Origin of the sequence: Aestuariibaculum suncheonense, assembly GCF_014596935.1 — a bacterium.
Lineage (GTDB): Bacteria > Bacteroidota > Bacteroidia > Flavobacteriales > Flavobacteriaceae > Aestuariibaculum > Aestuariibaculum suncheonense.
Genome location: NZ_JACVXC010000007.1, coordinates 1 through 115,343, shown reverse-complemented (window position 1 = coordinate 115,343; position 115,343 = coordinate 1). Strand labels below are relative to the sequence as shown.

General features: G+C 35.9%; 105 protein-coding genes, 2 tRNA genes, 1 pseudogene and 1 riboswitch (1 of these 109 running past the window's edge). Of the genes and pseudogenes, 68 read left to right on the top strand and 40 right to left on the bottom strand.

Annotated elements, in window-relative coordinates; translation table 11 throughout:
* The 3 genes in view from recJ to ICJ84_RS15225 are tightly spaced (at most 12 nt apart) and all read right to left on the bottom strand, a layout consistent with a single transcriptional unit that may run on beyond the window.
* Positions 1-32 carry the start of a single-stranded-DNA-specific exonuclease RecJ gene (recJ, locus tag ICJ84_RS15235; RefSeq protein WP_188217280.1) on the bottom strand. 1,660 nt of this gene lie to the left of the window's left edge, so only the first 32 of its 1,692 coding nucleotides appear in the window; the start codon lies at positions 30-32; its stop codon lies off the left edge, out of view.
* A gap of 9 nt (positions 33-41) precedes the next feature.
* A complete protein-coding gene (locus ICJ84_RS15230; RefSeq protein ID WP_188217279.1) occupies positions 42-1,946 on the bottom strand; it encodes a peptide-N-glycosidase F-related protein in 1,905 nt (634 codons plus the stop codon).
* 12 nt (positions 1,947-1,958) lie between these two features.
* A complete protein-coding gene (locus ICJ84_RS15225) occupies positions 1,959-2,378 on the bottom strand; it encodes an OsmC family protein (protein ID WP_188217278.1) in 420 nt (139 codons plus the stop codon).
* A gap of 60 nt (positions 2,379-2,438) precedes the next feature.
* On the opposite strand from ICJ84_RS15225, the gene ICJ84_RS15220 reads away from it, so the two are divergent.
* The gene (locus ICJ84_RS15220; protein WP_188217277.1) at positions 2,439-3,029 is read left to right on the top strand and encodes a carboxymuconolactone decarboxylase family protein; all 591 of its coding nucleotides are present in this window, start codon (positions 2,439-2,441) and stop codon (positions 3,027-3,029) included.
* Here ICJ84_RS15220 and ICJ84_RS15215 read toward each other — a convergent pair.
* The 4 genes from ICJ84_RS15215 to ICJ84_RS15200 form a co-directional block, all read right to left on the bottom strand.
* On the bottom strand, positions 3,026-3,595 hold the full coding sequence (locus ICJ84_RS15215) for a uracil-DNA glycosylase family protein (protein ID WP_188217276.1): 570 nt from the start codon (positions 3,593-3,595) through the stop codon (positions 3,026-3,028). The genes ICJ84_RS15220 and ICJ84_RS15215 overlap by 4 nt on opposite strands.
* Positions 3,596-3,678: 83 nt before the next feature.
* Positions 3,679-4,023, bottom strand: a complete 345-nt coding sequence (locus ICJ84_RS15210; protein ID WP_188217275.1) for a HopJ type III effector protein — start codon at positions 4,021-4,023, stop codon at positions 3,679-3,681.
* 158 nt (positions 4,024-4,181) lie between these two features.
* On the bottom strand, positions 4,182-4,856 hold the full coding sequence (gene rsmI / locus ICJ84_RS15205; protein ID WP_188217274.1) for a 16S rRNA (cytidine(1402)-2'-O)-methyltransferase: 675 nt from the start codon (positions 4,854-4,856) through the stop codon (positions 4,182-4,184).
* Positions 4,856-5,599, bottom strand: coding sequence for a hypothetical protein (locus ICJ84_RS15200; RefSeq protein WP_188217273.1), 744 nt, complete (start codon positions 5,597-5,599; stop codon positions 4,856-4,858). The genes rsmI and ICJ84_RS15200 overlap by 1 nt, the downstream gene beginning before the upstream one ends.
* A gap of 106 nt (positions 5,600-5,705) precedes the next feature.
* Here ICJ84_RS15200 and ICJ84_RS15195 point away from each other — a divergent pair, with 106 nt between their 5' ends.
* The 5 genes from ICJ84_RS15195 to ICJ84_RS15175 all read left to right on the top strand — a co-directional run bounded on the left by ICJ84_RS15195 (position 5,706) and on the right by ICJ84_RS15175 (position 10,526).
* Positions 5,706-6,359, top strand: coding sequence for a thymidine kinase (locus ICJ84_RS15195; protein WP_188217272.1), 654 nt, complete (start codon positions 5,706-5,708; stop codon positions 6,357-6,359).
* Entirely contained in the window at positions 6,352-7,458 is a 1,107-nt protein-coding gene (gene alr / locus ICJ84_RS15190) for an alanine racemase (protein WP_188217340.1), read from the top strand. The genes ICJ84_RS15195 and alr overlap by 8 nt, the downstream gene beginning before the upstream one ends.
* Positions 7,459-7,522: 64 nt before the next feature.
* Positions 7,523-7,924 carry a large-conductance mechanosensitive channel protein MscL gene (gene mscL, locus ICJ84_RS15185; RefSeq protein WP_188217271.1) on the top strand — a complete coding sequence of 134 codons (402 nt, stop codon included), beginning with the start codon at positions 7,523-7,525 and terminating at the stop codon, positions 7,922-7,924.
* Between the two features lie 151 nt (positions 7,925-8,075).
* Positions 8,076-9,065: an aspartate-semialdehyde dehydrogenase gene (locus ICJ84_RS15180; RefSeq protein WP_188217270.1), complete on the top strand. Its 990-nt coding sequence runs from the start codon at positions 8,076-8,078 to the stop codon at positions 9,063-9,065.
* 129 nt (positions 9,066-9,194) lie between these two features.
* Entirely contained in the window at positions 9,195-10,526 is a 1,332-nt protein-coding gene (locus ICJ84_RS15175; RefSeq protein WP_188217269.1) for a MutS-related protein, read from the top strand.
* A 47-nt stretch (positions 10,527-10,573) separates the two neighbouring features.
* Here ICJ84_RS15175 and ICJ84_RS15170 read toward each other — a convergent pair whose 3' ends face one another.
* Positions 10,574-11,530 (bottom strand): M28 family metallopeptidase, encoded by a 957-nt coding sequence (locus tag ICJ84_RS15170; RefSeq protein WP_188217268.1) that lies wholly within the window; start codon positions 11,528-11,530, stop codon positions 10,574-10,576.
* A gap of 274 nt (positions 11,531-11,804) precedes the next feature.
* Here ICJ84_RS15170 and ICJ84_RS15165 point away from each other — a divergent pair, with 274 nt between their 5' ends.
* Entirely contained in the window at positions 11,805-13,886 is a 2,082-nt protein-coding gene (locus ICJ84_RS15165; protein WP_188217267.1) for a prolyl oligopeptidase family serine peptidase, read from the top strand.
* Positions 13,887-13,935: 49 nt separating this feature from the next.
* Positions 13,936-14,850, top strand: coding sequence for an ABC transporter ATP-binding protein (locus ICJ84_RS15160; RefSeq protein ID WP_188217266.1), 915 nt, complete (start codon positions 13,936-13,938; stop codon positions 14,848-14,850).
* Between the two features lie 156 nt (positions 14,851-15,006).
* Here ICJ84_RS15160 and ICJ84_RS15155 read toward each other — a convergent pair whose 3' ends face one another.
* The 11 genes from ICJ84_RS15155 to pdxA form a co-directional block, all read right to left on the bottom strand.
* Complete coding sequence (locus ICJ84_RS15155; protein WP_188217265.1) at positions 15,007-16,107, bottom strand: DNA helicase PriA; 1,101 nt, start codon at positions 16,105-16,107, stop codon at positions 15,007-15,009.
* Between the two features lie 33 nt (positions 16,108-16,140).
* A complete protein-coding gene (locus ICJ84_RS15150; RefSeq protein WP_188217264.1) occupies positions 16,141-17,271 on the bottom strand; it encodes an SPFH domain-containing protein in 1,131 nt (376 codons plus the stop codon).
* A gap of 88 nt (positions 17,272-17,359) precedes the next feature.
* Positions 17,360-17,824, bottom strand: coding sequence for a GreA/GreB family elongation factor (locus ICJ84_RS15145; protein ID WP_188217263.1), 465 nt, complete (start codon positions 17,822-17,824; stop codon positions 17,360-17,362).
* The gene (gene mtgA, locus ICJ84_RS15140; protein WP_188217262.1) at positions 17,811-18,494 is read right to left on the bottom strand and encodes a monofunctional biosynthetic peptidoglycan transglycosylase; all 684 of its coding nucleotides are present in this window, start codon (positions 18,492-18,494) and stop codon (positions 17,811-17,813) included. Before mtgA ends, ICJ84_RS15145 begins: the two co-directional genes overlap by 14 nt.
* 19 nt (positions 18,495-18,513) lie before the next feature.
* Positions 18,514-19,632 (bottom strand): NAD(P)/FAD-dependent oxidoreductase, encoded by a 1,119-nt coding sequence (locus tag ICJ84_RS15135; RefSeq protein WP_188217261.1) that lies wholly within the window; start codon positions 19,630-19,632, stop codon positions 18,514-18,516.
* A gap of 238 nt (positions 19,633-19,870) precedes the next feature.
* The gene (accC, locus tag ICJ84_RS15130) at positions 19,871-21,226 is read right to left on the bottom strand and encodes an acetyl-CoA carboxylase biotin carboxylase subunit (RefSeq protein WP_188217260.1); all 1,356 of its coding nucleotides are present in this window, start codon (positions 21,224-21,226) and stop codon (positions 19,871-19,873) included.
* 87 nt (positions 21,227-21,313) lie between these two features.
* Positions 21,314-21,799 carry an acetyl-CoA carboxylase biotin carboxyl carrier protein gene (gene accB / locus ICJ84_RS15125; protein WP_188217259.1) on the bottom strand — a complete coding sequence of 162 codons (486 nt, stop codon included), beginning with the start codon at positions 21,797-21,799 and terminating at the stop codon, positions 21,314-21,316.
* A gap of 23 nt (positions 21,800-21,822) precedes the next feature.
* Positions 21,823-22,818 (bottom strand): beta-ketoacyl-ACP synthase III, encoded by a 996-nt coding sequence (locus ICJ84_RS15120; RefSeq protein WP_188217258.1) that lies wholly within the window; start codon positions 22,816-22,818, stop codon positions 21,823-21,825.
* A 180-nt stretch (positions 22,819-22,998) separates the two neighbouring features.
* Positions 22,999-23,202 carry a 50S ribosomal protein L32 gene (gene rpmF, locus ICJ84_RS15115; RefSeq protein WP_027138009.1) on the bottom strand — a complete coding sequence of 68 codons (204 nt, stop codon included), beginning with the start codon at positions 23,200-23,202 and terminating at the stop codon, positions 22,999-23,001.
* A 9-nt stretch (positions 23,203-23,211) separates the two neighbouring features.
* Positions 23,212-23,751, bottom strand: a complete 540-nt coding sequence (locus ICJ84_RS15110) for a YceD family protein (RefSeq protein WP_188217257.1) — start codon at positions 23,749-23,751, stop codon at positions 23,212-23,214.
* A 73-nt stretch (positions 23,752-23,824) separates the two neighbouring features.
* Positions 23,825-24,871 (bottom strand): 4-hydroxythreonine-4-phosphate dehydrogenase PdxA, encoded by a 1,047-nt coding sequence (gene pdxA, locus ICJ84_RS15105; protein ID WP_188217256.1) that lies wholly within the window; start codon positions 24,869-24,871, stop codon positions 23,825-23,827.
* 66 nt (positions 24,872-24,937) lie between these two features.
* Between pdxA and ICJ84_RS15100 the strand changes: the two genes are divergently transcribed.
* Complete coding sequence (locus ICJ84_RS15100; RefSeq protein WP_188217255.1) at positions 24,938-25,534, top strand: riboflavin synthase; 597 nt, start codon at positions 24,938-24,940, stop codon at positions 25,532-25,534.
* On the opposite strand, the gene ICJ84_RS15095 is transcribed toward ICJ84_RS15100, so the two are convergent.
* From ICJ84_RS15095 to mce, 3 genes are all read right to left on the bottom strand, one after another.
* Positions 25,531-25,761, bottom strand: coding sequence for a hypothetical protein (locus tag ICJ84_RS15095; protein ID WP_188217254.1), 231 nt, complete (start codon positions 25,759-25,761; stop codon positions 25,531-25,533). The two genes, ICJ84_RS15100 and ICJ84_RS15095, sit on opposite strands and share 4 nt — an antisense overlap.
* 131 nt (positions 25,762-25,892) lie before the next feature.
* A tRNA-Ile gene (locus ICJ84_RS15090) sits at positions 25,893-25,966 on the bottom strand.
* A 47-nt stretch (positions 25,967-26,013) separates the two neighbouring features.
* Positions 26,014-26,424: a methylmalonyl-CoA epimerase gene (gene mce / locus ICJ84_RS15085; protein WP_188217253.1), complete on the bottom strand. Its 411-nt coding sequence runs from the start codon at positions 26,422-26,424 to the stop codon at positions 26,014-26,016.
* 193 nt (positions 26,425-26,617) lie between these two features.
* On the opposite strand from mce, the gene rbfA reads away from it, so the two are divergent.
* Genes rbfA through ICJ84_RS15070 form a run of 3 tightly spaced genes read left to right on the top strand, consistent with a single transcriptional unit; the run spans position 26,618 to position 29,307 of the window.
* Entirely contained in the window at positions 26,618-27,022 is a 405-nt protein-coding gene (rbfA, locus tag ICJ84_RS15080) for a 30S ribosome-binding factor RbfA (RefSeq protein WP_188217252.1), read from the top strand.
* Positions 27,023-28,228, top strand: coding sequence for an ABC transporter permease (locus ICJ84_RS15075; protein ID WP_188217251.1), 1,206 nt, complete (start codon positions 27,023-27,025; stop codon positions 28,226-28,228).
* 11 nt (positions 28,229-28,239) lie between these two features.
* Positions 28,240-29,307 (top strand): endonuclease/exonuclease/phosphatase family protein, encoded by a 1,068-nt coding sequence (locus ICJ84_RS15070; protein ID WP_206688709.1) that lies wholly within the window; start codon positions 28,240-28,242, stop codon positions 29,305-29,307.
* Positions 29,308-29,563: 256 nt separating this feature from the next.
* Here ICJ84_RS15070 and dusB read toward each other — a convergent pair whose 3' ends face one another.
* The 3 genes from dusB to ICJ84_RS15055 all read right to left on the bottom strand — a co-directional run bounded on the left by dusB (position 29,564) and on the right by ICJ84_RS15055 (position 31,404).
* Positions 29,564-30,559 carry a tRNA dihydrouridine synthase DusB gene (gene dusB, locus ICJ84_RS15065; RefSeq protein ID WP_188217250.1) on the bottom strand — a complete coding sequence of 332 codons (996 nt, stop codon included), beginning with the start codon at positions 30,557-30,559 and terminating at the stop codon, positions 29,564-29,566.
* Positions 30,560-30,638: 79 nt separating this feature from the next.
* On the bottom strand, positions 30,639-31,013 hold the full coding sequence (locus ICJ84_RS15060) for a hypothetical protein (RefSeq protein ID WP_188217249.1): 375 nt from the start codon (positions 31,011-31,013) through the stop codon (positions 30,639-30,641).
* A 52-nt stretch (positions 31,014-31,065) separates the two neighbouring features.
* On the bottom strand, positions 31,066-31,404 hold the full coding sequence (locus tag ICJ84_RS15055; RefSeq protein WP_188217248.1) for a roadblock/LC7 domain-containing protein: 339 nt from the start codon (positions 31,402-31,404) through the stop codon (positions 31,066-31,068).
* Between the two features lie 165 nt (positions 31,405-31,569).
* Between ICJ84_RS15055 and ICJ84_RS17070 the strand changes: the two genes are divergently transcribed.
* On the top strand, positions 31,570-31,701 hold the full coding sequence (locus ICJ84_RS17070) for a hypothetical protein (RefSeq protein WP_262891582.1): 132 nt from the start codon (positions 31,570-31,572) through the stop codon (positions 31,699-31,701).
* 94 nt (positions 31,702-31,795) lie between these two features.
* Here ICJ84_RS17070 and ICJ84_RS15050 read toward each other — a convergent pair whose 3' ends face one another.
* The 3 genes from ICJ84_RS15050 to ICJ84_RS15040 all read right to left on the bottom strand — a co-directional run bounded on the left by ICJ84_RS15050 (position 31,796) and on the right by ICJ84_RS15040 (position 37,120).
* On the bottom strand, positions 31,796-32,554 hold the full coding sequence (locus ICJ84_RS15050; RefSeq protein WP_188217247.1) for a LytR/AlgR family response regulator transcription factor: 759 nt from the start codon (positions 32,552-32,554) through the stop codon (positions 31,796-31,798).
* Between the two features lie 6 nt (positions 32,555-32,560).
* The gene (locus ICJ84_RS15045) at positions 32,561-34,576 is read right to left on the bottom strand and encodes a sensor histidine kinase (RefSeq protein ID WP_188217246.1); all 2,016 of its coding nucleotides are present in this window, start codon (positions 34,574-34,576) and stop codon (positions 32,561-32,563) included.
* Between the two features lie 96 nt (positions 34,577-34,672).
* Positions 34,673-37,120, bottom strand: coding sequence for a TonB-dependent receptor plug domain-containing protein (locus tag ICJ84_RS15040; protein ID WP_188217245.1), 2,448 nt, complete (start codon positions 37,118-37,120; stop codon positions 34,673-34,675).
* Positions 37,121-37,328: 208 nt separating this feature from the next.
* Here ICJ84_RS15040 and lepA point away from each other — a divergent pair, with 208 nt between their 5' ends.
* The 5 genes from lepA (at position 37,329) to ICJ84_RS15015 (ending at position 46,415) form a co-directional block, all read left to right on the top strand.
* The gene (gene lepA, locus ICJ84_RS15035; RefSeq protein WP_188217244.1) at positions 37,329-39,125 is read left to right on the top strand and encodes a translation elongation factor 4; all 1,797 of its coding nucleotides are present in this window, start codon (positions 37,329-37,331) and stop codon (positions 39,123-39,125) included.
* Positions 39,126-39,275: 150 nt separating this feature from the next.
* On the top strand, positions 39,276-40,694 hold the full coding sequence (locus ICJ84_RS15030; RefSeq protein WP_188217243.1) for a glycogen synthase: 1,419 nt from the start codon (positions 39,276-39,278) through the stop codon (positions 40,692-40,694).
* Complete coding sequence (locus ICJ84_RS15025; RefSeq protein WP_188217242.1) at positions 40,691-41,956, top strand: glucose-1-phosphate adenylyltransferase; 1,266 nt, start codon at positions 40,691-40,693, stop codon at positions 41,954-41,956. Before ICJ84_RS15030 ends, ICJ84_RS15025 begins: the two co-directional genes overlap by 4 nt.
* A gap of 3 nt (positions 41,957-41,959) precedes the next feature.
* On the top strand, positions 41,960-43,867 hold the full coding sequence (gene glgB, locus ICJ84_RS15020; RefSeq protein ID WP_188217241.1) for a 1,4-alpha-glucan branching protein GlgB: 1,908 nt from the start codon (positions 41,960-41,962) through the stop codon (positions 43,865-43,867).
* A 148-nt stretch (positions 43,868-44,015) separates the two neighbouring features.
* Entirely contained in the window at positions 44,016-46,415 is a 2,400-nt protein-coding gene (locus ICJ84_RS15015; protein WP_188217240.1) for a glycoside hydrolase family 31 protein, read from the top strand.
* A 78-nt stretch (positions 46,416-46,493) separates the two neighbouring features.
* Here the strand turns inward: ICJ84_RS15015 and ICJ84_RS15010 are convergent, their stop codons facing one another.
* On the bottom strand, positions 46,494-48,323 hold the full coding sequence (locus ICJ84_RS15010) for a cation:proton antiporter (protein WP_188217239.1): 1,830 nt from the start codon (positions 48,321-48,323) through the stop codon (positions 46,494-46,496).
* Between the two features lie 127 nt (positions 48,324-48,450).
* Between ICJ84_RS15010 and ICJ84_RS15005 the strand changes: the two genes are divergently transcribed.
* The 15 genes from ICJ84_RS15005 to ICJ84_RS14935 all read left to right on the top strand — a co-directional run bounded on the left by ICJ84_RS15005 (position 48,451) and on the right by ICJ84_RS14935 (position 65,019).
* Positions 48,451-50,235: a cation:proton antiporter gene (locus ICJ84_RS15005; RefSeq protein WP_188217238.1), complete on the top strand. Its 1,785-nt coding sequence runs from the start codon at positions 48,451-48,453 to the stop codon at positions 50,233-50,235.
* Between the two features lie 136 nt (positions 50,236-50,371).
* Complete coding sequence (locus ICJ84_RS15000; protein ID WP_188217237.1) at positions 50,372-51,232, top strand: MBL fold metallo-hydrolase; 861 nt, start codon at positions 50,372-50,374, stop codon at positions 51,230-51,232.
* Positions 51,233-51,260: 28 nt separating this feature from the next.
* Positions 51,261-52,874 (top strand): S8 family peptidase, encoded by a 1,614-nt coding sequence (locus ICJ84_RS14995; RefSeq protein WP_188217236.1) that lies wholly within the window; start codon positions 51,261-51,263, stop codon positions 52,872-52,874.
* Between the two features lie 111 nt (positions 52,875-52,985).
* Positions 52,986-54,830 (top strand): M1 family metallopeptidase, encoded by a 1,845-nt coding sequence (locus tag ICJ84_RS14990; protein ID WP_188217235.1) that lies wholly within the window; start codon positions 52,986-52,988, stop codon positions 54,828-54,830.
* A 174-nt stretch (positions 54,831-55,004) separates the two neighbouring features.
* Positions 55,005-55,100, top strand: a riboswitch (TPP riboswitch).
* Between the two features lie 107 nt (positions 55,101-55,207).
* On the top strand, positions 55,208-55,411 hold the full coding sequence (gene thiS, locus ICJ84_RS14985; protein ID WP_188217234.1) for a sulfur carrier protein ThiS: 204 nt from the start codon (positions 55,208-55,210) through the stop codon (positions 55,409-55,411).
* Between the two features lie 24 nt (positions 55,412-55,435).
* Positions 55,436-57,295 carry a phosphomethylpyrimidine synthase ThiC gene (thiC, locus tag ICJ84_RS14980; protein ID WP_188217233.1) on the top strand — a complete coding sequence of 620 codons (1,860 nt, stop codon included), beginning with the start codon at positions 55,436-55,438 and terminating at the stop codon, positions 57,293-57,295.
* A 10-nt stretch (positions 57,296-57,305) separates the two neighbouring features.
* Complete coding sequence (locus ICJ84_RS14975; RefSeq protein ID WP_188217232.1) at positions 57,306-57,890, top strand: thiamine phosphate synthase; 585 nt, start codon at positions 57,306-57,308, stop codon at positions 57,888-57,890.
* Between the two features lie 4 nt (positions 57,891-57,894).
* Positions 57,895-58,659 (top strand): hydroxymethylpyrimidine/phosphomethylpyrimidine kinase, encoded by a 765-nt coding sequence (locus tag ICJ84_RS14970; protein ID WP_188217231.1) that lies wholly within the window; start codon positions 57,895-57,897, stop codon positions 58,657-58,659.
* 4 nt (positions 58,660-58,663) lie between these two features.
* A complete protein-coding gene (thiE, locus tag ICJ84_RS14965; protein ID WP_188217230.1) occupies positions 58,664-59,305 on the top strand; it encodes a thiamine phosphate synthase in 642 nt (213 codons plus the stop codon).
* Positions 59,306-59,307: 2 nt separating this feature from the next.
* Positions 59,308-60,078 (top strand): thiazole synthase, encoded by a 771-nt coding sequence (locus tag ICJ84_RS14960; protein ID WP_188217229.1) that lies wholly within the window; start codon positions 59,308-59,310, stop codon positions 60,076-60,078.
* Positions 60,079-60,087: 9 nt separating this feature from the next.
* Positions 60,088-61,200, top strand: coding sequence for a 2-iminoacetate synthase ThiH (thiH, locus tag ICJ84_RS14955; RefSeq protein WP_188217228.1), 1,113 nt, complete (start codon positions 60,088-60,090; stop codon positions 61,198-61,200).
* 97 nt (positions 61,201-61,297) lie between these two features.
* Entirely contained in the window at positions 61,298-61,951 is a 654-nt protein-coding gene (locus tag ICJ84_RS14950; RefSeq protein ID WP_188217227.1) for a DUF3826 domain-containing protein, read from the top strand.
* A gap of 90 nt (positions 61,952-62,041) precedes the next feature.
* Positions 62,042-62,431, top strand: coding sequence for a ribonuclease P protein component (gene rnpA / locus ICJ84_RS14945; protein WP_188217226.1), 390 nt, complete (start codon positions 62,042-62,044; stop codon positions 62,429-62,431).
* Complete coding sequence (locus tag ICJ84_RS14940; protein ID WP_188217225.1) at positions 62,431-64,065, top strand: S41 family peptidase; 1,635 nt, start codon at positions 62,431-62,433, stop codon at positions 64,063-64,065. The genes rnpA and ICJ84_RS14940 overlap by 1 nt, the downstream gene beginning before the upstream one ends.
* Positions 64,066-64,134: 69 nt before the next feature.
* Positions 64,135-65,019 carry an OmpA family protein gene (locus ICJ84_RS14935; RefSeq protein WP_188217224.1) on the top strand — a complete coding sequence of 295 codons (885 nt, stop codon included), beginning with the start codon at positions 64,135-64,137 and terminating at the stop codon, positions 65,017-65,019.
* 8 nt (positions 65,020-65,027) lie between these two features.
* Here the strand turns inward: ICJ84_RS14935 and ICJ84_RS14930 are convergent, their stop codons facing one another.
* From ICJ84_RS14930 to rpiB, 3 genes are read right to left on the bottom strand one after another with little or no spacing between them, the layout of a single operon-like run.
* The gene (locus tag ICJ84_RS14930) at positions 65,028-65,471 is read right to left on the bottom strand and encodes a GNAT family N-acetyltransferase (RefSeq protein ID WP_188217223.1); all 444 of its coding nucleotides are present in this window, start codon (positions 65,469-65,471) and stop codon (positions 65,028-65,030) included.
* A 52-nt stretch (positions 65,472-65,523) separates the two neighbouring features.
* The gene (locus ICJ84_RS14925; protein ID WP_188217222.1) at positions 65,524-66,441 is read right to left on the bottom strand and encodes a cation diffusion facilitator family transporter; all 918 of its coding nucleotides are present in this window, start codon (positions 66,439-66,441) and stop codon (positions 65,524-65,526) included.
* Complete coding sequence (gene rpiB, locus ICJ84_RS14920; protein WP_188217221.1) at positions 66,442-66,876, bottom strand: ribose 5-phosphate isomerase B; 435 nt, start codon at positions 66,874-66,876, stop codon at positions 66,442-66,444. It abuts the gene before it with no gap.
* A 781-nt stretch (positions 66,877-67,657) separates the two neighbouring features.
* Between rpiB and rnr the strand changes: the two genes are divergently transcribed.
* The 3 genes from rnr to ICJ84_RS14905 all read left to right on the top strand — a co-directional run bounded on the left by rnr (position 67,658) and on the right by ICJ84_RS14905 (position 71,534).
* On the top strand, positions 67,658-69,850 hold the full coding sequence (gene rnr / locus ICJ84_RS14915; protein WP_188217220.1) for a ribonuclease R: 2,193 nt from the start codon (positions 67,658-67,660) through the stop codon (positions 69,848-69,850).
* Between the two features lie 139 nt (positions 69,851-69,989).
* Complete coding sequence (locus ICJ84_RS14910) at positions 69,990-70,664, top strand: head GIN domain-containing protein (protein WP_188217219.1); 675 nt, start codon at positions 69,990-69,992, stop codon at positions 70,662-70,664.
* Positions 70,665-70,850: 186 nt separating this feature from the next.
* Complete coding sequence (locus tag ICJ84_RS14905; RefSeq protein WP_188217218.1) at positions 70,851-71,534, top strand: LysE family translocator; 684 nt, start codon at positions 70,851-70,853, stop codon at positions 71,532-71,534.
* A 116-nt stretch (positions 71,535-71,650) separates the two neighbouring features.
* On the opposite strand, the gene ICJ84_RS14900 is transcribed toward ICJ84_RS14905, so the two are convergent.
* The 4 genes from ICJ84_RS14900 to ICJ84_RS14885 form a co-directional block, all read right to left on the bottom strand.
* Positions 71,651-72,055 (bottom strand): hypothetical protein, encoded by a 405-nt coding sequence (locus ICJ84_RS14900; protein WP_188217217.1) that lies wholly within the window; start codon positions 72,053-72,055, stop codon positions 71,651-71,653.
* Positions 72,056-72,155: 100 nt separating this feature from the next.
* Positions 72,156-72,230 (bottom strand) — tRNA-Cys (locus ICJ84_RS14895).
* A 226-nt stretch (positions 72,231-72,456) separates the two neighbouring features.
* A complete protein-coding gene (folB, locus tag ICJ84_RS14890; protein ID WP_188217216.1) occupies positions 72,457-72,816 on the bottom strand; it encodes a dihydroneopterin aldolase in 360 nt (119 codons plus the stop codon).
* Positions 72,817-72,819: 3 nt separating this feature from the next.
* Positions 72,820-73,026: a zinc ribbon domain-containing protein gene (locus tag ICJ84_RS14885; protein ID WP_188217215.1), complete on the bottom strand. Its 207-nt coding sequence runs from the start codon at positions 73,024-73,026 to the stop codon at positions 72,820-72,822.
* Positions 73,027-73,165: 139 nt separating this feature from the next.
* On the opposite strand from ICJ84_RS14885, the gene ICJ84_RS14880 reads away from it, so the two are divergent.
* The 7 genes from ICJ84_RS14880 to ICJ84_RS14850 all read left to right on the top strand — a co-directional run bounded on the left by ICJ84_RS14880 (position 73,166) and on the right by ICJ84_RS14850 (position 80,132).
* Entirely contained in the window at positions 73,166-75,184 is a 2,019-nt protein-coding gene (locus tag ICJ84_RS14880) for a glutamine--tRNA ligase/YqeY domain fusion protein (RefSeq protein WP_188217214.1), read from the top strand.
* Between the two features lie 93 nt (positions 75,185-75,277).
* On the top strand, positions 75,278-75,760 hold the full coding sequence (locus tag ICJ84_RS14875; RefSeq protein WP_188217213.1) for a DUF1761 domain-containing protein: 483 nt from the start codon (positions 75,278-75,280) through the stop codon (positions 75,758-75,760).
* A 71-nt stretch (positions 75,761-75,831) separates the two neighbouring features.
* A complete protein-coding gene (locus ICJ84_RS14870; RefSeq protein WP_188217212.1) occupies positions 75,832-76,980 on the top strand; it encodes a GNAT family N-acetyltransferase in 1,149 nt (382 codons plus the stop codon).
* Between the two features lie 71 nt (positions 76,981-77,051).
* On the top strand, positions 77,052-77,273 hold the full coding sequence (locus ICJ84_RS14865; protein ID WP_188217211.1) for a hypothetical protein: 222 nt from the start codon (positions 77,052-77,054) through the stop codon (positions 77,271-77,273).
* A 194-nt stretch (positions 77,274-77,467) separates the two neighbouring features.
* Positions 77,468-79,111 (top strand): sensor histidine kinase, encoded by a 1,644-nt coding sequence (locus ICJ84_RS14860; protein WP_206688708.1) that lies wholly within the window; start codon positions 77,468-77,470, stop codon positions 79,109-79,111.
* Positions 79,098-79,730, top strand: coding sequence for a response regulator (locus tag ICJ84_RS14855; protein WP_188217209.1), 633 nt, complete (start codon positions 79,098-79,100; stop codon positions 79,728-79,730). The genes ICJ84_RS14860 and ICJ84_RS14855 overlap by 14 nt, the downstream gene beginning before the upstream one ends.
* 105 nt (positions 79,731-79,835) lie before the next feature.
* Positions 79,836-80,132, top strand: a complete 297-nt coding sequence (locus ICJ84_RS14850; RefSeq protein WP_188217208.1) for a hypothetical protein — start codon at positions 79,836-79,838, stop codon at positions 80,130-80,132.
* Between the two features lie 116 nt (positions 80,133-80,248).
* Here ICJ84_RS14850 and ICJ84_RS14845 read toward each other — a convergent pair whose 3' ends face one another.
* Positions 80,249-81,169, bottom strand: coding sequence for an SPFH domain-containing protein (locus ICJ84_RS14845; protein WP_188217207.1), 921 nt, complete (start codon positions 81,167-81,169; stop codon positions 80,249-80,251).
* A 76-nt stretch (positions 81,170-81,245) separates the two neighbouring features.
* Here ICJ84_RS14845 and ICJ84_RS14840 point away from each other — a divergent pair, with 76 nt between their 5' ends.
* Positions 81,246-81,941 carry a hypothetical protein gene (locus tag ICJ84_RS14840; protein WP_188217206.1) on the top strand — a complete coding sequence of 232 codons (696 nt, stop codon included), beginning with the start codon at positions 81,246-81,248 and terminating at the stop codon, positions 81,939-81,941.
* A 73-nt stretch (positions 81,942-82,014) separates the two neighbouring features.
* Here ICJ84_RS14840 and gltX read toward each other — a convergent pair whose 3' ends face one another.
* On the bottom strand, positions 82,015-83,526 hold the full coding sequence (gene gltX / locus ICJ84_RS14835) for a glutamate--tRNA ligase (protein ID WP_188217205.1): 1,512 nt from the start codon (positions 83,524-83,526) through the stop codon (positions 82,015-82,017).
* Positions 83,527-83,621: 95 nt separating this feature from the next.
* On the opposite strand from gltX, the gene ICJ84_RS14830 reads away from it, so the two are divergent.
* The 11 genes from ICJ84_RS14830 to ICJ84_RS14780 all read left to right on the top strand — a co-directional run bounded on the left by ICJ84_RS14830 (position 83,622) and on the right by ICJ84_RS14780 (position 99,256).
* On the top strand, positions 83,622-87,017 hold the full coding sequence (locus tag ICJ84_RS14830) for a DUF4175 family protein (protein WP_188217204.1): 3,396 nt from the start codon (positions 83,622-83,624) through the stop codon (positions 87,015-87,017).
* Entirely contained in the window at positions 87,010-87,420 is a 411-nt protein-coding gene (gene ybeY, locus ICJ84_RS14825) for an rRNA maturation RNase YbeY (protein WP_188217203.1), read from the top strand. The genes ICJ84_RS14830 and ybeY overlap by 8 nt, the downstream gene beginning before the upstream one ends.
* 84 nt (positions 87,421-87,504) lie before the next feature.
* On the top strand, positions 87,505-89,376 hold the full coding sequence (gene mnmG / locus ICJ84_RS14820; protein WP_188217202.1) for a tRNA uridine-5-carboxymethylaminomethyl(34) synthesis enzyme MnmG: 1,872 nt from the start codon (positions 87,505-87,507) through the stop codon (positions 89,374-89,376).
* Positions 89,377-89,511: 135 nt separating this feature from the next.
* Positions 89,512-89,889: a hypothetical protein gene (locus tag ICJ84_RS14815; protein ID WP_188217201.1), complete on the top strand. Its 378-nt coding sequence runs from the start codon at positions 89,512-89,514 to the stop codon at positions 89,887-89,889.
* Positions 89,890-89,967: 78 nt separating this feature from the next.
* The gene (locus tag ICJ84_RS14810; RefSeq protein ID WP_188217200.1) at positions 89,968-90,840 is read left to right on the top strand and encodes a class I SAM-dependent methyltransferase; all 873 of its coding nucleotides are present in this window, start codon (positions 89,968-89,970) and stop codon (positions 90,838-90,840) included.
* A gap of 217 nt (positions 90,841-91,057) precedes the next feature.
* Positions 91,058-91,573 carry an OmpH family outer membrane protein gene (locus tag ICJ84_RS14805; RefSeq protein WP_188217199.1) on the top strand — a complete coding sequence of 172 codons (516 nt, stop codon included), beginning with the start codon at positions 91,058-91,060 and terminating at the stop codon, positions 91,571-91,573.
* Positions 91,574-91,803: 230 nt separating this feature from the next.
* On the top strand, positions 91,804-94,179 hold the full coding sequence (locus tag ICJ84_RS14800; RefSeq protein ID WP_188217198.1) for a TonB-dependent receptor: 2,376 nt from the start codon (positions 91,804-91,806) through the stop codon (positions 94,177-94,179).
* Positions 94,180-94,184: 5 nt separating this feature from the next.
* On the top strand, positions 94,185-95,036 hold the full coding sequence (locus ICJ84_RS14795) for a DUF4249 domain-containing protein (protein WP_188217197.1): 852 nt from the start codon (positions 94,185-94,187) through the stop codon (positions 95,034-95,036).
* Between the two features lie 305 nt (positions 95,037-95,341).
* Complete coding sequence (locus ICJ84_RS14790; RefSeq protein ID WP_188217196.1) at positions 95,342-95,854, top strand: RNA polymerase sigma factor; 513 nt, start codon at positions 95,342-95,344, stop codon at positions 95,852-95,854.
* Positions 95,855-95,912: 58 nt separating this feature from the next.
* Positions 95,913-96,839 carry a FecR family protein gene (locus tag ICJ84_RS14785; RefSeq protein ID WP_188217195.1) on the top strand — a complete coding sequence of 309 codons (927 nt, stop codon included), beginning with the start codon at positions 95,913-95,915 and terminating at the stop codon, positions 96,837-96,839.
* 62 nt (positions 96,840-96,901) lie between these two features.
* Complete coding sequence (locus tag ICJ84_RS14780) at positions 96,902-99,256, top strand: TonB-dependent receptor plug domain-containing protein (protein ID WP_188217194.1); 2,355 nt, start codon at positions 96,902-96,904, stop codon at positions 99,254-99,256.
* Here the strand turns inward: ICJ84_RS14780 and ICJ84_RS14775 are convergent, their stop codons facing one another.
* On the bottom strand, positions 99,257-100,411 hold the full coding sequence (locus ICJ84_RS14775) for a DNA polymerase III subunit (RefSeq protein WP_188217193.1): 1,155 nt from the start codon (positions 100,409-100,411) through the stop codon (positions 99,257-99,259).
* 162 nt (positions 100,412-100,573) lie between these two features.
* Between ICJ84_RS14775 and ICJ84_RS14770 the strand changes: the two genes are divergently transcribed.
* The 4 genes from ICJ84_RS14770 (at position 100,574) to ICJ84_RS14755 (ending at position 105,503) form a co-directional block, all read left to right on the top strand.
* Positions 100,574-101,422 carry a T9SS type A sorting domain-containing protein gene (locus ICJ84_RS14770; RefSeq protein WP_188217192.1) on the top strand — a complete coding sequence of 283 codons (849 nt, stop codon included), beginning with the start codon at positions 100,574-100,576 and terminating at the stop codon, positions 101,420-101,422.
* 223 nt (positions 101,423-101,645) lie between these two features.
* A complete protein-coding gene (locus ICJ84_RS14765) occupies positions 101,646-102,833 on the top strand; it encodes a phosphoglycerate kinase (protein WP_188217191.1) in 1,188 nt (395 codons plus the stop codon).
* Positions 102,834-102,912: 79 nt separating this feature from the next.
* On the top strand, positions 102,913-104,475 hold the full coding sequence (locus ICJ84_RS14760) for a lytic transglycosylase domain-containing protein (RefSeq protein WP_188217190.1): 1,563 nt from the start codon (positions 102,913-102,915) through the stop codon (positions 104,473-104,475).
* 20 nt (positions 104,476-104,495) lie between these two features.
* Entirely contained in the window at positions 104,496-105,503 is a 1,008-nt protein-coding gene (locus ICJ84_RS14755) for a DUF4837 family protein (protein WP_188217189.1), read from the top strand.
* 85 nt (positions 105,504-105,588) lie between these two features.
* On the opposite strand, the gene tatA is transcribed toward ICJ84_RS14755, so the two are convergent.
* Positions 105,589-105,771, bottom strand: coding sequence for a twin-arginine translocase TatA/TatE family subunit (tatA, locus tag ICJ84_RS14750; protein WP_188217188.1), 183 nt, complete (start codon positions 105,769-105,771; stop codon positions 105,589-105,591).
* A gap of 118 nt (positions 105,772-105,889) precedes the next feature.
* Here tatA and ICJ84_RS14745 point away from each other — a divergent pair, with 118 nt between their 5' ends.
* From ICJ84_RS14745 to ICJ84_RS14705, 9 genes and pseudogenes are all read left to right on the top strand, one after another.
* Positions 105,890-106,759, top strand: a complete 870-nt coding sequence (locus ICJ84_RS14745; RefSeq protein ID WP_188217187.1) for a M23 family metallopeptidase — start codon at positions 105,890-105,892, stop codon at positions 106,757-106,759.
* Between the two features lie 3 nt (positions 106,760-106,762).
* Positions 106,763-108,256 carry a GH3 auxin-responsive promoter family protein gene (locus ICJ84_RS14740; protein ID WP_194408573.1) on the top strand — a complete coding sequence of 498 codons (1,494 nt, stop codon included), beginning with the start codon at positions 106,763-106,765 and terminating at the stop codon, positions 108,254-108,256.
* A 37-nt stretch (positions 108,257-108,293) separates the two neighbouring features.
* Positions 108,294-109,982, top strand: coding sequence for a DUF6909 family protein (locus ICJ84_RS14735; RefSeq protein WP_188217186.1), 1,689 nt, complete (start codon positions 108,294-108,296; stop codon positions 109,980-109,982).
* Between the two features lie 11 nt (positions 109,983-109,993).
* Complete coding sequence (locus ICJ84_RS14730) at positions 109,994-111,061, top strand: hypothetical protein (protein ID WP_188217185.1); 1,068 nt, start codon at positions 109,994-109,996, stop codon at positions 111,059-111,061.
* A gap of 17 nt (positions 111,062-111,078) precedes the next feature.
* A complete protein-coding gene (rfbB, locus tag ICJ84_RS14725; protein WP_188217184.1) occupies positions 111,079-112,119 on the top strand; it encodes a dTDP-glucose 4,6-dehydratase in 1,041 nt (346 codons plus the stop codon).
* Entirely contained in the window at positions 112,120-112,989 is an 870-nt protein-coding gene (gene rfbA, locus ICJ84_RS14720) for a glucose-1-phosphate thymidylyltransferase RfbA (RefSeq protein ID WP_188217183.1), read from the top strand.
* Positions 112,986-113,531: a dTDP-4-dehydrorhamnose 3,5-epimerase gene (gene rfbC / locus ICJ84_RS14715; protein ID WP_188217182.1), complete on the top strand. Its 546-nt coding sequence runs from the start codon at positions 112,986-112,988 to the stop codon at positions 113,529-113,531. Before rfbA ends, rfbC begins: the two co-directional genes overlap by 4 nt.
* Positions 113,528-114,421, top strand: a complete 894-nt coding sequence (rfbD, locus tag ICJ84_RS14710) for a dTDP-4-dehydrorhamnose reductase (protein ID WP_188217181.1) — start codon at positions 113,528-113,530, stop codon at positions 114,419-114,421. Before rfbC ends, rfbD begins: the two co-directional genes overlap by 4 nt.
* 480 nt (positions 114,422-114,901) lie before the next feature.
* Positions 114,902-115,343 (top strand): annotated as a pseudogene (locus ICJ84_RS14705) (hypothetical protein); the annotation flags it as partial.

Here is a 115,343-nt window from a genome sequence, read left to right as displayed (position 1 = left end):
GCTTCTGGCTTTGGTTTAATCGTCCAGCGCATGTAGTTCTTTTATTCTTTTAAACGTATTCTGTTTTTGTACACTTCTTCACCATTTACAAACACCTTAATGTAATAACGTTTGGCAGGTAAATACGATAAATCGTATGACAAAGAGCCCTGACTGAAATTTTTATAAGAATGTGTTTCTACAACATCAGTTTCATTTTCCTGATCAACGAAAAGCACTTTGACTTCAGCAGGCAAATTGCAAAAGTAATCGAGTGTTAAAGGACCTTGTGTTCGCGCTGGAAAAACACCTACAGATGGCTTATTATCTAATTCGTAATCCATATCGGGTTGTACCGAGAAATAATAATTAATATCGCTACCAAAATCTGAACCGAATTGTTTTATGGCTTTACCTTTAACATCTAATAATTTTACTTCACCACGACCATCTTTGGCCTTGAACCAGAACTCTAATCCGTCTCCTTCAGAATCATTGAATTTAAAATTATAATTACCCGATTTCAAAGCAATGGTATCGTGATATACCGTACTCGGTTTCATGTTAATACTATCTTTGGCAAAAACTACTTCTCCAAAACTGTTTTGAATACTATAGGTATTTTGCCAAGGTTTATTGTTCGTTTTATAATGAACGACAACTGTGTCTGGAAAAATATCCGGACGTTCATAATCTGACACTAAAGCATTATCTGCCTTAAATTCGTCACGTTTTCCATTAGGTTTTGACAAAATCACGTGAAATTTAGCATATTGCTGCTTACTAAACACCTCTGTTGGCAATGTGATAGCCGCTTCATCTCCAAAATTTAAATGGCCGGTCCATTGATATTTTTGAGGCTTTTCACCTTCAATGAAATACTGAATGGCCATTTTCTTTAACACATCGCTACCATTATTCTTTACTTGAATAACTGGCAATCCTCCAAATGGATTTTTACGACTATGGATTAAGCGTGTAGACGGTTGTATGATATCGACCAACGTAACGTCATTTTTCGCATTTGGAGCTTCGTACTCCACAACAATAGCCGATAGCAACTCGTTAGCACTTGGCTTTTCGGTTTCGTAAGGTTCCATATTAATATCTACCGTATATGGTGTTCCTGCAGTGGTATTCAACATCACCTCATCGGGTTGTAACAAATAACCCGGACACCAGTTCGCTCGATCGAAAATCCAAGTACCAGCCTGAGGAAATAATGGATTATCACCACATTCCATCCATAAGTCTTTATGGTCAATAACCTCTCCATTAAACTCAATATCTCTATACTTACTACAAAATTCACCACAACCATTAGCATCCATACCATGGCCTGTTTGAAGAATCTTCAGTTTAGAAAATGCGGTTTTAGCATGCGCTTTAAAGGTTACAGGCACCAAATGCTTTTCAATAGGGTCGTCTTTATATCCATACTTAAAATTTCCGTCGTAAACCTTATGAATCGCTAACGGATTCGCCACCGGTGTTCCGTAGGTAATTTCGAAATCTACAGTGACTTTCCATCCTCGGGTTTTATTATCTTCATAGCCGGTGTGTATATAATCAATTTCCACCTCATCCCTTAAAATCAAACTAAAATCGGTAACATCTACACGCCACTCAAACCCCCAGTCTTTTTGAAAAAAACCTCCATATGGTGTTAACATACGGGCAATTTCGTAAACGGTGGTATCATTTTTTTGACGCGCTTTAATATGATCGACATAATCCCAATCGGCACAACGCATTTTATCTGGGCACTCGAATTTTAAATTTAGAATGATGCTTCGAATAGCTTCTGAAGCTTTTGGAAAAACCGCTATTCGTTTATAACTATTGCTTCCTTTTGACGGATCGGTAACGATGGTTTCTCCATTATGCGAAATAACATGTGTTTTTTCTTGCGATTGCCCCAATAAACTAATGAAAACAATACAGAAAAAGATTTTAAAGGTATTCAATGGTAGTCGGTTTTATTTATTAAAAAAAGTGTTGACTTTAACATCGGCAAACTGGCGGAACATTTCCATAACGCCACAATATTTTTCAACCGATAAGTCTACTGCTCTTTGTAACTTTTTCTCATCAAGATTATCGCCAAAAAAATGAAAATTCATAGCTACTTTATCGTAATATTTAGGGTGTTCTTCAGTTAAATTTGCTTCGATTTCAATTTTAAAATCAGCGACATCAAGTTTCATCTTTTTAATTAAAGCAGCGACATCTAAACCTGAACAACCTGCCAATCCAGATAACATCAAAGCCTTAGGACGGTAACCTTCTCCATTACCATCGTTTTCAGGACCTGCATCAATAAACAGATTGTGTCCAGACGGATTTGTACTCTCGAATTTCATGTTTCCAAGCCAGGTTGTAGTAATATGATTTGTCATAGTTTGTGAAATATTTTTTGTTACTTGTAGATATCAAAAATACTACTAAAAAATAAATTTATGCCTTTAGTTTCGCCATTATCTGCCGATCACGATTCAGAAACCAAGCAGCTGTCCGAGTTCTTTAATGAAACCCTTGGCTTTTGCCCAAACTCTGTGCTCACCATGCAACATCGACCCGAAATCAGTCAGGCATTTATAAACCTGAATAAAGCCGTTATGGCAAATAAGGGTCGGGTTACATCGGCTTTAAAACGCATGATTGCCTGGGTGAGTAGTAATGCGGCGGGTTGCAGATATTGTCAGGCGCATGCTATACGCGCTGCCGAACGTTACGGAGCCGAACAAGAACAACTCGATAACATATGGGAGTATCGCACACATCCTGCCTTTAGTGATGCCGAACGCGCTGCTTTAGATTTTAGTTTAGCGGCATCACAAGTTCCCAATGCCGTTGACGAAACTATTAAAACCCGCTTATATGAACATTGGAATGAAGGTGAAATTGTTGAAATGTTAGGTGTGATTTCGCTGTTCGGATATTTAAACCGATGGAACGACAGCATGGCCACAACCATAGAATCGGGCGCAATTGATTCTGGAGAACACTATTTAGGTAAACATGGCTGGGATAAGGGTAAACATGTTTAAAGAATATTATGAACTCTCGTTTTAAGCTCTGGTAAAACCTCAGTTTCGAACCACGGATTTTTAGTTAACCAAAACCGATTACGAGGTGATGGGTGTGGTAAGGGCAAATATTTAGGCAAATAAGAACAATAGTTTTTAACCGTTTCGGTTAAGGTATTCTTAGCTTGATTTTTTAAGTAATAATTCTGGGCATACATACCAATTAAAAGAACTAACTCCACCTGTTTTAATGCATCAAATAAAGATTGATGCCACTGTGGCGCACATTCTGGTCGTGGTGGTAAATCGCCGGACTTTCCTTTACCGGGATAACAAAACCCCATAGGTATAATGGCAAACTGCTTAGGATTATAAAACTGCTCGGCAGTAACACCCAACCAATTTCGTAATTGCTTTCCGCTGGCATCATTCCACGGAATACCCGAGGCATGCACTTTGGTTCCCGGTGCCTGACCTACAATAACTATTTTAGACTCCGGATGCGCTGCCATAACTGGTCTCGGTCCTAAAGGCAGTACATCTTTACACAAGGTGCATTGCTTTATGTTTTCTAATAAGTCTTGCATTTAAGGTATCTTTTAAAACAAAAACGCTTTAGAATCTCTAAGATATTAAAGCGTTTTTTAAATCTAAAATTTATATGAACCGTTTATTTAGCAGCCAAAGGCTCACCTTCAAAAGTTAAACCTTCAAAACCGGTTTTCATAAAGTTTCTAATGTTTTGGTGCCCTGTTCCGTCAGGATCGTTTAGTACCTCATCAAAATAGAATTTACCAAAGCAGGCTAAGGTTTCTTCTTTTGTAAAGTTTTGGTGTTTTGCAAAAGCGAATAATTTACAAGACCCCGAGTTTTGTCCGGCTTCATTTTGTAATTCTCCGTTTTTAAATGCGGTTGGTGTGAATTCAAAATTGGTTTCAATTGCAGCCATAGTATCATTAAATTCAACAGCTTCAGGGGTACTTTGTAGTTTAGCTTTAAATGTTTCTAATGTCATTTTAATAAATTTCTATTGTAATTTTATGTATTCACTTCCCTTTCAGGTATTACATGAATTCAATCTTAAAGTTTATGGTTTTAATACTATATCCATACTTCATCTATACTTCTGAATGACTCGAGATCAGCCTACCAAAATGGATAATACGTACACATTTACTTTCCTTTTCCGGCTACTACAACCACAATTTCGCCTTTAGGCGGTTTGTTGGTGTAGTGCTCTAAAACCTCTTTGGCTGTCCCTCGTACGGTTTCTTCGTATAATTTGGTAAGCTCTCGAGATACTGAAACCTGCCTATCCTCCCCAAAATACTCACAAAAATGCGCCAAGGTTTTCACCAGTTTATGCGGACTTTCATAGAAAATCATGGTACGGGTTTCTTCTGCCAGTAGTAAAAAACGGGTTTGGCGCCCTTTTTTTACGGGCAAGAATCCTTCGAAAACAAACTTATCATTTGGCATTCCTGAATTTACCAAGGCAGGTACAAAGGCTGTTGCTCCAGGCAAACAGTCTACTTCTATGTCATTTTCAATACAAGCGCGGGTTAATAGAAATCCGGGATCGGAAATTGCGGGTGTTCCGGCATCGCTGATTAAAGCAACGGTTGTGCCGCTTTTTAATTTTTCGATAATGGTTTCAACTGTTTTATGCTCGTTGTGCATGTGATGCGACTGCATATGGGTTGAAATTTCAAAATGTTTTAGAAGTTTCCCGGATGTTCGGGTATCTTCAGCTAATATTAAATCGACTTCCTTTAAAACCTCAATGGCTCTAAAAGTCATGTCTTTTAAATTCCCAATAGGTGTGGGTACTATGTAAAGTTTGCTCATTAATTAAATTTACCTTCAATAATCTCCATAAATCGCATCTCGAACTCGTCTTTGTTTGCCCAATCGTTGTGGTCTGGTTTCACCATGGTTTCTATAAACTGCTTAGCTTCATTAAACGAACCTATGGTATTGATTTGCGAAATAACACGATCGTAATCGGCACCATTACCTTCAAACAAATGCTTTATAAAGGCTAACTTATCGTTTAAGCCTATGGCCAAACCACCATTTTTAAGTTTATCGTTCAACGATTTTTTTTCGTTGGCATGACCATTCTGCTCTTTTGGAACGGGGTCGAAAATAGGCATATTTTTAAAATCGGCAGTCAAATCTTCCAGATCGTTTTTATGATACTGTGTTTTTGGCAAAATATCTTCTAAAACAGAATCTGGCTTCTCTTCGATATCCGGCATAAAGGCCACCATGTTTTTTATTTTTTCAATGGCTGGTTCCATTATACCATCATCTTCCTTTTCATCAAGGTTGATAAACAATCTGTCGTCTATTTCCCGATTATCACTAATCTTATCATTAAAGGCTGAGTCTATAACCCCAAAAAATGATGTCTCATCAGAAACCGATGGTAGCTCGCCATCATAATTTTCGTAGGCAAATTTTAGTACCGATAACTTTTCAAGAAGAAGCGTTGCTTCGGCATGCATTTTAATAACATCTTCTCTTCCTTTAAGTTTAAGAATTCTATGTGCAATACTGACTAACTCAGATTCAAGTTTCTTCTTCATAGCTATAAATTTAAAATTAATGTGATTCGGGCTTTTGATTTTTAATAAATTTACTCCACCTTTATACAAACATATAATCGCTTTATTTTAGTGTTAAATTTACAAAATGTTTCTTGAAAATACAGTAAATCATAAAGAACAATTTGGATGGATAGAAGTCATCTGTGGATCAATGTTTTCCGGAAAAACCGAAGAACTCATCCGCCGATTAAAGCGTGCCCAGTTTGCTAGGCAGAAAGTCGAAATTTTCAAACCGGCCATCGATACGCGTTACAATCATGACATGGTGGTATCGCATGACGCTAATGAAATTCGATCCACACCTGTTCCAGCTGCTGCCAACATCCCTATTTTAGCCGATGGCTGTGATGTGGTGGGTATAGATGAGGCACAGTTTTTTGATGATGAAATCGTACGCATTTGTAATGATTTAGCCAATAAAGGGGTTCGTGTAATTGTGGCGGGCTTAGACATGGATTTTAAAGGCAATCCGTTTGGCCCTATGCCGAACCTCATGGCGACTGCCGAATACGTAACCAAAGTACATGCCGTATGTACCCGTACTGGTAATTTAGCCCAATACAGCTACAGAAAATCTACCAACGACAGCCTGGTGCTTTTAGGAGAAACCGAAGAATACGAACCTTTAAGCCGAGCTGCGTACTATAAAGCCACCATGCGCGATAAAGTACGAAACATCAAAGTAAACGATGCAGAACAACTTACTCCCAAACCCAAAGATACCGACACCAATGCCTAAAGCGGAAGAGACCATTTTAGAAATCGATTTAAAAGCCCTCGAACACAACTTAAACCATTTAAAGTCACGCATCCCCCAGCAAACAAAATTTTTAGCTGTGGTTAAGGCTTTTGCTTATGGTAGTGATGCCTGTGAAATCGCCAACCATTTGCAACATTTAAACGTCGATTATTTTGCCGTTGCTTACACGAATGAAGGTGTTGCACTTCGCAACGCCGGTATTACCAAACCTATTTTGGTATTGCATCCGCAAACAGTAAGTTTTTCTACATTAATCGAACACCAACTGGAACCTAATTTATACAGTCCGAAAATTTTAGAAGAATTTATAGAAGTCGCTTCCCGTTTAAACTACAGCAATTATCCGGTGCATGTTAAATTTAACACGGGATTAAACCGATTAGGTTTTTCTGAATCTCAAGTCAATTATTTAGCTGAAACTTTAAAAGCAACTTCTGTAATTAAACTGACATCCATCTTTTCACATTTAGCAGCCAGTGAAGATTTAAACGAACGCGATTTCACGTTAAATCAAATCAACACTTTTAAACGCATTGCAGAAATCTTAACGGAAGCGATTAGTTTTAAACCTATGATGCATATGTGTAATACTTCAGGAATTTTAAATTATCCGGAAGCCCATTTCGATATGGTAAGAAGCGGCATTGGACTTTACGGTTACGGAAATTCAGAAAAAGAAAATAGAAACCTTAAACCTATAAGCACTTTAAAAACCGTTATTTCTCAAATTCATCATATTCAACCCGGCGAATCTGTAGGTTATAATCGCGCATTTATTAGTGAAACTCCAGTTAAAACAGCCACCTTACCTTTAGGTCACGCCGATGGTATTGGCAGACCATACGGCAACGGTAAAGGCTATGTGATTATCAATGGCAAAAAAGCCCCTATTGTTGGGAACGTGTGTATGGATATGATTATGGTTAATATTACCAATATTGATTGTAAAGAAGGCGATGAAGCCATCCTTTTTGATGCCCAAAACACCGCCGAAGACTTGGCCGAAACAGCCCGAACCATTTCTTACGAATTGTTAACCGCTGTTTCTCAACGTGTAAAACGGGTATTTTTGAAATAAATCGTTTACAAGTTTTAAAGATTTTAATTACTTTAGTCATTCACTAACTATAAAAGAACTTCATATGTTAAAAGAGTTTAAAGAATTTGCCATGAAAGGCAATCTGGTTGACATCGCTGTCGGTTTTGTCATGGGTGCCGCATTTAAAGAAGTGGTGACGTCGTTTACCGGCGGTATTGTTTCGCCACTTATTGGTTTAATTTTCAAATCCGATTTCAAAGATTTAAAATGGGTAATCTCAGAAGGTGTTGCCAATGCCGATGGTGTTTTAGAAGGTGAAGTTTCTGTACTTTGGGGAGCCTTCATGACTAACGTTATCGACTTTGTTATCGTAGCTTTTGTTATGTTTATGTTGGTAAAAGGTGTGAATAAAATGAAGAAGAAAGAAGAACCAGCACCAGAAGCTCCAAAAGGTCCATCTCAAGAAGATTTACTGGCAGAAATCCGCGATCTGCTTAAAAAATAACTAAATGTTAAATAAATAACAATGTGTTATTTGTTGTTAAAAAGCCTTGGTTTTAAATAATCTAAGGCTTTTTTTTATTTTTAACATGGAATTAATAGTTAGTTTTGTCACTCGAAAATTTAAAGAACAAGATTTTAAACAATTATAAAAGATGAAAGTAGCTGTTGTTGGCGCCACTGGTATGGTTGGCGAAGTGATGCTAAAAGTATTAGAAGAACGTAACTTTCCTGTTACAGAATTATTATTAGTCGCTTCAGAGCGTTCTGTAGGTAAAAAAATATCATTTAAAGGAGAAGAATTAACCGTTATTGGTTTAGCTGATGCTGTGGCTGCAAAACCACAAATAGCTATCTTTTCAGCAGGTGGAGACACTTCTTTAGAATGGGCTCCTAAATTCGCAGAGGCAGGAACTACTGTAGTAGATAACTCTTCAGCCTGGAGAATGGACCCAACAAAAAAATTAATTGTTCCTGAAATTAATGCTGGAGAATTAACTAAAGACGATAAAATTATAGCTAACCCTAACTGTTCTACCATTCAGATGGTGTTGGCGTTATCTAAACTTCACGAAGCTTACAAAATGAAGCGTATCGTGGTATCAACTTACCAATCGGTTTCAGGTACTGGAGTTAAAGCGGTACAACAGTTAGAAAACGAGATTGCTGGTGTTGAAGGTGAAATGGCGTATCCTTATCCAATTGGTAGAAATGCATTACCGCACTGTGATGTGTTCATGGAAAACGGCTACACTAAAGAAGAGATGAAATTAGCCAAAGAACCTCAAAAAATCTTTGGTGACAGTTCTTTCGCTGTAACAGCTACTGCGGTTCGTATTCCTACTTCAGGTGGACACAGTGAATCTGTAAACGTACAGTTTGAAAACGATTTCGATTTAGCAGAAGTCAGACAGTTAATCAGTGAAACTCCGGGTGTTGTTTTACAGGATAATACTGCTACAAACACGTACCCAATGCCAATTTTAGCGCACGATAAAGATGAGGTTTTTGTTGGTCGTTTAAGACGTGATGAATCTCAACCAAATACATTAAACATGTGGATTGTTGCCGACAACTTACGTAAAGGCGCTGCAACAAACACCATTCAAATTGCTGAATACTTAGTTGAAAACAACCTGGTATAACAGTAAAACTAGATGAGACTATGTGAAGCTCCTGTAAAAATACAGGAGCTTTTTATTTTAAATTAACTTGTAGGCATTTATTACAAAACATTATTATCTTACATTTATGTAAAATTAAAAATGTTCTTGATGACTGAATTCGAATTAGATAAACAAACAAAAAAAGACTTAGGGATTTTTTCTAATAGTAGAAATACTAATTCGATTTTAAGTTTTTATGATGAAACTAAAACACTTGGCGGAAAGAATTTTTTAATTGACCTCATGAATAATCCGATTGCGGATATCAATAAGTTGAATCAAAGAACCGAACTAATTAAGTTCTTAGCAGATACAGATTTTGATTTAAAACTTAATTATAGTCAATTAGACTATATTGAGCACTATAAAAGATTAGGCATCGCTCCTTTACCAAACACTCGCTTAGATGCTCTTTTTCAGGATTTATCTTATCGTATCAAACCAACAAATGACTACTATATAATAAAAACAGGAATTCAACATTTAATAAATTTATTAGTTGAACTCAAAGTGAAAATGGTTTCATTAAATAAAAATAACTTACCTAACGAACTCAATTCTTACCAAGAATACATTTTAGAGATAATAAACAATCATGACTTTAAACCAATATACAACAAAAGCACCATAAAAAGACCCTTAAAAACAAATAAGTTAGATAATCTATTCCGTAAAAAATATAAAAATGAAATAAGTAAAATTATAGAAATTGTTTATTCCTTAGACGCCTTCGTTTCAATTGCTAAAATTTCAAAACTAAAAAATTTAGCTTTTCCAACTTATTCAAATTCAAAAATTTCCTGTCTATACGTTGAAGATCTTTATCACCCTTTATTAGAAAAAGCAATCCCTAATACAATTAACATTAAAAGCCCAACAAACTTATGCTTTTTAACAGGTCCTAATATGGCAGGTAAATCAACATTTCTAAAGTCAGTTGGCTTATCTATTTATTTAGCTCATCTAGGTTTTCCTATTCCCGCAACAAAAATGACAACCTCAATTTATAATGGAATTATTACAACCATAAATTTATCAGATGATATAAATTTAGGACATAGTCATTTCTATAGCGAGGTCAACCGTATTAAAGAAACACTCATAAAAATCAAACAGAAAAAAAACTTGTTTATAATATTTGATGAATTGTTTAGAGGAACTAACGTTAAAGATGCTTTTGATGGCTCTTTATTAATAACAAAATCTTTTGCCAACATCTCCGAAAGTACTTTTTTTATCTCTACACACGTTACTGAAGTCGCCGAAAAACTCATCAACAATAAAAACATTAAATTCAAATATTTTGATTCCGAACTAAATAATGATATACCAAATTATAATTATAAATTAAAAAACGGAATATCCAATGAAAGATTAGGCATGCATATTCTCAAAAAAGAAAAAATTATGGAACTTTTAGAGACCTTAACAAACAACTAATTTAAAGTCACTTAAATAACAATTACGATAGACCAACTATTATAATATTAATCCTGATTAATAAAATATATCTTCTCTGTTGAAGACGCTTTTCTTAAAATCGTTTGAAAAATATACTCACAAACCATTTTTTCTCCCGGTAAGTTAATCAGTTCTAAAGTATCTTCAGGAGTATGATATTGCGGATGCCCTCCGGTATGCATTCCTAAAACGGAAATACCTTTTTTATAGAACGACACGTGGTCTGAACCACCAACACCTCCCGGATGAACTCCCGGATTTAATCCTAACGACACGCCTAAATCCTTCATAAAATCAACCCCTCCTGGAAAGGTTCCTGCGCCCCCCATATACACCTGCTTCTTATCATTAAGTCTTCCAACCATGTCCATATTAATCATTAGCTTAATATTTTCAAGAGGTACCAACGGATGTTCGGTAAAATATTTACTTCCCAACAAGCCTTGCTCTTCGGCACCAAAAGCAATGAACATAACACTACGTTTCAACTCGGCTTTATGCGCCGTCAGTTTTTCAGATATCTCCAATAAGGCGGCTGTTCCGCTAGCATTATCATCGGCTCCAAAGTGAATGGCATTCTTTTTATCCGATTTCGATGATGGTCCGCCCAATCCCAAATGATCGTAATGTGCTCCTAATACAATGTATTCATTCTTCAATACCGGGTCGTTTCCTTCAATAAACCCAACCACATTACATGTCGGCACCAATGGTTTTTCTGCTTCACCTTTGGCTACACGCAACTTGGCTTTAAAAGGTTGCTTATAACCTTGTTTAGAACCCTGAATTCCATTAGATTTAAAATCCTTTATTAGATACTTTACAACGCGTTTATTAGCTTTCGTTCCTGGATAGCGTCCCCCATTTTTCTCAGAGGTTAAAAATTTAATATGGCTTTCAATTTCTTGCTCGGTAACCTCGGCCTGAGCGCATACCGACAGTGAACAGACTAAAAACAGTCCTGCGATTAGCATTTTATTCATAAATCAAATTGTATTAAAACGATAAAGTAAGATAATTAAAATCGAAAATATAAACTTTTAAGACGAACAACGTAAACTAAGGTATTTTCGTTATTTTTGATTTTATCGATTCAATTTTTAGTTGTTTTTTCAAACCGATTTTTGAATATTTAACAAATTAATACATCCTCTTTGCAAGCCTAAGAGGTATTTATAGAAAAAGAATTTTATTTAGACGTAAGATTCAGAACATTTAAATCTCGATTATCGAGTAAACTCTTGAGAATAATAGCCTGTGAAATACCCGAAAACAAAACCTGTTGATGTTGTAGATACTTATTTTGGTGTTGATGTAAAAGATCCTTTTCGTTGGTTGGAAGACGACCGAAGTGCGGAAACAGAAGCCTGGGTAAAAGTACAAAATCAGACTACTTTTGATTACCTGAATACTATTCCGTTCAGGAAAACACTTAAAAATCGACTATCGCATTTATGGAATTACGAAAAAATTGGTGCGCCTTTTACTGAAGGTAATTACACCTATTTCTCTAAGAATGATGGTCTGCAAAATCAAAGTGTCATTTACAGGAGAACAGAACATGATGACCCTGAAATTTTTCTGGATCCCAATACCTTTTCCAAAGACGGCACGATATCTCTGGATGAATTAAGCTTTTCAAAAAGCGGCAAATTACTAGCCTATTCCATTTCTGAAGGCGGAAGCGACTGGCGAAAAGTCATTATTTTAAATGCCGAAACCAAAGCGCCGTTGGAAACGCCTTTGGTGGATATAAAATTCAGCTCCCTTTCTTGGTATAAAGACGAAGGCTTTTACTATTCCAGTTACGACAAACCTGAAGGCAGTGAACTTTCGGCAAAAACCGATCAGCATAAAGTGTACTATCATGCCTTAGGCACTTCTCAAAAAGATGATGTCCTTATATTCGGGGGCACAGCTGAAGAAAAACACCGTTATATCAATGCGCATGTGACTCGCGATAATCGTTTCTTAATCATCATTCCGAGAATTTCTACCTCTGGCAATAAGCTTTTAATAAAAGATTTATCGGTTCCTAATGGTGGTTTCATTACTATTTTAGACAACGATAGCAGTGATACCTTTGTTGTTCACAACGAAGGTTCTACCCTGTTTTTGGTGACTAATCTCGATGCGCCAAACCGACGCATCGTAAAAGTAGATGCTTCAAATCCGACACCAGAACACTGGGAAGACTTTATTCTGGAAACCGATTATGTCCTCACCCCAACCAAGGGCAGTGGCTATTTATTTGCGCATTATATGATAGACGCCATCTCTCAGGTTAAGCAATACGACTGGACAGGCAATCACATCAGAGACATCGATCTTCCCGGATTAGGGACAGCCAGTGGTTTTTCAGGAAAACAAGAGGCTTCAAAATTATATTTCAGTTTTACCAATTATAAAACACCCGCCAGCATTTTTGAACTCGAACCAGAAACCGGTGAGACCAAAACCTACTGGCAACCTGCTATTGATTTTAATCCTAATCAATACGACAGCAAACAGGTATTTTACACCTCAAAAGACGGCACAAAAATACCGATGCTCATTACTTATAAAAACGGTATTGAATTCAATGGAAAAAATCCAACCATCCTTTATGGTTATGGCGGATTCAATATTAGTTTAACCCCGGCTTTTAGCATCACCAATGCCATTTGGCTGGAACAAGGCGGTATTTTAGCCGTTCCTAATTTACGTGGTGGTGGCGAATATGGCCGTGAATGGCATGATGCCGGCACCCAATTACAAAAGCAAAATGTATTCGACGATTTTATCGCTGCCGCGGAATATCTGATCGATAACCACTATACAAGTTCTGACTATTTAGCCCTGCGAGGGGGCTCAAATGGTGGTTTATTAGTTGGTTCTGTAATGACACAACGTCCTGATTTAGCCAAGGTGGCTTTACCTGCCGTTGGTGTTTTAGATATGTTGCGCTACCATACCTTTACTGCTGGCGCCGGTTGGGCTTACGATTACGGCACCGCCGAAGACAGTAAAGACATGTTTGAATACTTAAAGGGCTACTCACCGTTACACAATATAAAATCAGGCATTGCATATCCGGCAACCTTAATCACTACCGGTGATCATGACGATCGCGTGGTGCCTGCTCATAGTTTTAAATTTGCAGCAGAATTACAAAGCAAGCAAACCGGTAACAATCCAACCCTGATTCGTATTGAAACCAATGCCGGACACGGTGCAGGCACCCCGGTAAGCAAAACCATAGAAGAATATGCCGATATTTTTGGCTTTACATTTTATAACATGGGCTTTAAAACCTTACCTAAAACAATTGAAGAGCATTTAGAAGGTGTAACCACATGATAGATTACGCCCCTTTATTTTCAAAGATTATTTAACCTACTTTTACCATATGTTACAGATAAAAAACCTATCGTTTCATTACAAGGAACAGGCTATTTTAAACCATATTTCATTTACTGCAAAACCAGGTGAACACTTGTCTATTATTGGTGAAAGTGGTTCCGGAAAAAGCACACTTTTAAAGTTACTTTACGGTTATTACGATTTACCTGCAGGACAAATTTTCTGGAAAGACACTGAAGTTTTGGGTCCGGATTACAATCTAGTTGTTGGCTATGACTTCATGAAATATGTTGCTCAGGAATTCGACCTAATGCCTTATATTACAGTAGCTGAAAATATTGGTGCCTTTTTATCCAATTTTTACCCTGAGGAAAAACAGGCGCGCATAAACGAACTTCTTAAAGTGGTAGAGTTAGAGCCCTATGCCAACATTAAAGTGAAAGAATTAAGTGGCGGACAAAAACAACGGGTAGCTATTGCCAGGGCAATAGCTAAAGAACCGGAAATTTTGTTATTAGACGAACCCTTTAGCCATATTGATAACTTTAAAAAACAATCACTCAGACGCAGCCTGTTTAAATATTTAAAAGACCATCACATTACCTGTATTGTCGCGACACATGATAAAGACGACGTGTTATCGTTTTCAGACCAGATGATTGTGCTTCACGATGCCAAAATTATGGCTCAGGACACGCCTGAAAATCTTTTTAAGAATCCGAAAAACAAATTAATCGCCTCCTTTTTTGGGGAATATAATGACCTTGAAAATTATGGAATCATCTATGCCCATCAATTAAAACTACATGACAAAGGCTCTCTGAAAGCAACTGTAAAGCAAAACTATTTTAAAGGGACTTCCTATCTTATTGAAGCCGATTTAAATGGTACAAACGTGTTTTTTGAACATGAGAGCGCTTTAAACATCGGAGCGTCCATCTCTTTAAATGTTTCCTCATAATATTAAACCAAAATGGTCTAAAAAGTAGTTATTCCGAATAAACTTAAGGAATATTTAAAAACCAAGTCATTGATTATGAAATTACTTCGAAACATAAATTTCTCGTAATGACTATTGCTCATTACTTTTCACACCACTTGGTACTATTATAAATATTTACTTGGCAAATTGGGCTATTAACACAATAACGATAAGCACTACAATGACCGTTAAAAAAATTTTCCAGAAGGAATATGGTCGGTCTCCGGAAATGCTTCCGTTTTCGCCATTCACATAAAAGTTATAACGCTTTCCATTAAACTTGTAGGTGCTTATGTAAACAGGTAATAAAATATGCTTAAACGTTTCATTACTCAATTCCATATCAATGGAAGACACACGCTGCGTATCACCACCAATATCACGTCTTGCCCAAAGTTCGGCAATTTTACGGGCTTCGTCTGTAGATTTTAAATGTCCGTCTTTTAATGAAATCGTATACTTTTCAGTAACGAAACCAGAAAGGTAACTGCTATCGAAAGCCTTTAATTTTTTTAAATCCCAACGTGTAATTTTCGACGGTATATTTCCCGTGTTTTGCCTAGACCCTCTTACTAAAGTATCATCTACAAATCCGTTTACATGTCCGCTGGCATAGGACCATCGGGTTCGTCGCTCCTGACGTGTACGCGTGACTGTTTTACCATTCTGGGTGGTGGTATACGGTACATTTACATAATAATAGTCTCCACGCTGCCCCGTATAATCGGCATTTAAATAGGCGTCGAAAGTCCAATACGGCAGATACAACCCTCTTACAAGCTCAGGATTTAAAACCGCCTTCTTTAATTTATTTGGTGCAAACCACAAGCCTTTTACCCAGCTTTTAAAAATGAGGTGTGCTTTTTTATGATCAATCTGAAAAGGCAATACGGCACCTGGTAAAATCCATTCCTCCTTGTAAGCATCTTCAATAATGAGCGGCATACTGCAATAAATACAATGCAAAGATTTGTAATGCTCTTCAATATGCTGATTGGCACCACAGTTTTTACATTGCAACATAGCAATTTCTTCGCTATGTGATTGCCCGCCAATTTTTTCCAAATAAGGCTTCAACTCCAGCTCCTCAAAGCTTTCATTTAAAGGTTGTATCGTTTCTTCATAACTGCAATACTCACAAACCAATGTTGTTGTTCCCGGCGCATAGAGCAATTCTGCTCCACAGTTAACACATGCTTTTTTTAGTTCAGATTTTTGGCTTTTTATATCTTCCATGAACTAACTCATAAAATTAAAATCAAGCATCTATTATTGAGGTAATGGCGGTGGTGTATTGCCTCCTAAAAACGCCTTAAGTTCATCAACTTCTTTTAAAGGTTTCCAATCGCTCATTCCCTGTTTCCACACCAAAGTCTCTTTGTTAACGGTGCGTCCGGCAAATAAGGTTTGAAGTTGCTCAAAAGACACCGGTCCTGCCTGCGTTCCGTTAAACGCATAATAATATTGAATTGCCGCAGGCATTGGCGGGGGTACCGCAGCAGAAGGCTGAGTCGCGGGATTCGTATTTACATTTTGAGGTTGCATGATATTACCCATTTGTTGCGCTAAAGCAAAGCCCATGCCCATGCCCATTCCGGCACCGGCCGTACCGCCATCATTATTCGCAGCTGCTTCAATAGCTTTAGCTGCTTTAAATCTAGTTAGTTTATCAAGGTCCAATTTATCAATTCTACTATACTCGAAGATTTCCTTTTTAAGGTCTTCAGGCATCGATACGTTTTCAATAAAGAACTTTTCCAACGAAATACCAATGCTATTAAAATCGGATTGCATCACAGCTTTACAGGCATCAGACAACTCGGTAGTATTAGCCGCATATAATTCAATAGGCAATCTGGCTTCACCTACCGTGTTTGTAAAACGCGTAGCGATTAAACTTTTAAGATGCTCGTTAATTTCAAAATTGGTGAAGTTATTATCTGTTCCAACAATATCTATAATAAATTTCCCGGCGTCGCTGATTTTAAAGGCATACGTACCAAAGGCACGAATTTCAACCAAACCGAAGCGGTCATCGTTTAATATAATCGGGTTTTTAGTTCCCCATTTTTCATCGGTAAACAAATGTGTATTTACAAAATAGACCTCGGCTTTAAACGGACTATCGAAACCATATTTCCAACCCTTTAGCGTTGAAAGAATAGGTAAATTTTGCGTATTTAAAGTATAGGTTCCGGGTTTAAACACATCGGCTAACTGGCCTTCGTTAATAAAAACCGCCATTTGTCCTTCACGAACAATAAGTTTGGCATTATTCTTTATTTCGTTCTGATAACGTTCAAAACGGTAGCAAATGGTGTCGTCTGTGTAGTCTAACCATTCAATGATATCGATAAATTCGTGACTTAATTTCTCTTTTATGGTATCGAAGATTCCCATGGTTTCAGGTTTTATTAAAGTTGATGTTTAAAGATATGAAAAAAGGAAAACATGTAAGCTCTTATTTACATGTCAGTCTATTGTTTTTTCAGATGATATTCAGAATTCTAAACGCTTGTCCTCTAAAATACACATCATCGCCTATTTCTTTACCCAATAACAACTTACCGATTGGCGTACCTGGAGAGATGGCGAAAAACACGACATCATCAACCTTTAACTCCCCTAAACTAACCGCTATAAAATAATTGACTTGAGAGGTGAATACCACAGTACCCAAACGCACTTTTTTTGATGTCGTTTTCACATCAACTTTGGAAAGCACTTCTTTTGTTTTATTGATTTCAGCGAGTTGTTGTCCGGCCTTTTCGCGTTCCAACTGCAGCATAGCCCTGCCGGTTTCGTGTTTATCGCCTGCCGTGCTTTTGGTTTCTGAAGTTAGGGATTCCTGAATTTGAGCTATATGCTTTTGAATCGTATCGAAACGATTGGACACTGATACCTCACATTGTTTGTACAATGCCTGTTTTATTTCGAGATTACTTTTTGTCATACGAAAATGGTCCGTAAAAATGCATTTGCTTTACAATCCAGGCCTTTCTGCCCTGAATATAGGGCGATGCCGGACTGGCTTTATACCGTTGCGGACTCGGTAAAACTGCCGCAATAGCCGCAGCTTCATATTGGGTTAACCGCGCCGCTGGTTTTTTAAACCAGTATTGCGCAGCAGCTTCGGCGCCATAGACTCCCTTACCCATTTCAATACTGTTCAAATAGACTTCCATGATGCGTTCCTTACTCCAAATAACTTCGATTAAAAACGTGAAATAGGTTTCTAGGCCTTTTCGTAACCAACTGCGCTGTGGCCACAAAAACACATTCTTTGCCGTTTGCTGACTAATAGTACTTCCTCCACGCACCCGTTTACCTTTTTTATTGTATTCAAAAGCTTTTTCGATAGCTTCAATATCAAATCCATTATGGTTTAAAAAATTCTGATCTTCACTGCAAATAACAGCCAATTGCAGGTTTTTAGAAATATTATCAATGGATTCCCAATCATGCTTCCAGAAGGTTCGTTTTTCGCTGTCCTGCTCGAAATAGCGAATCACCATAAGGGGTGTAACCGGCACCGGTACCCACTTAAATAAGACCACAAAAGCAAAAGTGATGACCATAAACCACATGATTGTTTTTAATAAAAACCGGAACCCTTTTTTCATTTATTATTAAAATTTATTTTTAGTTATTATGTGCTAAATCGGCGAGTTCTTTGCCTACCAGACTGCCAATAGCGATTCCCATTCCGCCTAAACGCACACCGCAAAACACGCGATCAGACAATGGTTTTACAATAGCTTTTTTCTGAGGGCCAACGCCCATAATACCACTCCATCGATGTTCGATTTCAAATGGTGTATGCGGCAAAATAACCGTTTTTAAAAGCCTTTCCAAGCTATCCTGAATTTGTGTTGTTTGACCAAATTCTGTAGTTTCTTCCCCCTTAAAATCCAAGTTACGGCCACCACCAAACAAAATACGATTATCGATATTCCTGAAATAATAATAGCCTTTATCCAAATGAAAAGTACCTTTAATACGCAGGTTTTTAATGGGTTTCGTGATGAGCACCTGTGCTCTGGCTGGTTTAACATCCTCGTGGACTAACTGCTCAGCAAAACCATTGGTAGCAATTAACAATTTTGAACTTGAAAATTCAAAAAAACTAGTTTTTATTTTTACCAATTGCCCTTGCTCTTCGAAACCTTCTACAAGACAATTATTTAAGATTTTTATACCAATACATTGTGCCTTTTTTAACAAACTCTCCATCATAAGGCCTGTATCTATTTGTCCTTCAAAGGCATTGAATATATAATGCTCTTTTATGTTTTTAAACTGAAAACTATTGGGCTTTTCACTGTAAACAGGAACATTAAAAATGGGCTTTAAAAACTGATTAACCTGATGAATTTGTGACAAACAGGATTCGTATAAATCATCCTGTTGTAAAAACAATTCGTAACCACCGTAATTTTTGTATCCCAATGCCTTTTCGCCTAAGGTTTGTTTTAATAGATTCAAACCATCTACACGCTTTTTAATAAGCCCCAAGACCTCATCTTCAGTATGTATCTTTAAATCCTCTATAACCTCGCTTAAACTTCCAAAACAAGCAAATCCGGCATTTTTTGTACTGGCTCCTTGTGGCAAAACTCCTTGTTCTAAAATTAGGATGTTGGCTTTTGGGAATCTCTCTTTTAACTGCAAAGCACAGGTTAAACCCACAATACCACTGCCCACAATAGTGAAGTGGATATTGCTCAGCCAAGATTTTATTTCCCAATAGGAGAGATTCACTATTTTTTGTGGTTAGTTTTTAGTAAAAATAGTGAATTCGAGTTAAGGATATAACTATTATTGGAGCTCTTTTAACAGTGACTATTAACAATAAAAAAACGACTTTCTAAATACAAGTATTCATGAGTTCATTTATTTAAAATATAAACTCGCGAATAGAGCAGACATCTCCTTCTTTAATAAGGAAAAGTAACAGCATAAAAAAACTCCGAAAGAGACTTCCGGAGTTTTAATTGTTTTATTCGTCTTCAGCGGGCTTTTCCATAACGAAATCTTCCATGAACTTAGTGGTATAATTACCCGCAACATAATCGGGATTATCCATAAGCTGACGATGGAAAGGAATCGTGGTTTTAATACCTTCGATTACGAATTCGTCTAAAGCACGTTTCATTTTGCTTATCGCTTCTTCTCTCGTTTGAGCCGTTGTAATTAACTTGGCAATCATAGAATCGTAGTTTGGCGGAATAGTATACCCAGCGTAAACGTGAGTATCTAAACGCACACCGTGACCTCCCGGAGCATGTAAAGTTGTAATTTTTCCAGGTGACGGACGGAATCCGTTATAAGGATCTTCGGCGTTGATACGACATTCGATAGAGTGTAAGTTTGGTAAGTAGTTTTTACCAGAAATTGGCACTCCTGCTGCTACTAATATTTGCTCACGGATTAGATCGAAATCAATCACCTGCTCGGTAATTGGGTGCTCTACCTGAATACGTGTGTTCATTTCCATGAAGTAGAAGTTACGGTGTTTATCTACTAAGAACTCTATCGTTCCAGCACCTTCATACTTAATGTATTCTGCCGCTCTAACCGCTGCTAGTCCCATTTCGTTTCTTAACTCGTCGGTCATAAACGGAGACGGGGTTTCTTCGGTTAATTTCTGGTGACGACGTTGTACTGAACAGTCTCTTTCAGAAAGGTGACATGCTTTTCCTGTAGAGTCTCCAACGATCTGTATTTCAATATGTCTTGGCTCTTCAATAAGTTTTTCCATGTACATATCGTCATTTCCGAAGGCTGCTTTACTTTCCTGACGTGCAGAATCCCAAGCAGCTCTAAGGTCTTCTTTCTTCCAAACGGCACGCATTCCTTTACCTCCACCACCGGCAGAAGCTTTAAGCATAACTGGAAATCCTGTTTCTTCAGCTACTTTTTCACACTCTTCGTAAGACTTGATAACACCATCACTTCCTGGTACACAAGGTACGCCAGCCGCTTTCATTGTAGCTTTAGCATTGGCCTTATCTCCCATTTTATCGATCATCTCTGGAGATGCCCCGATAAATTTGATACCGTGTTCTTCACATATTTTAGAAAACTTAGCGTTTTCTGATAAGAACCCGTATCCCGGGTGAATCGCATCTGCATTTGTAATTTCTGCAGCTGCAATAATGTTAGACATTTTCAGGTAAGACTCGCTACTTAAAGGCGGTCCTATACAAACCGCTTCATCAGCAAACTTTACGTGTAAACTTTCTGCATCGGCTGTAGAATATACTGCAACCGTTTTGATGCCCATTTCTTTACAGGTTCTAATAACACGAAGTGCTATTTCTCCTCTGTTGGCAATCAGTATTTTTTTAAACATAACTTTTTCGAATTAAAAATTGCAAATTCCAATCGCCAAATTCCAAATATTGGATTTTGAGATTTGTTTACTGGAACTTTTAACTGGTTATGATGGGTCTACTAAAAATAACGGCTGATCGAACTCTACAGGAGAAGAATCGTCAACTAAAATCTTAACAACCTTACCTGAAACTTCAGATTCGATTTCATTGAAAAGCTTCATCGCCTCAATGATACAAAGTACATCACCTTCTGCTATAGTTTGACCTACTTCTACAAATAATGGCTTATCTGGAGCTGGTTTTCTATAGAACGTACCAATAATTGGCGATTTGATAGTGATATATTTTGAATCCTCTGCTGCTGGAGCTGCAGGAGTAGCTGCTGCTGGTGCCGCCTCTGCTACCTGAGCAGGTGCCTGAGCTGCTACTTGTGGAATTTGTGCTGCCGGCATTGGAGCATACTGCACAGTTGTTGCCTCTTCTGATCCTGTTTTAATGGTGATTTTGATGTCATCCATCTCTAATTTAACCTCACTTGCACCTGACTTTGCTACAAATTTGATTAAGTTTTGAATCTCTTTAATGTCCATAATTGTATTGATTAATTATCGGGTTATGAATTATAGGCCCATTTTAAATAAATAGAACCCCAATTGAATCCGCCACCAAAAGCGGCAAAAATTAAATTATCTCCTTTTTTAAGCTTAGACTCGAAATCACTTAGTAATAACGGTAAAGTAGCCGAAGTTGTATTTCCGTATCGTTCGATATTCATCAATACTTTTTCTTCAGCTAACTCAATACGTTGTGCCGTAGCATCAATAATACGCTTGTTTGCCTGATGTGCTACCAACCAATCAACGCTGTCTTTATCTAAATTATTGCGCTCTAGAATTTTAACCGTAGCATCTGCCATATTAGACACTGCATTTTTAAATACAGTTCGTCCTTCCTGGAATGCATACTGACCACCTTTAGCCATAGCTTCTTCGGTGATTGGGAAAGCAGAACCTCCGTAAGTTGCCTGTAAAAATTCTCTACCCGTTCCGTCACTTCTTAAATATTCATCCTGAAGTCCTAATCCTTCTTCATTAGGTTCAAACAAAACTGCTCCTGCACCATCACCAAAAATGATACAGGTTGCTCTATCTTCATAATTAATAATTGACGACATTTTATCGGCACCAATTAATAATACGTTTTTATATCGACCTGATTCGATATAACTTGCCGCAACCGACATACCATACAAGAAACTTGAACATGCCGCATCCATATCGAAAGAGAATGCATTGGTTGCACCAATTTCTGAAGCCGTGAAAGATGCTGTTGAAGCCGCTTTCATATCTGGTGTTGCTGTAGCAACAATAACAAGTTCTATAGTTTTAGGATCGATGCCTTTCTTATTGATAAGGTCTTGTGCAGCTTTAATTGCTAAATAGGACGTCCCTTTTCCTTCTTCTTTAAGAATACGACGCTCCTTAATTCCTGTACGTGAAGTTATCCATTCATCATTTGTATCAACCATTGTTTCAAGAATCTGGTTGGTTAATACATATTCTGGCACATAAGCGCCAACAGCTGTTATAGCCGCTGAGATTTTACTCATAACTTTATAGTTAAATTGACCGAAAAATCACTAAAATTGATCAAAAACACGTCAAAATTTGTGAAAATTACTAAAAATTAGCTTAATAACTCGCAAATTACGTGTTTTTACGCTTTAGAAAAAGCATATCATAAAAAAAACGCTCACATGTGAGCGTTTTTTTATATGCACGCATAGTTATTATGCTATGTTTTCTACTGCTTCAGAATTGTCAATTAATACTTGACCTCTGTAATAAAGTTTTCCTTCATGCCAGTGAGCTCTGTGATATAAGTGAGCCTCACCTGTAGTAGGACATGTAGCAATCTGTGGCGCAGTTGCTTTGTAATGGGTTCTTCTTTTATCTCTTCTTGTTTTCGAGATTTTTCTCTTAGGATGTGCCATTTTCTATCGTTATTTATCCGTTAATAGTTTCTTTAATGTATTCCAACGAGGATCAATATCGTCCTCTGTTTTGTTCTCTTTCTTTCCTTTCGGGCTTAATTCTTCTAACTTTTTAAGTATATCTGAATGTAATGTTCCGTCTTTAATTCCAGGATGTACGCGCTTAATAGGCACAGCTAACACAATCGTTTCATATATTTGCTGCTGTATGTTAATTTCGTAAGTACCATGTGGTACAATTAGAATATTAACATCTTCATCATTATACTCATCACCAAATTTAACTACTAAATCGAACTCATTTTCGATGCTTTGATCGTACGGTTCGTTAGTTAAATCGCAGTTAACATTAACAAATCCTGAAATTTTAAAGTGTAATTCCAGTAAAGTAGATTTCTTTTCTAACTCAAGATCGACCTTTACTTTTACATCATTAAATTCCTGATACTCAAAATAATCAAAGAACACTTGCTCAATTTCATACTCAAAATGGTGCTTTGCTAATTTTAGCCCTACAAATGGAATTGTATACTCTTTTAATGGCTTCATTATCAAATCTATTTTGAGCCTGCAAATATATAAATTTTTATTTAAGCAGCATTACTTATAAACATTTTTTTGTTTATATCTTTTTCGAGGATTTTTTTAACGGATTCGCCGTAAGTTCCTCATACTCATTTCTATTTCTAAAAATCTGAATTGCTGTAAACAAAGCTTCTTTAAACGAACTCTCATCCGCTAGGCCTTTTCCTGCGATTTCATAAGCTGTTCCATGGTCTGGCGAGGTACGAACTTTATTTAATCCGGCGGTAAAATTCACACCCTGACCAAACGACAAGGTTTTAAAAGGAATGAGTCCCTGATCGTGGTAAGATGCTACAATAGCATCGAAACTTTTGTAATTATTTGACCCAAAAAAACTATCGGCAGCATAGGGTCCGTACACCAACTTACCCTCGTCTTTTAACTTTTTTAAGGTTGGTCTTAAAATCGTATCATCTTCATTACCAATTACCCCATTATCACCTGTATGCGGATTAATCCCCAACACGGCAATCCGCGGTCTTACAATATTAAAGTCCACTTTTAATGACTTATAAACCGTATTGATCTTATTTATAATTAAATCTTCAGTAATATGATTCACAACATCTTTTACAGGCACATGATCGGTTAACAAACCAACTCGCAAGCCATCAGCTACCATAAACATGAGGCTTTCTCCTTCTAATTCCTGTGCTAAATAATCGGTATGTCCGGGAAACTTAAATTCCTCCGACTGTATATTATGTTTATTAATTGGGGCCGTAATCAACACATCAACATCTCCACTTTTGAGCGCTTTGGTTGCTGATTCCAGCGATTTAATGGAATAGGCTCCGACTTTCAAGTCCTCTTTACCGAATTCAATGTTCACCGCTTCATTCCAACTATTAAAAACATTCACTTTTCCGTGGACAATTTGGTTTAAACTATTGGTAATATTAAAATTTATCTCGGACTTAAAATGTGACTTTAAAAAATTCATCACTTTAGCCGATGCAAAAATTACAGGCGTGCAGAAATCCAGCACTCGAGGATCTTCAAATGTTTTCAAAACAATTTCTCCCCCAACACCATTTAAATCCCCAATTGAGATACCCACAACTATATTTTCTGATTTCTTCATTAAAAATGATAACTTTTGTTTGTAATTTTGACACCACAAATTTAGTTAAATAAACAAACCATAGATATGTTTACAGGAATTATTGAAGATATAGGTATAATTACCGATTTAAAAAATGAATTTGACAATCTTCATATTACCGTAAAAAGTAAGATTACACCTGAATTGAAAATTGACCAGAGTGTGGCGCATAACGGGGTTTGTTTAACAGTGGTTAACCTGAATAGCGAGACATATACCGTTACAGCCATTAAGGAAACTTTAGACAAAACAAATCTAAACACTTTAAATGTTGGTGCCCCTATTAATTTAGAACGCGCCATGAAGCTTGGCGACAGATTAGACGGCCATATTGTTCAAGGACATGTAGACCAAACGGCAATCTGTGAAAGCATTGAAGAGGCTAACGGTAGCTGGGTTTTTACTTTTAACTATGATGCTTCTCTTAACAATATCACTATCGAAAAAGGCTCCATAACCGTTAACGGTGTTAGTTTAACGGTAGTAAATTCTAAAAGAAATTCGTTTAGCGTAGCTATTATACCTTACACGTACCAACATACCAATTTTAACACCTTTAAAATTGGAACTACAGTAAATTTAGAATTTGATGTTTTAGGGAAGTATGTATCCAGACTGGTTAATTTAAATAATATAAATTAAGCTTTTTGCGATAAAATTTTTTTTGTTCCAAAACACAGACCCAAGAACAACATACCATAGACAAAGCCATTTATTGGTAATCCCGGGGCAGGTGTCACATCATTCATTGAAGAAGCCATCACTGGATCACTAGGCTCAGGCGGAAGTTTTTCTCCTTGCGCAAGACAAACAAAACTTATTAATACAAATAAGATTGAGGCTAGTATGTTCTTGTTTTGCATTATCATTGATTACAAATTTAAATGTTTTGTTGATTTAACAAAATTAAACTCGACCAGAAACACAAAATAGTTTATTAATCAATAAGTTAAAACTAAAAAAGCCTTACATTGCTGTAAGGCTTTACGATTTCAAATCGTGGTCCCACCTGGGCTCGAACCAGGGACTTTCTGATTATGAGTCAGATACTCTAACCAACTGAGTTATAGGACCGAAATCGGCTGCGAATTTAAGACTATTTTTATAACCCCACAAGAAAATTATTCTTTAAAATTGATTTCCTGGCAAAGTTCTATTAAAACACCATTGGTCGTTTTTGGATGCAGAAAAACAACTAACTTATTATCAGCACCTTTCTTGGGCACATCGTTCAAAACTTCGAATCCTTCAGTCTTTAATCTTTTTATTTCTTTTTCTATATCTTCGACATCAAAGGCGATGTGATGCACTCCTTCCCCTTTATGTTCTATGAATTTTGCTATAGGGCTATCGGTTTTTGTCGCTTCTAAAAGTTCAATTTTATTCTCTCCAACTTTAAAAAATGATGTTTTTACACCTTCGCTCTCTACTTCTTCCATTTTATAACTTGGCGTACCAAGCAACTTCGCAAACAATTCATTAGAATTCTCGAGACTTTTAACCGCTATTCCGATATGCTCCACTTTGTTCATTACATATGAGTTTAGATTAAGATACAAAATTTGTAAATCAAAAGTAAGATAATCTTTAAATATCCTGTATTTTTGCACGGTAAACCACTTGTGTTCTACAAATGAACACTTTGGTTACCATAAATTTTAATTTCGAGATAAATCTCGGTATATTTAAATCTCACTTGGTGAGTCACCTATAACAGGTATAAACATGAGCAACGTAGAGGAAAGTCAAAGACAGAAGAAAATAGGATCGGTTTTACAACGCGATTTGGTTGAAGTATTGCAGGGAGCAGCTACTCAAGGTGGTATGCAAGGGATAATTATATCGGTATCTAAGGTTAAGGTAACGGTAGATTTAAGTGTTGCCAAAGTCTATTTAAGTATCTTCCCGAATGCCAAAGCCAAAGAACTATTAATTGGTATCAAATCGAATACCCCTTTAATTCGTCACGAATTAGCACAGCGCACCAAAAACCAGTTAAGACGCATGCCTAATCTGGAATTTTTTATTGACGATTCATTAGAATATATAGAAAAGATTGATCGTTCGCTAAAAGGTGAGGACAACCCTATTAAAGACCCAAGTATTTTAGACAAAAGAAAAAAATCGTAATTGAGTTTTCCGTTATATATAGCTAAACGTTACTTGCGCTCTAAAAGCAGCAACAATGCTATTAATTTTATAACTATTATTGCCATTATCGGCGTTATTTTAGGCGCTGCTTCTTTATTTATTGTGCTTTCGGGTTTTGCCGGACTAAAAGATTTCACCCTTCAGTTCTCCAGTGTGGTTGACCCCGATTTAAAGGCTGAAACTGCACATGGTAAATCTTTTGAGCTTTCAAATACTGAAAAAACTCAACTGGATGCCCTTGAGGCATTAGCTTCCTATTCTAAAGTTGTTGAAGAACGCGTTATCATTTCTTCAAACAATAAAAACACCATTGCCACGATTAAAGGTGTCGATCAGAATTTTGAACATATTGTTGCAGTCGATTCTATTTTAGATACCGGAAGCTGGCTCGATCAAAACACTAGGGAAATAGTTGTTGGCTGGGGACTTTCAAATACTCTTTCATTAGGCCTTTTAGACTACACTAAACCTTTGAATATTTATGTTCCTAAACCAGGAAAAGGGCAAATAACATCTACAAAAAACGCCTTTAATACGGTAACAACTAACAACGTCGGTATCTTTTATATAAATGAAGATTTAAACGACAATTACATTTTTGCACCTATCGATTTAGCACAACACCTATTAAACTATAAACCAAATCAAATCACAGCGATTGAATTTAAACTGAAGCCAGGAGTTGATATTGAAACAACAAAAGCTGAAATCGCAACCATTTTAGGAGATAAAGTCATCATAAAAAACCGCGAGCAGCTAAACGACGCCCTTTATAAAATGCTGAATACCGAAAACCTTGCGGTGTATCTTATTTTTACGCTGGTTTTAATCATTGCATTTTTCAATATTGTAGGCTCATTAATTATGATGATGCTGGATAAAAAGCAAAGTCTGAACACCTTATTTAATATAGGAGCCACCGTAAAAGACATTCGACGTATTTTCTTTTATCAAGGCAGTTTAATGAGTATTATCGGTGGCCTTTTAGGTCTTATCATTAGTCTTATTGTTGTGATACTTCAGCAAAGATACGCCTTACTCATGATTACGCCATCGCTACCCTACCCGGTTGCCATAAAATGGGAGAACTTTTTTATTGCCTTTTTAACCATTTCGGTGTTAGGTATTATCGCTTCAAAAATTGCGTCGGTACGCATTACAGAATCTTTAGTAAAAACCAACTAAACCATTAAATAATGTTAAAACGAACAATTAAACACCTTAAAAAGTTATCGCTTTTTATAGGTTTTATATCCTGCTCTTTTGCTTTTATCAATTGTAAAAACGAAAAGATTATAAAACTTAACGTGTTACAATTTAATATCTGGCAGGAAGGCACTGTAGTCCCAAACGGATTTAATGCTGTTGTTGATGAAATTATAAGAACCGATGCCGATTTAATAGCCTTTAGTGAAGTCAGAAACTATAACGGTGTCGATTTTAGTAAACATATTGTTGAGGCTTTAAAAGAAAAAGGTCACACTTATTACGCACAACCCAGTCAGGATACCGGACTACTGTCTAAATACCCGATTATAGAACAAACCGCCTTATACCCAGTTAAAAACGATCATGGCTCTATTACTAAAGCCATTATAGATGTTCTTGATGTTGAAATAGCTTTCTATAGCGGGCATTTAGATTATTTAAACTGCGCGTTGTATTTGCCTCGTGGTTACGACGGATCGACCTGGAACAAGTTAGACAGTATTGTAACTGATGTTGAGCAGATTCAAAAAAACAATTTAGAATCCATGCGAGATGATGCTATTGATGTATTTATCGCTGACGCGGAAAACGAAATTAAGCAAGACCGCTTAGTGATTTATGGTGGCGACAATAACGAACCCTCACATTTAGATTGGATTGAAGCCAATAAAAACCTATACGACCATAACGGCGTAGTCATCAATTGGAGAAACACTTCGGAATTAGAAAATCGCGGCTTTAAAGATGCTTATCGCGAAGTGTTCCCTAATCCGCTAACACATCCAGGGTTTACTTACCCTGCTGATAATCCTTTAGTGCCTATTAATAAATTAGCATGGAGTCCTGAAGCTGATGATAGAGATCGTATTGATTTTATTTTTTACTATCCAGATGAAAGATTACAACTTATGAACGCTAAAATTCTAGGACCTCAAGGTGATGTATCCAGAAACCAACGTGTTCTAGAAGTTACTGAGGACGTCTTTTTAGAACCCTTAAACGTCTGGCCTACCGATCATAAAGCGGTACTAACTGAATTTGCTTTAAAGTTTTAAAAGGTAAAACCGTTAGTTCTTGAGTATGTGATGCCTCCTATCGTCGGATAATCTTGGAAAATGTAGCCACGAATACACGAATATTTTCTGTAACGCTTTTATTGGTGAATTTATAGCTAAAAAAGAAGTTCTTCCTTTCGTTGGAATAACTCAGAGTTCGCAAAAGCGATAGCAGCGGCAGCTTTTGTAAAATTAAAATCTATGATTTTACAAAACTACAGCGTATAGCGCGGTGGCTTGCCATTTGCCATGAAAATTAAGTTGTAAACTGGTAATTGGCGAAGTGTTCTAAAACCTCATCGAAGGCAGCAAAAACATCTTTTGGGTCGTCGCTGGTAACCATTTTAGTTCGGTAATCTTTAAAATGTGGAATCCCTTTAAAATAGTTGGTATAATGACGACGGGTTTCAAAAACGCCTAAGGTTTCGCCTTTCCACTCAATAGACATTTGCAGATGTCTACGAGCCGCTTCCACACGTTCTTCAATAGAGATTGGCGCTAAATGCTCTCCGGTTTTAAAAAAGTGTTTTACCTGTTTAAAAAACCAAGGGTTACCAATACTAGCACGACCAATCATGGCACCATCGAGTCCGTAACTATCACGCATTTCTACTGCTTTTTCCGGTGTATCAACATCACCATTTCCAAAAACTGGAATGTGCATTCTCGGGTTATTCTTAACTTGTGCAATAGGTTTCCAGTCGGCATGACCTTTATACATTTGGGCTCTTGTGCGTCCGTGAATCGCAATCGCCTGACAACCTACATCCTGCAACCTTTCAGCAACCTCTACAATACGAATAGACTCATGATCCCAACCTAAGCGGGTTTTTACCGTAATAGGAATACTGGTACGTTTTACCATTTCGGCAGTAAGCTGTTCCATGAGGCAAACATCTTTTAAGATCCCTGCTCCAGCGCCTTTACTGACTACCTTTTTAACCGGACAACCAAAATTAATATCAATAAAATCGGGTTTCGATTCGGCAACAATATCAATGGTTTGGAGCATACTGTCCATATTCGCCCCAAAAATCTGAATTCCCACAGGACGCTCTTTTTCATAGATATCCAGCTTCATCACGCTTTTGGCAGCATTACGAATTAAACCTTCACTCGACACAAACTCCGTGTATACCACATCGGCTCCCTGCTCTTTACACAAAGCTCGAAACGGTGGATCACTCACATCTTCCATTGGTGCTAAAAGCAATGGAAATTCCGGTAAAACTATATCGCCAATTTTGGGCATATACTTCAAAAATTAATATTCTAAAAACAAATAAAGCTGTATATAATACAGCTTTGTTTGGTGCAAAGATACTAATTTTCTATAGTTTAGCTTCAATATCGGCAGTATATTTCCTTAACGTAGCTCTTGCCATACCTAAGTTTGCTTTGCTAGAATCTACCGCTAAATACACGAAGTACTCGCCGTTATTCGATAAATTAATGATATGAATCTGAGATTTTAAGGTGATTAGAATATCATCAATGGTTTCATTTAACTTTAAAGCTCGAATGGCATTTAGTTTTGCTTTTACAACTTCCAGATTATAAGCTGATGCTAATTCCGGATCGAAACTTGGGTCTAGTGTATTAGAAATATAAGACATTCCTGTTTTTACTTCTGTTACAGCAACAGCAACGAATCCGTTTAAATTACTTTTTAAATCATTCACGAAAGTGTTTAAAAAATCTGACATAATTTTTAATGGTTAAGTTTATAATTATTTTGGGTTTTATTAGGTGAGGTTTTTACACCTCGGTTTCTTTAAATAAGTGTTGTAATCTTCTGTGAATAAGGGCTAGTTTACTAGAATCGTATGTAACTACACCCAAATACCTGTCTTCCTCTACTTTTTTAACAACAAATAATCCCGACTTGGTATTGAGAATAATATCGTCAAGTTCGCCCAGTTCAAAGTCTTCTGCAATCTCCCTGCACATCGTGGTAATCATGCTTGACATGGCTGCAAAATTTTCGGCTAAATCTAAGTACATGGATTCCTCTAAAACACCTTCTGAATCGAAGATAAATCCACATTCTACGTCAATGTCTTCTATTAACGCATCTAAATCTATTGGTTTAGGCATAGGTTATAGGTTTTAAGATTAGGGGTAACCAAATATAGCGAGCCCGAACTTCACTTCCAAAGGTTTTTTAACATAAAAACTCTTATATTTTTACTTATTTTGTTAATTTTTCTCTATTTATCTAATATATTTACATTTACAGAATGTTACACCAAATCTACTACCATGAAAAAATCCATGTCTTTAGAAAATTTAGAAAAAAAATTAGATAAGCAACTTATTGAATTTAGAAAGTACCGCACCAAAAATGGTTTACGTGCCAAAAAGAAAGGTTTATTGAACAAACTTTTTTCTTAAACATACCCAGAGAAACATCTAATGAGCCTGAACTTTCAGGCTTTTTTATTTATTATTCTGTAGATTTATTACTTTACGAAACTATGATGGCTCCCTAAATATTCATCCAATGCTTAATTACATCACTATAAGTCCTACCAGTTGTAATGGCTGTTTTTGGAGAAGTATTTAGCGTAATTATAAACCTGTTACTAAAATACTTTTGAACTTCCTTCACATGATTTGTATTTATAATAATACCTCGATGCACTCTTAAAAATTCTTCTGGCAATTTTTGTTCTAATTTTAATAACGATTGTTCGCTTAAATGCTTTTCGATATTGGTATGTACCATAACATATTTTTCATTTGCTTCGAAATACAAAACTTCTTCTAACTTGATAAAAACAATTTTATCACCCTTTTTTATGGTTATAGAAGTCATTTTAGTATCACTTTTCAACGCTGTTAGTTTTCGGAGTGTATTTAAAATATTTTCATTAGAACTTCTATCGAATAATTTAAGTTTTTTAATGGTTGTTTCTAAGCGTTCCTGACGCACAGGCTTTACCAAATAATCCAAACTATTTGTTTCGAAGGCTTGTAAAGAATATTGATCGTAGGCTGTACAAAATATAACTATTGGAATAACCTCTAAAGCCTGTAATACTTCGAAACCGTTGAGACCAGGCATTTCAACATCTAAAAAAATAAGATCCGGGGTTAGTGTATTTATTAGCTCTTTAGCTTCATTTCCGTTTTTGGCAATACCTATAATTTGAAACGTTTCAGGAAATAACCCTAACAAACGCTCTAAACGATCGCGAGCCGACTGTTCGTCGTCAACAATTATGGTGGTATATTGTGAATTCATGACGCCTTATAAATAATAATCAATAACTATTTCAATTTTCTTCTCGGGCTTGTTTACCCAATTTAGTTTAGCATGCGATTTATAACTTAAACGCAACAAATCGAACACCGATTGCAAACCATGACCGCTCACTAAGCCTTCTGGAAATTTAGGACCGTTATCGTAAACCGAAATAACCAATCCTTTTTCGGTTTTATGTATCACCAACTTAATAATGCCTTTGGTTTCCAGTTTTGAAATACCATGCTTTACAGCATTTTCAACCAACGGTTGTAACAAAAACATGGGAAGCGGTTCGTTTATTAAGGTTTCATCTATTTCAATGGTGAACTCGAGACGCTCTCCAAACCGAATTTGTTCAATTTCGAGATAGGTTTGTACCATTTCAACCTCGTCTTTTACCGTACTCATTTGTTTCCCTTGTCGGTTTATAGAATAACGAAATAAATCGGAAAGCGATAATGCCATTCGTTCCGTTTTATTAGCATCGGTATGGGATAACTCGGCAATAGAGTTTAACGCATTATATAAAAAATGTGGGTTAATTTGCGATTGTAACGATTTTAATTCGGCTTTGGTGTTTAATGCCTTAAGCTCACTTAATTCCAAATCTTTTTGTTTAATAATATTATCGGAATAACTCTTTAAATACAATAAAACACCTCTTGCGATAGCTACCACTAAAGCTATAGCAAACACAGGATTAATTATAGACATAGTAGCAACACCTTCATAAACAATATACTTTGATAAAACATAAGAATAAATAGAAAACGGAATGATAATAGCAAGAAACAGTAAACCCGATTTTAAAAATAATTTGGTATAAAACGACCTATCATTTTTAATAAATATTTTTTCCAAACCCCAAATAAAAAAAGAAACAACCAAACCTGGGGTTATTACCATAAATACCAACAACATAAAAAAGTGAGACCAAGTTGAATATATCAATAAATCAAGATTTGATAAATGATTGTATAAACCATTCAATCCAACAATGCTTGAAAAAACAATTAAAGCAGGTACTAAATAATTAAGATAACTTAATTTAAAATAAGGATTAATGAAGAAATCTTTTGAACAGACCACTAAACATAAAACCAATAGCGCAAGAACCATTGCTGATACAGTTTTTAGTTCGTCTGAGCTTAAATAATGCATAGCATATCTCCAGTTGTAATGACTATATATATAATCTTCAAACTGTTGGTCGAAGTCTGGTGAATATAGTTTTTTCAGTAAAAATTCATCTTGATATGTAAAAACATAAGATTGAGGATAATACTCCTTGAAATTAAATACCGCGCTTGGGACGTTAGATGTATTTGCCTGTGGATTATTTTTTATATCACATAAACTTCGAAGCATTTCATATTTTACACACGCTTCCTTATTTAGATAAGGAACAGCGTTGCTTAATGAAAAATATATGTAATTAACATCAAAATAGTTACTGTAAGATTTGTTTTTATACGTTCTGGAAATATAATTACCTAAACCTAAATCTGTTCTACTCGTTCTATGTAATAAAGATTTTGGAAGCGTCGTATCATAACCGTCAAAATACATTTTTATGACTCCCATTGTTAAATCAAGAATCTTAAAATTTCCTTTGTATTTATAGCCTTGCTCAGGATTATGATAAATACCTGACTTTATCACTTCTTGAGATGACATTCCTATATAATTATTAAAATAATCAATAGTTTTATGAGGCAGCAAGTCTCTTAGCTCCTTTATGGTGTTATTTACAGCTAAGCTATCTTCTTTTGAAGCCTCAAATAGCTCAAATAAAATAGGCGTTTTATATCTATTTATAAAGCGTCCGTTTCCATCACCAGAGGTCAACCGATCTTTAAGATACTCCCAGTTAGGATCCGGCTCTTTTTTTAAGAATTTCTTTTGAGAAAAATCCCATTCGGGGTTATTTATCTTAGCTCTAGACAAATTATCTAAATAGGGGTAGATAAAAATCCCTAGAAGTAACAAAATAAGTAATGTTGGTTTGATGTGTTTCATGGTCGTTGTATTATATTTTTACCACAAAGCAACACGATACCCTTAGAGTACAAAACCCTTTTCTGACGAACGGCACATAGCAGGCATGAATGTATTTTATTTTTCAATAGTATACTCAGCTGTTTTCACCACAGGAATTCCTGTTATGGTAAGTCCTTCTAAAGTCACTTTTACTTTGGTTTCTACCTTACTATTATCATAATTAAGCTTAACTACACCTTTCTCGTCTGGATGCACAAAAGGATTCCAGTATAAGGTATTTCGAATAGCATCATTATTATTCAAATCAAATTCAGAGTCCTCCCCACTGGCCGTATAAAACACGCGAGCATCATAAAAGCCTTCAACCGTTTTAGACATGGAATGAAATTCCTTTTTGGGCTGATTATTCACAGCGCCTATTTTCGTGTAAATTAAAAGCACTCCGTTAGCGCCATCAGCCCCAAAAATAGCGGTACTAGGCCCTTTAAACACTTCAACCCGATCGACGTTTTCGGGCATAATATAACTAATGTCATCGGAAGAAAACACCGGAAACCCATCCAGAATAATATGTGCCGGACCATTGAATCGCATAAACTGAATGGTGTCATTGGTTACCATTACACCAGGAACCAAATATTGAATCAGCTGAAAAATACTGCTAAACGGAGGCGTTTCTTCATCGACATAATATTTATATTCAGGGTTACCATAATAACTAGGTGTTTCATCTTTTTTTTCGGCAATAATTTCAACTTCATCTAAAACGTTTTCAGGAGATACGCCATAAGCGATGTATTTATTATAAGCATGCTTTTTAATAGACTCCACTTCAAGTGTATCTGATATAACTGCTTTGTATTTGAAATTTACTGGTAACGGTTTGCTTTCCAAAGTATCCAACAACAACTCTCCTTTACCCTTTCCTTTTTCGTTTTTGGTATTGACCAACATGGTCGTTTTTCCGGTATAGGTGATATCTTTAAAACTGAATCGCCCTAAGGAATCTGTAACTTCAGAAAACAATTGTATACCCTCCCGGTCATTCATTAAAGCCAGAGTAATAGTGTTATTTGGTTTTGGTTTATTTCCTAATAGTTGCTTTACTCTACCCGACACCGGAAAACCTTTTTCTATTGGATACTTTGGCAATTTAGGAGCTTGCGGCAAGGTCTTCCATAAAAAATTGCGCCAGCCTTGGGTTAGTAACAACAAATCTAAACAAGCCAATCGTTTAGGATTACTCGCATCAAAATAAAATCCGGGATTATGTACTTTTCCATGAATATCAGACTCCAGTAAAAAATAAGAACAAATAGTTGTTCCGTTCTGCATCGCATCACTTACACTACTTTCATCTATACTGGCTAACGAAAAACTGGCAGATGCCGGTTGACCGGTTTTAGTTTTTGAAGTCACTAAAATCTCTACCTGCTCTTCGGGTTTATAAACTTTTTTATTGATTGATAAACCAACATTTAAATCGTGTTCATCCGATTTATCGATATAGAGCAAACGTTCACTTTGCGGCACTCCGTTTTTATCGTAAATGGTAATTTGACAAATACCTTCAGGAATCTGGTCTTTAGGCAATTCAAAAGCCACTTGTTCTCCACTCAAAACAATCTCCCCTTCGAAATATGAAATGCCTCGTACTCGAGCTACTACAGCTATAAGTTCGTCTTTATGCTCTTGAAAAGTTTTATCATTTGTTTTAATAATAACAATATCCTTATCCTTTATTTTGTTTGAACCTAAAAGAAATCCGCCATCACTTACCTTGGGAAGTGAAAATTCGTGTATATCCCCTGTTTCAGTTATTATTTCAGCCTTATATTCTACTCCTGAAGCTGGTGTTAATTGAAACCTTCCCATACCTTCATGGACACTACTTAAGGACGTAATTAAGTCTCCTTCACTATCTATAATTTTTCCAATAACCTTAATTGGATTACCAAGCGAATCAGTTGCCTTAAATGCAACAGTGCACAATACATTTTCTATTAAATTTCCACCTTCAGGGAAAAATTCACATTGAAACGTTCGTTTTATTTTGGTTTCAACTTCTTCTTTAGATTGTCGTTTTTGCTTTGACTTTTTATCGACTTCAACTTTATTTGAATTATCTTTAAAAACATCTATAACCTCAATGTTCTTTTTAAATACAAAGTCATCCCCAAAATTTCTATCCCAATTGGTATAAGCGCGCAACTGATAAACCCCGGGTTTCTTAACTCCAATAGAATCTGATAATTTAAAATCACCATGCCCTAAGCCTTGATCTAATCGTGTTTTATGTCGGGCAATAATTTTAGATTCTGGTGAAATTAACTCCACATAAAGAATTTTACTTTGGTCGAAAAACAAGTGATTATAAGCCAACACCGAATAGGCTTTATACCAAATAGATTCACCAAAAGTATAACTCGACCTATCGGTATGCACATAAACCTTTTCTATATTTGGAATTGCTTGGTTTTCTTGTGCCTGAAGGCCATTGACACAAAGAATAAACAGGCTTATTAAAAAATATTTAAGACAAGACGATAGGTTATTGAACATGCGTAGCAAATAATGTTTGGTTGTAATTTCTTAGACCCTAAATGTAAGTAAAAGTTTAATTTTTAAGTCACAGATAACAACAACTTGTCGTTTTTCCTGTTCTAAAAAACCATTTATCTGTTTGAATTGCAACTCCTCGTAATATTTTAGAGATATACAACTTGAAAACATCTATATTTGCAAATTATATCTAGGTTTAGATCGTTTTATGAAGAATATTAGAAACTTTTGCATAATTGCACATATAGATCACGGAAAGAGTACCCTTGCAGATCGTTTATTAGATTTTACTGGTTCGGTAACCGAAAGAGAAAAACAAGACCAGTTATTAGATAATATGGATTTGGAGCGCGAGCGTGGTATTACCATTAAATCGCATGCCATTCAAATGGACTATGTTTATGAAGGTGAACAATATACTTTAAACCTGATTGACACTCCGGGTCACGTGGATTTCTCGTATGAGGTATCACGATCTATTGCAGCTTGTGAAGGTGCGCTTCTTATTGTTGATGCTGCACAAAGTATTCAGGCCCAAACGATTTCTAACCTGTATCTGGCTTTAGAAAACGATTTAGAGATTATTCCAATTCTAAATAAAGTCGATTTACCAAGTGCCAATCCTGAGGAGGTAACCGACGATATTGTTGATTTATTAGGTTGTAACCCAGAAGATGTGATTCACGCCAGTGGAAAAACAGGATTTGGTGTCGATAATGTTTTAAAAGCCATTATCGAACGTATTCCTGCCCCTAAAGGGGACCCAAATGCACCCCTTCAGGCCTTAATTTTCGATTCGGTTTACAACACGTTCAGAGGTATTGAAACCTACTTTAGAGTGTTTAACGGGGAAATTAAAAAAGGACAGCACATTAAATTTGTAGCAACCGGTAAAGATTATTTTGCCGACGAAGTTGGAACTTTAAAACTAACTCAGGTTGCGAAAAAAGATATTAAAACCGGTGATGTAGGTTATTTGATAACCGGTATTAAAACCGCCAAGGAAGTAAAAGTAGGAGATACCATTACCGATTTTGAAAACCCAACACAAAACATTGTTGAAGGTTTCGAAGATGTAAAACCTATGGTTTTCGCAGGTATTTACCCTGTTGATACCGAAGATTATGAAGATTTACGTGCCTCTATGGAAAAACTACAGTTAAATGATGCATCGTTGGTGTTCCAACCAGAAAGTTCGGCAGCATTAGGTTTTGGTTTCCGTTGTGGTTTCTTGGGTATGCTTCACATGGAAATTATTCAGGAGCGTTTAGAGCGTGAATTCGATATGACGGTGATTACTACCGTTCCTAACGTATCGTACCATGCGTACACCACCAAGCATCCTGACCAGACCATAATTGTAAACAATCCGTCTGATTTACCTGACCCTTCAACCTTAAATCGCGTTGAAGAGCCTTATATTAAAGCCACCATCATTACCAAATCGGACTTTATTGGTAACGTGATGTCGTTGTGTATTGAAAAGCGTGGTATTGTAACCAATCAAACTTATTTAACACCAGAGCGTGTGGAATTATCGTTTGAAATGCCTCTTGCCGAAATTGTATTCGATTTCTACGATCGTTTAAAAACCGTTTCTAAAGGCTATGCGTCGTTTGATTATCACCCTATTGGCATGAAACCATCGAAACTGGTACGTTTAGACATTTTATTAAACGCCCAGCCAGTTGATGCACTTTCTGCCTTAATTCACGCCGATAATGCCCAAACTATTGGTAGAAAAATGTGCGAAAAGTTAAAAGAACTTATCCCGCGCCAGCAATTCGATATTCCTATTCAGGCCGCTATCGGAGCCAAAATTGTATCACGAGAAACCATCAAAGCCTTACGTAAAGACGTGACGGCCAAATGTTATGGTGGAGATATTTCCCGTAAACGTAAATTACTTGAAAAACAGAAGAAAGGTAAGAAGCGTATGAGACAAGTTGGTAATGTTGAGATTCCTCAACAAGCATTTATGGCAGTATTAAAGCTTAACGACTAACATTTTTGTAATCAGCGCGCATTTTTATAAGAAATTATTATTGATATTTTCGAATTATTTCGATAATGTAATTTTTTCTTTAAAAATGAACCTATGTTAAAATAAGTGGATAATATTTTTGTAAGTTTATAAACAAAGCAAAAATATTTAATGACTATTTTACATATAAGTGCAGAATGTTATCCGGTTGCCAAAGTAGGCGGACTTGCCGATGTTGTAGGAGCTTTACCTAAATACCAGAACAGTCCCAACACCACTTCGCAGGTTATCATGCCATTTTATGATAACAAATTTACTCAGGAAAATACGTTTTCTTCGGTATACGATGCACAGCTAAATTTAGGCGATTCGGTTTACGACTTTCAAATTTTAGTCCTTAAGGACAAGCCATTAGATTTTAATGTCTTTTTTGTTCAAGTTCCGGAATTGCTATTTAAAGATTATGTGTATTCTTTTGATGACACCGACCGGTTTTTAGCCTTTCAAATTGCGGCTTTAGACTGGTTACTCACCTGGGGCATGTATCCTGATATCATCCATTGTCACGATCACCATACCGGACTGATTCCATTTATGCTTCAAGAAAGCTATAAATATGAAGCCTTCCGTAAGATTCCGAATGTACTTACCATTCACAATGCCCAGTATCAAGGCTGGTTTTCACATGATAAAGTCGGTTTAATTCCGCCATTTAATTTTGAGCATGTTGGCCTTTTAGACTGGGGCGGGCAAATCAACCCGCTGGCAGCAGCCATAAAATGCGCCTGGCGTGTCACAACCGTATCCCCAAGTTATATGGAAGAGCTGAAACAAGCTGCCAATGGTTTGGAAAGCCTGTTAAGTGCCGAAAGCGCTAAATGTATTGGTATTTTAAACGGTATTGACTGTAACGTGTGGAATCCGGAAACCGACACCTATATTGTTGAAAATTATTCCATCAAAACGGTTGATCAAGGCGCAACAGCCAATAAAACATATTTATGCGACACGTTTAATCTCGATTTAGACAAACCTCTATTTGCCTTTATTGGCAGACTGGTTGATGAAAAAGGATCTGATTTATTTCCCGAAGTGTTTCAACTGGCATTGGAAAAAGACAATCTTTCTATTTTATTACTGGGTTCAGGAAGTAAAATAACCGAAAATCAATTACAAGACTTAAAACCTAACTTTGTTGGTACCTATAATGCGTTTATAGGTTATGACGAAAAACTTTCTCATATTATCTATGCCGGGGCCGATTTTTTACTGATGCCCTCGCGTGTGGAGCCTTGTGGCTTAAATCAAATGTACGCCTTACGATATGGCACAATTCCTATTGTAAGAAGCATTGGCGGTTTAAAAGATACCGTAACTGATATTAATGAAGCAGGCGGCTTTGGTATTTGTCATCCGAATACAACCGTTTCAGAAATAACCGAAGCTATAGACCGAGCGATTACCCTATATAAAGACCAACCAACCTATAAAGGCATTAGAACCAAAATCATGGCCATAGACCATTCTTGGGACGCTTCTGCTGAAGAATACATTAATTTATATAACACATTAAAAACTAGCCAGCAATGATTAACAACAAGGTTTTAGCCATCATACTTGGTGGTGGACAAGGATCTAGATTACACCCATTAACGCAACAGCGCTCAAAACCGGCAGTTCCTATCGCCGGAAAATATAGGTTGGTCGATATTCCTATTTCTAACTGTATTAATGCAGACATTAAACGTATGTTTGTGTTAACGCAATTCAATTCAGCGTCGTTAAACCGACACATTAAAAACACCTACCATTTTAGTTTTTTCAGTAGCGCGTTTGTCGATGTATTGGCAGCAGAACAAACACCGGAAAACAAAGGTTGGTTTCAAGGAACCGCCGATGCCGTGCGTCAAAGTATGCACCATGTATTGAGACATGATTTTGAATACGCCTTAATTTTATCGGGGGATCAACTGTATCAAATGGATTATGACAAAATGATTGAGGCTCACGAAAAATGTGGTGCCGAAATCTCTATTGCCACCATTCCAGTAAACGCTAAAGACGCTACCGGTTTCGGTATTTTAAAATCAGATGATGAAAGTATCATTACTTCATTCATCGAAAAACCAGACGCCAGTTTATTACCAGACTGGACTTCTGAAGTTAGTGATGAAATGAAAGCTGAAGGCCGGAATTATCTAGCTTCCATGGGTATTTATATCTTCAATCGTGATTTATTAATCAGCCTGATGAAAGACCAATCGACCATCGATTTTGGTAAGGAAATCATTCCGCAGTCTATCGCAAAACATAAAACCTTAAGTTATCAATACGAAGGCTACTGGACCGATATTGGAACCATAGAATCCTTCTTTGAAGCCAACATTAGCTTAACCGCTAACATTCCAAAATTCGACCTATACGACGAAAACAGACGCATCTATACACATGCGCGAATGCTGCCAACAACAAAAGTGGCAGGAACGACGTTAGACAAAGCCGTTATAGCCGAAGGTTGTATTATTTCAGCAGCTAAAATTGAAGAATCGGTTATTGGTATTCGTGCGCGTATTGGCAAAGAATCTACAGTAATAAAAACCTATATGATGGGTAACGATTATTACGAAACCCTTCAGGAAATAGAAGAAAAAGACATCAAAATATTATTAGGTATCGGAGAACGATGCTTTATTAAAAATGCTATTCTCGACAAAAACTGTCGCATTGGAGACGATGTTAAAATTAATGGTGGTAGTCACTTGAAAGATACCGAAAACGACATGTACGCAATAAGAGATGGCATTGTAGTCGTAAAAAGCGGTGCCACTATACCTAACGGATTTGTAATATAATATATGGCTCAAACAAAAGTTTATAGTCTGTTCACAGACTTCGATATCAATTTATTTAAAGCAGGTAAACACTATAGGCTTTACGAAAAATTTGGCTCTCATTTAGTAACCGTTGACGGTATCGATGGCACCTACTTTGCCGTATGGGCGCCAAGTGCCAAACAAGTTTCGGTCATTGGAGATTTTAATTTCTGGACCGAAGGCGAACACCAGTTAAACGTACGTTGGGACAGTAGCGGCATTTGGGAAGGTTTTATTCCTTATGTAGGCAAAGGCAATCTGTACAAATACAAAATAGAAAGTCATAACAACGGAATAAAAACCGAAAAAGCCGATCCGTATGCTAGGCGTTGCGAACATCCGCCAAAAACAGCTTCCATAGTCTGGGACGATAATTACAAATGGAAGGATACCGAATGGATGAAAACCCGTAAAAAGCACAATGCTTTAAACGCGCCGTATTCAGTTTACGAAGTTCATCTAGGCTCCTGGAAACGTAAGGTTGAAGAAGACCGTTCGTTATCGTATTTTGAATTGGCAGAGGACTTAGTTAACTACGTTAAGGACATGAACTTTACACATGTGGAATTAATGCCTGTAATGGAGTTCCCTTACGATCCCTCCTGGGGCTATCAAATTACGGGATACTTTGCGCCGACAGCCCGTTTCGGCTATCCTGAAGAATTTAAATATTTAGTCGATAAACTCCATCAAAACGGCATTGGAATTATTTTAGACTGGGTGCCCTCTCACTTTCCTGAAGACGCCCATGGTCTGGGATTTTTCGATGGCTCACATCTTTACGAACATCCCGATAAGCGCAAAGGCTATCATCAGGACTGGAAAAGTTTAATCTTTAATTACGGTCGCAATGAAGTGAAATCCTTCCTGATTAGTAATGCTATTTTCTGGCTGGATCAATACCATGCCGACGGCTTGCGAGTGGATGCCGTAGCCTCAATGCTATTCCTAGACTATTCGCGTGAAGATGGTGAATGGGAACCTAATATCTTTGGTGGACGCGAAAATCTGGAAGCTATCGAGTTTATGAAGGAACTCAATAAAGAAGTTTACGCTTCGTTCCCTGATGTACAAACCATTGCCGAAGAATCAACGGCATTTTCAGGTGTTTCCAAGCCAGTGTTTCTTGGCGGATTAGGTTTTGGAATGAAGTGGATGATGGGCTGGATGCACGATACTCTGGAATACTTTTCAAAAGATCCTATTTATCGCAAATACCACCAAAACGATATCACGTTTAGCTTAGCATATGCCTTCTCAGAGAATTTTATGTTGCCACTGTCGCACGACGAAGTGGTTTATGGTAAAAACTCCATTTTAGGACGCATGCCGGGCGACGAATGGCAACGCTTTGCTAATCTGCGAGTGCTGTTTGGTTATATGTTCACACATCCAGGTACGAAACTGTTATTTATGGGTGGTGAAATTGGTCAGTATAACGAATGGGATTTTCAAGGCAGTTTAAACTGGAATCTTCTGGAATTCGATCCACATAGAAAATTCCAAAATTATTATAAAGCTTTAAATTCATTATATAAAAACACACCGGCCTTGTTTGAAAAAGGCTTTTCACACGATGGTTTCGAATGGATTAATTACGGAGATCACGAAAATTCGGTGATTTCATATATTAGAAAAGGTGACAATCCAGAAGACGATGTGATTGTGGTGTGTAATTTAACGCCTGCCATTCACAAAAAATATCGGATTGGTTTACCCGTTGCGGGAAAAATTAAAGAAGTCTTTAACAGTGATGATGATGATTTTGGTGGTAGTGGTGTTTTAAATTCTAAAGCAATTACCATAAAAGACAAATCCTGGAATGGTAAAGACTATTCAGCCGAAATTACCTTAGCACCTTTGGCTATTTCAGTTTTCAAATTTAATTAGCCAAAATAGCAAACTTACACAATGCGCAATTATATCACTGATATGTTGCGCTTTACACAATTTGCCTCTTGTATTTTTGCAAATAATAGCCTTTTAAAAATTAATTGTTTTAGTATTTTTAATGATACACATACTAAAGTTATAATTTATGATTTTAAATACAGAATTAGAGTATAAAGGAAACCTGTTTCCATCCCATATAATCTCCTACGAAAAAAACCTTGACACCTTAAATTTTACCTCTGAAAACGGTGTCATTTTACAAATAACCGTTCAACGTGATAGTGTGTTGCGCTTTCGCTACACTACCAACGGTATTTTTGACAATGACTTTTCGTATGCCATCACCAAATATGCCAGTCGAGGCTATAATCATTTAGAAGTCAGAGAAGAAGAGGACAAATACATTATCATCACCTCAAAACTGAAATGTCATATTAATAAAAGTGATTTAAGGGTCGCTATTTATGAGGCACTAACCAATGAGTTGCTTTGTGAGGACGAACTGGGTTTCCATTGGGAAGAAAGCTACGAATTTGGCGGCGATATTGTAAAAATGTCTAAAGTCGCTCAGGAAGGCGAAAGTTATTACGGTTTAGGTGACAAACCCGCCGATGTTAACTTAAAAGGCAAGCGCTTTGAAAACTGGGTAACCGACTCGTATGCCTACGGAAAATATACCGACCCGATTTATAAAACCATACCGTTTTACACGGCGCTTCATCATAAAAAATCTTATGGTATTTTCTTCGATAATACCTTCAGATCGTATTTCGATTTTTGTCAGGAACGTCGTAATGTATCCAGTTTCTGGGCTCAGGGTGGTGAAATGAATTATTATTTTATTTACGGTCCGGAAATGTCTGAAGTCGTTGCGAACTATACCGATTTAACAGGAAAACCGCACCAATTACCACCGCTTTGGGCCTTAGGGTATCACCAGTGTAAATGGAGTTACTATCCGGAAGCGAAAGTAAAAGAAATCACCAGTAAATTCAGAGAACTAAAAATTCCTTGCGATGCCATTTATTTAGACATCGATTATATGGAAGGTTTTAGATGTTTTACCTGGAGTAAAGAGTATTTCCCAGACCCGAAACGCATGGTTAAAGAACTGGCTGATGACGGCTTTAAAACCATTGTGATTATCGATCCGGGCATTAAAATTGATAAGGAATACTCCGTGTTTAAAGAAGGACTGGAAAACGATTACTTTTGTAAACGTGCCGACGGCCCCTACATGAAAGGAAAAGTATGGCCAGGCGAGTGTTATTTCCCCGATTTTACGAACCCTGAAGTTCGTGAGTGGTGGTCGAACCTTTTCAAGGAATTAATTGAAGACATCGGCGTTAAAGGCGTTTGGAACGATATGAATGAGCCTGCTGTTATGGATGTGCCGGGAAAATCATTTCCTGACGATGTAAGACACGATTACGAAGGCAACCCTTGTTCACATAGAAAAGCCCATAACATCTATGGTATGCAAATGGCGAGAGCCACTTATCAAGGCTTGAAAAAGTTTGCTTACCCCAAGCGTCCGTTTGTTATAACCCGTGCGGCTTATTCCGGAACCCAACGTTATACGTCGAGCTGGACCGGTGACAACGTGGCATCCTGGGAACATTTATCGATTGCTAACATTCAGGCACAACGTATGTGTATGTCTGGATTCTCATTCATAGGATCGGATATTGGTGGATTTGCCGAACAGCCTAACGGTGAATTGTATGCCCGCTGGATTCAGTTAGGGATATTTCATCCGTTTTGCAGAACCCATTCTTCTGGAGATCACGGTGATCAGGAACCTTGGGCCTTTGGTAAAAACGTTACCAATGTGGTTCGTAAGTTCATCGAGTTAAGATATCAGTTGTTGCCTTATTTATACACGACATTCTGGCGTTATGCAGAAGAAGGTATTCCTATCTTGAAATCATTGGTACTATTTGATCAGCAGGACACGCATACGCATTACAGAAGTGATGAATTCATTTGTGGAGAGAAAATACTAGCTTGTCCTATTTTAGAACCTAATGCCAAAGGCCGACGCATGTATTTTCCAGCCGGAGAATGGTATAATTTCTGGACTGACGAAATTGTAGAAGGAGGTCAGGAACTTTGGGTTGACGCCGATTTAGACAGTATGCCAATCTTTATTAAATCGGGTGCCTTAATTCCTAAATATCCCGTGCAGCAATTCGTAGGTGAAAAAGAAATTGAGGAATTAAAACTGGATGTTTATTTTAAAATTGGTAAAGAAACCTCTCAGGTTTATGAAGATGCTCATGATGGTTACGATTATATCAAAGGCCGATACAGCTTAAGAAACTTTAGTTTAACCGGAAAAACAAACGAGCTTATTATACAACAACATAAATCTGGAAAGTACACAACACCTTACGATAACTTTAGGTTACAATTACACGGTTTACCGTTTAAAATTTCCAAAGTGATTATTGACAAAGTGGAATATTCATTTAAAGATATTCAGCTTAACGGCGACCATTCGTTTGTCATTAACAAGGACTTTACCGACTTACATATTTTATAAACTCCACACAAAAACAAGTTGGACAAAAAAAGCGCTCGTTAAAAACAAGCGCTTTTTTTTAATTCCTTAAGATTCAATTTATACATCAATAGAAGCGTAAGGTTTTCCCAAATACACCAGTTTAAACTCTTTTTCAATTTTAAACTCTTTTGTGAGTGTACAAATGATGTGTAATTCACCATTTCTATCCTTCACAAATAACGGAATAGCCTTTTGTTCTCTATTCAGTTTATCGATTTTTTTAAGATATTCTTCTTTTGTGTTGATGTCAATTTCATGAATTACAGGATAATCTCTGGCCACCTCACTAAAGTTGATAAAGTCGTCTTTTGTAGAGAAAATGGTATCTAAAGAAATATCTTCATGGTTTTTAATTTCCTGAGACGAAATCAATCGGTAAGAGCCGCGCTCACCCAAATGGTCTCTAAATTTATTAATACTATATTTGTTAATCTCGTCACTTCCGGTAAAGGCCAGTAAATAACCTATATCGCTTAACTCCACATCATTGGTTAAATCTTCAGAATATATATTCGCCTGCATCGCATCTAAATCAATACTTTTTGCCTTATTAATATTGTCAAGATTATTATCTATTAACACCACATGACGTTCGTTGTTTTTTAGATATTTCGCTATAATTCTGGAGGCTTCTGAAGCCCCGATAATTAAAATACCATTGCTGGCTTTTAAGTATACACCTATCCATTTCGCCACATAACGTGCTGATGCTGCATTTAATAATACCGTAACCAATACTGTTGTAAATACTAAAGGCGTAATATACTCAGCGTAAGGCTCACCTTTTAAGGTTAGTTTTGTTCCAAATAGAGAAGCAATCCCCGCTGCTACAATACCTCTCGGTCCCACCCAGCTTATAAAGGCCTTTTCGTTGAATTTAAGCCCCGAATTTGTACAACTTAGGAAAACACCCAGTGGCCTTAATACAAAGATAATGATGGCCATAAGCAACACCGTTTTCCAGTTGTAAACGATGAGTAAATCTTCTAAATTAATATTTGCTGATAGTAGAATGAATAAGATGGAGATTAGCAAAACACTCAAGGATTCTTTAAAATAAAGCAGTTCCTTTAAATTAGGTAAATTACTGTTCCCTAAAACCATCCCCATCACGACAACCGCTAAAAGGCCAGATTCGTGAGCAAAAATATCGGATTCGACAAATACCAATAGCACCACAGATAATGCTGTTACATTCAATAAATAATGTGGTATCAATTTCTTTTTAATAGAAAAATAAAGCACTAATGCAGCAGTGGTACCGAAGGAGATTCCTACCACCACAATCTTACCAAACTCTATTATCGCTTGAAGTGTATACCCATTAGTTTCCTCAATACTTATAAATTCAAACATTAAAACTGCCGCCAAAGCACCAATGGGATCAATTAAAATTCCTTCCCATTTTAAAACCGTGGAGATTTCCTTTTTAAGCGGGATATTTCTCAAAATGGGAGCAATTACGGTTGGCCCGGTAACAATAATTAATGCGGAAAACAGAAAGGAAACCTTCCAACTTAAGTCGAAAATAAAATGCGCAGCCAAACCAGCACCCATAAAGGTGATAAATCCACCAATACTGATAAGTTTAAGTATAACCGGACCAACTTTTGAAATTTCATTACGCTTCAATGTTAATCCACCTTCAAATAATATGATACCAATAGCCAAGGACACGAAACTATAGAGGCTATCGCCAGGAAACAAGCCTTTTTCACCATTCCAAACCGGTTCAATCCATTTACTACCATCGGCCGAGAACAAGGTTGAAATAGGTCCGACAAAAAGACCAATGAGAATTAATGGTAAAATAGCAGGAAGTTTCATCCGCCATGCGACCCATTGTGACAATATTCCTAAAATTACAATACCTGAAAGTTCTATCATGTATAATTTCTTTTACTCAATTTATCAGCAAAATATTAAAAATTGACTACTAAATAGCAATGAGCCTAGGGATATTTGTAAAAATTTCAGATATTTATAGTAAATCGTTTAAACTAAACAGGCTTTTATGGAAGGATTTGATATCTTAAATCTATTCTTTGTTCTAATTTCTGCATGGGGTGCCGGGGCCTTAATTAAGCGCGTGGGATATCCTGCTATTTTAGGTGAATTATTAATCGGAATCCTTTTGGGTCCACCTCTGTTAGGCCTTGTACATACATCAATTACTCTGGATATTTTATCTGAAGCCGGAGTTATTCTACTTATGGCCTACATAGGTATGGAAATTAATTTTAAAGATTTAGGAAAAGCTTCATGGGCAGGGCTTTTAGCCGCCGTAGGAGGTTTTGTTGTTCCCTTTGCTCTAGGCTATTATGTCGTAACCCTATCTGGAGGCACCAGTATTGCAGGGCTTTTTGTTGGTATTGCTGTGGGTGTTACTTCATTGGCGACCAAGAGTCGAATCCTGGTAGATTTAAACTTACTCGATACGCGTATTGCCTATGTACTAATGGCAGGCGCACTATTTTCTGATACTTTAGCGCTCATCATATTTGCCGGATTATCAAGTTTTATAGATGCAGGCTCAGTAAATATGTCTGAAATCATGTTGATTAGCGGTAAAATAATCTTGTTCTTTTTATTTGCAACGGTATTTGGCATTTACATCCTGCCAAAACTTATCAAATGGTTTGAAATTAAAAAGATTGAAAACCGTACCTTTTACTTTACACTCTTACTAATAATTGTTTTCGGACTATCGGAATTAGCTGAACTTGTTGGTCTTCATGGCATTTTAGGGGCCTTTATGGCCGGATTATTTGTTAAAGATGATTTATTCAATAAAAAAATAAGCAAAGGTATTTCTCATGTTTTTCACGATGTATCGATTGGATTTATGGCCCCCATCTTTTTTGTTACTGCTGGATTTCATGTTTCTCTTGAGGTTTTTCAAACCGATTTAAATCTTTTACTGCTCATACTTGGAGCGGCATTTATTGGTAAAATATTTGGTACCATCTTATTCTATTTACCCAGCGGATATGGCTGGCGCGAAGGACTAGCTGTTGGAACAGGAATGAATGGCCGAGGCGCCGTAGAAATCGTCATAGCTGGAATAGGCTTGCAAAAAGGTGTTATTACACAGGAAATATTCTCCATACTTGTATTTATGGCCATTTTAACCACCCTCTCTGTACCGTTACTATTAACTTGGTCTACAAACTGGTTAAAAAAACGTGGCGAACTGGTGAAACAATATTCAAAAAAAGGCTACATTATTTTAGGAGCTAATCCGTTAGGCTTATTATTGGGCGAGCACTTAAAAACAAGTAATAAAATCATCTTTATTGACGCTAATAAAGTAATCTCTGAACAAGCTGAACGCAAAGGATTCCAATGTATCCATGGTAATGTTTTAGAAGAAACCACTTTAGAAGAAGCCTCTGCTAAAGATTTCCGAACATTTATTGCTGTGACTGAAAATACCGAAATCAATTTATTAGCCTCACAATTGGCTAATGACAATTTTTATGTACCCGAGAAATATGTTGTTATCAGTCCTAATGAAAATAAAGAAGGCGCAGGCGTTAACCTTTTAGGTGCCGCATCTACCTTGTTTGCGAGCCGAACCGATATAAAACCATGGATAGAAAAAATTCAATCTTCAGATTACAAAGAAGAAGAATCTAAAATAACGAAAGAAACCACAACCCGATTATGGGTAAAAGCTCAGTTACAAAAAAACAAACATGTTTTACCGCTTGTTATCTCAGACATTATCGGAAACAAACGTCCCTTTGGGTATAATGATACCTTAGAAGCAAACGAAATTGTTGTTTATATTGAATAATACACAAAAAAAGAGGCTGTTTTAAGTTAATATGCTAAAAAACAGCTTCAGTAAATATAACCTATTGTTTTTTTCTTCTTAATATATTCTTAACGTTTTAAGGCAATTAGTCTAATTTTAGTAATTTGCACCACTTATGAAGTTATACCCTATAAACGCTGGTCATTTTAAGCTGGATGGTGGTGCTATGTTTGGCGTTGTTCCAAAGTCTATTTGGCATAAAACCAATCCGGCTGATGCTAACAATATGATTGATATTGCAGCACGCTGTTTACTTATTGAAGACGGCAATCGATTGATTTTAATCGATACGGGAATGGGCGACAAACAATCAGATAAATTTTTCGGGTATTACCATTTATGGGGTGATGATAGCATTGATAAATCGTTAAAACAATACGGTTTTCATCGCGATGATATTACCGATGTTTTTTTAACACATTTGCATTTCGACCATAGTGGTGGTGCGATTCAATGGAATAATGAGCGAACCGGATACGAACCGGCCTTTAAAAATGCGCATTATTGGAGTAACGAAAACCACTGGCAATGGGCTACACAACCTAATCGCAGAGAACAAGCTTCGTTTTTGAAAGAAAATATCTTACCAATGGAAGCCAGCGGACAATTAAAGTTTACAGAGCTTCCTCAAGGAGATCTTTTAAAACAATCGGAATTAGGTTTCGATATCTTTTTTGCCGATGGCCACACCGAAAAACAAATGATTCCACTTATTCAATATCAAGGTAAAACCATCGCTTTTATGGCCGATTTATTGCCAACAGCAGGGCATTTACCCCTACCATACGTTATGGGCTATGATACCCGCCCATTATTAACGCTTGATGAAAAAGAAAAATTCTTAAACCTCGCAGCAGATCAAAACTTCTATTTGTTTTTAGAACACGATGCACATAACCAAATTATCACGGTTCAGCATACCGAAAAAGGCGTTCGATTAAAAGACGTTTTTACTGCCGAGGACATGTTCAAATAAAAATTAGATTAAAATAATTACAATCAAAATGAAAACAATTCAAAGATTATCATTAACAGTGGCTGCAACTGCCCTATTATCTGGTTGCGGTGGCTCTAGTTTCATATCAACACCTGTTGAAAATATCGATTCTTCGCCATTAAAAGTTTCTGAATTAACCGAGAGAGAAAAACACACTTGGGGACATTTAGATTTAGTAAAAGATACCATTCCTGGAATGAGTGTTGAAAAGGCATACGAAGAGTTACTTAAAAACAAAAAAGGAGCTAGCGTTATCGTAGCTGTAATCGATTCTGGTATAGATATCGATCATGAAGATTTGAATGATGTGCTTTGGACAAACGAAGATGAAATTCCAGGAAACGGCATTGACGACGATAAAAACGGTTACGTTGATGATGTTCATGGGTGGAATTTCTTAGGCGATGGTTACGACGAGCAATTAGAGCTTACTCGTATTGTGGCTAGTGGAGATACAAGCAATCCTCAATATGCTGCTGCTAAAGCGGAATACGATGACGAATTCCAAAAATGGAATGATAGAAAAATGCGTTACGAACAAATCTATGCGCAATTAAAGTCTGCCGATGAAACCTTTGTTAAACACTTCGGTAAAGCAGATTATACTAAAGAAGACATTAATGCTATTGGAGCTACTACAGACGAAGATTTAAACAAAGCTGTGCAAATGGCTAAGTTTATGTTCAGCAACGGTTTAGAGTCGCTTCAAGATGCTAAAGAAGAAATCAAAAGTGGTTTAGAACACTTTGCTGAGCGTTTGAACTATAACTTAAACCTGAACTTTAACGGTCGTGTAACTGGTGATAACCCAGATGATATGTCGACTAAATACTACGGTAATGGAAACGTTAAACCAGTAAAAAAATCAGAAAGTCACGGTACACACGTAGCCGGTATTATTGCTGCAGAACGTGGTAATGGTTTAGGTGTAGACGGTGTTGCGAACAACGTTCAAATCATGTCTTTAAGAGCCGTACCAAACGGTGATGAATACGATAAAGATATCGCTTTAGCTATTCGTTACGCTGTAGATAACGGTGCAAAAGTCATTAACGGAAGTTTCGGAAAAAGCTATTCTCCACACAGCGACTGGGTACGTGAGGCTATTAAATATGCTGCTGACAACGATGTGATTTTTGTTCACGCTGCTGGAAACGAAAGTAAAGATGTTGATGTGAAGCCTAACTTCCCTGATGATAACGTAAACTACGTTGAAATTGCAAATAACTATATCAGAGTAGGTGCTTTAGAGCCTAAATACGGATCAGGTTTATTAGCTGGTTTCTCAAACTACGGTAAAAAGAATGTAGATGTATTTGCACCAGGTGCAAAAATTTACTCTACAACTCCAGAAAACGAATACGATACTAAAGGAGGTACATCTATGGCAGCTCCTGCTGTAGCTGGTGTTGCCGCTTTAATTCGTTCTTACTTCCCTGATTTAAATGCAGGACAAGTAAAACAAATCATCTTAGATTCTGGTTTACCGTTAAACCTTAAAGTGGTGGTTGCCGGTAATACTAGCGATGTTAGACCATTTAGTGAGTTAACAACTTCTGGAAGAATAGTTAATGCTTACAATGCATTAATTATGGCTGCTAAAGCTTCTTCCGCTAAATAAAAGATGACATTCCATATAAAAAAAGAGGCGCATGCCTCTTTTTTTAATTATACCCTTTGGTATTTTTATAAAAGCACAGTACGTTTAACAACACAATAAAAAATCTCCTCGATGAAACAATTATTTATATCTATTTTAAGCTTGTCATTATTGGTATCTTGTGGTGGTTCTAAAGAATATGCTACCATTACACCAACCGTTCCGGTAATTCCAAATGCTCCGGCAACATCAACCTACTGGCAACAGCATGTAGATTACACCATGGATATTGATATGGATGTAAACAACTATCAATACAAAGGAAAACAAACCCTAGTTTACACTAACAACTCACCAGATGTTTTAAACAAAGTATTTTACCATTTATACTTCAACGCTTTTCAGCCTGGAAGCGAAATGGACGTGCGTTCGCGTACCATTGCCGACCCTGATGGCCGAGTAAAAGACCGCATTAGTAAACTTGGTCCTGATGAAATAGGATACATTAAAGTCAACTCCTTAAAACAAAATGGCACCACCTTAACCTACGATACCGTTGGTACTGTTTTAGAAGTGAACTTAGCTAAACCTATTCAACCTGGGGAAAGTGTCACTTTCGATATGGTTTATGATGCTCAGGTACCTGTGCAAATTCGTCGTACAGGACGTAATAATAAAGAAGGTGTAGCACTTTCTATGTCTCAGTGGTACCCTAAATTAGCTGAATACGATTACGAGGGCTGGCACACCGACCCTTATATTGGTCGTGAATTCCACGGTGTTTGGGGTAATTTCGATGTGACCCTTCATATTGATAAAAACTATGTAGTTGGAGGAACAGGGTACCTTCAAAACCCAAACGAAATAGGCTATGGGTATGAAACATCAACGGTAAATCGTCCTGCTGGAGATAAATTAACCTGGCATTTCGTAGCGCCTAATGTACATGATTTTACATGGGCTGCCGACCCGGAATATAACCACGATACCATGCAGGTCCCTAATGGTCCTCTGATACATTTCTTATACAAGAAAACCATGGCTAAAGATAAACTGGACAACTGGAAAAATCTTCAGAAGAGAGCTGTTCAGTTAATGCAGTTTTACAGTGCAAACATCGGGCAATATCCTTATAAACAATACTCCGTTATTCAAGGTGGCGATGGCGGTATGGAGTACGCAATGTGTACTTTAATTCTTGGCGAAGGTACTTTTGAAGGCTTATTTGGAGTAACTGCTCATGAAATGGCACATACCTGGTTCCAGTTTTTACTTGCAACTAATGAGTTAACCAACTATTGGATGGATGAAGGTTTCACAGAGTATTTTGGTGAACTGGCCGGAAGCAGCATCTTCAACACCTCATTTGAAGAACCAACACAACGTGTTTACGATGTGTATTTCTCATATGCCAAATCTGGAACGGAGCAACCACAAACCACACACGCCGATCGTTTCAATTACAACCGTTCGTCATCTATTGCAGCCTACTATAAAGGCTATGTATTCTTAAATCAATTGGCTTATGTGATTGGTGAAGATAATCAGAAAGAAACCATAAAGCAGTATTTTAAAGACTGGTCTTTTAAACACCCAACGCGTACTGATTTTATTAGAGTTGCTGAGAAAGTTTCTGGATTGGAGTTAGACTGGTATTTAAACGACTGGACACGTACTATCAATACCATCGATTATGGTGTAAAAGTTATTAACGGTAATAATGTTATTCTTGAACGTATTGGTTTAATGCCAATGCCTATCGATTTAACAGTTACTTATACCGATGGAACCACTGAAGATTTTTACATCTCGTTACAAATGATGCGTGGTGAAAAACCAACTTCTGCTACCATTGCCCCAGACTGGGCATGGGCGTATCCTGTATATACGCTAAAAGCAAATAAAGCAGTTAAGTCTGTACAAATCGATCCTAAAAACATGATGGCCGATATTAACAGAGAAAACAATAAAATGTAAAGGGTATTCCTTTTCCAAAATCAAATTCAAAAGGCTTCTTTTTAACTAAAGAGGCCTTTTTTATTGATATAAAATCAAAAAATAAACAATTACTTTTTTATATCCCTTAAAGCCTTGATATTAAATTTTTGAAAATCCCTTGTGCTAGCACTTTATTTTTTAATACCTTCGTAGTGTAAACTTTAGGGGTGTTCTAATTTTTAGAACTGAGACATACCCTTTGAACCTGATACGGTTAGTACCGTCGAAGGGAAAAGTTGAATAGACTGTTGCAATACGGGCTAACGCACCTTTTCATTAATACGCTTCAAGTCGCGAAGTGTCTTTTTTCAAAGTCTTTTTTTCCTCTATGGTTTACAATATAAAATGTATTGTAAATGATAACCATTCACCTTAACGAACAACCACTGAATATTGATGAAAATGTCAATATTTCACAGTTACTGCATCAGGAAAACTATCCACAAATTGGTATTGCCGTAGCCATCAATCAACACATTATTTCCAAGTCTAACTGGGATGATCAATTACTTCAGGATGGCGATAATATACTCATCATTCAGGCAACCCAAGGCGGATAATTAAACTTTGAAAAACCACAAACTATGAAACATAAAGACACGGCTCCTAAAGAAGGGCAAATTACAAGACACCCGTTTCCTAACTCTAAAAAGATTTACGTATCCGGAACCATTCATCCACAAATAAAAGTGGCGATGCGTGAAATTTCTTTGAGTGACACTAAAGACACTTTCACAGGAAAATTAACACCCAACGAACCGGTGACGGTTTACGATACCTCCGGACCTTATACCGATCCTGAAAAAGACATTAATGTGCATAACGGTATTGAACGTATTCGTGAACAATGGATTTTAGATCGCGGTGATGTGGAACAATTAGACCAGTTTTCATCGGAATATTGTAACCAGCGTTTAAACGATTCCAGTTTAGATCACATGCGTTTTTCACATTTAAAAAAGCCATTACGTGCTAAAAAAGGAAAAAATGTAACTCAATTGCATTACGCTAAACAGGGCATTATTACTCCAGAAATGGAATATATCGCCATTCGTGAAAATCAGCGTATTGATGAAATGACCGAGATTAGAAAGCAACATCCTGGTCAGGATTTTGGAGCTGCTATTCCTAATAAAATTACGCCTGAATTTGTTCGAGAAGAAGTGGCTCGTGGGTGTGCGGTAATTCCATCAAACATCAATCACCCGGAAGCCGAACCTATGATTTTAGGTCGTAACTTTTTGGTGAAAATCAATGCGAATATTGGTAATTCAGCCACGACATCGTCTATTGAAGAAGAAGTTGAAAAAGCCGTTTGGGCTTGCCGTTGGGGTGCCGATAATATTATGGATTTATCTACCGGGCAAAACATTCACGAGACCCGCGAATGGATTATCCGTAACTCTCCAGTTCCTGTTGGAACCGTACCAATTTATCAAGCTTTAGAAAAAGTAAATGGAGTTGCCGAAGACTTAACCTGGGAAATTTTCCGTGATACTTTAATAGAACAAGCAGAGCAGGGGGTTGACTACTTTACCATTCATGCTGGTGTGTTATTACGTTACGTACCTATGACAGCGAAACGCGTTACAGGAATCGTTTCTAGAGGTGGTTCCATTATGGCTAAATGGTGTTTAGCACATCATAAAGAAAGTTTCTTATATACCCATTTCGAAGACATTTGTGAAATCTTAAAACAATACGACGTTGCGTTTTCTTTAGGAGATGGTTTACGGCCGGGTTCTGTTGCCGACGCTAATGATGAAGCGCAATTTGCTGAATTAGAAACCTTGGGTGAATTAACTCAAATAGCGCGTAAACATGAAGTACAATGTTTTATTGAAGGTCCTGGTCACGTACCTATGCATATGATTAAAGAAAACATGGAAAAGCAAATCGAAGTTTGTGATGAAGCACCTTTCTATACCCTAGGGCCATTAACTACAGATATTGCACCAGGTTACGACCACATTACTTCGGGTATTGGAGCTGCCATGATAGGTTGGTATGGCTGTGCGATGCTATGTTATGTAACACCAAAAGAGCATTTAGGATTACCAAATAAAGAGGATGTTAGAGTAGGTGTGGTTACTTATAAACTGGCTGCCCACGCTGCCGATTTAGCTAAAGGTCATCCTGGAGCACAACACCGCGACAATGCGTTGAGTATGGCGCGATTTGAGTTTCGTTGGGAAGACCAGTTTAACCTTGGTTTAGACCCGGAGCGTGCACGTGAATACCACGATGAAACCCTACCAGCAGCTGGTGCTAAAATTGCACACTTCTGCTCGATGTGCGGACCAAAATTCTGCTCCATGAAGATTTCTCAGGAAGTCCGTGATTTTGCAAAAGAAAATGACATTGTAGAAAATGAAGTCATCAAAAAAGGTATGGAAGAGAAATCACAAGAATTTAAAGAAAAAGGTTCAGAAGTTTACTTATAAACTGTAAAATATGGTTGTTATAATTGCTCCTGAACATAAACTTGATAATGAAATTGTAATCCTTCATGAATTATTTCGTGAAGGACTGCAATACTTTCATTTACGTAAACCACATCATGACTTTCAATTTTATTGTGATTATCTGAATCAAATCGATATTAAATATCATGATAGAATTGTAGTACATGAATTTCATGAGCTTTTAGAAAACTATAATTTAAAAGGTCTCCATTTTCGGGAAGCCAAAAGAAGAGTAACGTCAATAGAAACTTTTGAGAACTTAAGAAGAGCAAATAATATAACTATTAGCAGTTCTTTTCATTCACCTGAAGAACTCGCTGATTGTAAATTTAAATATGATTATCATTTATTAAGTCCGGTGTTTTCATCCATTTCAAAAGTAGGCTACAAAGGGCAAGGTTTTGATGTGAATCACATCGATAAAACCATTATTGGTATGGGTGGCGTAACCACCAAAAACCTATTGGAATTTGATAAACTGGGTTATAAGGGCATTGGTGTTTTAGGAGGCATTTGGCAAAGTCCATCACCTGTTGAAGATTTTAAAATCATCCAAAAGCATTACAAAAATTAATTATTTGAATACTAATAAATACATATTGTCTATCGCCGGATTTGACCCAAGTAGTGGGGCAGGACTCACGCAAGATATTAAAACTTTTGAAGCGCATGGTCTTTATGGTCTATCAGTTTGTACGGCAATAACCGTTCAAAATGATGTGGATTTTAAGCAATGTATCTGGACAAGTCCGGAGATTATTTCGGCTCAAATAGAATCCATTTTTGAACGCTTTCAAATTTCAGTCGTTAAAATTGGCATTGTGGAATCGTGGGAGGTTTTGCTCAATATTCTAAAGCAATTGAAACAGTTAAATCCTGAAATAATAATTGTTTTAGATCCTATTTTTAAAGCGAGTTCGGGTTTCTATTTTCATTCCAAAGAGCATCAAACCACTTTAAATTCGATCTGGACATACTGTAATATCATCACCCCAAATTACGATGAAATAAAAAGTTTATACCCAGAACTGGACGTTCAGGAAACCATAGAACATATTTCTTCTTTAACAAATATCTATTTAAAGGGTGGTCATCGTGAAGATAAAAAAGGCTTTGACGAACTGTACTATAACCGCATTGTTTTGGTTAATATTCCTCCAAATGCTAAAACTATTTCCAATAAACATGGCAGTGGTTGTGTATTATCATCTGCTTTAGCTTCCCATTTAGCTTTAGATTTTCCTTTGGAAGATGCTTCAAAACTGGCTAAATATTACACCGAACGGTTCTTAAATTCTAACCCGAGTTTACTTGGTACTCATACCTATCAAATACAAAAATAACATCATGAACATCGCTAAATTACATTATATATCTCAAGGACAAACGCCAGAAGAACATCTGCATAATATCCAAAAAGCCTGTACTTATGGGGCCGAACTGGTGCAACTCCGACTAAAAAATACAGACGAAAAAACAATATTAAAAACCGCTGAAAAAGCCCGCGAGATTACAGCTCATTTTCAAACGCGATTAATCATAAATGACCATTATAAAATAGCAAAAGCAATACATGCTGATGGTGTTCATTTAGGAAAAACAGATGCTTGTCCGTTAGAAGCTCGCGAGTATTTAGGTAAATGGTTTATCATTGGAGGCACCGCAAATACCATTGAAGATTGCCAAAACCTGCTATCACAAAACGTCAATTATATCGGTTTGGGGCCTTTCAGGTTTACAAACACCAAAGAAAATTTAAGTCCTGTTTTAGGTCTTGAAGGGTTTCATTCGATACTTGAAGACCTACAATCTGAAACCCCGATCATCGCCATTGGAGGTATTGTTGAGCAAGATATTCCAGCTCTTTTACAAACCGGTATTCATGGTATTGCCATGTCTGGAGCCATCACAGAAAATTTCAATAGTATTTCAACAATCAACAAATTACTTAACGCTTCAGCAACTTTTGAACAACGACACACCTTATAATTATGAACGATTTACTTACTATAGCCGATAAAACCTTTCAGTCCAGATTATTTACCGGAACCGGAAAATTCAGTTCCAATCAACTTATGACCGATGCCTTAATTGCGAGCGAAAGTGAACTCATTACGGTTGCTTTAAAACGTGTTGATGTACATAATGAACAAGATCAAATGCTGAAAAGTATCATGCTTCCGCACATTAATTTATTGCCAAATACTTCGGGTGTTCGCGATGCCAAGGAAGCCGTTTTTGCCGCACAACTGGCGCGCGAGGCTTTAGAAACCAACTGGATTAAATTAGAAATTCATCCGGATCCCAAATATTTATTACCCGATCCTATTGAAACTTTAAAAGCTGCGGAGGAACTGGTAAAATTAGGCTTTGTAGTCATGCCATATATTCATGCCGATCCGGTTTTATGTAAGCGATTGGAAGACGTGGGCGCCCAATGTGTGATGCCTTTAGGAGCCCCAATAGGCACCAATAAAGGCTTAAAAACGCTTGATTTCTTAGAAATTATTATCGAACAAAGTAACGTTCCTGTTATTGTTGATGCCGGTATTGGAAGTCCGTCGCATGCCGCTTTTGCCATGGAATTAGGTGCCGATGCAGTTTTAGTGAATACTGCCATTGCGGTTTCACAACATCCGGCAGACATGGCAAAAGCCTTTAAAATGGCTGTTGAAGCAGGTCGTATGGCCTACAATGCCAAACTGGCCTCGGTAAAACACCACGCCGAAGCGAGCAGCCCCCTAACTAGTTTTTTAAATTAAGAAAATATCATGACAACGACATTTCAAAACCTATTTGATACTTATAACTGGGATGATACTTTAGCCAGCATTAATGCTAAAACAGCACAGGATGTTGAATTTGTACTGGCTAAAACCAAACGTGATTTAGAAGATTTTAAAGCTCTGATTTCACCTGCAGCCCAACCGTATTTAGAACAAATGGCGCAACAAAGTCGGTTGCTAACCAAAAAGCGTTTTGGAAATACCATTCAAATGTATGTTCCTATGTATTTGTCTAACGAATGTCAAAACATTTGTACCTACTGTGGTTTTAGCATGACCAATAAAATTCCGCGCAGAACCTTAACCGATGCTGAAATTTTAAAGGAAGTCGCCTTCTTAAAATCTAAAGGTTACGACCACATTCTACTGGTAACTGGTGAAGCTAATAAAACGGTTGGTGTTCCGTATATAAAACACGCCATCGAATTGATTAAAGATCAATTTTCAAACATCACTATTGAAGTTCAGCCTTTACATCAAAATGAATATGAAGAACTAATTGAAGCTAATTTATATGCAGTTTTAGTGTATCAGGAAACGTACCACAGAGCCGAATATAAAAAGCATCACCCGAAAGGGAAAAAATCAAATTTCGATTTCCGATTAGAAACACCAGACCGTTTAGGACGAGCAGGCATTCATAAAATCGGCCTAGGCGCCTTATTTGGATTAGAAGACTGGCGTGCCGACAGTTTTTTTACGGCCTTACATTTAAAATACCTTCAAAAAACCTATTGGAAAACCAAATACTCTATTTCTTTTCCTCGTTTAAGACCACATAGCGGCGGGTTAGAACCTAAAGTAGAAATGACCGACCGCGACTTAGTTCAAACCATTTGTGCATTTAGATTACTGGATGAAGATGTGGAATTATCGATGAGTACGCGAGAGAGCGAAACCTTTAGAAACCACATTGTGCATTTGGGTGTAACCTCATTAAGCGCGGAATCAAAAACCAATCCCGGAGGCTATGTCGTCGAGCCCCAATCGTTGGAACAATTTGAAATTTCCGATGAACGTTCAACAGAAGCTATCGCGAAAATGCTTCAGGATAATGATTTAGAACCAGTATGGAAAGACTGGGAAAACACCTGGTAAACAACATTGTATTTTAATCTCAATTATGAGATAGAATTTTGAGATTGCGTCACATTTAAAGTACCTTTATGCTTTTAAAAAAATTTAACCTAAAAGCATGCTCAATTCAATAAAAACAAAAACCTTTAAAACCTTAATTCTTGCCCTTATTTTATCATCAACTTTTAGTTTTGCACAAACCGAAAGTTTATGGGATAAAGCCAGTGGATGGGTTCAAGAATTAAACCTTAGTGATGAAACTAAAGAAACCACTGTAACCTCATTAATCACCTCACATTTAACAGCGGTTCGTAACTGGCATAACAGTCATTCGTTTGAAGAAGTTCCTGCAGGAATTAACCCAAGAACCGGAGAAAAATTATCAGATTTAGACCGATCTATTATTGCAGATTCTGCCATGCCGGATAGTGTTCATAACGATTTAATGAGTGGTTTAAATGAGCATTTAGCAGCAGAGCAAGTAGAATTTATTTTAGATAAATACACCGTTGGAAAAGTGGATTTTACTATGAAAGCCTATCGCGAAATCGTTCCGTATTTAAAATCATACGAGGAAGCTGAGCTTATTAAAAACTTAAAAGAAGCTCGCGAAATGGCCATTGACTTTAAAAGTATGAAACAGATTTCGGCTATTTTTGAAATCTACAAAACCAAAAACGAGCAGTTTTTAAACAACAACGGACGTGACTGGCACAAGATGTATAAAACCTATGTGAATAAAATGAAAGCTCAAAAAGCGAGTAATCAATAATGGGTAAACACATAAAACAACTTACAAAAATCACTTATTTATTAAGTGATTTTTTTATTTCCGTACCTTTGAAAAATTAAAATACACATCTTGAAATTTACTTACAATAAAAACGAAAAACTTAAAAGTAAAAAGCTGATTGGACAGCTCTTTAGCGAAGGACAATCTGTTTCGGCTTATCCCTTACGATTAGTGTATCTGCCTACTTCATTTGATACACCTATTACCACTCAAACCGGAGTTTCTGTAAGTAAAAGACAGTTTAAAACTGCCGTAGAACGTAACCGAATAAAGCGTTTGTTAAGAGAAGTTTATCGCCTGAATAAGGCTTCATATTTTAACAACATTTCTACACAATATGCGTTTATGATTTTGTACATTGGCAAAGACAAACCCACATTATCCCAAATTGAAAACAGAATGCAGCACTTGTTTAACAAGTTTTTAAACAAGGTTTCTGAAACTGAAAACGAGTCATGATGAAAAAATTACTTAAAAAACGTATTATCATTCCGGTACTGGCTTGTGGTTTATTTTTCACCACAACAGCCTTTCAAAATGATTTTTTTGAGATTGCAAAACAACTTGAAATCTTCACGACCTTGTTTAAAGAACTCAACATGAATTATGTTGATGAAACCAATCCCGGTGACTTGATGGATACGGCAATAAAAAGCATGTTAGCCGATTTAGATCCGTATACCAACTTCATGAACGAGCAGGATGTTGAAGCAGCAAGAATTAACAATACAGGAGATTATACAGGTATTGGAGCCAAAGTAAAAACCTTAAAGGATAAACTAGTAATTGTTGAACCTTACAAAGATTATCCTGCCGATAAAGCAGGCTTAAAAGCCGGTGATGAAATTGTAAAAGTGGGTAATATTCGTATTGAAGATTATAAAGAAGATGCCGGTGAACTGTTAAGAGGGGTTACCGGAAGCTCTGTTGAAGTGACTTATAAACGCCAAGGGAAAACGAATACTGCAACCATTAATCGCGCCGAAGTTGAAATTAAAGCCGTGCCTTATTTTTCATTAATAAACAATAAAACAGGGTACATCGTTTTATCTCGATTTAATGAAAAAGCAGCGGCCGAAACCAACTATGCATTACGTGATTTAAAAGCTCAGGGTGCTCAAAAAATTATTTTAGATTTAAGAGGAAATCCAGGTGGATTATTGAACGAAGCCATCAAAATTGTAAACCTATTTGTCCCGAAAGGACAACTAGTAGTAACTACAAAATCGAAGGTTAAAAAGTATAATAAAACCTATTACACGCAAGATAATCCTATCGACACCGAAATTCCTTTGGTGGTTTTAATTGATGGTGGAAGTGCCTCGGCAAGTGAGATTGTTTCGGGCTCATTACAGGATTTAGATCGTGCGGTTATTGTAGGTTCCAGAAGTTTTGGTAAAGGATTGGTACAACGCCCGAAAGAGCTTATTTATGGCACTCAGGTAAAGATTACCATTTCAAGATATTATACACCTTCCGGACGTTGTATTCAGGCTTTAGACTACTGGCACCGTAATGAAAAAGGAGAAGCAGTTCGCGTAAAACAGGAAAACTACAATGAATACAAAACCAAAAACGGTAGAAAAGTATTTGATGGTGGCGGCGTATTCCCCGATGCCAGTTTCGATGCTTCAAACAATTCGGCTATTACAAATGCTATTGTGAACAATGACTTAGTGTTTAATTTTGCTACAGATTTCTACTATAAACACAAGTTAGATAATGTTGATAATTTCAAATTAACCGATACTGATTTCAACGAATTTAAAAGCTACTTAAAGTCTAATAACTTCACTTTTGAAACCGAAACCGAAAAAGCCTTAAATAAAGCTTTTGAAGCCGCAACAAAAGAAGAATTAAACGATAACATCGAAAAAGATTATAAAACGCTTATATCTAATTTAAATAAGTCTAAAACCAGTATCATTGATGAAAATAAAGCTTATTTATTAGAATTGTTAACTGAAGAGATTGTAAAACGCTACGTATATCGTGAAGGTTTGTACGATTATTACAAGAGACATGATACGAAAATTAAGAAAGCAACCGAAATTCTTAGCAATCCTTCAACTTACAACGATTATTTACACTAGTTTTTAGATAATATTTATAAAAATTCATTAAAAATAGTATATTTATAATCATGTCTATTGCCGCAGATTATGAATAAACTGGTAACTTTTGTACTTATATTTTTCGGTAGCCTCATACATTCTCAAAATAACATCACTCATGAAGTTTATTTTGAAACCGATAAGTATGAAGTTATTCCAACCGAAGAAAATCGTTTATTACAATTCATTTCTGGTCTGGCTGATATTGATATAGAATCCATCGCTATCTTCGGATTTTGTGATGATGTAGGTGCCGACAGTTATAATTTAAAACTTTCCAAACAACGCGCCGAAGCTATTAAAGCTATTCTTTCAAACCATGAAATTAGCGAAAATGTAATCACAAATGTTGATGGTAAAGGCGAAGTTTTATTAAGAATTGTAAACGAAACTAATGTTTCTAAAATTAGAGGTTTAAACCGAAAAGTAGAGATTATTATCAATCCCAAACCGCCTATACTTCCTAAAAAGGAAGAAGAAAAACAAAAAGTTCCTGTAGACGAAAAACCCTTAGAAACTGCAGAAGTTATTAAAGGCGAACTTAAGGTTGGTGATAAAATACGCTTTGAAAATATACTGTTTAAAACCGGGTATAGCCTTATTAATCCGGAGTCTAAAAAAACCCTTAATGACATCGCTGAAGCTCTAGTAGAACGTGATAATATTTACTTCACTATTGAAGGGCATGTGTGCTGTACACAATTTAGCAGAGATGCTATAGACCGAAAAACCAAAGAACGAAATTTATCGGTTGCCAGGGCTAAATATGTTTATGATTATTTTATTAAAAAAGGCGTAAGCAAAAAGCGTATGCGTTACTTAGGAATGCGAAGAAAATTCCCTTTAGGCGGAGATCCTAAATACGACAGACGTGTGGAAATTGTCATCAATTACATCGATGATAAAAACAAAAAATCAGTCGAAAGTGAGTAACTTAATTGCTATTCTTTTACCATGGCAATATGTGGAATATCATCTTCCAGATACGATTCTCCTACTTCAATAAAACCTAAATTATTATAAAAATTCTTCAGATAAAGTTGTGCTGAAAGCCGGATAGTCGTTTCATTAAAATGTGTTTTAATAGCCTCAATTGATGCTTTCATAATGTCATATCCGTACTTAAAATCACGCTCGTTTAAGTGCACAACAACACGTCCTATACTTGAAAATTCGAAGTAATCTCCAGGTTTAAATATACGTGAATACGCTACAATTTTACCGTCTTTAAATCCTAAAACATGAAGCGCCTTTTGGTCTTTTCCATCCACATCCTGATACACACAATTCTGTTCTACCACAAAAACTTCTGCACGTAATTGCAATACATTGTATAATTCGTGAATTGATAATTCATCAAAAGCTTTAACTTGTATGTTCAGCATAAAATCAGGATTAAAAATTAAGTTTTAGGTTATTAACAATATACTAATTTTTTTAATCTTGCACAATAATATGCTTATCGTCTGATTTCCTGAATTCTGGCTGAATATTAACATGATTGATATGATACCTTATCAACACTAAATCCTCTATTTTGTGCAAAACTTCATCGAACTCTGACAGCGTAATATCTTCGTAAAAATCGATATGAGCCTCTAAATGCACTTCATCTTCGTTAAGTTGCCACACATGCACATGATGTACATTCTTTATAGTATCGAAAGCAGAAATCTCATCAACAATTTTTTGAATAGGAATATGATCTGGAGTAAAGAGCATCAATACTTTAGTCGACGATTTCAATAAATCGTATCCCATATAAATCAGATACATGGCAATCGCTAAGGTTAAAGCACTATCTACCCAGAAAATCTGATAAAACTTCATTAACAAGCCACCAATAAGCACCGCAACACTTGCTAACATATCTGTTAATAAGTGTAAGTAAGCACTACGCATATTCATGTTAGCTTCACTATCTTTTTTTAATAGTAATACACTGATACCGTTAGCAATAATAGCTATTAACGATAACCAGATTACCAGTCCGGTTTTGATTTCTTCAGGGTGTTGAAAACGTTTAATAGCTTCAATAATTAACAACACTGCAACAATTATTAAAGTAGAAGCATTGATGAAGGCTGCTAAAATTTCGGCCCGTTTATAACCGAAGGTTCTGTAAATAGAAGCTTGTTTTTTGGAGAGTTTATTAGCCACGTAACTCACTATTAATGAGAGTACATCACTAAAATTATGAAGCGCATCACTTAATAATGCTAAACTTCCGGACACTAAACCACCAATAATTTGGGAGGCCGTAATAACTATATTTAATACTATAGATATTAAAAGATTACGGCCTTTTAAATCGTTGTGCTCATGCGCGTGGTTATGCGAGTGCCCGTGTGACATCTAGCAAGATACAGGTATTTTATCTATACGTGTTTGGTGTCTACCACCTTCGAATTCTGTATTTAAAAAGACATCAACCATTTCAACAGCTTGCTGAATCGCTGTGAATCTGGCAGGTATACATAATATGTTCGCATTATTATGACTGCGAATTAAATGTACAATCTCTTTATTCCAACATAAACCAGCACGGATTTTTTGATGTTTATTTGCCGTCATGGCTACACCATTAGCACTTCCACATATTAAGATTCCAAAATCGGCATCTTTGTTTTCAACATCGGTAGCAACCGGGTGAACAAAATCGGCGTAATCTACACTGTCGTTACTATCTGTACCGTAATTTTTTACAGTATAGCCTTTTGATTCTAAATGCTTTACGATAGCAAATTTATAATCGGTTCCAGCGTGATCGTTTCCTATAGAAATATTCATTGTTTAGGTATTAAAGTAAAATATACTGCAAAAGTACTAACTAAAAATGACTTACAGGAATTGTCGATTAGTATATTAACAACTTGTTAATACGTGTTGATACTTACTCAAAAAAAAATCATTGTTCTTTCAATTTTTTTTCCAAACAAAAACTGCAAGCATACTACCAAAAAATAACTCTACTTTTTTTAGCAAAATTATTAGACCTTAAAACAACGGATATAAACACAGATATTAAAAATAGATATTAAAAAAAAGCTGTTAGCAACGGTTATCAACAGCTGTTAATAGAGATTAAGAACCTATTTAAAACTAAGCTTTTAAGTCGGTTTATATCTGTTAACATCCCTCTAATAGCTTGTAAAGAACAAATAATCCTAATCTTACTTAAAAAAGTTATTCCAGATATTAACAGACAATAATAACAGGTATTTTTTTTAAAATTTTTTAAAAGAAGATAAATGATAATTATATGTATTGTGGATAACTCTGTTTTTCATTTCTTGTCTTATTTTTTGTTTTAGTGGTTATGGCGTATTCATATTTTCAAAGTACTTAAGTTTAAAGTTCGGGTTTTAAATTGCAGTAATCTGTTTTTGTTATCATAAGTTTTCAGGAGGTTTATAACAGGTTATTTCGATTATTAACATTCTCTAAACATTGTTTCAATTTTTAATCGTAACTTTGAAAAAGAAATAGCTGTCACTTCTGCTTTTAACCAAGCTATTTTTATAACAGATTTTCCTGTATCTTAGGAAATGAAAATGATCACAGAAATTACATGAGTAAAAAGAAAAAAAGGAAATCGAATAATGGTATTTCCAATCTATCAAATACAATTCTTAGTATTTTAAAAAAAGAAAGAAACCAGGCTTTCAACTATAAACAAATAGCTGCAAAGTTAGGAGTGAATGATGCGAGCAGTAGAAATCAAATTATAAAAAAATTACGCGACTTACAAGGGAAGAATGAAATTGAAGAAGTAGAACGCGGAAAATTCAAAGCTGTTATTAACACCGAGTATCACACAGGTATTTTAGATCTGTCTGGAAAAGGTACCGGGTACGTGATTTGTGATGACTTCGATGAAGACGTTTTTATCGCCTCAAATAATATCAATAAAGCCCTGAATGGAGATGAAGTTGAATTTTACGTTTATAAGCGTCGTAAACGCGGTAAAATAGAAGGGGAGATAGTGAATGTCATAAAACGCGAGAAAACCGAATACGTGGGCGTTATACAGCTTCATGAGAAGTATGCGTTTGTTATTGCAGACAGCAATAAAATGTATAAAGACATTTTTATTCCAATCAACAAGGTTAATAAAGCTGAAAATGGCGATAAAGTCTTGGTGCGTTTAGAAGACTGGCCGGAGAAAGCCGATTCACCTTACGGAAAGGTTATTGAAGTTTTAGGAAAACCAGGCGAACATAATACCGAAATTCATGCTATTCTTGCTGAATATGGTTTGCCGTTTGAATTTCCATACGAGGTTGAACAGTATGCTAACAATTTAGACACCTCAATTACACCTGAAGAAATTGCCAAGCGTCGCGATATGCGACAGGATTTAACCTTTACCATCGATCCTAAGGACGCCAAAGATTTTGATGATGCTTTATCCTTCACTGTGCTTAAAGATGGCTTATACGAGATAGGAATACATATTGCAGACGTGTCGCACTACGTAAAAGAAGGTACGGTGTTGGATGATGAAGCTTACGAGCGTGCTACTTCGGTGTATTTGGTAGATCGTGTGGTGCCTATGTTACCAGAAGTTTTATCGAACAATGCCTGTTCATTACGTCCGCATGAAGAGAAATATACCTTTTCAGCAGTGTTTCAAATGAACGACAAGTGTGAAATTAAAAATGAATGGTTTGGTAGAACCGTAACCTATAGCGATGCGCGTTTTGCTTACGAGGAAGCTCAGGCTATTATTGAATCGAAAACAAATGAAATTCCAGAAGACGTTTCATTATCAGGAAAAGCCTATCAGGCCGATCAAAAAATTGCCGATGCCATTTTAAAAATGGATGAGCTGGCGAAAAAAATGCGAAACAAACGGATGCGTTCCGGAGCGATTTCATTTGATAAAGTTGAAGTGAAATTTAACTTGGATGAAAACGCAAATCCAATAGGAGTGTTTTTTAAAACCAGTAAAGATGCTAATAAACTGATTGAAGAATTTATGTTATTAGCTAATAGAAAAGTTTCAGAATTTATTGGAAAACAATCCCCTAAAAAAACATTTGTGTATCGTGTGCATGATGAACCAGACGTTAGTAAGCTGGCCAATTTACAAGGCATCGTTTCTAAGTTTGGTTATAAACTGAATTTTAAAGACCGAAAAACAACATCGGCATCTTTAAACAATTTATTAACCGAAGTGGTTGGTAAAAAAGAACAAAATTTAGTCGACACGCTAGCGATTCGAAGTATGAGTAAAGCTGAATATACAACCAACAATATCGGTCATTACGGATTAGCTTTTGATTATTATAGTCACTTTACTTCTCCAATTCGTCGTTATCCGGATGTTATGGCACATCGTTTATTACAACATTATCTTGATGGCGGAAAATCGGCAAACGAAGAAGCTTACGAAGATAAATGTAAACATTCGAGCGACATGGAAAATTTAGCCACCAAAGCCGAACGTGATTCTATCAAGTATATGCAAATTAAATTTATGGAAGATCATAAAGAAGAACATTTCGTGGGTGTGATTTCAGGAGTTACCGACTGGGGAATTTATGTAGAGATTATCGAAAATAAATGTGAAGGTATGGTAAGTGTTCGCGATATGAAAGACGATCATTACGCGTTCGACCAGGATTTATATGCCATGATTGGACGTTCTACAAAAAACATGTATCAGTTAGGCGATGAAGTCGTGGTAAAAGTTAAAAACACCGATTTGGTTAAAAAACATCTCGATTTTAATTTGATTGGTAAATACGAAAATGAATAAACATGATTTTATTTTAAATATAAAAAACAGGCGCTTTAATTTTTAAGGCGCTTTTTTTATCTCTTAAAAAAATCCAAAACCAAAATTACAACGGTATAATTATTGATAAATTTACATACAAATCAAAAAACATTAAAAAATGAAAAGCTTAGTAAAAATAGTTATTCTTTGTATCACCACTTTAATTTACGCGCAGGATCCTGTTGAAACCAGTGTTGGAGAATTTAACGAACTTAAAGTTTATGATTTAATTCAGGTGAAACTGGTAAAGTCGAATGAGAATAAAGCTGTGGTTACCGGAAAGAATAAAAACAATGTGGTATTCAATAATAAAAATGGCATTCTGAAAATTAAAATGGAATTCGAAAAAATCTTTGATGGCGATGCTACTGAAGTCGTTTTGTATTATACCTCATTCGATATTATCGATGTTAATGAAGGCGCTAAAGTAGAAAGTGACGATGAAATCAAGCAATTTGAAGTGAATTTACGCGCTCAGGAAGGCGGTTCAATCAATGTACCGGTTAATGTTTCTGTAATAAATGTAAAATCGGTTACAGGAGGTATTGTTGAAGTAAAAGGAATCACAAAAGAACAAACTATTGCCCTTAGAACCGGAGGAGTTTATAAAGGCACTAATTTAGAATCACAATATGCCGATGTTTCTATTAACGCCGCTGGTGAAGGTTATGTAAGAGCATCAAAACAAGTGGATGCCACTATTCGTGCAGGCGGTAATGTGTATGTTTATGGAAAACCAACAACCATTAACGAAACTACGGTAATCGGAGGAAAGGTACATCGAATGAATTAAGAATTCTATATAAATCGAAAAGATTTATGTTAGCCACGAATACACAAGTAATAAGTGTATTTGTGGCTAATTTTTTTTTAATAGATATCTAACAGCTTAGCAATCTAAAGTCTATTTTTCTAGTAGCAAAGCGGTCTAAATTCTAAAATATATTTCTTTACTTTGTATTGAAACTCTCGCACGATTATGTTTGATGATATTTTAGCCGCTATTCCTTTTGGCGTTGTATTGGCATTTACAATAGGTCCGGTATTTTTTGTACTTCTTGAAACCAGTATAACCAAGGGTTTTAAAAGTGCCTTAATTTTTGATTGCGGTGTGATGCTTGCCGATATTGTTTTTATTCTGGTAGCATTTTTTAGTACCAATAAATTATTAGATAAAATTAAAGACGATCCTAATTTTTTAATTTTTGGAGGCGTTTTACTGGTGGTCTATGGTATTATTTCATTCATGAAAACCTCAAAATCCTTTAGAGAAATTGTTCGCGAATATCACAAAGTGGAAATTAAAAAAGGCTACGGAAAGTTATTCTTAAAAGGCTTTCTTTTGAATTTTATAAATATTGGTGTGTTGGTAGGCTGGGTGGCATTTATTGTTTTAGGGAATTCCTTAACCACTTCAAAAGACGGTGTTGTTGTCTTTTTAGCAACGATTTTAATCGTGTATTTTTTAATCGATTTGGTAAAAATTGTAATTGCTAAAAAACTTCGTCATCAGTTAACCCCGCGTTTAATATTTAAAACCAAAAAAATTATTGCTTTAGTTATTTTAGGTTTTGGTGTGTTATTGCTTATCCAGGGATTCTTCCCGAAAGAAAAGGAATTGATTAAGGAAAAACTGGAACAGATTAATCCTGTTAATAGGTAGGGTTGAAGTTGTTTTTTTTAGGATTTCAGCTAAGAGTATGTAGAAGTTTTAAAGAAAATTTAATAACCAAAACTGACCTATAAACTTTCTTTTAATTATATACTAAGTATTGCGTATTAGATTTTATTATCATTTGAATTAAACTTCATTTTTTGTTTGTAAATTTTTAATAAAGTTATTCCATATAAAAGTAAAAATGGGATTAAGGTCAGAAAGAAAACATTGTCTCCTTTGTTTTTATAATGGGTAAATACAGTATTAATATGAGAACAAATTGGAATCATAAGGATTACACCACCTACCAAAAACAAATATAAATCATACTTGTGAAATGATTTATACGAACTGTATAAGAACAATATTAAAATTACTAAAATTACTCCTGCCTGAATTATTGATGAAATATTTCCTAAAAGTCCTAAAATGAGATATAATCCAAATGGACCACCAATATGAGGACCAGACCATGTAATCAGAAGAAAGGATATTACGGTTAATATTTTCAATATTTTTAAACTCATAAATTGATTTTCATGGTTTTATTTTAAACCAATTTACACATTTTTCTTACGACCAAAAATATAAACATAAAAAAACCTTCAAGACATCTTGAAGGTTTTTTGGAGGTGTCGAGCGGATTCGAACCGCTGTAGCAGGTTTTGCAGACCTGTGCCTAAGCCCCTCGGCCACGACACCAATTTCAATATGTTAAATCTACAAAAAATAGATTACATACACTTAGTTAAAACATAAACACCTTGCAGTGCCCATTATTGCTAAGCGGTTGCAAATGTAAAAAAAAATAAGACTTTACAATAACTTAAAATTAATTTTTACACGATTATCGAGATTTATAGATTTTCACGATGGTTGCTAGATTAAAAATGGGTTTTCTTAAAAGTCCAACAGGCTAATCTTTAAGTTATTTTCTTCTGTCCATCATTTTAATAGTAACCTTCTCGACATCGCCACCAATAGGAGGGTTCAGTTTACTTACCCAAACCGTAGCTTTTCTAACCATAGTGTCTTCCTTAAAAATACGATCTAAAATACGCCGTGCTACCGTTTCCAGTAAATGCGAAGGCACAGCCATTTCTTCTTTTATAATACGGTTCAGTAATACGTAATCTACCGTATCTTTTAACTGGTCCGATTTAGCCGATGGCTGTAAGTCGGCTTTAACTTCTAAATCAACAAGGTAATCGCTACCAATTTTAGTTTCTTCTTTTAAACATCCGTGGTAAGCAAATACACGAATATTTTCAACTTTAATAATGCCCATAGTTTATGTGAATAAATCAAAAATATTACTCAACGCGCTGGTACTGGTTTTATAGAATTCGGTATAGGTACAATTCGAGCAGGTTACAGAGGTAAATTTCTTGTTTTGAACATCAAAAATTTTCGATAATGTCCCTCCGGTTGCACGTATTTCACCAACTTCAAAAGTGGTATTAGCACATTTAGGGCAAATGTAGTTAGTATTTTTCATTGTTTATAATGGGTTTTCTAAGATTTAAATGATTAGTAACATTAAGTTAAATTTTGTTACGCTTCCATTAGGATATTCATTCATAATAACTTGTTTTTATGTAATTTTGAGCCTTATTTAGTTGAAATAAATTTCAAGTATGTCTGAAGAAAGAAAATCGCTCAATTTTTTAGAGCAAATTATAGAAGAAGATTTGGCTAATGGCATGCCAAAAAGCAACCTAAGATTTCGTTTTCCACCAGAGCCAAACGGGTATTTACATATAGGTCACACGAAAGCCATTGGTATTAGTTTTGGTTTAGGTGAAAAATATAACGCACCCGTAAACCTGCGTTTCGACGATACCAATCCGGCTAAAGAGGAGCAGGAGTATGTTGATGCGATTAAGGAAGATGTGGCTTGGTTAGGTTACAAATGGGATAAGGAATTATATTCTTCAGATTATTTTCAGCAGCTATACGATTGGGCGGTTCAATTAATAAAGGATGGAAAAGCCTATGTCGATTCACAAAGTAGTGAAGCCATGGCTGAACAAAAAGGTACGCCTACGCAGCCAGGGGTTGATGGTCCTTACAGAAATCGTACAGTAGAAGAAAATTTAGATTTATTCGAACGTATGAAAGCCGGTGAGTTTGAAGAAGGCGAACATATATTACGTGCTAAAATTGATATGCAGCATCCTAACATGTTGATGCGCGATCCTATTATGTACCGTATTTTAAAGAAACACCACCACCGTACCGGAGACGACTGGTGTATTTACCCAATGTACGACTGGACGCATGGGGAAAGTGATTATTTAGAGCAAATATCACATTCGTTGTGTTCTTTAGAGTTTAAACCACATCGTGAATTATACGATTGGTTTAAAGATCAGGTTTATGATTACAGCAAAGCGGACTATCCGCTATTACCAAAACAACGCGAGTTTGCCCGTTTAAACTTAAGTTATACCATTATGAGTAAACGTAAGTTATTACAATTGGTGAACGATAAAGTGGTTGCTGGTTGGGACGATCCGCGTATGCCTACCATTTCAGGGTTACGTCGTCGTGGTTATACACCTGCTGCACTTAGAAAGTTTGTAGAAACTGTTGGAGTCGCTAAACGTGATAATGTAATAGATGTGTCGCTTTTGGAATTCTGTATTCGTGAAGATTTAAATAAAACAGCGCCTCGTGTTATGGCAGTTTTAGATCCGGTAAAAGTGGTTATTACCAATTATCCGGAAGGTAAAGAAGAATGGTTTGATGCGGAAAACAATCCGGAAGATGAAACGGCAGGTTCAAGAAAAGTACCGTTTTCAAGAGAACTTTATATTGAAAAAGACGACTTTAAAGAAGAAGCCGGAAGTAAGTTTTTCCGTTTAAAGTTAGGCGGTGAAGTGCGCCTTAAGAATGCATACATTATTCAAGCGAATGATGTCGTGAAAGATGCTAACGGAGAGATTACAGAAATTCATTGTACCTATTCTGAAGACACCTCTAAAAAAGTAAAAGGTACCTTACACTGGGTATCGATTAAGCATGCCGTTAAAGCTGAAGTTCGTGAGTACGACCGTTTGTTTATGGACGAGGCTCCGGATAGTCATCAGGATAAAGATTTTATGGAGTTTTTAAATCCGGATTCATTAAAGATTATTGAAGCCTATGTTGAGCCAAGTCTGGTTGAAGCCAAAGTTGGCGGACGATTCCAGTTTCAGCGTTTGGGCTATTTTAATGTCGATAACGATGCAGCTTCAGATAAACTCGTCTTTAATAAAACCGTAGGATTGCGTGATACCTGGGCCAAGCAAGCGGCACCGGTAAAGCAGGAAGCAAAACCACAAAAAACGAAACCACAACATCAGGCACAAAAGAAAAAAGCGATTGATGTAATTCAGCAATTGGGTAAAAAATATACCAATTTGCCAGAAGCGAAACAGGAAAAAGTTAAAGCTGAAATTTTAGAATTAGCTAAAGATGTTACCTATGAAGAACTTCAACCATTATTTAATACTGCGGCTAAAAAAGTAGGAACCCGCATTGCTGTGGCTTTAGCTTTAGGGGTATTAATTGATAATGGTTTAGAAAAGAATACCGAAGTTCAGGAATTCATTGATAAAGCTCTAGAAGACAGCAACGCTGTTTTAGTATCAGAAGTTGAAAATTTAAATTAATAGATCTTTCAGATCGAGCGGAGTCAAGACCATATGTAAATTCCATAATAATTTTAGCTATATTTAAAGTATCTAACTGTAACTAAAATTATTATGGAATTTAATTTTTTAGCAATTATTGCTGCAACATTTTCAGCTTTAGTCGTAGGGTTTGTATGGTACCATCCAAAAGTGTTTGGGGCGGCCTGGATGCAGGCTGCCGGACTAAGCGAAGCCGATATGAAAGGTGCTAACATGGCTAAAATTTTCGGTTTGTCAATCTTTTTTGCCTTCTTATTAGCCTTTATTTTGAACACAATCGTTATTCATCAAGCTGGTGCGGTAAGTATGGTTGGTGGTGATCCTTCAATAGCATTGCCATCATTTACTGCTTTTATGTCAGATTACGGTGATGCGTTTAGAACCTATAAGCACGGTGCTTTACACGGTGTTATAGCAGGTATATTTATCGCTTTACCTGTTATTGGAACCAATGCCTTATTTGAACGAAAAAGTGCTAAATATATTCTCATTAACAGCGGATACTGGATTGTAACTTTAGGAATTATGGGTGCTATTATTTGTGGATGGAAATAAAATTGTAATTTTCAAGATATTTAGAGACTGAAGGGATATACTTCAGTCTTTTTTATATTGTTTTAGAATATATGTATCAAATTTACAATGCTGTTGCTCACTTACCAGATGCCTGGGATGTTTTAACCAAACATGATATTTTTCTTCAGTCTGCCTACTTAAACGCTTTGGAAGCATCGTCACCAAGTAACATAAAATGGTATTATATTGGTGTTTTTAAAGAGGAAAAGTTAGTTGGTGTGGCTATTATTCAGCGGGTGCAGTTGTATGTAAAAGATATGTTCCGAAATAATCAGGTCTCCTGTGTAAAAGACTTTTTAAAAGATCAGGTCTCTAAAATTTTAAAAGGGAATATTCTTGTGGTTGGAAATTTAATGCATACGGGACAGCACGGTATCTATTTTAGGCAAACCGAGATGTCGCAAAATCTGTTTTTAACTACAGTTTTCGATGCTTTAAAAGCAATTGAACAGGATATAAAGAAGCTGGAAAATAAAACCATACGCTCCATTGTTTTTAAAGATTATTTTGCAGAAGATGGAATTCATAACGAAAAGGAATTTTTTAATAGTCATAATCTATATCAAGTCACAGTACAACCCAATATGATTATGGAAGTGCAATCCAATTGGATTCAATTTCAGGATTATATTTCAGAGTTGAATAAAAAATATAGAGACCGTTATAAACGAGCCAGAAAAAAACTCAATAGTATTACAAGTCGGGAATTGAACCTAGAAGCTATTAAAGCTCATCAAAGGGAACTTTATCACTTGTATTTAAATGTTTCTGAAAATGCCCAGTTTAATACGTTCATTCTTTCTGAGCATCATTTTTATCATTTAAAGCTTCAGCTTAAAGATGATTTTAAAGTATATGGGTATTACTTAAATAATGAATTGGTTGGATTTTATACCTTGATTTTAAACGGTAACGTTTTGGAAACCTATTTTTTGGGTTACGATAAGGAGCACCAGTACCCGAATCAGTTGTATTTGAACATGCTTTACGATATGGCTCAGTTTGGTATAAACCATCAGTTTAAAACTATTGTTTATGCCCGAACGGCTATGGAAATTAAAAGTTCCGTTGGGGCCGAGGCGAAACCTATGGTGATGTATTTAAAGCACACCAATTCTATTTTAAATGCTGTTTTAAAACAGATTTTCGGTTTGATGAATCCTAGGCAAGACTGGGAACCTAGGCATCCTTTTAAGTAGTGTTAAAGTGTTTTGTTAAGTAGTTTAAAATTAATAACTTAATGGTGTTGTTGATTTTAAATTGTAATATTATGAAACCTTTTACTAAAACACTTTCAAAAATATCTCATCTTATTCGGTATATAGAAACCGATTATCCTGAATTGTATCAGCATTTAGATGAAAGTCCGGTTACACTTACTGAAAATACAGGGGCAAAAATGGATATGGATTCTATGCAGAATTATTTGGATACTTTAAAAAGTATTTTACATCATTATAAGCTTGAAAAAGGTATTATTGCTGCTTCATAATCGGGCTAATTTGTTTTTTCGAGTTTGTAGATATCAGAACGTATTTAAAAACCTGTCTAAGTGCGTTTGGCTGTTTATGGCTGTTTTCTTCATTTTATTTCAGTAACTTTTGCACTTCAAAAGCGCCCATTATATTTTAGTTCTAAATTTTATAAATCACAACTATGAGTATTAAAACCCTGATATTAGTTATTATGAATAGCTTAATTTTTTTAGTGGTTTTAGTCTTATCGGTCACGTTTTATTATCAGTTTTCAAAGGTTTTAGATGATAGAATATTATTGCAGTTAAATTCCATAAAAACATTAAAAAAAGTTCAGATAGAGAAATTAATCCATGATGAATGGTTAATGTTTAATAATGAATTTGCTACTAATGACAGTCTGATTTCCGTAGATAGAGGAGATGTTGTTTTACCAGAAGATAGAGAATTTAAATCAGGTATTTACGATTTAACAGTGTATAGTAAATCGGGAAAAACATCTATTGGTTTAATTTTAAATAAGGCAGGAAAAACGGTTTTTAACATTGTAGACTACGATAAAATTAAATCCATTTTACTGGAGCGCACGGGTATGGGAAATACAGGAGAGTCCTATTTGGTTGGTGAAGATTATTATATGCGATCGCCATCCCGGTTTTTTCCAGATCAATTACCAACCACAATACGCGTAGAAACTCAGGGTGTTATTAATGCACTAGCAGGAAATGAGGGCAGAGCCGTTATTAAAGATTACCGTGGTGTAGATGTATACAGTCTTTTTAGTTCGATTACCATTTCTAATCTCAATCTGGCTATCCTTTCAGAAATTGATACCAGCGAAGTTAATGCACCTTTAAATAAGCTAAAAGTTCGGCTTTTGGGATTAATTATAGTTACCATGTTAATTGCCATTATCTTATCATTATTTCTAACGAAGATTATTACCAAACCTATTATAAATATGCAGCAAAGTCTTAAAATTATGGCTGCAGGCGATTATAATCAAACCAATACATTTAGTAAAAATTCAAATGAAATTAACGAGATGTTTGATGCTTTAGATAATCTCAAGAAATCGTTGCAGGGAGCTGTTAAATTTTCAAATGAAATGGGTGAGCTTAATTTAAATTCGCAATATGTTCCTAAGGGTGATAACGATTTACTTGGGAAAAGTTTATTAAAAATGCGTGACAAGTTGATTGAGTTCAGGAATAACGAAAATAAAAATCGCGTTAATACCAAACGTCTGTTGGTTGATGGATTAGAAAATGAGCGTCGTCGTTTGTCCAGAGAGTTGCACGATGGTATCGGGCCACTGTTAACCTCATTAAAATTTTATATTGAAAATCGTATTGAAAGTAAAAAGAAACGTATGGAAATGATAACGCTTTTAGATGCCACGATTTCAGAAATCCGTTCCATGTCAAATGATTTAATGCCATCGACTATTGACGATTTTGGGGTAGGAGCAGCACTGTCTAATTTTGTGGAAAGCATCAAACAATCGTCTGATATCGATATAGAATTTGAAGATTTAACGAATCCGGATAACAGTAAAATTACAAAAAATCAAGCCATCAATATTTTCAGAATCGGACAGGAGCTCATCAATAATACCTTGAAGCACGCTCAGGCAAAACAGATTCGAATCACCTTGTCTGAATTCGAAAATTTCATTTCGTTTTTCTATTTTGATGACGGCATTGGTTTCGATATTAATTCCGTAAAATTAGGTTCCGGTATCATAAATATTAAAGAACGTGTTGAAATTTGTCAGGGCGAGATAGCGATTGATTCCAAACAAGGCCGTACAACTTTTGAAATTGAATTACCCATAAATCATGAATCCAATTAAACTGATAATAGCAGATGACCACGAACTTTTTCGAAATGGTTTAATAGAATTACTAAAGAAATATGAAGATGTTACGGTGGTAAAAAGTGTTTCCGACGGACAAGAATTTATGAATGCTATTCAAGAGCATCCTAATATTGATATTGTTTTGTTAGATATTACCATGCCGCATATGGACGGGTTTGAAGTCTTGAATGAAATGAAAGATTCAGGCACCAAAATAAAGCCTATAATCATCTCAATGCATACCGAAGGTAATTATATTGCCAAATGTGCTAAAAGTGGTGCATATGGCTATTTATTAAAGAATACAGATCAGGAAGAACTTATTAAAGTGATACGAATTGTATATCAGGGAAAGAAATATTTTAGTCCGAGTATTACTGAAAAAATGATCAATTTTATGTCCGATCAAAATGTGAGTGAAAATTTACTATCTAAAAAGGAAAAGGAAGTTTTAGGTCACATAGCCGAAGGCCTTACCACAAAGGAAATAGCGGCGCAATTATTTGTAAGCAGCCGTACTATTGAAACCCATCGTGCGAATGTTTTAAAGAAGCTTGAAGTGAAAAATACCGCTGAATTAATTAAAAAAGCAACGCAGTTAAATTTAATTTAAAAGCTTCTTTATCCGTATTTATACGGATATAAATTACGTGATTTCTCATATCTGTAAACCTTAATGTTTGCCTGTAACTTTGCAGAGAACATTAAAATTTACATCATGAAGAATTTATATTTTTTATTGGCATTCGCATTTGTTTCTTTCACTGCCTTTTCACAAGATAAAGGCGATTTAAAAGGACCAGCATATAAAAATTATAAACCAGGGCAAAACAGAACTGAGACGGTTAAAGTTTACACATCTGATAGTAAAACAGACCTTAAGGGACCTGAGTATAAAAATTATAAACCAGGAAAGAATACAGAAGAGACAACGTATACAAAGGTTGTATCGAACAATAATAAAGCAAACTTAACAGGTCCGGGTTATAAAAACTATAAGCCATCTAAAAAATAACAGGTTAGTATTGCCGCTGAAAATTGAGAGTTACAGCGTCATAATTTTTAGTTAATTAGGAAAAAAAAGCATTTCAAATTTTGAAATGCTTTTTTTTTATGGAAGGTTTTAGGTGATTAAGAATTTTTCTTTTTATTTTCTTTCATGGCCTCACCAATTTGATTACTCGCCGTAAAACTTGCCACCATATCATTTAGCATATTGCTTCCAGCCTGCGGTGAATTAGGAAGTAGAATCAGGTTACTGTTCGTTTCGCTTCCAATGGCTTGAAGGGTGTCATAATGCTGAGTTACGACAATTAAAGCAGAGGCTTCCTGACTATTAATACCCACTCGATTTAATACATCGACAGACTCTTCAAGGCCACGTGCAATTTCACGACGTTGATCGGCAATACCTTGTCCTTGTAAACGCTTGCTTTCGGCTTCAGCTTTTGCTTTTTCAACGATTAAAATACGTTGTGCATCCCCTTCATATTGCGCAGCTGTTTTTTCGCGGTCGGCTGCATTGATACGGTTCATGGCGGCTTTAACCTGAGGATCCGGATCAATATCGGTTACTAAGGTTTTAATAATATCAAAACCGTAATCCAGCATGGCGTCATTTAATTCAGCTTTTACCGCTAGGGCAATATCATCTTTCTTTACGAATACATCGTCCAGTTTCATTTTAGGGACTTCGGCACGAACCACGTCGAAAACATAACTGGTAATCTGGTCATGAGGATAATCTAATTTATAAAACGCATCATAAACTTTATCTTTTATCACTTTGTACTGTACAGATACTTTTAAACGCACAAATACATCATCTAAAGTTTTGGTTTCAATAATAACATCGAGTTGTTGAATCTTTAAACTGAGTCTTCCCGCGATTTTGTCTACCAATGGAATTTTTAGTTGTAAACCAGAGTGACGAATGATTTGAAACCTACCAAAGCGCTCAACAATAGCGGCTGTTTGTTGTTTTACAGTGAAAAAGGAAAATATCAGAACGACGATTCCTAAAAACAGAAAAATGGGCAATGAGAATGACATAATGTGTTATTTAAAGAGTTAGAATAAATTAAGATACTAAAATTATATGTTATATTTGGTTACAAACTACTAACCAATGAATTATAAGCAATCTTTACTATTAGTAGCATTTATGCTATGTTTTGTTACAACAAGTTTTTCTCAACATCGAAATTATCACATTACAAACGGGTTTTCCATCTTTGGCGGGATGACGCAGTTTGATATTGCAACCGACAATTTTACCACGAGCAAAGAATGGGGTTTTCTCGGTGGTATGTGGGCAACGGTAGATATTCCACACCGTTGGTATAATGTAAGTTTTGGGATGCAGCTTTCTGAAAGTAAATTGGGAATTTTGGCCCGACCATATAGAGCATCTGAACCATCTTTAGAAATGGAATCCTTTGTTAATTATAAAATGTTTGCCGCTCAAATTGCTTTATTAGGGCATATTAAATTAGGGACGCCAGATGTAACCATTGATTTAGGGCCTATGTTTCAATATAACAGTGATTTGGAAATGAAGGATAAATCACAAGGAGAATATAAAATCAGTAATTATGATGGGTTAAATGCGTCAGAAATTGCGAGTATTTCTAATTTTAATCTTAATGGAGTTGTAGGGATAACGGCTGGATATAAGTATGTGAAGTTACGTGCCCAGTACATTTATGGAGCCACCAATATTTTGAAGCGTTTAAACGGTAAAGTTTTAAATACTGAAGGCGGAAAGTCTACGTTTAAAGGGAATCAAACCATGCTGGTTTTAGGATTGAATGTATCCTTTTAATTCTAAATTCGTATAAAAATGAAAACGCCATCTTCAAATTGAGGATGGCGTTTTTGTATAAAAATAATTTTAATTACAATGTTGTTATAACGTTTTGTATACGTTTGATGGTTTCCGTTTTTCCAATCATGTAAATAATATCAAACACATCTGGGCCTTGTAAGGCTCCAACTAAGGCTAAACGTAAGGGCATCATCACTTGTCCGAAACCAATTTCGTTAGATGTAATCCAGCCTTTAATTTCATTTTGAAGCGTTTCTGCGGTAAAATCTTTATTAGCTTCGATAATTGATGCTACTTGAGTTAAAATTTCTTTTGTACCATCTTTAAATGCTTTTTTAGAGGCCTTTTCATCGTATGTGGTTGGAGCAGTAAAGAAGTAATGACTTAGTTCCCAGAAGTCGCTTACAAAGGCGGCTCGTTCTTTTACTAACCCGATTACTAAAGCAATATATTCATTATCGATATCTACTAATTCTGCATGTTGTGCTTTGAAAGCTTCAGCCAAATCCTCATTGAATTGTTCCTGCATGTAATGGTGATTAAACCATTTAATTTTATCAGGGTCGAAACGTGCACCAGATTTATTCACACGTTCTAGATCAAAAGCAGCAATTAATTCTTCTAAGCTAAAAATTTCCTGTTCGGTTCCAGGATTCCATCCTAAGAAGGCTAAGAAGTTAACAACTGATTCAGCAAAATACCCGTCTTCTTTATAACCACGAGATACTTCATTAGTATTCGGGTCGTTCCATTCTAATGGAAATACAGGGAAGCCTAATTTATCACCATCACGCTTACTTAATTTTCCTTTTCCGGTTGGTTTAAGAATTAGAGGTAAGTGTGCGAATTCTGGAGCTTCCCATCCAAAAGCGTCGTATAGCTGATAGTGTAAAGCTAAACTTGGTAACCATTCTTCACCACGAATAACATGAGAGATTTCCATTAAATGGTCGTCTACAATATTAGCCAAGTGGTAAGTTGGCATACCGTCACTTTTAAACAGCACTTTATCATCTAAAGTGTTTGTATCTATTTTAATTTCACCGCGAATAATATCTTTTAAATGAAGCGTTTCATCCTGTGGACTTTTAAAACGAATCACGTAATCTTCGCCGGCATCTAATTTTGCTTGAACCTCTTCAGTACTAAGCGATAAGGAGTTGTTTAGTTTTAGGCGATTATGCCAGTTATAGATAAAAGTTTTTCCTTTTTCTTCATGATCTTTTCTATGCGCATCTAAAGCTTCGGAAGTATCAAAAGCGTAATAAGCGTGACCTTTAGCAATTAATTCTTCAGCATATTGTTTGTATAAATGTTTACGCTCGCTTTGTCTGTAAGGTCCGAATTTTTCGTTTTTATCAATACCTTCATCGTAAGGAATACCACACCAGTTTAATGCATTGATAATGTATTTTTCAGCGCCTTCAACATAACGGTTTTGATCGGTATCTTCAATTCTAAGAATAAATGTACCGTTGTGTTTTTTGGCAAATAAATAGTTAAATAATGCAGTACGAACCCCACCTATGTGTAGTGGTCCGGTTGGGCTTGGTGCGAAACGCACACGAACATCTTTAGTCATGTTTGAAAAATTTGCTGCAAAGATACAATTAACACATTTATATAGACACTCTAAAAAATAAAATTGTAGCTTTATAGGTTATAAAGCCAATATCTGTGACAAATTTTAATAACATACAAGAAAAGCTAGAAGGGTTTATAAAACGTTACTATTTTAACGAATTGCTTAAAGGTATCATTCTGTTTTTTGCCATTGGGTTGCTTTACTTTTTAGGAACCTTGCTTGTGGAGTATATGTTGTGGCTAAGCACCAGGGCACGTACTATTTTGTTTTGGCTTTTTATTACCGTTGAGATAGGTTTACTCACTAAATTTATTGTTTGGCCACTCACTAAATTATTTAAGCTTCAAAAAGGAATTGATTACGAACAGGCTTCAAAAATTATTGGCACCCATTTTCCCGAGGTTAAAGATAAGCTGTTAAATGTACTTCAGTTACATCAAAATGGTGATAAAAGTGAATTGCTTTTAGCGAGTATTGAACAGAAGTCGTTAGAGTTGTCTCCAATTCCGTTTAAGTTGGCGGTCAATTTCAAAAGTAATTTGCATTACTTAAAGTATGCAGCTATTCCACTGGTTATTTTTTTAGCAGTTTCTTTGACTGGAAATTTCAATTGGTTTAGCGATAGCTATAAACGGGTAGTACATTATAAAACTGCTTATGAACCACCATCGCCTTTTCAGTTTTTTGTTTTGAATGATAATTTAAATGCTTTAGAGGATAAAGATTTTAAATTATTGGTTCGGACATCAGGATCATTAACTCCTGAAAATGCAGAAATACGTTATAACGATGAAATGTATTATTTGCAGCAAACCGGAGTGGGGGAGTTTGAGTATGTCTTTTCAAAACCAAAGTCAGATATCACATTCGAATTGCAAGCCAATGGGGTAACTTCTAAGCCTTATACTTTACAGCTTATTGAAGTGCCATCACTATTAGATTTTCAGATGGTTTTAGATTACCCTGCTTATACGAATAAGCAAGATGAAATTTTAAAAAGTACCGGTAACGCTATCGTTCCTGAAGGCACAAGAGTAAGTTGGAATTTAAAGACTAAGTCTACTTCCGAAGTGTATTTGTATGCCAATGATACGACGCTGTTTTCAAAGGAAAAGGATAATTCGTTTATGGCTTCTAAACAAGTTTTTAATAATTTCAATTATAACTTAAGTACCAGTAATGCGTATTTAAGAAATTACGAAAACTTAGGATTCTCAATGGATGTGATTAAAGATGCTTACCCTGAATTGAATGTAGAAATGAAAGTAGATAGTCTCGATTTGCAGACGCTATATTTTCGCGGTCAGGTGAGTGATGATTACGGGTTCACAAAGTTAGAATTGGTTTACTATCCTTCCGATGATGCTTCAAAAATTAAAAAGGTTGATTTGAATGTAGCCAATTCAAATTTCGATGATTTTATGATATCGTTTCCGTATAATGTTGATATTCAGGATGGTGTATCGTATGAATTGTATTTTCAAGTTGCTGATAATGACCAGGTTAACCGATATAAAACTGTTAAATCAAATGTTTTCAGTTATAGAAAACGTACTGTTGATGAAGAAACTCAGAAAAACCTTCAGGAACAAAAGGAGACTATTAAAGATTTGAATAAATCTCTTAAGAATTTTGAAGAACAGGAGAAACAACTTGAAGAATTATCGAATACTCAAAAGGAAAAGGAAACTTTAAATTTTAATGATAAGAAGAAATTAGAATCTTTTCTGGAGCGTCAAAAGCAGCAGGATGAGTTGATGAAAAATTTCAATAAGAAATTGAAAGATAATGTTGAAAATTTTCCGCAGGATAAAAAGGATGATGCTTTCAAGGAAGATTTAAAAAATCGACTTCAAGAGAATGAGGAAAAGTTAAAAGAGGACGAAAAGTTGCTTGAGGAATTGGAAAAATTTAAAGATAAGATTACTAAAGAGCAATTAGCTAATCGACTTGAGGAACTGGCTAAGCAAAACAAAAACAAGAAGCGCAGTTTGGAACAATTGTTGGAATTAACCAAACGTTTTTATGTACAACAAAAGCTTGATAAGTTGAAAGATGACTTAATGAAGATGGCTAATGATCAGGATAAATTATCTGAAGAGAATTTAGAAAATAATACTAAAGAAAAGCAAGAGGAACTTAACAAGCAGTTTGATGAGTTTACGAAGGAATTAGATGATTTGAGTAAGGAAAGTAAAGGTTTGAGAAAGCCTATCGATATTCCTCAGGACAAGCTTGAAGAAAACGACATTAAAAAAGAACAGCAAAATGCATCGGATGCTTTAGAGGAGAATCAGGAGAATAATTCAGAAGAGGAGCCAAAGCAACAGCAAGACAATAAAGCTATGAAACAGGCTAAGGAAAGTCAGAAAAAAGCATCGGATAAGATGAAGAAGTTAAGCGAGCAAATGCAGTCTTCTATGCAAGCCGGAGGTGGTGAACAAATGCAGGAGGACGTAGACATGCTCCGTCAAATATTGGATAATCTGGTGTTATTTTCATTCGATGAAGAAGCTTTGATGAATCAGTTTAAAGGCATAGAAGAGGGGCACAGTAAGTATGCTAGTTATCTTAAAATGCAAAATAATTTAAGAGAGCATTTTGAACATGTGGATGATAGTTTGTTTGCCTTGTCGTTGCGTCAGCCAAAATTATCTGAACAGGTTAATAAGGAAATTACTGAAGTATATTATAACGTAGATAAAGCTTTAAGTTATTTTGCAGAAGGACAGATTTATCAAGGTATTTCCAATCAACAGTTCACGGTCACTGCCGCTAATAATCTGGCTAATTTTTTAAGTTCAGTTCTTGATAATATGGAAGAGCAATTGAATATGTCACAGAGTTCAAGTGGACAGGGAGAGATGCAATTACCAGATATTATTATGAGTCAGGAGCAACTTAACGAAATGATGCAGGAGGGTATGAAAAAGAGTGAGGAAGGACAGCCAAAGGACGAAGAAGGAGAAGGTGACCAAAAAGATAATCAAGGAGAAAAGGAAGGAGAGAAAGGAAAGGATGGCAAGTCTGGTGAATCAGGGGAAATGAATCAGGATGGAGAAGGCAATAATGAGGAACTTAATGGGATGTTATATGAGATTTATCAACGTCAGCAGGAGTTGCGAAATGCCTTAGAAGATCGTTTAGCTAAGGAAGGCAGGAATGCGAATTCAGATCGGTTAGTTAGGAATATGGAACAGATTGAAATGGATTTGTTGAATAAAGGATTTACGAATCAAACACTTCAAAAAATGATGAATTTAAAACATCAGTTATTGAAAATGGAGAACGCTACCTTTCAACAAGGGGAGGATAATAAGCGTGAATCTGAAACGAATAATAAAAGTTTTCAAAATACAATAAACAATAAACTGCCAGACGTAAAGCAATATTTTAATACAACTGAAATATTGAATAAACAAACACTACCTTTGCAGCCGGATTATAAAAAGAAAGTACAAGTTTATTTTAGACAAAACCATGATTAATTTCAATTACGAAACCGATTTTAATATCGAAAATGAAGATGAATTAGCAACCTGGATTACGGGTGTTATTTCCAATGAAGGATACAAATTAGAGGAGATTAATTATGTGTTTTGTGATGATGAATATCTTCATAAGTTAAATTTAGAATTTCTGGACCATGATACCTTAACAGATATTATTAGTTTTGACTATACGGTTGGAAAATTAATACAGGGTGATATTTTTATTTCTGTAGAGCGCGTAGAGGATAATGCCAAAGATTTTAAGGTAGATTTCTATAAAGAATTGCAGCGCGTTATCGTGCATGGTGTGTTGCATTATTGTGGTTATAAAGACAAATCGGAAACAGAGGCGGCTTTGATGCGAGAGAAGGAAGATTTCTACATTAATCAACTTGCTTAATATTCACGAAATCAGTGTATATTTGCAAACTCAAATTTAAAAATTGTTAGTGTTCCACGTGGAACAATCTTAAAAAGGAAAGTTATGTTTAGTGATGTATATGATGTTATAGTTGTTGGTGCTGGTCATGCTGGTAGTGAAGCTGCTGCTGCTGCTGCCAACATGGGAAGTAAAACATTACTTATTACAATGAACCTGCAAAACATTGCACAGATGTCTTGTAATCCTGCTATGGGGGGTATTGCTAAAGGGCAAATTGTGCGTGAAATTGATGCGCTTGGAGGGTACAGCGGTATTGTCTCTGACACATCGGCTATTCAATTTAAAATGCTTAATAAGTCTAAAGGGCCAGCCATGTGGAGTCCGAGAGTTCAGAGTGATCGTATGCGTTTTGCGGAAGATTGGCGTATGCTTTTAGAGGGTACTCCTAATTTAGATTTTTATCAGGAAATGGTTTCCGGATTACTTATCGAAGACGATCAAGTTGTGGGGGTGAGAACATCTCTTGGGGTTGAGATTAAAGGTAAGTCTGTGGTGTTAACTAACGGAACTTTTTTAAATGGATTAATTCATATAGGAGATAAAAATTTTGGTGGAGGTAGAGCTGGTGAAAAAGCAGCAACTGGAATTACTGAACAATTAGTAGATTTGGGTTTCGATTCGGGAAGAATGAAAACAGGAACACCACCTCGAGTGGATGGGCGTTCGTTAGATTATTCTAAAATGACTGAGCAGCCAGGTGATGATAATCCTGAAAAATTCTCGTATTTGGATGTTACAAAACCACTAGTAAAACAGCGTTCCTGTCATATGACTTACACGAGTGAATTGGTTCATGATTTACTACGTGAAGGGTTCGATCGTTCGCCAATGTTTAATGGTCGAATTAAAAGTTTGGGGCCTCGTTATTGTCCGTCAATCGAAGATAAAATTAATCGTTTTGCAGATAAAGATCGTCATCAACTATTTATTGAACCGGAAGGATGGCATACATGCGAAGTATATGTAAACGGATTTTCAACTTCGCTTCCAGAGGATGTTCAGTTTAAAGCATTGCGATCTGTTGCAGGTTTCGAGAACGTAAAATTCTTTAGGCCTGGTTACGCTATCGAGTACGATTATTTTCCGCCAACACAGTTAAAACATACCTTAGAAACTAAGTTAATTAATGGTTTGTATTTTGCGGGTCAGATTAACGGAACAACGGGTTATGAAGAGGCAGCTTCTCAAGGTTTGATGGCCGGCATTAATGCGAGTTTAAAAGTTCAGGAAAAAGAGCCGTTTATGTTGAAACGCGATGAGGCATATATAGGTGTTTTAATTGATGATTTAATTACAAAAGGTACAGAGGAGCCATATCGTATGTTTACGTCGCGTGCTGAGTATCGTACGTTGTTAAGACAAGATAATGCTGATTTACGTTTAACACCTAAGGGTTATGAATTAGGTTTAGCTTCTGAAAAACGTTTACGACGCATGGAAGAAAAACATGAAGCAGCTGAAAAATTCGTGACGTTTTTTGAAGAGACGAGCGTAAAGCCAGAGGATATCAATCCTATTTTGGAGAGTAAAAGTTCAGCGCCAGTAAATCAGTCAGGAAAGATATTTAAAATCTTTGCACGTCCTAATATTGAGATGTCTGACATGCGAAAAATTGAGAGTGTTGAAAGCTATATTCAGGAAAATAATTTAGACGCAGAAGTAATCGAGCAGGCCGAAATTCAGGTTAAGTATTCTGGGTATATTGCTAAAGAAAAAAACAATGCTGATAAATTAAGCCGATTGGAATATGTCAAGATTCCTGAAAATTTTGATTATTCTCAAATCAACTCGATGAGTTTTGAGGCACGTGAAAAATTGAAAAAAATTCAACCAAGAACGGTTTCTCAGGCTTCAAGAATAAGTGGGGTTTCACCAAACGATATTTCCGTTTTATTGGTTTATATGGGAAGATAATTTTTAAACGTTCCACGTGGAACGTTTAATTTTTTATTCTAAAAATTAATTATTTGATAAAGTATCGGTTGGTTTTAAAACAAGATGTGCCATTTAAAAATAAAGCTAAACTTTTTCTTTTTTTTAATAACGTCTTTGGCTGTTGTTAATTTGTATTATTTGCCTTTAATGTTAATACCTGTCCTGATTTTGTTCAGTGGTTATTCATTTGAGTTTAATAGAAGTTTACAACATAAAGTTTTAATAACTGTTTTCGGAATCATTATTTTTAAATTCAGAAAATCATTTATTCATCCAGATTATATTTCTTTATTTCATCAATCTTTTAAAGAAGATTCAGGCTTTGAGGTTTTGGCTTTTGGTGAGGATAGATGGAAATCTTATACGATAAAATTTTTCAATTCTAATGAAAACGAAGTTATTTTTGTTACAAATAATAAGGAAGAGGTTTTAAGTTTAGGAAAACAATTAGCTGAATTATTAAATGTAGAATTGTATAATACGTTAGTTTAAATTTTTTATTTGGTGAGGTCTTTATTATTCGAAAATTGAATTATTTTGCAAACCATTTTTAAAATATTAGTGTAATTCGTGGCAGAAGAAAATAAACAGAAAGTGTATTTAAAAATAAAAGACCATTCCGTTTCCGGAGAAGAATTTAGTTTAATAGAGAATCCTGAATTCGGATTTTTAGAAACCACACCACAACCCAGTTTAGAAAAATTACCAGACTATTATAAAAGTGAAGATTATATTTCGCATACCGATGCTAAACGAAATGCTTTTGAAAAAGTGTATCATCTGGTTCGTTCGTATGCGTTGAATAGAAAATTACAATTAATAAATTCATTTCCATCGGAATCAAAAACCATTTTAGATATTGGTTGCGGAACAGGAGACTTTTTACAAACGGCACAAAGAAACGGTTGGACCATTTTTGGAGTCGAACCCAATGAAGAGGCTAGGGGAGTTGCTAATCAAAAAACAAATAATTCGGTTTTTGATGTGGATCAACTTTCTGAATTTGAAAACGAAAGTTTTGATGTTATTACCCTCTGGCATGTGTTAGAACATTTACCAAATTTAGAACAACAGATCACTGCTTTAAAAAAACTTTTAAAACCAAATGGTACTTTGGTCATTGCTGTTCCTAATTTCAAAAGTTACGATGCGGAGTATTATAAATCGTTTTGGGCAGCTTATGATGTGCCAAGACACCTTTGGCATTTTAATGCAACTTCTATTTCAAAATTATTTTCTACAGTATCGATAGAGGTGATAAAAATAAAACCCATGCTCTTTGATGCGTTTTATGTAAGCTTACTTTCTGAAAAGTATAAAACAGGAAAAATGAATTTCGTTAGAGCATTTTGGGTTGGATTGCAATCAAATGTAAAAGCAATCACATCAAAAGAGGCTTCCTCCCTAATTTACGTCCTCAGGAACACTAAAAACGACAATTAAGACTTTATTTTCTTTCTAAACTTGTTTGAATGAGAAAATACCAGTCTGAATTTTAAAAGTGTCTTAAATCGCTTTAAAATGATTTGTTTTTAATAAACGTTTCTTATCGATGAATGTTTTATATATAATAATTATTTATCATTTAAATAAAACCCAATTATTATCAATGTAAAGTTTACTTTAGTACATTTGGCTTTATTAAATTAACGAACAAAACATGAAAAAAATATTTTATGTGGCTGCTGTAGCAGTTGCTTTAACATCTTGCCAAAAGCAGGCAAAAATTGGATTTGTAGATAATGGTGTGGTGATTAATGATTACCAAGAGAAAAAAGATGTTGAAACCAAATATCAAGATAAAGAAGCTGCCTTCAGAAGAAAAGCAGATAGTATAGGGCAGGCATTCCAAATGGAAGTGCAGGAGAAGCAGGCAGAAGCTCAAAAGGCATCTCAGGTAAAAGCGCAGGAATTAATGGCAGGGTTGCAAAAAAAGCAACAGCAATTACAACAGCAAATGCAAATGGAGCAACAAATGATGCAACAGGAGTTTCAAAATGAGATCGATTCTGTAATAAACCATGTAAAGTCTTTTGTTAAGGATTATGGTAAAACTAATGGTTATACTTATATTCTAGGAACCAGTGAAGCAGCAGCAACTGTAATGTATGGTGTAGAAGAAGATGATTTAACTAAAACAATAACTGAGGCGTTAAATGAAGCTTATAAAAAGTAATTTTAAGTCTAGTTTTATATAATTTTAAGCTCAGGTTGATACTATCTGAGCTTTTTTTTATGATAATAAATATATTGTAAGAATTTTCGTGTATAAATAAATGTTTAATTTTATTGAAACAATTTTAGTTCATGTTCGTTGACTTTAAAAGATTAACCCAAATTGTTATTTGAAACTATTTTAAAATCGTACTTAATAAAAACGTTTAACCTTAAAGTAAATTAATTTTCATGAAGCACATTGTGTTTAGCTTATGTATGTTGTTTAGCTGTGTCATTTTGGCGCAGGATAAATTTACCATCCGGGGTATTTTAAAAGATAAGGCCAATGGAGAAACGATTATTGGTGCAACAGTCTTTTTGCAAGGCACGTCTAACGGAGCCATTACCAATGAATACGGTTTTTATTCGCTAACAGTTCCCAAAGGAGATTACACGCTTTTGGTATCTTATTTGGGGTATAATACGATTACTAAAACTATTAATTTAACAGCCGATATAACCTTAGATTTTGAGTTGGAAGAATCGGCTACCTCATTAAATGAAGTGGTTATTGTTGCCGAAGAATCCGAGCAAATTGCCATTAAAAAGCCTCAAATGAGCGTTTCTAAACTAAATGCGGGTACGATTAAGCAGATTCCTGTGGTTATGGGTGAAGTAGATGTTTTAAAATCTATTCAAACCTTACCAGGTGTCACGAATAATGGAGAAGGCTCTTCCGGGTTTAATGTGCGTGGTGGTGCTGTGGATCAAAACTTAGTGCTTCTCGATGAAGCTATTATTTACAACACATCTCACTTTTTTGGTTTCTTTTCCGTATTTAATGCCGATGCTATAAAAGACATTAAGCTTTATAAAGGCGATATCCCGGCTAATTTTGGAGGTAGAGTGTCTTCGGTGTTAGATGTGCGTCAAAAGGACGGAAACAGCAAGAATTTTAGCCTAAATGGCGGTATAGGATTAATTTCAAGTAGACTTGCCGCAGAAGGGCCTGTGTTTGGAGATAAAGGCTCTTTTTTAATTGCCGGAAGATCATCATATGCGCATTTGCTTATGAAAGCCATAGAAGACTTAAAAGACGATAAAATTTCCTTTTACGATTTAAACTTAAAGACAAATTATCAGATTAACGATAATAACCGTATTTATCTGTCGGGCTATTTTGGCCGTGATGTCTTTAATCTATCCACGGTTATTGAAAATAACTACGGTAATGCTACAGGAAATGTAAGATGGAATCACATTTTTAACGATAAGTTGTTTTCAAATTTATCGCTGATTTACAGTAAATACGATTATCAAATCATTCTTGATTTTATTGAATTGGATTGGGTAGCCGATATTAAAAATTACAATCTAAAGTACGATCTAAAATATTACTTAAATGATAAGATTAACTTGGATTTTGGAGTTAGCGGGATTACTTATAATCTGAATCCAGGCGAGGTGAAGCCAAGTTCTGAAAGCTCATCCATTAATTATTTAAAATTAGATGATAAACGCGCTTTTGAAGGTGGTTTGTACGTGAGTGCCGAACACGAAATCACAAAGAATTTATCGGCGCAATACGGTTTACGTTTCAGCTCGTTTTCCAGATTGGGAGGTCAGAGTATGACGAATTATGTAAACGACCAGCCAGTCGTTTATAACCCTGAATTGGATATTTACGAACGTGGTGAAGCTTCTGGTGATACCTATTATAAAAAGGGGGAGCGTATTAAGAATTTCAGCAATTTCGAGCCGCGCTTAGGGTTGTCTTATCAACTGGATAATAATACGGCATTAAAAGCGAGTTATACCAAATCATCACAGTATTTGCACTTATTATCGAACACGTCTTCGGTAACACCTTTAGATGTCTGGACACCTAGCGGACAATACATAAAACCGCAAATATCTAATCAGTATGCGATGGGGTATTTTAGAAAGTTTAAGAATAACACCTATGCTTTAGAATTGGAAGCTTATTACAAGGCCATCGATAACCGAATTGATTACATTGACGGCTCTGATTTAATTGGAAATAATAACATAGAAACCGAAATTTTAAACGGAGAAGCACGTGCTTACGGATTAGAGCTGTTACTTAGAAAGAACAAAGGGAATTTTACAGGATGGTTTGCTTATACCTTGTCGAAATCTGAGCAGCGTACCTTAGGAGGAAAAGCTGGCGGACCAGGAATAAACAATGGTAATTGGTACAACACCCCTTACGACAGAACTCATGATATTTCTGTAACAGGAAGCTATAAATTGAATGAAAAATGGAATTTCAGTTCGAATTTAGTTTTTCAAACGGGACGACCAGTAACCTATCCAAACGGACAGTATACTTACGAAGGACTATCGGTAGCGACTTATACCAATAGAAACGAAGATCGCTTACCAAGTTACCACAGGTTAGATGTATCGGCAACATACAAACCCAACAGAAAGCCAGATAACCGCTGGAAAGGTGAGTGGGTTTTTGGTATTTATAACGTATATAACCGAAGGAATGCCGCTTCTGTATCGTTTAATCAGAACGATCAAACGGGCTTAAATGAAGCCACTCGAATTTCAATTTTCGGAATGATTCCTTCTGTAAGCTATAATTTTAAATTTTAAACACAATGCAACGATATATAAAAAACATAGCGGTACTAATTCTGGCAAGTTTAAGTTTATTAGCTTGTGAAGATGTGATTGATGTTGAAGTACCAACAGGTGAAATTCGATTAGTTATTGAGGCGTCTTTAGACTGGGAAAAAGGGACTTCCGGAAATAGTCAAACCATTAAATTAAGTACATCAACACCGTATTTTGAAATTACAAATAATACAGCAGTTACCAATGCGTCTGTAAGAGTAACGAATTTGGATACGAATGAAGTCTTCAGTTTTACCAATCAAAACGATGGAACGTATACAACCACAAGCTTTGTGCCTGTTGCGAATAATCAGTATCAACTAGAAGTGGTATACAATAACGAAACCTACACAGCTATTGAAAACTTAATGCCAGTTCCAGATATTAATACGGTTAATCAGTCGGTTGATGGAGGTATAGATCCAGATTTGTTAGAAGTTAATATTTATTTTGATGATCCAGCCGATGAGGATAATTTCTATTTAATCCGCTATTACGAGCAGGGGGATTTATTTCCTTATTTCGAAGATTATTCAGATGAATTTTCAAACGGAAATGAAATTCATGATTTTTTTGAGAAGGAAGAAGATGATGATAATGATCAAGCCGAATTTCAGCCAGGAGATACGGTAGATATTAATCTTTATGGCATTTCAGAACGTTATTATAATTATATGCGTATTTTAATCGAGCAGTATTATTCAGGAGGCAATCCGTTTTCTTCAAATGGGGTTCAGTTAAAAGGAAACTGTGTGAATATTACTAATGAAGATAATTATCCGTATGGTTATTTTAGAGCTACACAAGTGGTAAAAACCAGTTATACGTTTCAGTAAAACAATAAACAATAGAAATAAAAGCGAAAAGTCGGCGAATTTGAAACATGGTCTAATAGCAGAAAACCTTGTGACAAATTCGCTTTTACTCTTCTTCACTTAAAATACTCCAGCATAAGTTTTTGCTATTAAACCAGTCTTGGAGGTTAAGATTTTGGGAACAAAAAAAGGATCAACTCACTAGAATGTTCTAGGTCATTAAAAATCTCTCGTTTATACTAAAACAGTTGTAAGTGAATTTACCCTACTTTTTATTTTAATTTTTTTAAATTTGATAACCAGGCCCCTAAGCTTTTTATCAAATTATGGATAAAGAACAGCAATCTGTTTGCGAGCAGAAAACGTATGAATATCTCTTTAATATGTATTCGGAGACGTTGTATAACTTCATTTATTATAAATGTGGCGATCAACAACAAGCCGAAGATATTGTTCAGGAAGCCTATATTAAACTTTGGAAGAACTGTTCTAAAGTACTCTTTTCAAAAGCAAAATCTTATCTCTATACCGTAGCCAGAAATGGTTTTTTAAACGACGTAGCGCATCAAAAAATTGTTTTGGAGCATCAGTCTCAACAGGTGAAACAAAATAATATGGAAACCCCTGAATTTGTTATGGAAGAGCAACAGTTCATGGAAAAATTAAAACGAGCCATTGCTAATTTACCGGAAAAACAACGCGAAGTATTTTTGCTAAGTAGAATCGATAAGAAAAAATACAGTGAGATCTCAGAGATTGTAGGTATCTCTGTAAAGGCTGTAGAAAAGCGTATGAGTCAGGCCTTAGAAGCATTACGACAACAAATAGTTGAAATTTAAAATAAAAAGTAGGGTAAAGCCTTAATGAACTGTTTTACAAGTATAATAATTATTCTGTATGGAGGCGTTTAACAGAGATGAATCGTTTTTAGCACGCTGGATTGCTGGTGAATTAACCAGTGAAGAGCTTGATAACTTCAGAAATTCTGAAGATTATGCCTTATATGTTAAAATTAATGATGCCTCACAAACCTTAAAAATTCTAGAGTTTAATAAAGCAGAAGTTTATTCAAAACTTAAAAAGAATACCGTACAATCTATTGTTAAGACAAAAGTAAAGCGATTGGTTCCCAAATGGGCTTATGCCGCGGCAGCGATCCTTATTTTAGCTTTTGGCCTGTTTTATTTCAGCTTAAGAGAAACTCAATTTACGACTGGATTTTCGCAGCAGTTGACCCTCCTACTTCCAGATGCGTCTAAGGTACAGTTAAACGCTAATTCAGAATTATATTTTAAAACTTTTAACTGGAAAGATCACCGTATTCTAAATCTTAAAGGAGAAGCCTTTTTTGATGTTGAAAAAGGACAAACCTTTAAAGTATTGACGTCGCAGGGTTATGTAGAAGTATTAGGTACAGAATTCAATGTCATAGCTCGTGAAGGGTATTTCGAGGTCTTGTGTATAGAAGGTAGTGTACAAGTGACGAGTCTGCCGTCAAAACAACAAACGGTTCTAGTGCGGGGTAAAGCAATTCGTGTACTAAATAACGCTTTTGAAACCTATAATTTTAATGTGAATGAACCCAGTTGGGTGATTGGTGAAAGTACGTTTTACGATACCCCATTAAAACAGGTCCTGATTGCTCTGGAAAATCAGTATCAAATAACGGTTGACGATGCACAAGTAGATTTAAACAAACGTTATACAGGAGGATTCACTCATAAAGATTTAAATCTGGCTTTGCGAACGATTTTAATCCCTATGGACTTCACTTATACTTTTGATGCCGATAAGCGTGTTATAGTTCTGAAATCAAGTAACTGATATTAAATTCATAATATTATTTTAAATTTAAGCTGTTATTTTGAATGAACTTAACCGTGTAAATGAAATATAAATTAACGTTTTTCTTCTTGTTGATTTCATTTTCTGTGCTTTCTCAACAAAAAGCATCGGTTAGCTATTCAAATGTTCCAATAGCTCAGGTTTTTATGGATTTAGAGTCTAAATTCAATGTAAAATTCTCCTATAATGCGAAGTTAATCGGTGAGCAAGTGATTAACTTAAATGCTGAAGAAGTCACTTTAGAAGCGCTTTTATTCGATATTGAAGCGCTTATCGATATTACATTTACCAAGGAAACGGAACGGTATTACACGGTTCAAAAAATAAAAAACAGAAGCTTAACCGATACGCAACATTTAGATCAGGTGGTAGTAAAAGAATACATAACTACCGGAATTAGTGAAAATAGCGACGATACATCCATTATCTTATCTCCAGAAAAATTAGGTATTTTACCCGGCTTAACCGAACCAGATGTATTGCAAAGTATTCAGTTGTTACCCGGTGTTCAAAGTCATACAGAAACGGCATCGGGTTTGTTTATCCGAGGAGGAACACCTGATCAGAATCTGGTGCTTTGGGATGGCATTAAAATGTATAATTCCGGGCATTTCTTTGGAACAATTTCAGCATTAAACCCTTATATCACTCAGGATATCAAATTGTATAAAAACGGAACGAAAGCGCGTTATGGAAACCGTATTTCAGGTGTGATTGATATCACTTCTGATGATGATATTCCGGAAAACATTACTGGAAGTTCAGGGTTTAATATGACGCATACCGATGCGAATTTAAAAATCCCTTTAAGTAAAAAGGCGGCTGTTATGATTTCCGGGCGACGCTCTTTTGCTGATATTTTTAACACGGAAACTTTCAGAAATTTATCGAAGCGCGTATTTCAGGAGACTAAAATATCCGAAGGGAATAAAGTATTTGAAGATGATGAAGTCACTACGACCAAAGACTTATTTTATTTTAACGATTTTACGGTAAAGTTCATTGTAAAACCCAATGCCTATAATACGTTTTTGGTGAGTAATTTATTCACTAAAAATAAGCTCGATTATGGCTTTTTAATAGAGGCTTACGACGAGGCTTCTCAAGATCAATTAGATATTAAAAATCAAGGAACTAGTTTTAAATGGAACCACAAATACAATGCGCGTTTTTCACATGAATTTAGTGCGTATTATTCAAATTACGATTTTGAATACACAGGAACCAATTCGATAACAGATGAATTTAATGACCTATTGAATAAGCAAAATGGAGTAGAGGATTTGGGTTTTGCTTTCGACGGCAATTATGAGTTGAATGCTATGTCTTCCGTAGGATTTGGGTTTCAGTTTTCGTCTAATCATGTAAAATATGCGTTGCGTTTTGAAGATAGCGAAAGTCCGGAAGACAACTACAATGAATCGAATATAAAAACCAATAATAATCATGCGGTTTATGGTGATTATAAATATCACGTATTAGATAAATGGCTGTTTAATTTTGGGCTGCGAGCCAATTATTTTTCGGTGGTTGATCGATTGTTCTTCGAACCGAGATTTCAATTGGAAACACGGCTATTACCACATTTAAAATTCAAAAGTTCAGTTGAGAATTTGCATCAATCTGTTAGTCAGGTAATAGAGTTTAACACACAGGAATTTGGCCTGGAAAATCAAATATGGGTATTGTCAGATGGAGAAGATATTCCGGTTTTAAAGAGTTTTCAGATCACTTCAGGCTTTGTTTTTGATAAATCGGGCTGGCAGTTAGATGTTGAAGGCTATTATAAAAATATTGATGGTTTAACTTCGTTTACTTTAGGGTTTGACAACATTGATAACTTTTTTTCTAAAGGAAAAAGTAAGGTTTTAGGATTGGATGTCTTGGTAAAAAAGAAAATTCATAATTACAGAACCTGGTTAAGTTATTCGCTGATGGATAATGATTTTACGTTTAACACTATTAATGAAGGTCGTTCGTTTTCTGGTAACGCCGATATTACGCATCATCTTAATTGGTCGCACACTTACGAATGGAAGCATTTTGAGGTGTCTTTAGGCTGGAATATACGAACCGGTATTCCTTACACTAAGGCTAATGGGTTACTAGATACTCCTGATGGCCCTGTTATTGATTTTGAAGACACCAATGGGGCAAGATTACCAAAGTATCATAAACTGGATATTTCTGCGACGTATACATTTAATTTTTCTGAAAACGGACGTTGGAAAGGTAAATTAGGTGCTTCGGTTCTAAATGTTTACAATCAAAGAAATGTGCTCAGCCGAAAATATGAAATACGCCAAAGTGCAGAAGACGATAGTTTTGTACTTCGAGAAATCAATAAAAACGCCTTGGGAATAACACCAAATTTATTATTCAGAATCGATTTTTAATTAGTCCTGTTTTTTGTGAAGCAAACGGGTAAGTTTGATAGATAAATCTGTTAAAATGATTTTAGCATTTCCATTACGTTCAATATGGTAAATGGCGTCCTGTAACTCCTCGCTAATTTCCATAATATTGTTACCGTGTATGAAAGGCGCGAAATTCTCCAGTTTAAACTTCTCGGTTTTGGGCTCCAAATACACCAAATCGTTGGCGTTGTAATTCAGTAATAGGGCTTGTCTGAAAAAGTCGATACAAAATTGAAGAAATTGTTTTTGTGTTTCTCTACCGGTTTTAGAAATGTCTTCGCTCCAAGAAATTAAATCGTGAATGGCGGCTTTATTACCTTTGGCTTTAAAGGCACTGCGTACCCAGAAAATAAACCAGGTTTCAAACTGAATATCTTCAGAATCCTGATAAACCAAATCACAGGCTTTATTGTAGTTGCCGTTAGATTGATGTGCAATTTTAGTCGCGGCAGCATCGTTTAAATCATATTTCTTTTTAAGGGTTTCCTTGATCACATCTTCAGCTAATGGCGGAAAATGCAAGACCTGGCAACGGGAACGAATGGTGTTAATAATTTGCTCTTCGTCTTCGGCAATTAGAATAAATATCGTTTTGCTCGGAGGTTCTTCAATCAGTTTTAAAAGCTTATTGGCGGCCGCGATATTCATCTTTTCAGCCATCCAGATAATCATCACTTTATATCCGCCTTCATACGATTTTAAGGACAGGGCTTTTACAATATCCTGAGCTTCATCAACGCCAATTTGTCCTTGTTTGTTATCAACACCTAAAAGTTTGTACCAGTCAAACAGATTGCCGTAAGGCTGTTCTTTTAAAAGCTGGCGCCATTCTTCAAGATAATGACTGGACACCGGATGACTTTTAGCCTTTTCACTGGTGGTTACCGGAAAGGCAAAATGCAAATCGGGATGCGACAGATTATTGAATTTTAGGTTACAAGATGCGTTGCCAGAAGTGTTTTCGCTATTGCTGTTATGACAAAGAATATATTGTGCGTAAGCAATAGCCATGGGTAACGTACCCGAACCTTCCGGACCGACAAACAGTTGTGCGTGTGGAATTCGACCATTATCAACACTTTGTGTTAAATGGGATTTTATGTAATCCTGACCTAAAATTTCTGAAAATAGCATGAGACAAATATAACCGAATTCACAAAAGAAATCATACCAAGTACTGCAATAAGACTAAATAACAGGCAGATTGTCGAATTTGTGTTGTGTTAATGCGTTTTTCTTTTAGTTTTGATAAACCTCATTAATCTATTCATTATTAGTTGTTTAAAATTAAGAGTCATGAACAAAACTACTATTACTTTTCTTTTTATGGTGGCCTGTTCGTTTATTCTAGGGGCTCAGGCATACAAACAGGGTTTCGATGCCAGTACCAAAGACAATTGGGTGTATTCAACTAATATTCCATTTTATTCCAAACAAAACGGCACCGATATATGGGGAAGGTCTTCCCAGGCCAATGGAAGAATTCCCAGAGCATTTTCAGGGCCTAGTTATATTGCGGGACGAGATTTAGATAATGAGTATTCTCAAGCTGTAACCGGTTTGGCTTCACCAGAACATATGTTGTTGTTTAATCCGGTAGCATTAAATGGTGCACCGGCCGATATCGTTTTTCGTGTGCAGTATGTGAATTTGAAAGCTTCAGATTATATCTATTATGAAGTGGCTTTTGACAATGAAAATAATTGGAATCGTTATGATGCTCATGAAGACATATTTAAAACCAATTTGAGCGGTAATTTCAATTCCCAAGGATGGAAAGAAATAACGTATAATGTGCCGTCGGGACATCAGTATGTGCGTATGCGACTGGTTATTTATCAAAATGGAAATGCTTATTTAGGGTTTGATGATTTCGAATTGAATATGAAAACCTTGTCGTCGAATGATTTGAATATTGAAGGATTTTCTTTCGGACCAAATCCCACAAAAGGGAATTTAAAGCTGAAAGCCAATGTTGGTTTTGATTACGTGAGTATTTATAACGTGTTAGGTAAAGAAGTGTTGAGTCAAGCGATTGGTTCAAATGAAGTGAACTTAGATTTAACACACCTTCCGAATGGCATTTTTATCGCTAGGGTGATTTCCGGAAAATCTTCAAAAAGTGTAAAAATTATTAAAAAATAAGTCTAAATTCAATAATTAATTTAAGAATCCGGGTAGCTTTTGGAAGTTGCTCGGATTTTGTTTTCAATCAAAAAGTGAAGTATTCTAGATTTAAATGTAAAATTGTCGCTCTGATTTATTTTTTTAATAATTCTTTGTGAATTACATCGTTTTCGTAAAAAAAGGCGTTTTAAAGCTGTTTTTAATTAGTTACATTTGTGAATCAAATTAATTAAGAACAAGAATGAAAACGCTAAACGATTTTAACTTCAAAGATAAAAAAGCACTTATCCGTGTGGATTTTAATGTGCCTTTAGATGAAAATTTCAATGTTACAGATGCAACGCGAATTGTTTCTGCCAAGCCAACCATTATAAAGGTTTTAGAAGATGGTGGAAGCTGTATTTTAATGTCGCATTTAGGGCGTCCGAAAGGCGTTCAGGCAGAATTTTCATTAAATCACATTGTTCCTAAAGTATCTGATATTTTAGGTGTTGAAGTGAAATTCGTTTCAGAGTGTGTAGGAGAAAAAGCTGAAGCTGCTGCAGCAAGCTTACAGCCAGGTGAGGTATTAATCCTTGAAAATTTACGTTTCCACAGTGAGGAAACTGCTGGAGATAAAGCATTTGCCGAGCAGTTAGCGAAATTAGGAGATATTTACGTTAATGATGCTTTTGGAACAGCGCACAGAGCACATGCTTCAACAACGATTGTGGCTGAGTTTTTCCCGGATCAAAAATGTTTCGGAAGTTTATTGGCTCAGGAAATAGAAAGCATCGATAAGGTGATGAAAACGGGAGAAAAACCTGTTCTAGCGATTCTTGGAGGCGCAAAAGTATCATCAAAAATCACCATTATTGAAAATATTTTAGATAAAGTAGACCACCTGATTATCGGTGGTGGTATGGCGTTCACGTTTATTAAAGCACAAGGTGGAAAAATTGGAAATTCTATTTGTGAAGATGATAAAATGGAATTGGCTTTAGACATTTTAAAACAAGCGAAAGAAAAGAATGTTCAGGTACATATTCCGGTTGATACTATTGCCGCGGATGCTTTTAGTAATGATGCGAATACGCAGGAAGTAGATATCGATAAAATTCCTGACGGATGGGAAGGTGTAGATGCTGGTCCAGAATCAAGAAAGCAATTCCACGATGTGGTGATGCAATGTAAAACAATCCTTTGGAATGGTCCTTTAGGCGTTTTCGAAATGGAAAGCTTTGCTCAAGGAACTATTGAATTAGGAAATTCAATTGCTGAAGCAACTAAAAACGGAGCGTTCTCTCTTGTTGGAGGAGGTGATTCTGTAGCCGCGGTTAAGCAATTTGGATTCGAAGATAAAGTAAGCTATGTAAGTACCGGAGGTGGTGCTATGCTTGAAAGTTTAGAAGGAATTGTGCTGCCTGGAATCGCGGCAATTCTGGAATAAATGGAATTAAGTTTTTAATTTAGCTTAAAAAATACGATTTTAGCCATATCATCGTTCAATAACGTAATGAATTGATTTTATGGCTTTTCGCATTTTTATATTTATATGTTTTTTTTCGTTTTCGGGAGCTTTCTCGCAAACTAAGGCTGCTGTGGGTGAAGAACAGGATGATATTTCTCAAAAGAATGTCATTTCAAAGGATTCTTTAGTTGATGGAAAAACACCAGCAGTAACACGCGTTTTATTTCAAAACGACTCCCTTTTAATTCAAAAGTTTGAAGATAATTTTTTAGCGGCAGGTGTCGATGAGAAGTGGTTAGAAGAGCTTTACAGCAACTCCCTTTACGATACGGTTTACAATGCAGTTACCGAAATTAATTTTGAGGAGGTAGAATATCCGGAGTTACCAACCGATACTTTAAAGGCGAGATTAGCCTTGTTAAACGCCAAAACACCGTTTAATGTCGAGTACAACGCGAGTTTAGAAAGCGTTATAAAATCCTATTTAAAAAATCGCAGAGACTTACTTCAGCGCTTAATTAATTTAAGTGCGTTTTATTTTCCAATGTTCGAACGCGAACTGGATAATTACGGTTTACCTTTGGAAATTAAATATCTGGCAGTTGTAGAATCGGCGTTAAAACCACGTGCAAAATCCAGAGTAGGAGCAACCGGTTTATGGCAGTTTATGTTTAGTACCGGAAAAATGTACGGACTAGATGTTAGCAGTTATGTTGATGAACGCAGTGACCCGATAAAATCTACCGAAGCGGCTGCAAAATACCTGTCTAAACTATATGAAATTTTTGGTGACTGGGATTTAGCTCTAGCAGCCTATAACTCAGGCCCAGGTAATGTAACCAAAGCGATAAGACGTTCTGGAGGTTATCAAAACTATTGGAATATCCGACATAATTTACCACGAGAAACGGCAGGCTATCTTCCAGCGTTTTTAGCAAATATGTATATTTTTGAATATGCCCAAGAACACGGATTTACAAAACCCAGGCCTGAAGTTGCGTATTTTGAAACCGATACGATTCGCGTTAAGCAAATGATTACTTTGGATCAGGTTTCTGAAGTTACCGGAGTGGCTATGGAAGAGCTTCAGTTTTTAAATCCGTCTTACAAATTGGATATCATTCCGTTTATAAAGGATGAAAATTACACTTTGCGTTTACCTAGAACCGTTATTGGTGATTTTGTAACCAATGAGGAGCAAATTTATGCCTTTGCTAAAGCGGAATTTGATAAACGAGAAAAGCCTTTACCTCAGTTTTTTGAAGCCGATACAAAAACGGTTTACAAGGTGCGTTCGGGCGATTTCCTAGGGAAAATTGCCAGAAAATACGGGGTTCGTGTGAGTCAGATTAAACAATGGAACGGTCTGCGAAGTAACGATTTAAGAATTGGTCAACGATTAACCATATACCCTAGAAATCCTCATGCCACGGTAGCCAGCAGCACGTCATTGAAATCCGTTTCGGCGAATGCAACCACCTATGTTGTAAAGAGCGGAGACACGCTTTGGGGCATTTCACAAAAATTTCCTGGAGTTTCTGTTCAAAATATTAAAGATTGGAACGGTATTAGTGGTAATACTTTAAAACCAGGAATGAAACTTAAAATATCTAAAGGATAATTCCTTAAATTTATCGAACTATGCGAAATCTTTTTGTTTCAATTTTAACCTTATTACTTGTAGTCTCTTGCGGCGATAAAAAGTCGTCCGACAAAAAAATTGTATTAGATTCATCTGGAAACATCAATAATGTTTCAGTAATTTTAGAAAACGATTTATGGGATGGTAGTATTGGTGATGCGATTAGAAATGTATTAGCAGCGCCAATTTATGGACTTCCGCAAGATGAGCCAACGTTTACTTTAAGTCAAATACCGCCTTCAGTATTTTCGGGTTTTGTAACTAAAAATCGAACCATTTTGAAAATTGAAATGGGAAAAGAATCTGAAATACAGTACTTGGATAATGTGTATGCTCAGCCTCAAAAGGTGATTGTGGTTTCCGGAAAAGATCGAAAGGAAATCATTGATGTCATCAATGAGAATGGTGCTAATATTGTAGATACGTTCAGGACCATGGAATTAAAGGAAAGACAACGCCAAATGGCAAAATCACCGCATAAATTTGAGGTTATCGAACAAAAACTAGGTTTTACTATTCAGTTTGATGCTGCGTATTTTATAGCCAGAGAGGCCGATGATTTTTTCTGGATCAGAAAGGATATCACTACAGGAACCACGAATCTTCTTCTTTTTACAGTGCCGTTACATGCTATTAAGAAGAATGATAGTTTAGCTAATCAAATCATTAAAATCAGAGATTCCGTAGCGAAAGCATATATAAAAGGAAGGCAAGATGGTGAGCTGAAATCTAATGGAGAAAAAATAGAGTCTTATATGACTACCGAATTGGCTTATGCGCCTTTCGTTTCGGAAACAATGGTAAATAACAAATTTGCTATAGAAACCCGGGGCATCTGGGATTTAAAGAATGATTTCATGGGCGGACCGTTTTTAAATTATGCTATTGAAGATAAGGCCAATAAACGTTGGGTGATTATCGAAGGGTTTGCTTTCGCGCCATCTGTGGAGAAACGCGATTATATGCTGGAGCTGGAATCTATCATTAAATCGGTTAAAATAGATTAAAAACAGGCTATATGAACACATAAAAAAACCAGCATGATAAACTTTATCATGCTGGTTTTTTTATGTATAAATAATAAGCTTGTAATTATTGCTTATCTTCTTTTTTGTCGTCGTCTTTACTAGCGTCTTTAAATTCTTTAATACCGCTTCCTAGTCCTCTCATTAATTCAGGGATTTTTTTACCTCCAAATAACAATAAAACTACTATAACTATTAGAGCTATCTGTAACGGGCCAATAGCGCCTAAAAATATACTTGATGAGATCATAATTAAAAATTTAGTTCCGCAAAGTTAATAATTAAAGTTTAATAAAAACGTTATTAACAATAACTTTAGAATAAAGCAAAGCCATCATCCTATAATTTTAATTATTTTTGTTTTTATCATGGAGGATAAAAAGAAAAGACCCAAAAAAATAAAACGCAAATTACTCGATAAGTACCGATTAATTATTCTTAACGAGAATACTTTCGAAGAGCGCTTATCGCTTAAATTAACTCGCTTAAACGTGTTTGTTTTGGCGTCGTTGTCAGCTATATTTTTAATGATTATTACCTGTTTAATCATTGCTTATACCCCTCTGAGAGAATATATACCAGGTTATTCCTCTGCGGCATTAAAAAAGAAGGCTACAGAGCTTAACTATAAAACAGATTCCTTACAACGCGTTTTAGCGTTAAACGATCGTTATTTTGAGTCTATAAAGCAGGTATTAAAAGGCGATGTAAGTGTGTCTGACGTAAATAAGGATTCTATCATTCAGGCGGTGAAATTGGAGGCAAGTCAAGTGGATTTTGCGCCAAGTGCTGAAGATTCTTTGTTAAGAGAAAAAGTTGATAAAGAGGATAAGTATAACCTATTCGAATCTGCCACATCGGCATCTAACTTTGTATTGTTTTCTCCGGTTAACGGAACCATTAGTGAACCATATAATTTAAAGGAAAAGCATTATGCAGTAGATATTGTAGTGGCTAAAAATACACCAATTAAATCGGTGGCCGATGGTATTGTTATCTTTGCAGAATGGACGCCCAGCACAGGTTATGTGGTCATTATTGAACATAGTTACGGATTAATTTCAGTGTATAAACACAATGCATCACTAACCAAAAGTCAGGGCGACCTGGTTAAAGCGGGAGAAGTTATCGCAACTTCGGGTAATGAAGGCGAGTTATCTACCGGCCCGCATTTACATTTTGAACTTTGGAATGACGGATATCCGGTTAATCCAACTAATTTTATAGATTTTAACTAACATATGATTTCATTAAAATCGGTATTGGCAAAACCATTTGCTAAGCGTGTATATAAAAGTGTTTTAAAGTGGGCCAATAGCCCCATTGAAACTCAGGATAAGGTGTTTCAGGCGTTAATTTCGGATGCCGCAGGTACAGCTTTTGGAAGAGATCATGATTTTGTGAGTATAAATAATCATGCCGATTTTGTAAAACGTGTCCCGATTCGAGATTATGAGGCTTTAAAATCTTATGTAGAACGCGTGGTTGCAGGTGAAGAAGACGTGCTTTGGAAGGGTAAACCTTTGTATTTTGCGAAAACGTCTGGTACGACATCAGGGGCTAAATACATTCCGATAACCAAGCAAAGCATGCCATATCACGTGGAAGCAGCTCGAAATGCGATTTTGCTATATATTCAGGAAACCGGGAACAGTAAGTTTGTTGATGGTAAAATGATTTTCCTCCAGGGGAGTCCGATTTTAAAAGAGCAAAACGGCATTCAGTTAGGAAGATTATCAGGAATTGTAGCGCATTATGTGCCTAAATATCTTCAAAAAAACCGATTGCCTTCCTGGGAAACGAACTGCATAGAAGATTGGGAAACCAAGGTCGATGCCATTGTTGAAGAAACCTTACCAGAGAATATGACGGTGATTTCCGGAATCCCATCTTGGGTGCAAATGTATTTTGAAAAACTTCAGCAAAAAACCGGAAAGAAAGTCGGTGATGTTTTCAAGAATTTCAATCTGTTTATTTTCGGAGGGGTGAATTATGAACCTTACAGAGCCAAGTTTGAAAATCTTATCGGGCGTAAAGTAGATAGCATTGAATTATATCCGGCCAGTGAGGGTTTTTTTGCGTATCAAGATAGACAAAACGAAAAAGGGATGCTGTTGTTGTTGAACTCAGGAATCTTTTATGAGTTCATAAAGGCCGATGAGTTTTTTAATGAAAACCCAAAGCGTATTACTATTAAAGATGTGGAAATCGGCGTAAATTATGTGATGATTATTTCCACTAACGCCGGACTTTGGGGGTACAATATTGGCGATACGGTTCAGTTTACGTCTACAAAACCGTATCGCGTGATTGTTTCCGGAAGAATTAAACATTTTATTTCAGCTTTTGGGGAGCATGTTATTGGTAAAGAAGTGGAACAGGCCATGCAGGAAGCGATTTCTGAAACCAACATAAGAGTCTCTGAATTTACTGTGGCACCTCAAATTAATCCGGATGAGGGTTTGCCATATCACGAATGGTTTATAGAATTTGAAAATGAACCAGATGATTTAGCTGATTTGGCAAAACGCATTGATGCGTCCCTTCAAAAACAAAATGTGTACTATTTCGATTTAATAGAAGGTAAGGTATTACGGCCTTTAGTAATTCGAAAAGTTAAAAAGGACGGATTTAAAAACTATATGAAATCGATAGGTAAACTGGGCGGACAGAACAAGTTACCGAGATTATCGAACGACAGAAGCATTGTTGAGGGTTTTCCTCATGTCGATTAACCGAAATAATAGTATATTTGGCGGAATATTAAGACGTATGAGTAATAGAAAACATCACGAAAGAACACGAGCTCAGGAGAGTTCGAACGCTATCGAGCGGATGTATATTACTATGCGTCATTTATTTAACCGCGGGTTTTATAAACCTATGGGGGTTTCGGGAGAAACCTTAAGGCAATCCTTGTTGCTTTTGCGTCCGGAGATCTATGGGTCTATTGGAGATGAAAAGGCTGAGCTTGAAGGACTACTTTATGTTATAGATCGGCTTCCTATGGGAATTGAAGAATGTATGTTTATCAATTTAACCAGCGATGAAGGCTATTTAAATTCGCATTTTAAACCCATAATTCCTTCAAAACGTCGTCGTAACTGTTATCGTATTGATGCGGAACAAATGAATATCGAAATTACACGCGGACGTTCGGAAATCTACGATATTTTAACCCATTTAACCTTTCTTTTTGTTGAATCGCATAAGATTAGCAAACGCGTTGTTATAAACGAATCGGGGGCGACGACTCGCGATTGGACAAAACTTGAAAATGCGGTTCTATCGAATAAAAAATTAACGCAGGAAGAGCGTGAAGTCGCTATTACGCATACTGCAAATATTTTAGGAAGAACTTTCAATGAGTTGATGACAGTTTACAATCAATTTGCTGTTGAAAATCAGCCGGAACGGTTTTTACATATCATTTATTGGGTAGGTAAATTAGCCATAGAAGAGCAAACCACAACTAATAAACGGACTGTAACCTTTAGTCCGATGCTTAGAGAGCGTATTGGGCATCATATACATGGTGAAATTTGGTCGGACACCATAAAGGATATGCTTTATAAAGAAGGGCTTTTACAACGCCCCATTCATATTATAAGTGCCAATATGCACAGTGTGATGAATACCTTATTCACGCCAAATGCTTTAAAACCTTTGGTATCTAAAAAGGATATTTTTAGCGTTTACGAGGATTTAAGCAATAAAGATAATGAAGCACTTCGAAGTAAAGTGAATAAGGAAGCTTTACAACGAGGTATGACGTATATAAAGGACACATCAGGAACGAATATTGATGTTCAGATTTTTGACACTAGTAAAATAGATGTTTCCAAGATTGATATTCCTGTAAATGCTGAATATATACAAGATAAAAAGCCTGTGATTTTGGTCATGGATTATGCGTTTGGAGAACAAGCCTATGAAACCATTGATGAGCTTTTAAAACCATATAAGGTTAAAGGAAAGGACCTGTATTTGAATGTGGATTCGGTGTCCATAATGGGAAAAGCGGGAATCTTACAGGGCGGAAAAGGAGATATCATGATTCCTACAGCACATATTTTTGAAGGTACCGCAGATAATTATCCGTTTAACAATGAGCTTCTAAAGAAAGATTTGGAAAATCAAGGGGTTGCTGTTTACGAAGGCGCCATGATTACCGTTTTAGGAACGTCATTACAGAATAAAGATATTCTGAAGTTTTTCCATAATTCCAGCTGGCGAGTGATTGGTTTAGAGATGGAAGGAGCGCATTATCAAAAAGCCATTCAGGCAGCCTCAAAAGTAAGAGGCAGCATTGGTAAAGATGTGAAGGTGAGATATGCCTATTACGCCAGTGATAATCCGCTTGAAACAGGAGCCACTTTAGCATCCGGAGGCTTAGGGACGTCTGGAGTAAAGCCAACCTATTTAATCACAAGAAAGATATTAGAACAAATTTTCAATTAATAATTTAATGTATGAGTAAAGAATTGCAAAACCCGCAGCAATCATCAGAAGAAGTCGATTTAGGACAGTTGTTTAAGTTAATAGGTAATGCTTTCGACCGCTTTTTTAAGTTTATAGCTTCTATTTTTAAAGGCCTTTTTAGTGTTGTTTTGATGCTATTAATACACTTTTATAAGCGGTTTTTATGGTATGTGGGCGCTGTAGTTTTAGGCGTTGTTGTTGGGTTTATTATAGATAAGAATTCTGATAAGCTATACGGAGCCAATTTGTTTATTGAAACGAATTTTAATTCAGCTCGTCAGGTGTATGAAAATATTAGACAATTACATGAATTAGCGTCCAAAGATCAAGATTCTGTTGAATTGGGGAGTCGTTTAGGAATTACATCTCAGGAAGCTGCTAAAATTAAAGGCTTCTACATTGAACCCGATATTGATGAAAATAAAGTTGTGGAAATGTATTCTGAGTTTTATATGCATTTAGATTCTTTATCCAGAACCGAAATGACCTATGAACAATATAAATCGTCATTAACTGCTTATAATTTTAAAATCCACCAAATAGGTGTAGCATCCACAAATAAAGGGTTGTATCAAAAAATAGAAAAGCATTTTGTAAAAGAGTTGAGTAATAATGCTTATTTAGAGGAATTATCAGAGGTTAATACGCAAAACTTAAAGCGAAAAGATCAGACATTATCAACTCAGCTTAAAAAGAATGATTCGTTGGTAGATGTGTATCTAAAAATACGTTTGAAAAAATCTGATAAAGAACCAGTGCAAGGTTCCGGAACTAACCTATATATGGGGAATGCGGAGTCTAACGGATTGATTGTTGATGAATCTAAACTTATTGATAAACGCTTGGAATTGGAAGCACAACGACGTGCTGTTTATGAGGATTTGGTAGAGCAAAAAAATGTGATTAACGTATTGTCAGGGTTTCCAAAGACAGGTTATGATATCAGAGCATGGACAGATAAAATGAAATTTTTATTGCCTTTAATTTTCTTAGGGGTAACATTGCTGAGTTTTATAATCTTAGGTTTGGGCCAATATTTAAAAGAGCAAACAAAATAAAGTTTAGAAAAAGGATAATGAATGTTTTAATAACAGGAGGTGCTGGATTTATAGGGTCTCATGTGGTACGGTTATTTGTTGAGAAGTATCCGGATTATAATATTTATAATTTGGATGCATTAACTTATGCTGGTAATCTGGAGAATCTTAAAGATATTGAAGGTTTTCCTAATTATACATTCATTAAAGGCGATATCAATGATTCCGGTTTTATAAATCAACTTTTTCAAGACTATCAATTTGATGCAGTAATTCATTTGGCAGCCGAATCACATGTTGATCGCTCCATTAGTGACCCGTTAGCGTTTGTAAAGACTAATATTATAGGCACGGTTAATTTACTAAATGCAGCTAAAGAGACTTGGGCTGATAATTTGGAAAATAAGTTGTTTTATCATATTAGCACAGATGAAGTCTATGGTACGTTAGGGGAAGGTTTGTTTAAAGAAACGACCGCTTACGATCCTAATTCACCATATTCCGCTTCAAAAGCGAGCTCCGATCATTTTGTTCGTGCTTATGGAGAAACCTATGGTCTGCCCCACATCATAACGAACTGTTCAAATAATTATGGGCAGAATCAGTTTCCTGAAAAGCTCATTCCCTTATTCATTAATAATATTATTAATAACAAATCGCTTCCCGTTTATGGCGATGGAAATTATACGCGAGACTGGCTCTATGTAAAGGATCATGCTTTAGCTATTGATTTGGTGTTTCACAAAGGGGAGCATGGAGAAACCTATAATATAGGAGGGTTTAATGAGTGGAAAAATATCGATTTGGTGAAGGTGTTATGTGCTCAAATGGATAAGAAGCTGAGTAGGCCTGTAGGAACTTCTGAAGAATTAATAACCTACGTTAAAGATCGTCCAGGTCACGATTTGAGATACGCTATTGATGCTTCCAAAATTAATACCGAATTAGGGTGGAAGCCATCAGTAACTTTTGAAGAAGGCTTGGAAATAACCATTGATTGGTATTTAAAAAATGAAAAATGGTTGAATAATGTCACTAGTGGAGAATATAAGAACTACTATAAAAAGCAGTATAGTTAAATGAAGGGGATAATTTTAGCAGGAGGTTCAGGGACGAGATTACATCCATTGACATTATCAGTAAGTAAGCAGTTAATGCCTATTTACGATAAGCCTATGATTTATTATCCGTTATCGACCCTTATGTATGCTGGAATTCGGGAAGTCTTGATTATTTCAACACCTAAAGATTTACCACTTTTTAAAGACTTATTGGGTGATGGTGAAAAGTATGGTTGTAAATTTGATTATGCCGTGCAGGAAGAACCCAACGGCTTAGCTGAAGCATTCTTAATTGGAGAAGACTTTATAGGAGATGATAAAGTCGCGTTAATTCTTGGAGATAATATATTTTATGGAACAGGCCTAACAAAGCTGTTACAGGCTAATAATAGTCCTGATGGCGGCATTATTTATGCCTATAGAGTTCATGATCCGGAACGTTATGGCGTTGTTGAATTTGATAATGCCGGGCAGGTTATTTCCATAGAGGAAAAACCGGAACAGCCAAAGTCCAATTATGCGGTTCCAGGTATTTATTTTTATGATAATTCGGTAGTCGAAATCGCTAAGAATATAAAACCGAGTCAAAGAGGAGAACTAGAAATTACAGACATTAATAAAGCTTATCTTGAACGTAATAAATTACATGTCAGTGTTTTAGATCGAGGTACTGCCTGGCTCGATACAGGGACCTTTCAATCTTTGATGCAGGCGTCGCAATTTGTAGAAGTCATTGAGGAGCGTCAAGGCCTGAAAATAGGGGCTATTGAGGGGGCTGCCTATGAAATGGGGTATATTAATGAAGACCAATTTAAAGCCTTGGCAGAGCCTTTATTGAAGAGTGGCTACGGAAAGAATTTATTGGGTTTATTGAATAAAACACAATGATAGTAAAAGAAACAAAATTGAAAGGCTGTTTTATTATTGAGCCTAAAATTTTTAATGATACCAGAGGGTATTTTTTTGAGAGTTTTAATCAAAAAACCTTCAATAAACTTACGAATCAGAACGTGAATTTTGTTCAGGATAACGAGTCGTTTTCTTCAAAAGGGGTGCTCAGAGGACTTCATTATCAAACAGGAGACGATGCTCAGGCCAAATTGGTAAGAGTCATTAAAGGGCGTGTTTTAGATATTGCGGTTGATCTTAGAAGAGGTTCTGATACCTTTGGAGAATACGAAGCTTTAGAGTTAACAGAAGACAATAAAATGCAGTTGTTTATCCCGAGAGGTTTCGCTCACGGATTTGTGGTGTTAAGTGATACCGCTATATTGTTGTATAAATGCGATAATTTCTATAATAAAGGGTCTGAAGGCGGTATTATTTTTAATGATATCCATTTAAATATAGACTGGCAATTGCCTGAAGAAGAGTTGCTGATTTCAGAGAAAGACTTGCTACTACCTACATTAAAAGATGCTAAGCTATGATAAATGTGTTAGTTACTGGAGGACAAGGGCAGTTAGCATCTTGTATCAAAGATGTTGAGGTTGAATATGATAATTTAAATATTATCTATACCGATTCAGAAGCCTTGAATATCTGTAATGTAAGCCAGGTACAATCTTTTTTTAAATCATATGATATAGATTATTGCATTAATTGTGCGGCCTATACGGCAGTCGATAAGGCTGAAGAGGAGAAAGAGTTGGCATTTAAAGTTAATGCAGAAGGCCCTAAAAACTTAGCGTTGGCATGTAAAGAACATAACGTTGTTTTAATTCACATTTCTACAGATTTTGTTTTCGATGGTACTAATAGAGAACCTTATACAGAAGAGGACAAAACTAATCCTATAAGTGTATACGGGGCTTCTAAATTACAGGGAGAAATTGAAATACAGAATATACTAGAGGAACATTTTATTATTCGAACGTCCTGGTTGTATTCGGAGTATGGTTACAATTTTATGAAAACGATGTTGCGTTTGTACTTCGATCTTTCGACAAGCTCAAGACAGGCTAAGCTCAGTACGACAACAGATGGAGAAATTAGCGTGGTTTCCGATCAAATCGGGACACCAACCTATGCGGGTGATTTGGCTATGGTGATACTTGAAATTATCAATAGAGGATCAAAGGCTTATGGATTGTACCATTACAGTCATGAAGGCGCTATTTCTTGGTACGATTTTGCTAAGGCTATTTTTGAGTTTTCAAATATTCTAATAAACGTCAATCCGATATCCACAGCGGCCTATCCTAGAGCTGCCAAGCGTCCGCCTTACAGTGTGTTAAATAAAGCGAAGATTCGAAAAACCTTTAATGTTACTATTCCTGACTGGCACATTCGTTTAAAACAGATTTTGGAAGGTCTGTAGGGTTAAAAGATTCTGTATATTAGCGGCCTTTGAATTCGTTTAGGTCATTTCAAAATATCAACCCCCAAATGAAGCACCAAATTTTATAAACAATCCTCAAATTAAGGCTTTTAAGTACGGGAGTGTATGGTTTTAGTACTGTTTACGGGTGTGATATACAACTCCTTTTTGGGAGGTGATGTCTGTAATCCCTGTCATGACGCGAGTTTTCAGCTTGGTCTATTCGTTTTACATGCTTAAAACACATTTTCTTTTCATACTATTACCATACTGTATCTATGCTTTATCTATGCTAAAGCATAGCTTAATCTATACGGAAGCCATACTTAAGCGTAGCATTCACCTTTACTCACTTAGCATTTACGGCACCAAGGGGTGAAAATGGCATCAATGACCTTTTATGGCATGGATGACCTCTTGAATTTGAATACCTTAACAAATAGTTCTTGTTTTGTTTTAAATCATAAAGACCTATTTATTATGGCAAAACAAACAGGAATTATTAAATTAAAAGGAGCTCTAGGCGATCTTTCCTTTTACAAAACGAGCGACGGGCATCTTGCCCGTATTAAAAGCGGTGTAGATGCTAACAAAATTGCTACTGATCCTGCGTTTCAAAGAACCCGTGAGAATGGTATGGAATTTGGGCGTGCAGGTAAAGGTGGCAAGGTAATTAGACATGCCATTCGCGTATTATTACAGCATGCGAGAGACAAGAGAGTGGTTAGCCGACTGGCTAAAACGTTACTTGCAATTATTAAAACCGATCCTATTAATGGTCGAGGTGACAGAACCATTACGGCTGGTAATATGCATTTGTTGAATAAGTTTGAATTTAATAGTAATGTGCAAAAACCGGCTATATTGAGCCACCCACAGCGGATTAAAGTGAGCATAGCGCGGCTGATGAAACTGAGCCACC

What these genes read in the sequence shown, in the direction of transcription:
- ICJ84_RS14755 (WP_188217189.1), top strand. Translation starts at nt 104,496, where the DNA reads ATGCGAAATCTTTTTGTTTCAATTTTAACCTTATTACTTGTAGTCTCT.
- ICJ84_RS15145 (WP_188217263.1), bottom strand. Translation starts at nt 17,824, where the DNA reads ATGACAAAAAGTAATCTCGAAATAAAACAGGCATTGTACAAACAATGT.
- ICJ84_RS15060 (WP_188217249.1), bottom strand. Translation starts at nt 31,013, where the DNA reads ATGTCAGATTTTTTAAACACTTTCGTGAATGATTTAAAAAGTAATTTA.
- ICJ84_RS15150 (WP_188217264.1), bottom strand. Translation starts at nt 17,271, where the DNA reads ATGGGAATCTTCGATACCATAAAAGAGAAATTAAGTCACGAATTTATC.
- ICJ84_RS14900 (WP_188217217.1), bottom strand. Translation starts at nt 72,055, where the DNA reads ATGAGTTTAAAAATATTGAAAATATTAACCGTAATATCCTTTCTTCTG.
- ICJ84_RS15055 (WP_188217248.1), bottom strand. Translation starts at nt 31,404, where the DNA reads ATGCCTAAACCAATAGATTTAGATGCGTTAATAGAAGACATTGACGTA.
- ICJ84_RS15120 (WP_188217258.1), bottom strand. Translation starts at nt 22,818, where the DNA reads ATGAGTAAAATCTCAGCGGCTATAACAGCTGTTGGCGCTTATGTGCCA.
- rpmF (WP_027138009.1), bottom strand. Translation starts at nt 23,202, where the DNA reads ATGGCACATCCTAAGAGAAAAATCTCGAAAACAAGAAGAGATAAAAGA.
- ICJ84_RS14770 (WP_188217192.1), top strand. Translation starts at nt 100,574, where the DNA reads ATGAACAAAACTACTATTACTTTTCTTTTTATGGTGGCCTGTTCGTTT.
- ICJ84_RS14910 (WP_188217219.1), top strand. Translation starts at nt 69,990, where the DNA reads ATGAAAAGCTTAGTAAAAATAGTTATTCTTTGTATCACCACTTTAATT.
- ICJ84_RS14960 (WP_188217229.1), top strand. Translation starts at nt 59,308, where the DNA reads ATGAACGATTTACTTACTATAGCCGATAAAACCTTTCAGTCCAGATTA.
- ICJ84_RS14855 (WP_188217209.1), top strand. Translation starts at nt 79,098, where the DNA reads ATGAATCCAATTAAACTGATAATAGCAGATGACCACGAACTTTTTCGA.
- rfbA (WP_188217183.1), top strand. Translation starts at nt 112,120, where the DNA reads ATGAAGGGGATAATTTTAGCAGGAGGTTCAGGGACGAGATTACATCCA.
- ICJ84_RS14950 (WP_188217227.1), top strand. Translation starts at nt 61,298, where the DNA reads ATGCTCAATTCAATAAAAACAAAAACCTTTAAAACCTTAATTCTTGCC.
- alr (WP_188217340.1), top strand. Translation starts at nt 6,352, where the DNA reads ATGCCTAAAGCGGAAGAGACCATTTTAGAAATCGATTTAAAAGCCCTC.
- ICJ84_RS14775 (WP_188217193.1), bottom strand. Translation starts at nt 100,411, where the DNA reads ATGCTATTTTCAGAAATTTTAGGTCAGGATTACATAAAATCCCATTTA.
- ICJ84_RS14995 (WP_188217236.1), top strand. Translation starts at nt 51,261, where the DNA reads ATGAAAACAATTCAAAGATTATCATTAACAGTGGCTGCAACTGCCCTA.
- dusB (WP_188217250.1), bottom strand. Translation starts at nt 30,559, where the DNA reads ATGCCCAAAATTGGCGATATAGTTTTACCGGAATTTCCATTGCTTTTA.
- ICJ84_RS14765 (WP_188217191.1), top strand. Translation starts at nt 101,646, where the DNA reads ATGAAAACGCTAAACGATTTTAACTTCAAAGATAAAAAAGCACTTATC.
- thiE (WP_188217230.1), top strand. Translation starts at nt 58,664, where the DNA reads ATGAACATCGCTAAATTACATTATATATCTCAAGGACAAACGCCAGAA.
- ICJ84_RS14740 (WP_194408573.1), top strand. Translation starts at nt 106,763, where the DNA reads ATGATTTCATTAAAATCGGTATTGGCAAAACCATTTGCTAAGCGTGTA.
- lepA (WP_188217244.1), top strand. Translation starts at nt 37,329, where the DNA reads ATGAAGAATATTAGAAACTTTTGCATAATTGCACATATAGATCACGGA.
- ICJ84_RS15160 (WP_188217266.1), top strand. Translation starts at nt 13,936, where the DNA reads ATGTTACAGATAAAAAACCTATCGTTTCATTACAAGGAACAGGCTATT.
- ICJ84_RS15155 (WP_188217265.1), bottom strand. Translation starts at nt 16,107, where the DNA reads ATGGAAGATATAAAAAGCCAAAAATCTGAACTAAAAAAAGCATGTGTT.
- ICJ84_RS14885 (WP_188217215.1), bottom strand. Translation starts at nt 73,026, where the DNA reads ATGAAAAATACTAACTACATTTGCCCTAAATGTGCTAATACCACTTTT.
- ICJ84_RS14975 (WP_188217232.1), top strand. Translation starts at nt 57,306, where the DNA reads ATGGTTGTTATAATTGCTCCTGAACATAAACTTGATAATGAAATTGTA.
- ICJ84_RS14870 (WP_188217212.1), top strand. Translation starts at nt 75,832, where the DNA reads ATGTATCAAATTTACAATGCTGTTGCTCACTTACCAGATGCCTGGGAT.
- ICJ84_RS15100 (WP_188217255.1), top strand. Translation starts at nt 24,938, where the DNA reads ATGTTTACAGGAATTATTGAAGATATAGGTATAATTACCGATTTAAAA.
- ICJ84_RS15030 (WP_188217243.1), top strand. Translation starts at nt 39,276, where the DNA reads ATGACTATTTTACATATAAGTGCAGAATGTTATCCGGTTGCCAAAGTA.
- ICJ84_RS15200 (WP_188217273.1), bottom strand. Translation starts at nt 5,599, where the DNA reads ATGAAGAAGAAACTTGAATCTGAGTTAGTCAGTATTGCACATAGAATT.
- ICJ84_RS14905 (WP_188217218.1), top strand. Translation starts at nt 70,851, where the DNA reads ATGTTTGATGATATTTTAGCCGCTATTCCTTTTGGCGTTGTATTGGCA.
- ICJ84_RS14990 (WP_188217235.1), top strand. Translation starts at nt 52,986, where the DNA reads ATGAAACAATTATTTATATCTATTTTAAGCTTGTCATTATTGGTATCT.
- ICJ84_RS14800 (WP_188217198.1), top strand. Translation starts at nt 91,804, where the DNA reads ATGAAGCACATTGTGTTTAGCTTATGTATGTTGTTTAGCTGTGTCATT.
- mce (WP_188217253.1), bottom strand. Translation starts at nt 26,424, where the DNA reads ATGAACAAAGTGGAGCATATCGGAATAGCGGTTAAAAGTCTCGAGAAT.
- ICJ84_RS15010 (WP_188217239.1), bottom strand. Translation starts at nt 48,323, where the DNA reads ATGATAGAACTTTCAGGTATTGTAATTTTAGGAATATTGTCACAATGG.
- ICJ84_RS15195 (WP_188217272.1), top strand. Translation starts at nt 5,706, where the DNA reads ATGTTTCTTGAAAATACAGTAAATCATAAAGAACAATTTGGATGGATA.
- rpiB (WP_188217221.1), bottom strand. Translation starts at nt 66,876, where the DNA reads ATGAATATTTCTATAGGAAACGATCACGCTGGAACCGATTATAAATTT.
- ICJ84_RS14925 (WP_188217222.1), bottom strand. Translation starts at nt 66,441, where the DNA reads ATGTCACACGGGCACTCGCATAACCACGCGCATGAGCACAACGATTTA.
- ICJ84_RS15015 (WP_188217240.1), top strand. Translation starts at nt 44,016, where the DNA reads ATGATTTTAAATACAGAATTAGAGTATAAAGGAAACCTGTTTCCATCC.
- ICJ84_RS15050 (WP_188217247.1), bottom strand. Translation starts at nt 32,554, where the DNA reads ATGAATTCACAATATACCACCATAATTGTTGACGACGAACAGTCGGCT.
- gltX (WP_188217205.1), bottom strand. Translation starts at nt 83,526, where the DNA reads ATGACTAAAGATGTTCGTGTGCGTTTCGCACCAAGCCCAACCGGACCA.
- ICJ84_RS15005 (WP_188217238.1), top strand. Translation starts at nt 48,451, where the DNA reads ATGGAAGGATTTGATATCTTAAATCTATTCTTTGTTCTAATTTCTGCA.
- ICJ84_RS14745 (WP_188217187.1), top strand. Translation starts at nt 105,890, where the DNA reads ATGGAGGATAAAAAGAAAAGACCCAAAAAAATAAAACGCAAATTACTC.
- ICJ84_RS15220 (WP_188217277.1), top strand. Translation starts at nt 2,439, where the DNA reads ATGCCTTTAGTTTCGCCATTATCTGCCGATCACGATTCAGAAACCAAG.
- mscL (WP_188217271.1), top strand. Translation starts at nt 7,523, where the DNA reads ATGTTAAAAGAGTTTAAAGAATTTGCCATGAAAGGCAATCTGGTTGAC.
- ICJ84_RS14790 (WP_188217196.1), top strand. Translation starts at nt 95,342, where the DNA reads ATGGATAAAGAACAGCAATCTGTTTGCGAGCAGAAAACGTATGAATAT.
- ICJ84_RS15045 (WP_188217246.1), bottom strand. Translation starts at nt 34,576, where the DNA reads ATGAAACACATCAAACCAACATTACTTATTTTGTTACTTCTAGGGATT.
- ICJ84_RS14850 (WP_188217208.1), top strand. Translation starts at nt 79,836, where the DNA reads ATGAAGAATTTATATTTTTTATTGGCATTCGCATTTGTTTCTTTCACT.
- ICJ84_RS15095 (WP_188217254.1), bottom strand. Translation starts at nt 25,761, where the DNA reads ATGATAATGCAAAACAAGAACATACTAGCCTCAATCTTATTTGTATTA.
- ICJ84_RS14780 (WP_188217194.1), top strand. Translation starts at nt 96,902, where the DNA reads ATGAAATATAAATTAACGTTTTTCTTCTTGTTGATTTCATTTTCTGTG.
- ICJ84_RS14860 (WP_206688708.1), top strand. Translation starts at nt 77,468, where the DNA reads ATGAATAGCTTAATTTTTTTAGTGGTTTTAGTCTTATCGGTCACGTTT.
- ICJ84_RS14735 (WP_188217186.1), top strand. Translation starts at nt 108,294, where the DNA reads ATGAGTAATAGAAAACATCACGAAAGAACACGAGCTCAGGAGAGTTCG.
- ICJ84_RS14760 (WP_188217190.1), top strand. Translation starts at nt 102,913, where the DNA reads ATGGCTTTTCGCATTTTTATATTTATATGTTTTTTTTCGTTTTCGGGA.
- ICJ84_RS15000 (WP_188217237.1), top strand. Translation starts at nt 50,372, where the DNA reads ATGAAGTTATACCCTATAAACGCTGGTCATTTTAAGCTGGATGGTGGT.
- ICJ84_RS14845 (WP_188217207.1), bottom strand. Translation starts at nt 81,169, where the DNA reads ATGTCATTCTCATTGCCCATTTTTCTGTTTTTAGGAATCGTCGTTCTG.
- tatA (WP_188217188.1), bottom strand. Translation starts at nt 105,771, where the DNA reads ATGATCTCATCAAGTATATTTTTAGGCGCTATTGGCCCGTTACAGATA.
- rfbB (WP_188217184.1), top strand. Translation starts at nt 111,079, where the DNA reads ATGAATGTTTTAATAACAGGAGGTGCTGGATTTATAGGGTCTCATGTG.
- thiC (WP_188217233.1), top strand. Translation starts at nt 55,436, where the DNA reads ATGAAACATAAAGACACGGCTCCTAAAGAAGGGCAAATTACAAGACAC.
- mnmG (WP_188217202.1), top strand. Translation starts at nt 87,505, where the DNA reads ATGTTTAGTGATGTATATGATGTTATAGTTGTTGGTGCTGGTCATGCT.
- ICJ84_RS14795 (WP_188217197.1), top strand. Translation starts at nt 94,185, where the DNA reads ATGCAACGATATATAAAAAACATAGCGGTACTAATTCTGGCAAGTTTA.
- pdxA (WP_188217256.1), bottom strand. Translation starts at nt 24,871, where the DNA reads ATGAAGAAATCAGAAAATATAGTTGTGGGTATCTCAATTGGGGATTTA.
- ICJ84_RS15040 (WP_188217245.1), bottom strand. Translation starts at nt 37,120, where the DNA reads ATGTTCAATAACCTATCGTCTTGTCTTAAATATTTTTTAATAAGCCTG.
- ICJ84_RS15110 (WP_188217257.1), bottom strand. Translation starts at nt 23,751, where the DNA reads ATGAAGCCATTAAAAGAGTATACAATTCCATTTGTAGGGCTAAAATTA.
- ICJ84_RS14785 (WP_188217195.1), top strand. Translation starts at nt 95,913, where the DNA reads ATGGAGGCGTTTAACAGAGATGAATCGTTTTTAGCACGCTGGATTGCT.
- mtgA (WP_188217262.1), bottom strand. Translation starts at nt 18,494, where the DNA reads ATGAAAAAAGGGTTCCGGTTTTTATTAAAAACAATCATGTGGTTTATG.
- folB (WP_188217216.1), bottom strand. Translation starts at nt 72,816, where the DNA reads ATGGGCATTATTAAAGTTGAAAATATTCGTGTATTTGCTTACCACGGA.
- ICJ84_RS15210 (WP_188217275.1), bottom strand. Translation starts at nt 4,023, where the DNA reads ATGACATTAGAAACATTTAAAGCTAAACTACAAAGTACCCCTGAAGCT.
- glgB (WP_188217241.1), top strand. Translation starts at nt 41,960, where the DNA reads ATGGCTCAAACAAAAGTTTATAGTCTGTTCACAGACTTCGATATCAAT.
- accC (WP_188217260.1), bottom strand. Translation starts at nt 21,226, where the DNA reads ATGTTTAAAAAAATACTGATTGCCAACAGAGGAGAAATAGCACTTCGT.
- thiS (WP_188217234.1), top strand. Translation starts at nt 55,208, where the DNA reads ATGATAACCATTCACCTTAACGAACAACCACTGAATATTGATGAAAAT.
- ICJ84_RS15180 (WP_188217270.1), top strand. Translation starts at nt 8,076, where the DNA reads ATGAAAGTAGCTGTTGTTGGCGCCACTGGTATGGTTGGCGAAGTGATG.
- rsmI (WP_188217274.1), bottom strand. Translation starts at nt 4,856, where the DNA reads ATGAGCAAACTTTACATAGTACCCACACCTATTGGGAATTTAAAAGAC.
- rfbC (WP_188217182.1), top strand. Translation starts at nt 112,986, where the DNA reads ATGATAGTAAAAGAAACAAAATTGAAAGGCTGTTTTATTATTGAGCCT.
- ICJ84_RS14840 (WP_188217206.1), top strand. Translation starts at nt 81,246, where the DNA reads ATGAATTATAAGCAATCTTTACTATTAGTAGCATTTATGCTATGTTTT.
- ICJ84_RS14865 (WP_188217211.1), top strand. Translation starts at nt 77,052, where the DNA reads ATGAAACCTTTTACTAAAACACTTTCAAAAATATCTCATCTTATTCGG.
- thiH (WP_188217228.1), top strand. Translation starts at nt 60,088, where the DNA reads ATGACAACGACATTTCAAAACCTATTTGATACTTATAACTGGGATGAT.
- ICJ84_RS14930 (WP_188217223.1), bottom strand. Translation starts at nt 65,471, where the DNA reads ATGCTGAACATACAAGTTAAAGCTTTTGATGAATTATCAATTCACGAA.
- ICJ84_RS14935 (WP_188217224.1), top strand. Translation starts at nt 64,135, where the DNA reads ATGAATAAACTGGTAACTTTTGTACTTATATTTTTCGGTAGCCTCATA.
- ICJ84_RS15215 (WP_188217276.1), bottom strand. Translation starts at nt 3,595, where the DNA reads ATGCAAGACTTATTAGAAAACATAAAGCAATGCACCTTGTGTAAAGAT.
- ICJ84_RS15225 (WP_188217278.1), bottom strand. Translation starts at nt 2,378, where the DNA reads ATGACAAATCATATTACTACAACCTGGCTTGGAAACATGAAATTCGAG.
- ICJ84_RS14880 (WP_188217214.1), top strand. Translation starts at nt 73,166, where the DNA reads ATGTCTGAAGAAAGAAAATCGCTCAATTTTTTAGAGCAAATTATAGAA.
- rnr (WP_188217220.1), top strand. Translation starts at nt 67,658, where the DNA reads ATGAGTAAAAAGAAAAAAAGGAAATCGAATAATGGTATTTCCAATCTA.
- ybeY (WP_188217203.1), top strand. Translation starts at nt 87,010, where the DNA reads ATGATTAATTTCAATTACGAAACCGATTTTAATATCGAAAATGAAGAT.
- rfbD (WP_188217181.1), top strand. Translation starts at nt 113,528, where the DNA reads ATGATAAATGTGTTAGTTACTGGAGGACAAGGGCAGTTAGCATCTTGT.
- rbfA (WP_188217252.1), top strand. Translation starts at nt 26,618, where the DNA reads ATGAGCAACGTAGAGGAAAGTCAAAGACAGAAGAAAATAGGATCGGTT.
- ICJ84_RS15070 (WP_206688709.1), top strand. Translation starts at nt 28,240, where the DNA reads ATGTTAAAACGAACAATTAAACACCTTAAAAAGTTATCGCTTTTTATA.
- ICJ84_RS15170 (WP_188217268.1), bottom strand. Translation starts at nt 11,530, where the DNA reads ATGAATAAAATGCTAATCGCAGGACTGTTTTTAGTCTGTTCACTGTCG.
- ICJ84_RS14805 (WP_188217199.1), top strand. Translation starts at nt 91,058, where the DNA reads ATGAAAAAAATATTTTATGTGGCTGCTGTAGCAGTTGCTTTAACATCT.
- ICJ84_RS17070 (WP_262891582.1), top strand. Translation starts at nt 31,570, where the DNA reads ATGAAAAAATCCATGTCTTTAGAAAATTTAGAAAAAAAATTAGATAAG.
- ICJ84_RS14940 (WP_188217225.1), top strand. Translation starts at nt 62,431, where the DNA reads ATGAAAAAATTACTTAAAAAACGTATTATCATTCCGGTACTGGCTTGT.
- ICJ84_RS14730 (WP_188217185.1), top strand. Translation starts at nt 109,994, where the DNA reads ATGAGTAAAGAATTGCAAAACCCGCAGCAATCATCAGAAGAAGTCGAT.
- accB (WP_188217259.1), bottom strand. Translation starts at nt 21,799, where the DNA reads ATGGACATTAAAGAGATTCAAAACTTAATCAAATTTGTAGCAAAGTCA.
- ICJ84_RS15025 (WP_188217242.1), top strand. Translation starts at nt 40,691, where the DNA reads ATGATTAACAACAAGGTTTTAGCCATCATACTTGGTGGTGGACAAGGA.
- ICJ84_RS15175 (WP_188217269.1), top strand. Translation starts at nt 9,195, where the DNA reads ATGACTGAATTCGAATTAGATAAACAAACAAAAAAAGACTTAGGGATT.
- ICJ84_RS14875 (WP_188217213.1), top strand. Translation starts at nt 75,278, where the DNA reads ATGGAATTTAATTTTTTAGCAATTATTGCTGCAACATTTTCAGCTTTA.